The sequence below is a fragment of the Achromobacter sp. KK8 genome (assembly GCF_054188005.1).
In genome coordinates this window covers 4,436,512-4,548,245 of sequence record NZ_CM135178.1, presented here as the reverse complement: position 1 = coordinate 4,548,245, position 111,734 = coordinate 4,436,512, and the positions used below count along the sequence as shown (strand labels likewise).

Sequence of the window (111,734 nt, the reverse complement as noted above, 5' to 3'; positions counted from 1 at the left end):
GGCCCTGCCCCCGGGCGCAAGCGGGCGCCGTCCGGTGCCGGCCGGACGCTGGGCGGCCCGCTTGCGCATTGCCCAGTTGGCGGGCGCCAGCAGGCCATCGTCGAGCGCCTGGCGCAGCAGCGCGGCGACGCCGGCATGCGCGGCGATCGCCTCCAGTTCCTGATCGAAGCTGGGCGCGCATTCGCAGCCATTGCCTTCGGACAGGCCGGCGAACCAGCGGAACAGCAGGTTGTAGGCGATCTGTTCATGGAAATACGGTTTGCTGCCGGCCGGATACAGCAGTTGCAGGATATGCGTGCGGCACAGGATGGCGGCGTCCAACGTCAGCCCGCACTCGGCGCTGGCCGCGCGCAGCAGGTCGGCATGCGCCCGCAGCGTGTCGTCGACGTGCTCGCGCAAGGCCACCAGAGGATGGCGCGGCGGCACATAGCGGGTCAGCTGGATCTGGCCGATCCAGGTTTCGTGCGACACCACCCAGACCCACGGGGATCCGTAGCGGGACACCGATACGGGTTGCTGCCTGGCGCAATCGAGCACCTTGGACAACTTGCGATCCAGTTCGAGCATGCCTACGTTGACGGTCGCCGACACAACGCTCTCCCAGGGCCGGATGGGCCCATGTCCGGTTGGCCGCGCTGCGTATGGCGCGGCCTGTACCCCTAAGACGACACGGCGCGGCGGAATCCGCCAGGTTTTTTAATCAGGACGGATGGCGCGTTCACGCCAGGCACGCAGCAGCGCCCGGTTCAGGGCGATGCCGGTGGCCTGCTCGATGGGGGCGACCGGCGCGCCGGCCAGCGCCCGCCCCAGGATGTCGACAATATCGGCGCTGGCCAGCGCCCGTTCGAGCGCGTGGCCGAAATCCTGCGGGCTCCAGATCTCTTGGTCCAGCGACAGCCCGACGAACCAGCGGAACAGCAGGTTGCACGAGACCTGCTCGTGCAAGCCCGCCTCGGTGTCGATGCCATAGAGCAGCTGGATCACCAGCGCCCGCAACAGCGGCGGCGCCTCGATGCGCAGCATGGCGCGGATCGCGGCCGCGTGCAGCCGCGGCTGGCTCGCCGCCAGCGCGCGATCGACGTGGTCGCGCAACGCGGCCAGCGGATGGCCGGCCGGATTGAACTCGACCCGGCGCGTATTGCGCGACCAGACCTCGTGCGACACGATCCACACCCACGGCGAGCCGTAACGGTGCACCGACACGGGATGCTCCCATGCCGAATCCACCACCGCCGACAGATTCTCCTTCAGTTCCCGGATACCGATATTCGGTTTACGCGACACGACTGCTCCCCATCGCGCGGACGCGGCATGCGCCCTCGATGGCGGATATGCGCGGCCTGCCTTCTTAGGACGACATGGGCGGGCCAAACCCGCCACCGCGCGCGCCAGGCCGGGCAAAGGCGTCGTCGCGGCGCCTCAGGCCAGCACCACCACGTTGCCCGGCAGGTGCGTGGCGCTCAGGCCGAACGCCTTCTCGATCTGCACCAGCACCTTGTCGGTGTCGCGGATCTCGAAGCGGCCGCTCAGCGCGCTGGCGCCGCGGGCGCCGTCCAGCAGCACCACGCGGCCGCGGCGGTAGCGGTTGATCTCGGCCACCACCTCGGCCAGCGGCGTGTTCCGGAACACCAGCGAGCCCTGGCGCCAGGCCGAGGTCTCGGCCGGATCGATCTGCTGCACCGCGCCCAGGCCCCGCCGGTCATAGAACAGCCGTTGGTTCGGCCCCAGCACCGTGGCGCCATTGCCCAGGGCTACGCGCACCGAGCCGGACAGGCAGGTGACGCAGACCGTGCCGTCCAGGTTGCGCAACTCGAAGCGCGCGCCGCGGGCCTCGGCGCTGCCGCGCCCGGCCACGACGGTCAACGCGGCGGACGAGGACTGGCCGTCGAAGGCGGCTTCGCCGGCGATCAGCTCGACCCGCAAGGCGCCCGGCTGCTCCGAGCGCAAGGCAATGCTGGTCTGGGTATTCATGTCCACCTGCACCCGTTCTCCCAAGCCGAACTGGCGCCGGTCGCCGGTGTCGGTGCGATAGTCGGCCAGCCATTCGTCCCACGCCGGCCACAGCCGCAAGGGCGGCGCCACCACCGCCGCCACGGCCGCGGCGGCAGTGCCCGCCAGCGCCGTGCCGAGGAAGGCGCGACGGCCCCAGCCCTGCGCCGGGCCACGGGCGGGTTGGCGGGCGCGCTGCCCTTGCAACGCCAGGCCGGCGGGCGCCATCAGACTCCAGAGCTGGCGCTGCGCGGCAAAAGCCTGGGCGTGCCGTTCGCTGGCCGAGCACCATTGCCTGAGCGCATCGGCTTCGCGCAGCGTGGCCTGCCCGGACGCGATCAGGCGGATCCAGGCGCGGGCCTCGCGTTCGATATCCGCCTGTCTGCGATCGGCGGGCTGGCTTGCGGTCTTCATTGCTCACTCTCTCAATGCCGCCGCGCCGCCACTGCGGGCGTTGGCGCGCGGTTTTTCCCCTTGACATCCATAGGACGACTCTCGCAGCCGGAACCCGCCTCATGGTGACAATAATTTACGTGTTCGCCGCGCACAGTACTCATGGGCGTTGCGCAGTTCGCGTTCGACGGTGCGCAACGACACGCCCAGCCGTTCGGCGATGTCGTTCTGCGGCAGCCCCTCGACCCGCACCGCCAGCAGGATGTCGCGCTGGCGCGCCGGCAGCTCGCCCATCGCGCGGGTCAGCGCATCGAGTTCGGCGCGCCCCTCGGCGATACGCTCGGGCCCGGGCGCCGGGTCGGCGATGTGCAGCAGCACCTCGGCCTCGGCGACGGTCAGGCGCCGGTTTTCCACGCGCTGCTGGTCGACCGCCACATTGACCGCCATGCGCATCAGATAGGGACCCGGGCTGTCGACCGGGCCGAGTTCTTCCTTGCCTTCGAGGCGCAGCCAGGTGTCCTGCAATGCGTCGCTGGCCAGGTCCGGGCAGCCCAGGCGCCGCGTCAGGCGGGCCTTCAGGTCGTCGTAGCGTTGCAGCATGAAATCGCGCAGGACCGACAGGCTGGAGGGCATCATGGATCGCGGGGCAAGGATCGACGGCGCGCGTCAGTACGCCGGGCAGCCCCGGTCGTGTTCCGGCGACTGCGGCATGACCAGCATCACGAACGGCTGCAGCAGGTCCGGTGGCGGCGCCTTGTCGAACACGGCCTGGTCCAGCGCCAGCACGATCTCGTCGTCCTTGGCGCGGTCGCCGGTCGAATCGAGCACGCGCGCCCGCTCCACCCGGCCCATCGGCGAAACTTCGAAACTGATGGCCGCGCGGTAGTCCCCGGCACGGGTGGCGGGGTTGCGGCACAGCGCCTCGCGCACGCCGGCCTGGACCACACCGTAGTAGCTGCGGTAGAAGGCGCCGCGGCTGCCGTCGGTGCGGCGCGTGGCGGACGTCGCGCGGTCCTTGCGGGCGGCGTGTCGCAGGATGAATGCGTTGGCGGCCGTGTATTCGGCCGCCAGTCCCGAACCTTCGATCAGCATGCGCAAAGCCGCCTCCGGCGTATAGATTCCCTTGACCGCGGCCGAACGCCGCCCCACCGCCAACGCGGCGCGATACACCACCGAACTGCCGGTGACATTGCTGTATTGCTCGAGCGCCGATTGCAGCGGTTGTGCCGGCAGGTCGAACTCGAAGACGCGCAACAACGGTTCCTGGGCCATGGCCGGGCGCCAGCACAAGGCCGCGCAGACCCCCCACAGGATCCACCAGCCCAACCATTGGCGCCCCTGGCCGCGCGCCGGCCGCTTGCCCGCCCTGATTGGCTCCAGATGCATGCCCTGCCCTTGTCGCGCCCCGGCGGCTGAGGGGGAGCCGCAACACGTCGTGCTAATCGGTGAATGGGCAATGTAGGTCGCGCTTGTGACTGCGGCATGACAGCGGATCGTCAGCTTTCCAGCTCCTAGCCACCTGACAGGCCACGCTGCTCCGGTTCGGTCAGGCGGGCCTTCTGCGCCGCGTCCAGCTCGCCGTTGCCGACCATCTGGAAGATGCTGCGCGGGTCGTAGCCCTGTGTCGCGGCCGCCGCGCCCGGCCCCGGATTGCGGCCGGCCGGCGCGGTGGCGCCGGGCGATCCCGCGCCCGACAGCGGCTCGCTGCCATTGCCCAGGATCTGCACGCTGATGATGGACGGTAGATTGCGGCGCGCCGCCGCCTGCTGCTGGCGCGAGGTCTCCTGCGCGCCCTGGGTCGCCCCCGCCGCGGCCGCGCTGGCGCTGGTCAACGCCGCGACGTTCACCGCCGCCAGCGCCGGCACGCCGGTGGCCTTGCCCTGCCCCACCACGTTGGCCGCGTTGACCACCTGCAGCGCCGCCAGGTTGACGTTGCCCGAGTAGCGGATGCCCGCCTCGCCCGCGTCGATGGTGCCCAACGGCGCCACTAGGTCGACGTCGCCCGGCGGCACCTCTGGAATCGGGTTGAGGGTGGCGATCCCGGCGCCGGTGCTGGGCACGGTGGGCGACAGCGTCACGTTGCCGACGTCGTCATACAGGCGCCGCTGCGGCGTATACACCACGGTGCTCTTGGCGCCCCGGCCGCTGTTGATGTCGCCCTCGGCCGACCAGCCCAGGATGTTGCCGCCAAAGGTAGTCATGACCCGGCTCTGGCCCAGCAGGATGCTGCCCTTGGCGTACATCTGGATGTCGCCGGCGCCCTGGGTGATGATGCCGGCGGTGGACGGCGGCGCCACGCCCTCGACGCCGAAGACCACCTGGCCGCCCGGCGCCATCAGGTGGATCGAGCCGCCGTACAGCGTCTGGATGCCGGAGCCGCCGAACAGCGTGATGTCGCCCTGGTAGCGGATCGGCCGGCCATCCGCGCCGGTCGTCGGGTACAGCTCGGCGATCGCCTGGCGACCGCGGGCGTAGCTGCCGGCGCGCGGCCCGATCGGGTCGTTGTACTCGCGGCCGCCCGCCGTCAGTTCGGCGTAGTAGACCTGGCGCAGGAACACGCGCTGCTGCTCGGCCGGCAGCGCATCGAAATAGGCGCGCGCCCCGTCCGCGGCGCCGCCGTAGCCATGCTGCGCGCGCAGCCAGTCGAGCAGTTCGCCTTCGTAGGTCTTGGCCGTCTTGCCCGCCTGGCCGGACAGCGGCTGGCCCGGATCGGCGCGATTGGCCGGGTCCAGGTAGCGGCGCGCAAACGCCGCGTAGTCGCCTTGGCCGCCGGCGCTGGCAACGATGCCTGCACCGCCCTTGCCGGTGGTCTGCCCGCCGTTGATCGGGCCGATGCTGGTGAGGCGGCCCTTGTCTTCCTGCGTCAGGTTGCGGCCGGCGCTGACTTCCAGCCAGCCGGGGCCGGCCACGTCGACGTTGGCATAGAGGATGTCACGGCCGGCGACGATGCGGGAAACGTCGTTGGGTTGGTGATTCAGGACCAGGGCCTTGAGGTTGACGATGTCGCCGCCGGCCTGGATGCTGACGGGACGGGCGGCGTGGTACTCGATGCCGTCCTTGGTCGTTATCGTGCTGCCGGTAGACAGGCCCACGATGTCGCCACCCGCATAGAAGCGCGCGATCCCCGCGTTGGACAGGGCGGGACGCCCCGCCGCCGAGTCCGTGCCGAAGGCGAGCAGGCCGCCCTCCAGGCCCACGGCGTTGCCGGCGCTGACCGCCCCGCTGTCCCATGTGGCCTGGTAGGCGGGGCGTTCCGGCGCCGCGATCGACGTCGGGTCGGCGCCCGACACGCCGGTGCGATAGCCGCCGCCATAGAGGCCGCCGCGCGCAAGCATTTCCACGCTGCCCTGGCTTCCCGGCGCAAAGGACCATTCCGTTGCGGCGTTGGCCGAGCTGGCGTGATAGAAAATGCTGCCCGATGCCGCCACCACGCTGACGCGCGAAGGATAGGCAAAGACGTTCGCATACCCACTGGCACTGTATTGGTACTGGTTCTTGGTCGCCAGGTTGTCGTTGTGGCCGGCGGTGATCGGCGTCAAGGCGCCGCCCGCGGCGAACAGGTCCAGCGAGGTCCTCGCCGTCCACAACGAGAACCAGCTATTGGCCCCGCCCGGCTGTTCCACGCCCTCGTGAATGAAGGGGGTGGCCGACAGCTGGTACATCCTGCCGGCATCGCCCACGCCGCCCAGGACCAGATCCCCGCGTGCGTTCAGCGCGGCGGTGGCGTCGCCGGCCACGATGGCCGGACCGCCGGATGGCGCCGCCAGCGTGGGACGCAATGGGTCCAGGCCACGGGAATCCGATCGGTCCACCGCCCGATACAGCGGATCGACCCGTCCGATGCTGCGCGCGTCCACCTTGATGGCGCCGCGCAGGTTGGTCAGGACGCCGTTCAGATCGGAGTACGGCGCGGAAATGTCATTGACCCCATCGCTCGAGCTGGTTCGCAAGGGATTCAGCGCGCCGCCGACGCGCAGGCTCAAGTCCCCGCCACCGGTGGACACACGCTTGCCGTCCGGCGTGATCCGCCCGGTGCTGCCCACGGCAAGCGCCAGACCCTGCATGGTGGGATAGGTATTCTGCAACGCCACGGGCTGGGTCAGCACGCCTGCGTCGCCGCCCACATTGACCGACAGATTGCCGCCACCGAGCGTGCCGAAGCCGGTAAAGCCCTCCACCGATACGCCCGGGGTGTAGAACGTGGAGAAGTACGGCGACGGCAGGTAGGTCCCGAAGTTGATCCACCAGGCCGTCTGCTGGCCGATGCCAGCGCCCCCCTGGCGCCACAGCCAATAGCCGGGGTAGCTTCCCGGCGCGGGCGCCGCGCCACGGGGATCCTGGCCGTCGAACTTCGACGGCAGGCCGCGCACCGCGCCGCGCATGTCGCCTTGCACATTCAGCAGCAGGTCGCCGCCGCGCTCGGGATACCAGGCGGCGTATTGCCCGCCGGTGACGAGCGGCTCGTAGCTGGCCGCGGCGGCGCCCAGCACCGAGCCGTAGCCGTCCGTCTGGCTCATCAGCTCGTCATAGGCGCGCGGCAGGTTGTAGGCGTCCCTGCCCAGCGCATCGAGAATGGGATTGCCCTGGGCGTCGCGCACGGCGTCCGACGGCGTGCCGGCGGTGTAGATGCCGTAGTAGGAACCCTGCTGGAAGTTGCCGCCGGCCAGGATGTCGAGATCGCCGCGGCCGGTGCGGATCACGCTGAAGATGGGCGATTCGCCCAACAGGCCGAAGCTCAGGTCCTGCAGGTAATGCGGATCCGACAGCTTCACATGCCCGCGGTCGCCCAACTGGAAAGCCGGCAGCAGCGCGCGGGTGTCGGCCGAATCCAGGTCGGCGCCGCCCGCCAGCCGCAGACTCCAGGACGAAGCGCCCCGGCCCAGCATGGGCGCGACGGCCCAGATGCGGCCCTGTACCCCATCGGCGTTCAGGTCCCGCAGTTCCACCGTGCTGCCGTTGAAGCGCAGGTCGGTTCCGCTGGGCAGGTAGGCGCCGGCCGCCAGCGGCAGGTCGGCGGCCAGGGCCAGCGGGGCATTGAAGATCGACAGCGGCGTGCCTTTGGGCACGGTGAAGGTCCGCACGGAGATCGCCTGGTTCAATGCCATGCCCGCGCCCAGGCGGGCGCCGGCCGTCAGCGTCAAGGCGGCCGGCAGCACGCTGCCCTTGGCGTAGAGCGTGCCGTCCGCCGCGCGCACGTCGGCCTCCAGCACGGTGCCGGCCGCCAGGGTCAGGGGCTGGGCCAGTTCGACCTGGGCCGGCAGGCGCGCGTTGGCCTTGATGGTGTTGGGCTGGATCGGCAGGTCGAAATTCAGCGATTCGGTCTCGGTGTTGGGAAACACCGTGCCGCCGGCCAGCGTGACCGCGCGCGGCAGGATCAGGCTTTGGCCGGCCACGTCCACGCCATTGGCGTCATCCGGCCCCGCCCGGCCGATCAGGCGCCAGGCGCGGACGTCGTCATCGGTGCCCAGCGGCGGCGCGAAACCGTCGGTGATGCTGCCGTAGATGTTCAGGTCGCCCTTGGCGCGCACCAGCAGCACGCCGGCCGCGCCGAAGCCGCGGCGCGCCGGATCATTGCGGTCCGCGTCGGGGCCATAGCGGTAGTTCGACAGGTCCAGGTCGCCCTCGACGCGCAGATCGCCGTCGGCGGCGCGGCTGACGATCTCCACGCCGGGGCGCAACCCGTAGCCCCGCAGCCGAGCGCCCAGCGCGGCGTTGGCCAGCGCGGCGTTCATGTAGTTGACGCTGTCCGCGTCGATCTGGTCCAGATAGGCCTGGGTGATCACTTGCGGCGTGCGGCCGGTGATGTCCGGGGCCGTGGCGAGGGGCGCGTCGTCGTAGCGCCGGAAGGCATTGACCGACACGCGCTCGGCGCCCAGCACGTTGGGTGTGCCGAGGATGTCCAGCGCCACGTCATCGGCGCCCAGGCGCGGCGCGTTCAGGTCCAGCGTGCCGCGCGGGCGGCCATCATGCTGGCCGGGGCCATTGCCCGCCGCCACGCCGGTGCCGGCCCGCAGGTCGATGGCCGCGTTGGCGCCGAGCACCAGACGGCCCTGCGTGGCGGTCAGTTCGACCACCGCGCGGTTGGGGCTGTCGATGATGTCGCCCCGGCTGTCCACGCGCAGCAAGGCGCCGTGCGCGTCCAGCAGGCCGTTGACGATCAGGTCGCGCTGGGCCGACAGGCGGATGCTGCCGACCTGCGCGCCGCCGGCGTCGACCACGCCATTGACCGTCAAGCTGCCGCCGTCGACCGCGATGTTGATCCGCCGGGCCTTGATTTCATTGCCGATCACCAGGTCGCCGCGCTTGAGCTGGAAGGCGCGCGAGCCGGTCACGCCGCCTTCGGTCAGGCGCTGGTTCAGCGCCACGAAGTCGGCGATGGCCTGGGCCCGCAGCGCGATGCCGCCGGCCTCGAACGGCACCAGGGTGCCGCCGGCATCGTACTCGCCGCTGGACTGCCCCTTGATGGCGCCGCGCAGGTCGATCAGGCCGGCGCCGGCGTCCAGCGCCGTGGCCGTGAGCCTGCCGGCCTGGTTGTAGCGCGCCGACAGATCGATGATGGACCCGGCCGCCTGGACGATATCCCCCTTGCGGCTTTCGAGCTCCACGTCGCCGCCCCAGCCATAGCGCGTCTGGTCGCCCAGGATCACGGCGCGACCGCCCAGCTCGAGCCGCGCCCCGCTGGCCAGCGTCAGGCCATGCTCGGCCTGCGCCACCAGCTTGCCGCTGGGCAGCACGATGGCGCTGTCCAGCTCGACTTTGCCGCCTTGCAGGGTCAGCGTGGCGCCCCACGGCGCGGCGGCGTCGGCCGGCGCCGCGCCGGTGCCCGTCAATTGCAGCAGGTCGCCCGCCGTCAGGCGCGTGACCGAGCCGTTGCCGCCCGTGAGCATGGGCGTGCGCAACAGCAGCGAGCCGCCTTGGTACTGGAACTTGCCATCGACGAAGTCGCCGCGCGCCTGGTAGACCTCCAGGCTGCCCTCGCCGCCCGCGGTGATCTGCTCGGCGGCATCCATCCGCACGCTGGCGAAGCCCAGCGCCTGGCGCCGCATCTGCTGGTGCGGCACCTGCAGCGTGCCGTTGGCGTCGCCCAGCACGATCCGGCGCGCGCTCAGGTTCAGCGTGCCCAGGCCGGTTCCCGCCCCGCCGGCCGCGATCGGGGCGGGCTCGGCGTTGGCGACGCCGTTCCAGACCAGCGTGTCGGTGGACAGGGTGGCGACGTCGCCGGCGCCGCCGTAGCCATAGATGGCGGGCGTGTTCAGCACCAATTGCGCCAGGCTGGAGCTGCCGGTGGCGGCATCCAGTGTGCTCAGATTGACGTTGCCGAAGAAATTGACCGAGTCGCGCAACGAGAAGATCACCCGTTCCAGCGCCGGCGCGCCGACGCTGGTGTCGCCGTCCAGCAGGCGGCGCAACAGGTCCTGCGACAGGCGCAGCCCCGCGGGCAGAACGCCGCGCGCCATCGCGTCCGCCAGCGCGGCATCGCCGCCCGCGTTCAGGCTGCTGGCGGCCACCACCAGGTTGCGGGTGCCATAGCGCAAGGCGTCGTGCAGCACCAGATTGTTGCTGCCAAAGACCACCGTGCCATCGGAGTAAAGCTGGGTCGTGCCTGCGCAGGCTGTCGCCGGGCAGGCGCCAAGCTCGATGCGGCCGGATTGCGCGCCCAGCCCATTGCCGAAATCCAGCCAGCCATTGGAGATGGCCAGGATGCTGTTGTTTCCTCCCGCGCTGCCGAACCGGTAGCCCTGGCGCGCGTCATAAGGGGCGGCGCCCATCCCCAGCGTATTGATGGCCGCGCCGCGTTCGACCACGATCGACTTCGCCTGGTCGACGATCAGCAGCACTTCGGGCGCGCGCAACTGGGCGCCGGCGCGCACGATGACGTCGCCGCCGGAGCCGGCTGCCGTGCCCAGCTGGCGGTCTCCCGCCGTCACCGGCTGGTACGCCCAGCCGCCGAGCGACAGGCGGTTGGCGGCCACCGCGTTCAGATCCTTGTCCCGCAGCGCGATGCCGGCCGGCGAGGCCGTGGACGCGTCGTTGACGATCTCGAGCGCCGCGCCGTTGGTGCGAACCAGCAACTGGCCGCCATAGCCGTCACTGGCGGGCGTGAAGCGGGCCTGGCCGTCGAACCGCAGCGCCGGCCCGGCGCCGGGCAGGTTGCGATAGTTGAACTCCAGCGCCGCCGCGTCGGCGGGCAGCATCGGCCGCGGCTGGCCGCTGCGCGCGGCCTCGGCCAGCACGAAGGCGCTGTAGTCCATCTCGTTGTACTGGGCATGCCGCCGCAGCACATCGCCGGGGGTGACCAGCGCCTGCCGCGGCATGGCATCCACGGCGCCGGTGTTGGACAGGCCGCGGATGGCCGCGACCGACCAGGATCCCCCCCGCAGCGTACTGGCGTTGCCGCCCAGCGCGCCTTGCCCCAGCTCGACGCGATAGGCGCCGGGCAACAGGGCGTAGTAGGACGGCAGCAAGGTATAGGTGCCCGCGGGCAGGCCGGGCACGCCGGCGCCGATCGTGATGGTCTCGCCGGCGCGCGGGCGCGAGCCGGCGTAGCCGCTGGCTTCGTCGCGCGGCGCCACCGGCGCGTAGCCGTCGGCCAGGCCCGGCATGATCGCGTAGACCGGCCGGTCCGACAGCGCCGGCAGGTCGAATTTGCCGCTCGCGGCATCGAACCGCGGCAAGGGATGGAACAGCGGATCGGTGGAGCCGCCTCGCCCGCTGATGAACCCCGCGCCCGCCAAGGTGCCTCCGCCGGACAGGTCGATGACCGCGCCGGCATCCACCGCGATCGATCCGCCCAGCAAGGAAATGCCGCGCATCACCCCGAAGACGCTCATGCCGCCGACGCCCACGGCCTCCACCGGCGCGCCTTGGTAAAGGTAGCTCAGGCCGTCGACGGTGCCGCCATAGGGCACGGTGAGGCCCGCCGCGCTGACGGAGGTCAGGCTGCCGGGCAGCAGCCGCACCTGGCGGGTATCGCCGTTGATGCCGATGCCCATGACGATACGTCCCAACGGCGCAAACACGTTGCCGCCCTGCTCCACGTTGGGCGCGTTCAAGGTCAGCGCGCCGAACACGGACAGCGGCGCGACGCCAGCCTGCGGACCGGCCACGCCCTCGATCCGCAGCACCGCGTCGGCGTCATAGGGAACGCCGCCGCCGCGCCACCCGGCCACCGCCAACCCCTTCGCGCCCGTGGCGGGATAGACCCGCTGCCCGGCCAGTAGCAGGTTGCCCGCCGTCAGGACGGCGCTGGTGTCGCTCTGCCCGCTGATGGGGATGTCGGTGGCGCCCACGGTGGCCAGGAACCGCAGGTCACCCCGGCTGCGCAGGGCCACGTTGTCGTAGCCACGACGTTCGATGGCCAACTGGCTGCCGCCGCCCAGCCTGGCCGCGCCGGACATGCCGGCATTGACGCGGTTGCGGATATCGATCTGGTCGGCGTCGACTTCAAACAGCGCGGCGCCCGGTAGCGTCGACGGCTTCCACGCGTTGAGCGTGGCCTCGACCTGCTGCACGATCGCGGGAGTCAGGTTGGTGCGGCCGCTCAACAGCACATAGGGCGCGATGATGCGGACGGTGGCGCCCGCCCGGGTGTTGCCCAGCGCGCCCTGGTACAGGCTGATCGATTGCCGCGCCTGCAGCGTCACGTCGCCGTCGAAGGTCAACAGGTCGCGCGCATACAGCGACACGTCGCCAAAGCCGCCCGCCGCGATCTGGTCCACGCCAATGCGGCCCAAGCCATAGTCCAGCGCGGCGCTTTCCGGGGTGATGCCGGCCGGCAGCAGGCTCGCGCCCGCCGCCTGCGAAATGCGCAGCTCACGCGGCCGTATCAGGGCCTGCTGCGTGCCGGTCGCGTACAGCGGGGTTTCCAGCTTCAGCGACAGGGCTCCGCCCGCGGCGCTGGCGCCGCCCGCCGCGGCCCGCATCGCGCCATCCAGGTAGAGGCCGGCGGTGGCAGCCAGCGCGATCTCGCCGCCCTTGCCGTCAACCCGCCTGGCGCCCGCGCCGGCGCCGTCATCCACCGGAACGTCCACGGTCATCGCCGAACCCGACGCTTCCAGCACCGCGCCCGGCCGAATGACGACGAACTCGCCGTCGATGGCGATGCGCCCACCATCGAGCTGCTTGCCGTAGCGGCGGCCACGGGCGTCCACGGCCATCGCCGCAATGCCGCCCACGTCGAGCCTCGCGCCCGATTCGATCCAGACCGAGTTGGGCAGGCCGCCCAGCTGCGCGGTGGCCCCCTGGTCATCCGCGCCCCGCGCCACCACGATCTGGCCGCCGGGCGCTTGCAGCGTGCCTTGCACCCGCATCAGCCCGCGCGATTGCAGGCGGATGGTCTGGCCTGGGTCGACCCGCAGCACGGCATCCTGGCCGATCCGCAAGGCGCCCACCGTCTGCGGCGTCGCCGCAACGAAGGCGGACAGCGACAGGCTGGCCCCGAGCCGCTGGCTCATCCGGCCGGTGACGGCATTCTCCTGGAACAACGGCGGCGTCCACAGCGTCAGCGCGTCATCGAAGCCGGCCAGCTGCGGGGCCGGCGTCTCGGACCTGGGACGATAGACCGGCATCGCCACGTCCAGCGCCATGCCGTCGGCAACGGTCAAGCCCTGCGCGCCGTTGATGTCGTAGCGCGCGAACCCGCGCTGGAACAGGTCGCCGCGCAACACCAGGCCATCGGCGCCGGCATCGGCATCCGCCGCATCGCTGATCAACACGCGGTTGGCGCCGACCCGCAGGGTGCCGCCGCCGTTGACGCCGTAGCCATATACCGTGCCGGCCAGCGACACCCCCACGGGTCCCGGACCGGGCACGCTGCCGTTCAGCGTCACCTGCTCCAGCGCCACGTCGCCGCCCTTGCCGCCGCTCAGCCGGCCCTTGACGTCCAGGGTCGCGCCCGAACGCGCATCCAGCACGCTGCCCGCCGCGACGGCAACCGCGCCGGTGCCGCGCAGCGCGATCTGCCCGCCATTGCGCCAGGCCAGCGCATCGACGTCTTGCGGCGCGCGCCGCAGATTGGCCCACAGGCCGCTGACATCGATGCTTGTGCCGGGCGCGACCTCGACCCGCGCCGAGGTATTGGCGGCCGGCGCCAGGAAAACCTCGCGTTCGACGCTCTGCAGCACATTGCCGGCAGCCACGCGGCCGCCGCGCGCCGTCAGGTCGCCCTGGATGGAGACGTTCGGCGCGTATAGCTCGATCAGGCCCCCGGACGCGACCCGCAGATCCTGCCCGACGGTCACGTCCTGCGCCGCCACGGCGGTGACCTGGCCCAGGCCCGCGCGGCTCAGCGCCGCGGCATCGAGCCACACGGTGTCGCGGCGGTCCACCGGCATGGCGCCGTCCAGCCCGAGCCTGTCGGCCAGCGGCGGCATGGCATCGGTGAACAGGATCTGCCTGGCCGCGGCCGCCAGGTCGTACCCCCACGAAGTCGTCGTTGCGCTGGTGATCTGGCGTGCCACATAGCGGCCAACGATCAATTGGCCCGCCTGCGCCCGGGCCAGCTGCGACTGCTGGTAGCCGGTCTGCTGCCGCAGGCCCGCCTCCACCGCCTGTCGCGCCTGGGTCTGGCGTTCGCCCTGGAAGGCCTCGCCCACGATACTGCCTTCCATCACCGCGGTGCGCGTGCCGATGACCAGGCGGCCCGCGTCGCGTCCGGCCGTATAGCCGTCTTCGTAGCGCTGCCGGGGCGCCAGCAAGGCGCTGTAGAAATAGCGGGTGGCGCTCTGGCCCCAGCGCGCGTGGGTGTCTTCGAAGCCGCGATACAGGCCCTTATAGAGCAGGTCGCCGGGCGCGCGCGAGACTTCGTACAGGCGGCCGTCCTCGCCCCGCAGCCAGCTCTGCTGGATGTTGCCGCCCGCCACATCCAGCGTGCCGCCCGAGATGTTGATGAGCGACCCCTGGCGGGCGACCAGCTCGCCGCCCTCCACCGTCACCGTGCCGCCGATCGCCGCCCACTCGCCGATGCCGTGGCGCTCGGTGCCCAGGTAGCCGCCCACCTCCAGCAGCCCGCCGGCGGTGTACCAGCGCTCGCGTTCATAGCCGTTCACGCCCTTGGCCACCTGCACCAGCGCACGGCGGTCGATCCAGATTTCGCTGTTGTTCAAGACCTTGCCATCGCGGTTGAGCGGCGCGTCGCGCAGTTCGTTGCCCTGGATATTGATCTTGAGGTTGTTGGATTCCATCGTCACCTTGACGCCGACCGCGCCGGCGACGTCCAGCAACGCACCGTCGTTGAGCAGCGTGCGGCGATTGGCCGCGATGGTGATCTGGCCCCCCGTGGCCAGCGCCAACGCGCCGTCCCGGGCCTCGACCGTGCCGCCGCTGGTCACCTCGATGCGCGACTGGTCGCGGCGATCGGGCAAGGCGCTCAGGTGATCGAAAGCCTGGCCCGCGGTCCGATGATTGTCGCCCTCCTCCGGCGCCGGACGCACCAGCGTGTCGCGCTGCGCATCCAGCGCGACGGTGCCGTCGTTCTCGATCAGGATGGCGGTGGTGGAATCCCGGCCGAACACGACGCTGCCGCTGGCGTCGCTGGCCGAATTCAGCAGATGCACCGTGCCGCGCGTGGTCACCGACGTGGTGGCGATGGCCGCGCCCTGCTGGCGGACCTCGTGTCCGGTCAGCGTGATGTCGCCCAAGGGCGACTGGATCAGGCCGGTGTTGGCCGCCACGCCCGCCTGGCTGCCCGCATTGCGGCGCGCCGATACCTCGTTGCCACGGGTGGTGGAACGGACGTTGGCGTCCGATCCCAGGCCGCGGCGGATGATAAAGGTGTCGCCCGCCGCCAGCACCGTCTGGCCGCTCGGCGTCGTGATCTGGCCGGCGTTGTGAACTTCGCGGCCCAGCAGCAGGACGTAGCCGCCGCCCTGGGTGACGCCGCCAGGCGCGCTGGTCTGGATGCGCGCGCCGGCCTCGACGCGCACGTCGCCGGTGGCGTTGCCGGCGCGGGCGGCGTCGCCCTGGCCGACCAGGTCGTTGCCGAAGCTGGGCGTGTAGCGCTCGTTGGCGCTTTCACCCGTCTTGCCACTGTACAGGCCGCTGCCGAACTGGGCGTCGCTCATCCCCACCGCGGCGGCGACCAGGTTGCGCGTATTGACCTGGCTGGAACCGCTGAAGACGATGCCGTTGCGGTTGACGATCATGACGGTGCCGGGCGCTTCGATCTGGCCCTGTATCTGGCTGGGCCGCGCGCGCGGGTCGTTGACCCGGTTCAGCACCGACCACGAACTGGCCTGCTGCTTGAACGATACGGTGGTGTTGCGGCCGACGTTGAAGGTCTCCCAATTCAGGATGGCCTTGTCGGCGGTCTGGTCGACCGTGACGACGGTGCGGCCGTCACGCGAGGATTGCGAGCCGGGCGTCAAGGGACGCGCATTGAGCCAGCCGGCCGTCAGCGGATCGGTGTCGACCTTCAACCCGTCTTCGGCCATCCCGTCCGGCACCGGCGACCCCTGGTGCAGCGCCGCCTGGCGCGCCGCGGCCTGGGCCGCCTGCTGCGCCGCGATCGCCGCCGCGCCCCGGTTCAGGTTGGCGAGCGAGCGCTGCAGCTGCTGGTTGGCGCGCTGCTGGTCGCGCAGCGTCGACGGAATGCCGGCAAGGCCGCCGCCGGGCAGGCGTCCGGTCGCCGCGGTCTGCGCCTGCGTGGCGCGCTTGTCGGAGAACCAGCCGGGACCGAACGCCGGGCCGGCCGCCAGCGCCGGCGCCGCCGACAGGGCGAGGACCAGGGCGTGCATGGCTGGCGACAGCCGGAATGCGGGGGCGCCCCGTTGTCCGCCCTTGCCAAGTCGGGTCACGCTGCCTGTCTGCTGGTTCATGCCGTATCTCTGATCCTGGGTATGCGCCGCTACGAAAGGCGGCTGTCGATATGGGTGCCGGGCCGGGCGCGCTCGCGGCATGCGCGAACGCGCGGCAAATGGCCGCGACACCGGCAATGATGTGTCCGCCAGATGACAGCGGCGGGAAAAAAGGTGTGGAGTGGCGTAACAGTGCGGCGCGCGCCTCAGCCACGGCCGGCGACGTCGCCGCACACGGCCGCATTGCCGAGGTTCAAGCGCGCCGGCGTCCCCGCGGGGCTGACGAAGGTGGCCAGCAGGTGCGCGCGCAGCGTGGCGGGCAGCGGCGTCAACTGATGGCTGGCGATGGCCGCGGGGTCCTCGTACAGGCGCTTGAGAAACACCCGCAAGGCGCTCGTGACGATGGTATCGGCATAGCACTGGCTCAGCACCAGGTTGGTGGAGCCCACGATCGGATAGCCGCCGGGCGGATCCGCCACGATCCGCACCCAGTTGGCCGGATTGCCCGGATTGTCCGGCGACGACCAGCCCGGCGCGCCCGGACCGTGCCCCACCGCCGTGCCGTTGGGCAGCGCCGGCGCGCCGGTCGATTCCATTGCCGCGAGGACATTGGCGGACGTCGGCAGGTAGGCCACCCCATCATGCAGGTTGACCAGCCAGGCCTGTTTGATGCCGGCGGTGTAGGCGGGGTCCGGTCCGATATAGGTGATGGCCGAGACATTCCCCGCCATCGCCGCGGCGGCGCCGTCGTCTCCATGCGCCTCGACGAAATGGGCCGGCAAGGGCCCGGGCGGGAACTCCTCCCGGAACACACTCTTGCCAGTGAACCGCAAGGCGCCGCCGGTTTCGCAGACGGCACGCAGATGACGGGTCAGTAACGCGGTAGTGCCGCTGCCGTCTGCACGGTAGACCAGCTTGAAGGCGTCCAGCGAGGGCGGCACCGACACACCCAACTGGCTCCAGCGATCCACCATGCCCGAGAAGATCGCGCAAAGCTGCCGGGAACTCAGCGTGACGGGCTGCGACGGGCCCTTGTAGGAAATCGTGACGGCCACATACGCGGCCGGAATCTGGATCAACGGCCCGTGGCCGGCGGGGTCGCCCTGCCGGCCCCAACCCTGGACCAGGTAGTCGGCGATCTGCGCCTGGGTCAACGGCGTCTCGCTGCCAATCCAGTGGACTGCCCCGTTGCGGCCGAACGTGTCCGCGGTATTGAGCAGGAACGCGCGCAATCCGGCCGTGCTGCCCGTACCCACGTAGGACGGAAAAATCCCCGGCGGGAGTTTGGCGAGGGTCTCCTGGTACAGCGGCAGGGGCAAGCTGGCGCCGCCCGAGACTATCGTCTGGCCGGCGGCCGCGCCGTGGATGCAGGCCTGGGCCAGCAGGCACAGCGTGGCGAAGCGGAGAAGGTAATTGCTCATGGCGAACTCCGGGCATCGGGCGCCTGCCGGCATGTAGCGCCGCGCCCTGGAAAAAAAAGGGCGAAGCCCCGTTGCCGGTTGCTCCGCCCCGCTCTGCCTTGACGGCCAGTGCTAGCGAACCATCGTGAAATCAACCACGGCCGGCGTAGCTGCCGCAAACCGTCGCGTTGTTGATGTTCAGGTTGGCGGTGGTGCCGTTGATGAAGGCGGCCAGCACGCGCGTGCGGTTCGCCGGGGTCAGCGGAACCAGCTTGTGCTGGTCGATCTTGCCGGGGTTGCTGCCACCGACGGTCGAGTTGGCGGTCGAGTAGTGCGTGGTCAGGAAGTTCTTGATCGCCGTGGCCACGGCCGCGTCGGTGTAGCACTGGCTGAACACGAAGTTGGTGTAGCCCACGATCGGGTAGCCCGAACCCGGGTTGACCGTCGAACGCACCCAGTTGAACGGGTTGGCCTGGTTGTTCGTGTCGGTCCAGTTGGCGCCGGCCGGGTCACGTTGCACCACACCGGTGGCGGGCGGCAGGGCCGCCGCGCTACCCAGGGCGGTGCTGACGTTGGCCGAGGTCGGCGCGTACGCCACGCTGTTGTTCTTGTTGATCAGCGAGGCCTGTTCGAGCGCAACGGTGAAGGAGGGATCCGGGCTCAGGTAGGTGATGGCCGAGGCCTGGGCGCTGATGGCCGTGGCCACGCCGCCGCTGCCGGCGGCGGCCAGGAAGTTGGCCGGCGGCGTGTTGCCCGGGAATTCCTGGGCGAACGTGCTCTTGCCGCTGAACGCGACGTTGGCGTCGGTGCCGCAGACGGCCTGCAGGTGGCGGGTCAGCAGTTCGGTGGTGCCGCTGCTGTCCGAACGGTAGATCACCGTGAAGGCGTCGGGCGCCGAGCCGGAGGAGACACCGACGTCGCTCCACTTGGTGTACTTGCCCGACAGCACGCCGCACAGCTGCGCCTTGTTCAGCGTGACGCCGGCCGCGGGACCCTTGTACGAGATCGTCACGGGCGTGCCCACCGACGGGATCTGGACCAGCGGGCCATGGCCCGAGGTGTTGCCGATCTTGCCCAGGCCGGTCGTCAGGTAGTCGTTGATCTGGGTCTGGGTCAGGATCGAGTCGCTGCCGATCCAGTGGACCACGCCGGTGCTGTCGAAGCCGACGGCGCTGTTGGTCAGGAAGGCGGTCTTGCCCGCGCCGCTGCCCTTGCCGACGTAGGCCTTGAAGGTCGACGCCGGGAAGCTGTTGATTTCATCCTGGTACAGCGGTTGGGGCAGCGTCGCGCCACCCGACACCACGACCTGTTGCGCCAGGGCGGCGCCCGACAGGGACAGCATGCCGACCGCCGACAGCGCGGCGACCAGGGAATTGCGATTGAACATGTCTTGCTCCTTGCACTCGTTTAGGAGAGAACTGCGTGGGGAGAAAAGAACGAATGGACCCGAGAACGCATCCGGCGGCGCTCTGCAAAGGCCGGCCTGATGCGTTGGAGACATGTTGATCAGACGAGGTGACAGCGACGGGAAAAAAGGTGTGGAGTGAGGTAAGAATGTGCGGAGATGTGCGGAGTTCGCTACGCCCGCGCCGATTGCGCCTTCACGTTGCGGCGCGCGTGTCGATACCGTCTCAGCCCACCATCTGGTTGATCTCCATGATCGGCAGCATCACCGCCAGCACGATGGTCAGCACCACCCCGCCCATGATCAGGATCATCAGCGGTTCGAGCATCGCCGTCATGGCCATGGCGCGCCGCTCGATGTCGGCGGACAGCGTCTGCGCGGCGCGGTCCAGCATGCGCGCCAGCGTGCCGGTCTTCTCGCCGCTGGCGACCAGGTGGCAGAGCAGCGGCGGAAACACCTTCTGCTGGCGCAGCGCGGCGCCCAGGCCCGACCCGCCTTCGATGCGTTCGGTGGCGTCGAGCACCGCGCGGCGCAGGCAGTCGTTGGCCAGCGTCTGCCGCGCGGCGTCCAGCGCGCGCAGCAGCGGCACGCCGGCATCGGCCAGGATCGCCAGCGTGGCGGCGAAACGCGCGGTGTTCACGCCCAGCGCGAAGCGGCCGATCATCGGCAGCCGCAGGATGCGCCCGTGCCACGCGAGCCGCGCCGCCTCGGCGCGCTGCGACAGGCGCCACAGGCCGAACAGCAGCGCCGCGACCAGCGCGTTCAAGCCGCCCCAGGCGCGCACGTAATCGCTGGCGGCGAGCATGGCGCGGGTGATCCAGGGCAGCTCCTGGCGGGCCTGCGAAAAGGCGCTGACCACCTGCGGCACGACGTAGGCCAGCAGGAACACCACGATGCAGATCGACACCACCCCGACGATGGCCGGATAGATGAACGCGGTCAGCACTTTCGAGCGCAGCGCATTGCGCCCCTCGATGTAGTCGGCCAGCCGTTCCATGATGCGGGCCAGGTCGCCGGAGTCCTCGCCGGCCTTGATCAGGGCGCGGTAGATCGGCGGGAAATCGCGCGGCCGGGCGCTCAGGGCATCGGAAAAGCGTTGCCCGCCGCGCACGTCGGCGCGCACGCCGGAAAACGTGGCGGCGATATGCTTCTTTTCGGCCTGCTCGACGGTGGCCGACAGCGCGCCCTCCAGCGGCAGCCCGGCGGCCAGCAGGCTGGCAAGCTGGCGCGTGGCCCAGGCCAGATCGCTATCGGACAGCCGCGCGGCGAACAGCTCCGCCGAGCCGGCTCCGCGCCGGGCCGACAGGCGCACCGCCAGCGCGGTCAGCCCCTGGGCCCGCAGCTGCGCGCGGGCGGCGCGGGCGCTGTCGGCGCTCAACACGCCGCGCTGGATCCTGCCGAGCGCGTCGGCCGCTTCGAAACGAAAATCCGCCATGGTCCGCCCTACCCGTCCCGCGTGACGCGGATGATTTCCTCGCGCGAGGTCTGGCCGGCAAGCACCCAGCGTTCGCCGTCCTCGCGCATCAGCTTCATGCCGGCGCGCTGCGCGGCCACGCGCAGCTGCTGTTCGCCGGCGCCCTCGTGGATCAGGCCGCGCTGGGCGTCATCGACGATGTACAACTCGTGGATGCCGGTGCGGCCGCGATAACCCGTGTGGTTGCAGGCCGGACAACCCACCGGCTCGAACAGGCCCGGTTCCTGCGGCGATGGCCGGCGGCAGTCCGGGCACAGGCGCCGCACCAGACGCTGCGCCAGCACGCCCAGCAGCGACGAGGCCAGCAGGAAGCGTTCCACGCCCATGTCGGTCAGCCGCGTCAGCGCCGAAACGGCATCGTTGGTGTGCAGCGTGGCCAGCACCAGGTGGCCCGTCAGCGAGGCCTGCACCGCGATCTGCGCGGTCTCCAGGTCGCGGATCTCGCCGATCATGATGACGTCCGGGTCCTGCCGCAGGATGGCGCGCAGCGCCACCGCGAAGCTCATGTCGATCTTGGCGTTGACCTGGATCTGGCTGATGCCCGGCAGGTCGTATTCCACCGGATCCTCGACCGTCAGCACGTTCGAGGTGGCGGCGTCGATCTGGCCCAGCGCGGCATACAGCGTGGTGGTCTTGCCGCTGCCGGTGGGCCCGGTGACCAGCACGATGCCATGCGGCTGGTGCACCAGGCGATCCAGTTCGCGCAGCACGCCCGGCGCCATGCCCAGCTTCTCCAGCCGCAGGCGGCCGGCCTCCTTGTCCAGCAGGCGCAGCACCGCGCGTTCGCCGTGGCCGGTGGGCACGGTGGAAACGCGGATGTCGATCGGCCGGCCGCCCACGCGCAGCGCGATGCGCCCGTCCTGCGGCAGCCGTTTTTCGGCGATGTCCAGGTGCGCCATGATCTTGATGCGCGAGATCAGCGCGCCGTGCAACGCCTTGCGCGGGCTGACCACGTCGCGCAGCCCGCCGTCGACCCGGTAGCGCACCACCGAATGGGTTTCATAGGGCTCGATGTGGATGTCGCTGGCGCCGTCGCGCGCGGCCTGCGTGAAGAGCGCGTTGATCATGCGGATCACCGGCGCGTCGTCCTGCGCGTCCAGCAGGTCGGTGACCTCGGGCATCTCGTGCAGCAGGCGGTCCAGGTCGACCTCGTTCTCGGCCGCGCCGACCACCGAGGCGGCGTCGCCGGCATCGGCGTAGGCGGCGGCCAGCAGCCCGTCGAACTCGGCGTCGGCGGCGCGGCGCAGCGCCATGGGGCCATGGCGACGCCGCGCCTCGATCACGGCCCAGGCCGGCGTCTGGTCGGTGATGACCAGTTCGCCGACACCCCCGCCCTGCCACTGCAGCAGCGCCCGGTGCTGGCGCGCCCAGGCATAGGGCAGCTTGTGACGCGGACTGGCATCGCGCGCGTTCATGGCGCCAGCGACGATGCCAGGGGCGGCACGCGGTCGATCGATACCTCGGCCACGGGACCAGCCTGCCGTTGCTGGGGCGCGCACCCCGCCAGCGCCAGCAGCTTGGCCATGCTGGCGGCGGTGCGGCGGGCGGACGCGCGGTAGACGGTGCGCTGCAAGGGGTACTGCGTCACGGGATTACCTTTCGTTGGGGGAAATGGGACCGAGCAGCACCACGCCGGCCAGGCCTTCGCCCGGCGCTACGCCAGGCTCGGCGGGCTCGGCTTCGTCCTGGCGTTGCAGCTCGACGCGCGTCAACGCCAGCGGCAACGGCGCCGGGCCGGCCAGCAGCCAGGCCGCCAGCGGCGCGGCGGGCGCGTGGTCGAAGCGAATGCGCCAGGCGCCGGCGGCGTCGGCGCTGACCTCGTAGCGGCCCGCCAGTCCGGCCGCATCGAGCCAGCGGCCCAGTGTTTCGGCCGACACCGCCGCCTGCCGCGCCGTTGGCGGCGGGCCGGCCTGGCGCAATACGGCATCAAGTTCGCGCGCGCCCGCTTCCAGCTGCCGCAGCGCTTGCCGGCTGCGCTCGATGCGCGCCAGCGACGGTTCGATCACCGCCAGCCAGCACAGCGCCGCGCCGACGACGCAGGCACAAAGCGCCAGCAGGCGTTTTTCGCTGTGCGACAGGCGCGTCCATGCCGCCACGCCGCGGGCTTGCCAGGCCTGGCGGCGCGCGCGCCAGCGACCGCGCCAGAGCGCCGGCAGGCCCAGCGGCCTGGGAGGAGGCGCCAGCGTCATGAGCGTTCCGCCTTCCCGGCCTCGGCATCCGCCGGCGCGCGGCGCAGGCGCCAACCGGTCGCGGTGGCCTGGACCGCCAAGCCCGCCTGGCGCGCCGCCTGGACCCAGCCGGGCGTAGCCGCCGGCTTGCCGTCGGCGGGCGCATCCTGCGTCCCGGGACGGGCCGCGGGCGGCATGTCCAGCTCCAGGCCGCCCGCCTCATAGCGCCAGGCCAGCACGTCGCCCGCGGCGAAGGCCATGTGTTCGCGCGCCGCCCGCAACAGGAATCCGAGTTCGCGCCAGTCATCGCCCGTGCCGGCGCGGCGTGCGGCCAATTGCCGGCGCGCCTGCGCCAGCGGGTCGACCACCGTGGTGATCGACGGAAACACCTGGCGCAACGCCTGCGCCTGTTGCTGGCGCAGGGCCTGCGCGCCATGTTCCAACCGGGTTGCCTGCAATGCCAGGCCGGCCATCCATACCGCGGCCGCCGCCATGGCCAGCGCGGTCGCCCTGCCCCAGCCCCAGGCGCCGGCCGCTGCATGGCCGTCGGCGGCGGCCGCGATGGTCCAGGGGATATCGGCCATCACGCCGCAGGCCGCCTCCGGCAACACCGGATCGGCCGCATCGCCACGCCACTGCGCCGGCACGGCGCCGATCCACTGGCGGGCGCCGGCGGCGCAAGCGGCGGCGTCCGGCCCCAACGTCCGCGCCAGTGTCGACGGCGTGTCGCCATCGGCCATTTCCAGCGCATATAGCGCGCCGCGTCCGTCGGGCTGGCGCGCCACCAGGTAGCCATCCAGGCAATACAGCGTCCAGCCCGACGCGGTCTCGGGCAGCCACAACGGCGTCGGCGCGAAGGCCGCCAGCGACAGTCCGCTGGCGGCGAGCAACGACTGCGCATCCGCGGCCGCCTGGGCGTCGACCCAGGCCACGGCGACCCACCCATCGGCGTCGCGGGGGCCGTGGCCGATGCGCAAGGTGTCGGGGTCCCCCAGCGCCAGCGGTTCGATCGCGCCTTCCACCGCGATCCGCAAGCGGGCCCGCGTCAGCGGCGGCAACGACACCGACGTCAGCGTGAGGTCTTCGGGATGCAGGAAAACGGTGACGCGCGCGCCCGGCCAGCGCCGCCCCAGTTCCGCCAGGGACAGGGGCGCCTGGCGGCGCCAGCCGGCCTTCTCTTGCACCGCCAGGGGCAGCGGCGTATCAGCCGCGAGAATGCGCAATGGCGGCAACAGCACGCGGATCGAGGCCATCACGCGCCTTCCCGCGACCAGACGATGCGCGAGGCGCCGTCGCTGGTGCGCGCCAGCAGCGCCTTCAACGGCAGGATCGCGTCGCCCAGCCGGGCCGCGCCGGTCAAGGTGAACCAGCCGCTGGCCACCGCCACGCGCGGCGCTTGCGGCGCCGCCACGGGGGTGTCGCCGCGGGCGTTGTTGCTGGCGTTGCCGCTTGCGTTGCTGCCTGTATCGGCGCCCGCGGCCTGCCCGGCGCCGCTGGCGCTGGCCAGGCGATTGGCGAAGTCGCCCTGGTTGACGAACCAGAGGCCGCCGTCGCGCTGCGCCACCATGGCCCTGGCCTGCTCCAGCGACATGCCCGGCACGCGCGCCGCGATGACTTCGGCGCTGGCGGTGTTGACGTTGACCAGGGTGACGCGCGGCAGCACCGTCACATGGCGCCGCAGCCGCGCCAGCACCACCACGTTCACGCCCGCCACGCCGGCAAGCTCCTCCAGGCCGCGCGGCGCCGGCAGCGCCGAGCCCGACGCCGCCCCCGGCTGCGAATCGAGCATGCGCTGGGCGATGGCCATGCCCACCTCGGGCGCCACGCCAACCAGGGCGCACAGGCGCAGCAGTTCCTCCACGCCGTCCTGGTGCAGCCGTCCTTCGAACACCAGGTTGCGCAGGTTGAACTTGCCCTGCTCGTCCTCCAGCCGGCCGACGAAGGCGGTATCGCGGCCGGGCGGTTGCAGCCGCGTGTCGATGATGGGCGCGGCCCAGTCGCCATCGGCGCGTGTCGCGGCCTGGCGCCGGCTGTCCTCCCGCAACAACTGGCGCGCCAGGCCCAGCCCGGCTTCGAGCACGGCCTGGGCCTGGGCGCGCGTCTGCGCCGCCTGCACCGCGCGCAGGAAAGTGTCCTGGCGCTGCAGCAACGACGCGACGATCATCGTCACCGCCGCCACCACCAGCAAGGCGCTGATCACCGCCATGCCGCGCTGCCGGTCACAGCTGCCAGGAACCGATGTCGGCATTGCCCGCGTCTCCATCCGGCTTGCCGTCCGCGCCCAGCGAAAACACGTCGATCTCGCCCCGGGTGCCGGGGTTCAGGTATTGATACGGGTGGCCCCAGGGATCATTCGGCAGGCGGTCCAGGTAGGCGCGCCAGGCGCTCGAGGCGCCCGGCCCCGAAGCCGGTCGTTCGACCAGGGCGCGCAGGCCCTGCTCGGTATTGGGGTAACTGCCGTTGTCGAGCCGGTACAGCTTGAGCGCCTGCATCAGCGCGCTGATGTCCTGGCGCGCCGCCACCGCGCGCGCCTGGTCGGGCCGGTCCAGCAGCCGCGGCACGATCAGCGCGGCCAGGATACCCATGATGACGATCACCACCATGATCTCGATCAGCGTGAAACCACGCTGCCGGCGCCTGGGCGGGTACTGCCTATCCGTCATGAACCGGCCTGCTTTCATCGCGCTTGGACTCCGGGGCAATCACATGGGGAGCCCGGGGGACGGCATGGCGGGTGGCGGCGAAACCGCCCGCACCGCCCCTCGGGTCCGCACAGTGTGGCCAACCCGGATTTCACGCATTTGACCCATTGTGTGGAGCTTTGAAAGGCAGTCGACGCGCGCGCCGGCGGCATTTGCGGCGCCTTTGGATCCGGCAACCGCCTAGGGATTTCCCGCGTTCTGCCGGCGGCTTCGCCGGGGCGCCGCAATTTTTTCCGTTTCCTGAAAGGTGAACGGAAGTTTGGATTTTTAGACTCCCGCATTCATTGGAATGTCAGCTTTTTTTCAGATCCAAGTCAGTCTCGGAAGAAAGCCACAACAAAGGGAGGAAGGAATCCAATGCAATCCAAACGCAGCGTCATCAAGCGCGAGGCGTGGGCCGCGGGCACGATGATCGTGCTCGGCCTGGGCGCCATCGCGCAGGCATCCACGTACACCATCGGCAGCCTGGCCCGCATGGGCCCGGGCATGTTCCCCGCCATCCTCGGCGTGCTGCTGGTCCTGCTGGGGCTGGTCATCGCTCGCACGGCCTACTCGCCCCTGGCGGCGGAAGAGGACGCCGAGGACATCCCCCCGCCCGAATGGCGCGGCTGGGGCTGCATCATCGGCGGCCTGATGGCTTTCATCCTGATCGGCAAATTCGGCGGCCTGGTGCCCGCTACGTTCGCGCTGGTCTTCATCTCGGCCATGGGCGACCGCCAGCACACCGCGCGCAGCGCGGCGCTGCTGGCGGTAGGCGTGACGCTGCTCGGCGTCGCGGTGTTCTCCTGGGCGCTGCAGTTGCAGTTCCCGCTGTTCCGCTGGGGTTGAGCCATGGAAATCCTCAATAACCTGATGCACGGGTTCTCGGTGGCGTTCGCGCTCGACAACCTGTTGTGGGCCGTGTTCGGCGTGTTCATGGGCAACCTGATCGGCGTGCTGCCCGGCATGGGCGTGCTGGCCGCCATCTCGATCCTGCTGCCGCTGACCTACACCATGACGCCGACCGCGGCGCTGGTGATGCTGTCGGGCATCTACTACGGCTCGCAGTATGGCGGCGGCATCACCTCCATCATGCTGAACCTGCCGGGCACCGCCTCGCACGCGGTGGCCTGCCTGGATGGCAATCCGCTGGCGCGCAACGGCAAGGCCGGCTCGGCGCTGTTCATGCTGATGTTCTCGTCGTTCTGCGGTGCCTCCGTCGGCATCCTGGCGATGATCCTGTTCTCGCCGCTGCTGGTCGACGTGGCCTTCAAGTTCGGCCCGGCCGAGTACTTCTCGATGATGATGCTGGGCCTGCTGGCCGGCGCCACGCTGGCCAAGGGCTCGGCGATCAAGGGCGTGGCGATGGTGGTGGTCGGCCTGTTGCTCGGCGTGATCGGCACCGACGTCAACACCGGCACCATGCGCTTTCACTTCGGCATCCTCGAACTGAGCGACGGCCTGCAGATCGTGGCGCTGGCCATGGGCCTGTTCGGCGTGGCGGACTTCCTCAAGAACATCAACCAGATCGGCGGCGACACCAAGGTCACCAGCACCAAGGTCAGCATGAAGTCGATGCGCCCCGAAGCCGGCGACATCAAGCAGTCGCGCGGCGCCCTGGTGCGCGGCACCGCCATCGGCGCGGCATTCGGCATCCTGCCGGGCACCGGCCCGACCATCGCCTCGTTCATCTCGTACGCGGTGGAAAAGAAAGTGGCGCGCGAGCCGCGCCGCTTCGGCCGCGGCGCCATCGAGGGCATCGCCGGCCCCGAGGCCGCCACCAGTGCCTCGACCCAGACCAGCTTCATCCCCACCATGAGCCTGGGCATCCCCGGCGACCCGGTGATGGCATTGATGCTGGGCGCGTTGATCATCCACGGCATCCAGCCCGGACCGCAGATGATGGTCGAACACGCCGACATGTTCTGGGGGCTGATCGCCAGCTTCTGGGTCGGCAACGTGCTGCTGCTGTTGCTCAACCTGCCGCTGATCGGCATGTGGGTGCGCCTGTTGACCGTGCCGTTCCGCTACCTGTTCCCGGCGGCGCTGTTCTTCGTCTGCGTCGGCGTCTACAGCACCAACAACAACCTGTTCGACGTGGGCATGGTGACGCTGTTCGGCGCGGCCGGCTATGCGTTGATACGGTTGCGTTTCGAACCGGCGCCGCTGCTGCTGGGCTTCGTGCTCGGGCCGATGGTGGAAGAGAACTTCCGCCGCGCCCTGCTGCTGTCGCGCGGCGACCTGGCTATCTTCGTGACGCGTCCGATCAGCCTGGGCTTCGTGCTGGCCTGCGTGATGCTGATCGCCCTGCTGCTGGTATCGGCCGTGCGCCACAGGAACAGGATGCAGGCGGCCCTGCGGGAATCCGGTTCGGCGGCCTGAGCCACGCCGCGCCGATGGACGGCCGCCCCCGGGGCGGCTGTCCCATTTGCAGAGGCGCGACTCGCGCCGCGCCCGCGCTTACGCCCCGGACGGATCTTCGGTCGCGGCGCGATGACCGTCGATATGGCCCAGCGGCCGACCCGGATCGAGGCGGTCGCGCACACGTTGCTTGAGCACCTTGGCCTCGGGAAAGCCGCCATCGCGCTTGCGGTCCCAGAGCAGTTCGCCGTCATAAGTGATCTGGAACACGCCGCCGGTGCCGGGCTGCAGCGCCACCTCGCCCAGGTCGGTGGCGAAGGTGGACAACAGCTCCTGCGCCATCCAGCCGGCGCGCAACAGCCATTGGCACTGCGTGCAATAGAGGATGACGATGCGGGGACGGGCGGCGGCGGTAGTCATGGCGCGGATCATTCTACGCCAGCCAGATACCGCCGCGCGTTTGCCAACGCCTGGGCGGCCTTCGCCCGGCCCCCAGGCGGGGCGGCTTTCAGGGCAGGCGCAGGCTGGTGGATAATGTCGGGTTTTCCCGGGCGTGCAACGCGCCCCGAGCCTGCCATGAAGTCTGCATTACCCGCCGCCCGCCGCCAATCCTGGCTGATCGGCCTCCTGATGGGGCTGGTCACGCTGACGCCCATGGGCATCGACATCTACCTGCCCTCGCTGCCGGCCATGGCGGCCGGCTTCGAGCAGCCGATGAGCGCGCTGCAGGCCAGCATCACCCTCTTCATTTTCGCGGTCGGCGTCGGCCAGGTCCTCATCGGCCCGCTGGCCGACCGCTACGGCCGGCGGCCGGTGGCGCTGGGCGGCGCGCTTGCCTACCTGCTGGGATCGGCGCTGGGCGCGGCCGCCACCTCGCTGGAACTGTTCTATGCCGCCCGCGTGATCCAGGGCCTGGGCGCCTGCTCGGCCTCGCTGGTGGCGTTCGCGGCGGTGCGCGACCGGTTCAGTCCCGCTGTCGGCGCGCGTGTCTACAGTTACCTCAACGGCGCCCTTTGCACGGTGCCGGCGCTGGCGCCGATGCTGGGCGGCGCCCTGGCCGTGCACCTGGGCTGGCGCAGCACGTTCGTCTTCATGGTGCTGTTCGCGCTGGCGCTGGCCCTGCTGCTGGCCTGGCGCTTCGACGAGACGCGGGCCGCGCCGCCGTCCGGCCGCGCGCCGCTGTACAGCCTGCGCCGCTATGCGCCCATCATCGCCAGCGGCCGCTTCCTGTACTTCGCCGTCTTCGGCATGGCCGGCATGGCGATGATCCTGGTATTCGTATCGGCCGCGCCGGTGGTGCTGGTGCAGCAGCTGGGCTATTCCGAGCTGGGCTTCTCGGCCTGGTTCGGCGGCAATGCCGCCATCAATATCGCGGCGTTCTTCCTGGCGCCGGTATTCATCGCGCGTTTCGGCCGCCATGCCATGCTGCGGGTCGGCATGGCCGCGCTGCTGCTGGCGGCGCTGATGCACCTGGCCGCGTGGCGCTGGGCGCCCTCGGCCGCCTGGATCTTCATGCTGCCGGTGGCGGTGCTGACCGTCGGTTTCTCGCTGGCGCTCGGTTCGGCCCTGAGCCTGGCGCTGGAACCCTTCGCCGACCGCGCCGGCACCGCCGCCGCCGTCTACGGGCTGTTCCAGATGAGCGGTTCGGCCGTCATCGCCACCGCCCTGCTCGACCACGGCGTCGCGCCGCAGGCGGCGATGGGACTGATCGGCGTGCTGATCGTGGCGCCGCTGCTGTGCCTGTCGGGCCTGATGGCACGCCGCGCGGGCGCGGGGCGCTGACGCCACCGTCGGCGCGCTCCGGCGCCCCGCCTCAGGCCGCGGCGCGCGGCGCGTTCGACAGATGCATCAGCAAGGCGCCGCCCGCGATCAGCGCGGCGCCGGCCAGGCGCCCGGGATTGAGCGCGCTGCCCACGAAGCCCACCAGCGCATAGCGATCCAGCAGCAGCGCCGCCAGCATCTGGCCCGCGATCACCGCCGCCAGGAACGCGCCCGCGCCCAGACGCGGCGCCAGCATCAGTGCGGCCGTGATGTAGAACACGCCCGACAACCCGCCGGTCCAGCCCCACCATGGCAGCCGGCCGATCTCGCCGAAACTGGGCGCGGGCACCCGCAGCAGCGCCATCACCACCATGGCCGCGACAGCGCTGACCGCCAATGACACCATGGTGGCCCACAAGGGATGGCCCAAATGGCGCCCCAGGGCGGCGTTGGCGCCGGCCTGGATCGGCACCAGCGCGCCGGCCAGGACGGCGGCGGGAATGACGTAGGCGGTCGAGAAATTCATGGCCGGACTCCGGTAATGGATGAATGGGGAATGGGAATGGCGCTATTCTCATATTCATCAACCATTGAATCCAATTCGATATTCGTCTTTTGGATATGCACATCACGAATAATCTAAGGGCAATCGACCTGAACCTGCTGGTGGTGCTGGATGCCCTGCTGCATGAACGCCACCTCACCCGCGCCGCCGCCCGGCTGCCAATGAGCCAGCCGGCCATGAGCCACGCGCTGGCGCGCCTGCGGGTGTTGCTGGGCGACCCCCTGTTCCATCGCACCCGGGGCGGCTTGCGCCCCACGGCCCACGCGCTGGCGCTGGAGGCGCCGCTGCGCGATGTGCTGGCGCAGGTGCGCCGGCTACTGGCGGGCGCGGTGTTCGAGCCGGCGGCGAGCCGGCGCGCGTTTCGTCTGGCCATGTCGGACTACGGCGCGCGCGTGGCGCTGCCGCCGCTGTTGCGCCACATGCGGCGCGAGGCGCCGGGCATCGACCTGGAAATCAGCTATGCCAGCCGCAGCGGCATGATCGCCGGCGTGGCCGATGGCCAGCTGGACCTCGCGCTGTCGGTGTTTGGCGAAACACCGGCCGACATCCGCCGCGCGGTGCTGTTCCTGGAGGATTTCGTCTGCGCCGCCGATGCCGCCCAGGGCGTGCCGTCGACCTTGCAGGCGTATCTGGCGCGGCCGCACGTGCTGGTCGCGGCCGGACCGGACCAGCGCGCCGCCGAGGTCGATGCCGCGTTGGCCCGCCTCGGCCACGCGCGCCGTGTGGCGGTGCGCCTGCCGCACTGGACCGCGGCGCCCGCCATGCTGGCCGGCACCGATCTGCTGCTGACGGTGGCGCGCCGCACGGTCGACCCGGTCCCGCCGGGATTGGCGGTCGGCGCGGCGCCGTTTCCTATCGCGCCCCTGGCCTTCGAAATGATCTGGCATGAACGCGCCGATGCCGATGCCGGCCTGGCGTGGCTGCGCGCGCAGCTCGGCGCCGCGCTCGCCTGACGCATGCCGACGCGGCGCCGCCCGCTCGCTTTGGCCTACTATCGGCATATCCCTCTCTCCAGGAGATGTCATGCCATCCGAGCTTTCGATGCCTGCACGGCCCGCGGCCGCCCCCGCCGCGTCGCCAGACCCCTTGCTGTCATACGCGCTGCGGGACGGCGTCGCCACGCTGCGCCTGAACCGGCCGGCGCAGTTCAATGCGCTGTCCGAAGGCCTGCTGGACGCGCTGCGCGCCGCCATCGATGCGCTGGCGCGCGCGCCGGACCTGCGTTGCGTGGTGCTGGAGTCGGCCGGCCGCGCCTTTTGCGCCGGACACGATCTGCGCGAGATGCGCAGCCAGCCGTCGTTCGATTACTACCTGGCCCTGTTCCGCAAATGCAGCGGCGTGATGCAGGGCCTGCAGGCCCTGCCGGTGCCGGTGATCGCCAAGGTCCGCGGCGTGGCCACCGCGGCGGGCTGCCAACTGGTCGCCAGCTGCGACCTGGCGGTGGCCGAGGACACAGCGCGATTCGCCGTGTCGGGCATCAACGCCGGCCTGTTCTGCTCGACGCCGGCCGTGGCCCTGAGCCGCAACATCGCCGCCAAGCGCGCTTTCGAGATGCTGGTCACGGCGCGCTTCATCGACGCCGAGCAGGCGCGCGACTGGGGCCTGCTGAACGACGTCGCGCCCGCGCAGGAGCTGGATGCGAGGGTCCAGGCCCTGGTTGACGTCATCGTGGCCAAGAGCCCCGCGGCCATCCGCTACGGCAAGCGCATGTTCTACGCCCAGCGCCAGATGCCGCAGGCCGAAGCCTACGAATACGCCGCCGAGGTCATGGCCCGCAACATGATGGAGGAAGACGCGGGTGAAGGCATCGACGCCTTCCTGCAGAAGCGCGCGCCGCGCTGGCGCCAATAGGCTGCCAGCCGCCGCGGGCGCGCCACGGCGGGCGCGGCGTCGCGCCGCCGGCGCGCGCAGTATCCTCGCGGCCGCTGGCCGTCAGGCCAGCCAGCCCAGCGCCCAACCGCCCGCGGCCGCGGCCAGCACCACCCACAACGGCGACCAGCGCGCATAGACCAGCAGGCCGAACAGCGCCAGCGCCAGCGCGAAATCCCACTTGCCGCGGATCGCGCTGGTCCATACCGGGTCATACAGCGCCGACAGCAGGATACCGACCACCGCGGCGTTCACGCCCGCCACCATGTTGCGCACGCCCGGCCGTCGCCGCAGGCTTTCCCAGAACGGCAAGGCCGCCGCCACCAGCAACGCGCCCGGCAGGAAGATGGCCACCAGCATCGCCAGGCCGCCGGCCCAGCCCGACAAGGGCCCGGCCGAGGCCGAGCCAAGAAAGGCGGCAAAGGTGAACAAGGGGCCGGGCACGGCCTGCGCGACGCCGTAGCCGGCCAGGAAATCCGCGTCCGGCACCATGCCGCCGCCCACCGCCGCCGTCTGCAGCAGCGGCAGGACGACATGGCCGCCGCCGAACACCAGGGCGCCGGCACGGTAGAACCCCGCCAGTTGGGCCGCCAGCCGCGCGCCCGACAGGTCGGCCCACAACGGCAGCGCCACCAGCAACAGGATGAACAGGGCCAGACAGACGTAGCCGCCGAGGCGCGACGCGCCCTGGGTCCGGTTGGCCAGGAGGGGCCGCGGCGGCACCTGCAACAGGGCGGCGCCAGCGACGGCGCCCAACGCGATGGCGCCGATCTGCCCCAGCGTCGACGGCAGCGCCAGCGTCATCAGCGCGGTCAGCATCGCCAGCCCGGCGCGCGGACGATCGGGGCAGAGCGATCGGCCCATGCCCCATACGGCCTGGGCGATGACGGCCACCGCGGCCACTTTCAGGCCGTGCACCGCCGGCAGGCCGGCCAGGCCGCCAAACCGCGCCAGCCCCAGGCCCAGCAGGATCATCGCCAACGCCGACGGCAGCGTGAACGCCAGCCAGGCGGCCAGCATGCCCGCCCACCCCGCCCGCTTCAGGCCCAGGGCCATGCCGACCTGGCTGCTGGCCGGCCCCGGCAGGAACTGGCAAAGCGCCACCAGATCGGAAAAAGCGTAATCGTCGAGCCAGCGGCGGCGGTCGACGAATTCCTCGCGGAAATAGGCCAGATGCGCCACCGGACCGCCAAAAGCCGTCAAGCCCAGGCGCAGGAAAGCCAGGAAGACCTCCATACAGGAGCCCCGTCCGGCCGGGACGGCTTCGCTGGCCGCCGTCTTGCTGGCGACGTGTTCATCATGAAAAGGCGGCTGCGGCGGCATCGGGGCGGCACTCTGACACGGTTGAAGCCCCCCGGGATGGCGGGTCTCCATGATTCAAGCTTATAGCCGGGCGGCGTCATCGTTTCAATCGTCCACCTATCCCGGCGTCCGGATCACTACATGAATTTTCACAATTTCCATACAAATGCGGGCGGATTGCGATAGCCCCCTTCGGTAGCATTCCGCAGCCCACCGCGATGGAACTCGATGCGCCCGGACGGCAGATGTGCGGCCCTCGCGCCCCACAGGAATCACAGCATGCTCAAGTTCACGATCCGTATATTCGTGGTCGCCGCCATTGCCTATATCGCCGCCTCCCAGCTCGTGAACCGCAGCCTGGAATACCTGCTCGATTCGGTCAGCGCCGACCTCTCCTACCAGGCGGTGCGCGGCCAGATGTATGCGCTGCACAAGGAACTGGACCCGATCGAACCCGAATCGCGCGCCGCCTTCATCCGCGATTCGCTGCGGCCCCATTACGGGCTGGAGCTCAAGCTGGTGACGCCGGAACGGATCGAGGCCACCGAGAAGGAACGGCAGGACCTGGCCACGCGCGGCTTCATCATGCGCGACGAGTACAACACCTATCTGGCGCCCCTGCCCGGCGAGCCGCGCCAATGGCTCGAAATGCGCCTGCCGGGCGAACCGTCGCTGGAAAAATGGATCACCTGGGGCGCCTGGCTGGCGCTCTGCATGGTGCTGGCGGTGGTCCTGCTGCTGTTGTGGGCGCTGCCGGTCTGGCGCGACCTGGATGCCCTGCGCAACGCCACGCTGCGCATGGGCCAGGGCGACCTGGCGGTACGGGTGCGGCTTTCGCATTTCTCCGGTATCCGGCACGTCGGCGAGAGTTTCAACCAGATGGCCGAGCGCATCGCCGCGCTGGTGGAAAACCAGCGCAGCCTGACCAACGCGGTTTCGCATGAACTGCGCACGCCGCTGGCGCGGTTGTCTTTCGAGGTCGACATGCTCGGCCAGGAAAAATTCCTGCCCAAGCGCGACCAGATCCTGCACGACATGCGCACCGACATCGGCGAGCTCGAGGCGATGGTGGGCGAACTGCTGGTGTACGCGCGGCTGGAGCGCCCCGCCGAAGACGTCGTCACCCAGGAAACAGTGGACGTGCGCGACTGGCTGGGCGAAGCGCTGGCCCAGGTCGCGCACCAGGCCGACGCGCGCGGGGTGCGCTGCCACGTGCGCGATGGCCTGCCGGCCCATGTCCAGCTGCATCCGCGCTACATGAGCCGCGCGCTGCTGAACCTGGTGCAGAACGCGGTGCGGTACGCCAGCGGGCGCATCGAGATCGCACTCACCAGCTGCCCCGCCGGGGGCTACGAATTGGTGGTGGACGACGACGGCCCGGGCATCCCGCTTGAACACCGCGGACGCATCTTCGAACCCTTCATCCGCCTGGACGAAAGCCGCGACCGCGGCACCGGCGGCGCCGGCCTGGGCCTGGCCATCGTCAAGCGCGTCGCCGCCAGCCATCAGGGCACGATCGAGGTGCAGGACAGCCCCCTGGGCGGCGCGCGTTTTGTCCTGCGGTGGCTGTCGGCGCCGGTGACGGCGGACTGATCGCCGCCACCCGGGCCGCGCCGGCGCCTATCGCCAGGCGGTGCCCACCTGGATGTAGAACGCGTTCTGGTCCCTGCTATGGGCCACGTCGATCCCCACCGCCAGGCCCAGCTTGCGCGCGATCAGGTAGCGGAATCCCGTGCCGACGCTGACGATATTGGTGGCCTGGCCAAAGCTGTTCCAGCGGCCATAGGCCTTGCCCACGCCGGAAAAACCCAGCAGCGACCAGCGCGGCGTCACGTTCCAGCGCAGTTCGACTTCGGTGGTCAGCGCGTTCTTGTCCTGGTAGCGGCCGCGCGAGACGCCGCGCAGGTCGATATAGGGCTGGGCGTAGAACGGCACCGAACCGCTGGTGACCTGGGCATCCGCCCGCAGCCCCAGCGTCCAGCGCGGCGACAGCGGCTGCCACACATAGCCGCGGGCGCCATAGGTATCGAAGGACTGGGAACTGCCGAACCCCGGCCGCGCGAACTGGGCCTCCAGCTCTGCATAAGCGCCCTTGGTGGGATAGAACATGTTGTCGCGGCCGTCGTAGTCCACCACCAGGCCGAGTTTGCCGATACTGCGCGAAACGTCTCCCGCCTTCAGCTCGGACGCCATCTGTCCCGTGAACGTGGTGCGGGAGTTGAAATAGGTATAGCGCGGACCCGCATACCATTTCGATTCGCCAAGCCGGGCCAGCAGTTGCTGTACCAGGAACGTCCCCTTCAGCTCGTAGCTGCGGCCGCGGTTGAGCATGCCGTAATAGTCCAGATTCATACGCCCCTGGGCCAGCGCGCCCAGGTAGCGGTAGCGGTCGCCGCCCCAGGTGTGGAAATGGAACAGGCCGCCGCCGCGCGACCCGTTCTCGGTCATCAAGCCGCCGGCCCCGGTAATGTTGGGCGGCGCCGCGGCCTCGCCGCTGGCCCGCGCGCGTTCGCCCGCTTCCGACATCGACTCCGAGAAATACAGCAGCATCAGGCCGCCGCCATATCCCACGGCCGGTTCGGTGATCACCGCCGGCACCGGCATCAACCCTTTGTTGTGGAGCAGATAGTTGCTGATGTCGAAGCCGCCGTCCTCGGGGTCGGTGAGCTTCTGCGCGACCGCCGCGCCGCAGACCAGCCAGAGCCCCAACACACGCAACGCATGGCGCATAGACGCCTCCCAGGCGAGCGGGCCCGCCGCCCCGGCGAACGGCGCCCAAGGCTGCATGGCCCGTATCAGAACACCAGCGTGGCCGAGGCCATGACGGTGCTGCTGCTGTCCAGGCGATTGGTGCTGCTGATGGTCGGCACCCAGCGCAGCCCGAGCGACAGCGATCGCTTGTCGGCCAGTTTGCGGTCGTAGGTGATGACCGGGCCGAGCGCCCAGTCGCGGCCCTTGAAGCCATTCAGGCGATCCGCCGTCGGCCCGCTGTCGCTGCCCAGCTGCTGCTGCGTGCCCAGCACCAGCCCCACGGCCAGCCCGTTCGAAAAGGTCTTGCGCCCCATCACGTCTATGCCGAAGATCGGCGCGTTGCGGTAGTCGGTATCGTTATTGCGGGTGTAGAACTGCACGCTGGCGACCGTGTCGAGCTGCAAGCCCGACTCCGGGAAGATATGGGTATAGGCCACCTGCGGAATGAAGGTCCAGTTGTTCAGGCTGGGATTGGCCAGGGCGTTGGCATCGTACTTGCCAGTGGGCGCCCACACGTTCAGGCTCAGCGCCATGTGCGAGGTTTCCGAAAAGTGGTAGCCGGCGATGATCGGCGAGAAATACAGGTCGAACAGGTTGGACGCGGTATCGCTCTCGCCCGTGCTGCGGCCCAGCGGCCCGGAAGCCCGCGCGTTCACCTTGGTCCAGACATAGGGCAATGTGACGCTGGACGCAAAGTTCCAGCGGCCCGGCCCGGTGTCCCAGGTCTTGAGCAAGGTCGCCAGCGTGAACGCCACCTTGCCCTCCACGTCGGCCGACACGCGCTTGCCCAAGGGCACGTCGCGGCCGCCGCCGACCTTGCCGTCCAGGTAGATCTCGGCGAAGTTCACCGCCCAGATGGGCTCGGGCGAAACGATGCCGGCATTGGGCTGCACGCTGGTGCCCGTCACCTGTCGCCCCAGCGCGCCTTCGGTGGCATGCGCCGAGAAGGGCACGGCCAGCAGCGCGGCAACCAGCAACGGAACGCCACTGGGGCGCGAACTGCGATGAGGCGACACTCTCGACATGCTGTGGCTCCCGCTGGGTCGTAAAGGCATGGCGGGCGCTCAGCGCCCGAAAGTGATGTTGATACCGGCGAACAGCGTGAACTGCGGCAGGCCCTCGCCCTTGTGCGCCACGGTCCACTGCGGTTCGACGAAAGCATTGAAGATGTTCCCGCCCACGCGCCAGGCCTTGCCGGCGCCCAGGCCCACCGGGATGTAGTAGTCGTTCTTTTGCAGATCGAAGGTCCAGGTGGCCGTCGACCGCAGGTACCACCCCTGTTGCAGGTTGCGGATCACGAAGGGCTGCACGGTGGCGGTATGGACGGTGTCCCGGCCGCTCTGGCCGGCAAAGGAATGCTGCCATTGCACCAGCCCGCCCAGCAGCCCGCCGGGGCTGGGGTGCACCACCACCGCCGCCAGTCCGCCAGACCACTTGCCCGCGCCCAGTTCCCGGCTGGTGGCGGTCGGCATGGTCAGCATCGGCCCCACGCCCACGTCCAGCGTGCCCTGGCCGAGCAGGAAGATATCGAACAGGTTCAGGTCGCCCAGGCCGGTCCTGTAGCCGCCATCGAGCGCGGGCCGGGTGCTCAGCGGTGCCGTCACGCGCAATATCTGCGGCACGCCGATCCAGTCGCCCGGCGCGATCGGAATCGTGGGCCGGACCAGAAAATCATTGGTATGCGCGTTGCCGCCGAACAGCCTGGGCGTGTAGTAATTCTGGAAATTGAGCGAAGGCGCGAGATTGAGCGGATTATTGCTCTGGTTTGCGTCGTCCGCCGACTGCGCCCAGGCCTGGGCACCGAGACATAATGGCGCGCAGGCGCCGATCAAGGCCAGAAAGCCTGGCCGTCCCCTTGTTCTGCCCGCAAACAACATCGTGCCCATGCTTCGTTCCCCATTGAATGGTTCATCGTGCAAAGACAAATTCGCTGCTGGTGCCGCCGATTTATTCGGCCCTTGCTGAATGAAAACTTATTATTAACGGGCCGAAATTTTCGACAATATTCTCATAATCTTTTGAATTGACCAATAGTGCGATCAATCACGCCGCCGCCCACCCGGATTGAAACGAATGCGTGGCCGGCCGCCGCCGTGAGAATACGGGAATGCCGCCACGGCATTCCCGCAGCGCGCGTGTAAACCACAGGCGGCGGCAGGCCGCGATCAGGCCGCGCCGGTAGCGGCGGTGGCGTCGGTCGCCTTGCGCGCATGGACCTGGTCGATGCGCAGGCCGTCGCGGCGCGTGACCTCGAAGCGCCAATCGCGCCATGCGACCACATCGCCGGTTTCCGGGATACGCCCCTCCGCCCTCAGCAGCAGGCCGGCCAGCGTGGCGTCGTCGGCGTCATCGGCCAGTTCCGCCGCGTCCAGCAGCCGCGCCGCCTCGGCCAGCGCCAGCCGGCCATCGAGCAGCCATGATCCGTCCGACAGTTGCAGCGCCTCCGGCGGCGCCTCGGCATGTTCCGGAAGCTCGCCCGCCACCGCGGTCAGCACGTCCATCGGCGTCACCAGCCCTTCGCACACGCCGTGCTCGTCCACCACGATCAGCATGTGGTCGCGCGACGCCCGCAGTTCGTCCAGCACCTTGAGCACCGGCGTGGTTTCCATCACGTAGCGCGGCTCGCGCGCCAGTTCCACCAGGTCGATCGGGCCGGGGTTGCGCAGCAGCGCCAGCAGGTCCTTGAAGTGCAGCACGCCCAGCACGTTGGCCGGATCGCCGGCGCACAGCGGCAGGCGCGAGTGGCCCGAGGCGAACTTGCGCACGATCTGGTCGGGTGTGTCGGCGACATCCAGCCAGACCATGTCGCCCCGCGCCACCATGATGGCGCGCACGTCGTGCGCGCCGATGGCCAGCACGCGTTCGATCATCGAGCTTTCCTCCGGCGCGAACGCCGGTTCCTCGCCGACGCTGTCCACCAGCGCCACCACTTCGTCAGCCTGCTGCGGCACGTGGCCGCCACGGCCGGCGCGCAACAGCCGCAGCACCGCCTGCGCGGTGCGCTGGCGCCGTCCCAGGGCGTGCGTGCCCTTGGCGCGGTTGCGGCGCGCCAGCTGGTTGCACAGCTCGATGAGGATCGAGAAGCCGATCGCGGCGTACAGGTAGCCCTTGGGCACATGGAAGCCCAGGCCCTCGGCCACCAGGCTGAAGCCGATCATCAGCAGCAGGCCCAGGCACAGGATCACCACGGTCGGATGGCGGGCGACAAAGCCCATCAGCGGACGGCTGGCCAGCATCATCACGGCCATCGCCACCACCACCGCGATCATCATGATGCTCAGGTCCTGCACCATGCCGACCGCGGTGATCACCGAGTCCAGCGAGAACACCGCGTCCAGCACCACGATCTGCAGGATCACCTGCCAGAACACCGCGTGCTGCGGCTTCTGGCCGGAATCGTGAGCGCTGCCGCCCTCGACCCGTTCATGCAGTTCCATGGTGCCCTTGAACAGCAGGAACAGGCCGCCCAGGATCAGGATCAGGTCGCGCCCGGAGATCTCGGCGCCCAGCACCGTGAACAGCGGCGCGGTCAGCGTCACCACCCACGCGATGCTGGCCAGCAGGCCCAGGCGCATCACCATGGCCAGCGTCAGGCCGATCATGCGGGCGCGGTTGCGCTGCGCCGGCGGCAGTTTGTCGGCCAGGATGGCGATGAACACCAGGTTGTCGATACCCAGCACGATTTCAAGAATGACCAGCGTCGCCAGGCCAAGCCAGGCGGTCGGGTCGGACATCCAGTCGAAAATCATCAACGTTCCACAAAGAAAATTCGGGGCGGGCGGGCGTGGGCGCCCGGCAGCCCGCAAGCCGTCGGCAGGGACGGACGGGAAAGCAAGGGATCAGGGCCCGCGGCCCGTCCGGGAATCGCGGGCAAGAGGCGGCCCGGCGGCGCGCGTCCGCCTATGCGTGGCGTCGGCGCCGTCGCGCAATCGTGGGGAGTCGGCCAGCAACGGCCGGATGCCGGAAGTCGGCAGGGAGGAGAAACCGGGCGCCGCTGCGTGAGCGGCGCCGTACTAGGAGGCGGGTCGTCGGTCATAGATGGCGAAACCGTCCTTGCTTGCCGTGGCAAACGCGGGCCGCATGTTCCGCCGTGCTCTCATTCTTTCAGGAACCTGAATATTAGCTGAAATGTAAAGAGAAGAAAAACCCGGGTTGGCCCGGATGCGCCAGTTGTCGCGGCCCCCAAATCAGTGACAAACTCAGCACACGAACACATATGCTGTCGCGGGATCCCTTTCACTCGGGAGCCGAACGCTCCGGAGGTCGTTGCCTCGCGGGCCGCAGCGCCGCAGGGCAAGCCTCGCCGGACGCCGGCTCCGCCGCTGGAGCGATGCATGGACGACCAACCAGTTTCCGGACGGCGCGGATTGCTCAAGGCCCTGGCCGTGGGCCTGCCCGGCGCCGCGTGGGCCCCGCGGCCCCAGGCCGCGCCCGAGCCCTCCCCGCCCGCCGCCGAACCGCCGAACCGCACGCTCAAGTTCTTCAATGCGCAGGAAGCCGCTGCCATGGACGCGATCGCCGCGCGCCTGATTCCGGCGGACGAACTCGGCCCGGGCGCCAAGGAAGCCGGCGTGACCCAGTTCCTGGACGGCCAGTTGGCGGGCGCCTGGGGCGCGGGCGAGCAGTTCTATCGCCAGGGCCCGTTCGAAAGCGGCACCCCCGAACAAGGCTACCAGCTGTCGTTCACGCCCGCCGAGATGTTCCGGCGCGGCCTGGCCGCGCTGGACGTCGCCACCCGCAGGCAGGACGGCAAACCCTATGCCGAACTGGACGCCGCGCGCCAGGACGCCTGGCTGCATGACATGCAGGCCGGCAAGCCCGACTTTTCACCGCTGCCATCGGACGTGTTCTTCCAGGCGCTGCTGGACGCCACCATCGAAGGCTTCTTCTCCGACCCCTTGTACGGCGGCAATGTCGACATGGTGGGCTGGAAGCTGGTGGGCTTTCCAGGCGCCTATGCGTCATTTTCCAACGACATCGAGCGCCATGGCGTGATCTGGGCCGGCAGGCCCGTCTCCATCGCCAACGCGCGCGGCCACATGGGCAAACCGGGAGACGGCCATGGCTAAGACGCTGCCCGCGGTGGATGTGGCGATCGTCGGCGGCGGCTGGACCGGCGCCATCATCGGCAAGGAGCTGGCGGCCGTCGGCCAGCGCGTGGTGGTGCTCGAGCGCGGCGAGGCGCGCTGGCCCTCGCCCGACTTCCAGGGCCCCTACGTCCATGACGAACTGAAGTACACGCGGCGCCACGAACTGCACCAGAACGCGGCGACCGAGACCTTCACCTTCCGCAACAACACCGACCAGAAGGCGCTACCGATGCGCCGCTGGCAATTCGCCTATCCCGGCACCCACCTGGGCGGCGCCGGCAACCATTGGTCCGGCGCCTATTACCGCTTCGATCCCACCGATTTCCGTCTGCGCAGCCACTACACCGAACGCTACGGCGCGAAGATCTTCGATCCCGAACTGACCTGCCAGGACTGGCCGCTCACCTATGACGAGCTGGAACCCTATTTCGACCGCTATGACTACCTGATCGGCGCTTCCGGCCAGGCTGGCAACATCAAGGGGCAGAAGCAGGAAGGCGGCAACCCGTTCGAGCCCTGGCGTTCGCGGCCCTACCCCAACCCGCCGATGAAAGTGCCGTACGCGCCGGCGCTGTTCGGCGAGGCCGCCAGACAGCTCGGCTATCACCCCTATGTGCAGCCGTCGGCGCTCTGTACCCGGCCCTACGTGAACAGCGAGGGGCTGCACATGAGCGCCTGTGTGTATTGCGGCTTCTGCTCCAACTTCGGCTGCGAACATTTCGCCAAGGCTTCGCCGCAGGTCTGTATCCTGCCGGTGGCGCTGAAGCTGCCGACCTTCGAGATCCGCACCGGGGCCCACGTGCTGCGGGTCGAACTGACGCCCGACAAGAAGCGCGCCCGCGGCGTGACCTACGTGGACGCGGCCGGCGCCGAGATCTTCCAGCCGGCCGAGATCGTGGTGCTGTGCGCCTTCGGCATCAACAACGTGCGCCTGCTGCTGCTGTCCGGCATCGGCCAGCCCTACGATCCGGTCACGGACAAGGGTGTGGTGGGGCGCAACTACACCCACCAGACCACCTCGGGCGTGAACCTGTTCTTCGACGAGTCGGTGAACATCAATCCGTTCATGGGCGCGGGCGCCGTGGCCGTCACCATGGACGACTTCAGCGCCGACAACTTCGATCATGGCCCGCATGGCTTTGTCGGCGGCGGCTATCTGCAGATCCAGGTGGTCAGCGGCGCGCCCATCGGCTTTCACCCCACGCCCAAAGGCACCCCGGCCTGGGGCGCCGAGTGGAAGAAGGCGGTCAAGCGCTACTACAACCACGCCGCCAACATCACCATCACCGGCTCGGCCCAGCCGTGGCGCGGCGGCTACCTGAGCCTGGATCCGACCTACAAGGACGCCTGGGGCCTGCCGCTCCTGCGCGTCACCTACGACTTTCCCGACAACGACATCCGCATGTCGGCGTTCCTGACCGAGCGCGGCGACGAGATCGGCCGCGCCATGAAGGGCGTCACGCGCACCGAGCCCGGTCCTCGCAAGCGGCCGTTCTCCGCCACGGCGTACCAGTCCACCCATCTGACCGGCGGCGCCGCGATGGGCAACGACCCGGCCACCAGCGTGGTCAACCGCTACGGCCAATCCTGGGACGTGCCGAACGTCTTCGTCACGGGCGCGGCCTTGTTTCCGCAGAATTCGGGCTACAACCCCACGGGCACGGTAGGCGCCACCGCCTACTGGATCGTCGAGAAAATCAAGGCGGACTATCTGCGTTCGCCAGGGCGGCTGGTGTCATCATGATCGAACATCGCAACGGCATCCTGATCGCGGTGGCGCTGATGGTGGGCGTGCCCGCCATCACGCTGGTCGCCACCCTGCACCAGATGTTCGGCACTGGCGGCGAGGGCCCCATCCGGGCCAGCGCCGTCCAGGCCCCCGCGGCGGCGGCGCCGGCCGCATCGCCATCGCCATCGCCATCACTATCGACAGCGGCGCCGACACAGGCGCCCCGCGCCGCGGCCGGCGCCACCCCGCCCGCCTCCGCCGCGGCAACGCCAGCCGCGCCCGCGCCGGTGCCCGGCCGCGGCGCGCTGGACTTCAGCGCGTCACGGCCGGTCTGGGAAGGCTATCTGCGCGGCGCCGACCCGGAACAGGGCAAGCAACTGGCCGCCGCCGGCAAGCCGGCCGCCGGCGTGCAGGCCTGTGTCGCCTGCCACGGCCAGGCCGGCATCACCCCCAGCGGCGGCATCTTCCCCAATCTCGCGGGACTGACCGCCGAGTACATTGCCAAGCAATTGGCCGATTTCCGCCAGGGCACGCGCAAGCAACCGCTGATGGACACTATCGCCCAAGGGTTGAGCGAGCAGGAGATCGGCCAGTTGGCGGCCTACTACGGCAGCCTGGCCGGGCCGCCACTGCACGTGGGCGAAGCCGGCGGCGAAGCGGCGCGCAAGCTGGACCAGGTTGGCGACGGCACCCGCGCCCTGCCCGCCTGCGCCAATTGCCATGGCCTGCGCGGCCTGGGCGAAGGCCCGCTGCTGCCCCGGCTGGCGGGCCAGTCCAAGGAATACTTCGCAGACCAGATCAACGCCTTTCGCAACGGATCGCGACAGAACGACGACGTCGGGGTGATGCGGGCGTTCGCGCAACGCCTGACCGACAGCGAGGTGGAGGCGCTGGGCCAGTATTACGCCGGCACGCGCTGAAGCCATCGCGGCACGCGGCGGGCCCGGGCAAGGAGCCGGCCCATTGCCGCGCCGCTTGCGGCGCGCGCGCCGCCGCAGACGTGTCGAACAGGAATTTTCCCTTGGTGTTTTCCCTTATCCGTTCTTATAATTGCGGCACCTTCAACCACCCCGAGATCATTGTGGACAACGACGGATGTAGTCGATACACGACTGCTTGCGCCGCTTGACGCAGGATCCGCAGAGTTTTCTGCCGAGTCCTGCGTAAAGCCAGGACAAGGCCATCCGGCCCGGACACCAGCCCGCTCGCGCGCGCATCGACCGGCCCCGGCCCTCTCCCCCATCAGCTTGCCGACGCGAATCGCGGGCCTTGTCGCGCCCGCGCCGCGACCGGCGGGCGGCGCATGCATGTGGACCTTCCACCGTACTCCCCCTGGAGACGACCATGCGCATCAAGAAATTCCTTCCCTTCCTGGATGGCGGCGCCGCCGTGCGCGGCATGACGGCGGCGGCCCCGGCCGCGCGCGCCGCCACCCCCACCTACCAGTTCACCATCGTCAGCGTCGCCGACACCCTCAACGCCCTGCGCAAGCAGCTGTACTTCGAACTGCAGGCGCTCGACCTGCGCGTGCTGAACGTGCGCATCTCGCGCCAGGAGGCCGGCCAGCTCGCCAGCACCACGGTCACGCTGCAGTGCCCGCCGCAATTGCGCGGCCTGCTCAGCGCCGTCGCCCTGCGGCTGGGCCAGAGCCCCGACGTGCGCCGGGTGCATTGGGAAAACGAGGACGGCGCCCGCATTGCCGTGCTGCCCGCCTGAGCCATGGAAAGGAGACTGTCATGAAAGACCCGTACAAATGCCTCCTCGTTGCCCGGGTGGTTGCATTGCTGCTGCTGTGGCTGGTGGCCTTCGGGCTGACGCTGGCCTCCGTCTGGCAATTGCCCTGACCCGGTCCGATACGACGCGACCTGCCGAATCCGAGAACAACAACATGAAGAACTTCGAAAACATCCAGCTGCTGACGCTGGCCAATACCCTGATCAGCCTGGCGACGGCATTCGTGCTGGGCTCCATCGTCGGTTTCGAGCGGCAATACCGTCAACGTACCGCGGGCCTGCGCACCAACGCGCTGGTGGCGGTGGGCGCCGCGATCTTTGTCGACATGGCCTTTCGCGTCGGCGGTCCCGACGGCGGCGCGCGGGTGATTTCCTACGTCGTGTCCGGCGTGGGATTTCTGGGCGCCGGCGCCATCATGCGCGAAGGCGGCAGCATCCGCGGCCTGAACACCGCCGCCACGCTATGGGGTTCGGCCGCCATCGGCGCCTGCGCCGGCGCCTCGCTGATCCTGGAGGCGCTGGCGGCCACCGCCTTCGTGCTGGCCGCCAACACGTTGCTGCGGCCGCTGGTCAGCCACATCAATCGCCAGCCGGTGGATGCGCAGACCACCGAAGTCACGACCGTGATTCACGTTATCGCGCACGTGGACCAGCGCCAGGCTGCCATGACCGTGCTCGAGGACGTGCTGGAGGCCGAGCAACTGCCCTTGTCCGAACTGAAGATCGACCAGTTCGGCGAGAACGAGGTCGAGATCGAGGCCGCGCTGAGCGAGGCATCGGTCGACGAACTGGACCTGGACCGCGTCACGGCCCGCATCGCCGCCGCCCCGGGCGTGCGCACCGCCTTCTGGGCCGCCCGCACCGTGTAGTTCCCGGGCGGCGGCAAAACCTTCTAGAATGGGCGTCGACCATGCGCCCCCGCTTCATGCCCCTTGCCCGCAACGCCGCCTGCCTTTGGCTGGTGCTGGCGCTGTTTGCGCTCAAGGCGCTGGTGCCGCCGGGCTTCATGCCCGCGACGCCGGGCGGCGGCACGCTGATCCAGCTGTGCTCAGCCGCCGGTCCGGTCTGGGTGGCCGGCCCCGCCAAGCGCGGCGACGCGCCCGACGAACGCCACGCGGCGCAGGCCGCCACCTGCCCCATGGGCGCCATGCTGGCCGCGGTGGCGCTGCCCTCCGCGCCGGCGGCACTGATCGCGGCCAGCGCCCTCATGACCCATCCGCTGGCGGCGCGCGCGCCGCCGGCCGTGGCCGAAGGTTCCCCGCCCGGCCCGCCACTGGGCGCCCGCGCCCCGCCCGCTTTCCCGGTACCCCGCTGATCGCTCCGCCGCGCCACGCGCGGCTTCATTGGCTTACCGAGAAATTCCATGTTCCATTCCCCCGCCAGGACGCCGCGCGTCCTGACACGGCGCCTGGCCGTCTGGGCCACGCTCGCCTGCGTCCCCGTCGCGCAGGCGCAATCCACGCCTCCCTCTTCTTCCCCCGCCGCTGCGTCCACGCCGCGCGACGTCGCCACCCTGCCCGCCATCGCCGTGTCCGCCGATGCCCCCGCGCCGACTCTGCTCGAGCCGGCCAGCACGGGCACGCTGCTGGGCCTGCGGCCCTTCGATACCCCGGCCAGCATCGAAATCCTGGACAACGAACAACTGCGCGCGCGCGGCGCGGTCACCGTCACCGATGCCATCACGCAGGCCGCCGGCCTCAGCGCCATGCGCCATCCCGGCAACGGCGGCTCGTCGCTGTCGTCGCGCGGTTTCACCGATTCGAACTCCGTTGCGCAGTTGTACGACGGCGTGCGCCAGTTCGGCGGCGTCGGCCAGACCTTCCTCTACGATCCGTGGGCGGTCGACCGCATCGAAGTCCTGCGCGGCCCGGCCTCGGTGCTGTATGGCGAGGGCGCCATCGGCGGCGTGGTCAACGTGATTCCCAAGAAGCCGACCCGCGGCCCGATCGAGAACGAAATCCAGACCACCGTCGGCACCCACGACACGCAGCGCCTGGGCTTGGGCAGTGGCGGCGCGCTCGACGACAAGTGGTCGTACCGGCTCGACATCAGCGGCAACCATACCGATTCCGGCCTCAGCCTGGGCGACTCGCGCGATTTCGCCGTGACCGCGGCGTTGCGCCTGGACGTCTCGCCCGACCTGAATTTCACGCTGACACAGGCCTACGCCTGGCAGGAGCCGACACGTTACTTCGGCACCCCGCTGATCGACGGCAGGATCGACTACGGCCTGCGGCGCCAGAACTACAACGTGGCCGACAGCAAGATCATCTACCGTGACAGCCGCACCGAGCTGAAGGCCGAATGGTCGCCCAACCCGGCAGCCCGCGTGCGCAGCCGCGTCTACTACATCGGCAGCGACCGCGACTATCGCGACGCCGAGAACTACACTTGGCAACCCGCCAGCGGCCTGATCCAGCGCAGCGCGTACACCGACATCCGCCACGACCAGCGGCAGGTCGGCACGGTCACCGACGCCGCCTTCGACGGCCATCTCTTCGGCCTTGCGAACAAAGTGGCGGTCGGATTCGAGCTGAACCACGCCTCGTTCAAGCACACCAACAATTCGCCGTACTCGGGCACCTCGCTGGTGGATCCGTACGATGTCGACCACGGCCGCTTCATCAACCTCGCCGGCACCACGCCGCGCTACCGCAACACCGCCGACCAGTACGCCCTGTTCGCCGAAGACCGGCTGATGCTGACACCCGGCTGGTCGGTGCTGGCGGGCTTGCGCTATGACCACATCGACCTGAAGCGGCGCGACCTGGTGGCCGGCCAGACCGCCTTCGACACCACGTTCAACAATGTCGGCTGGCGCGTCGGCACGGTCTACGACCTGCTGCCCACCCTGTCCGTCTACGGCCAGTATGCCGAAGCCGCCGACCCGGTCGGCAGCCTGTTGTTGCTGTCGCCGGCGAACAAGGACTTCGAGTTGTCCAAGGGACGCCAGGTGGAAGTCGGCCTGAAGCAGACGTTCTGGGACGACAAGGGCCAGTGGACCCTGGCCGCCTACCATATCCGCAAGGATCACCTGGTGAGCCGCGATCCCAATGACCCCGCGTTGCGCATCCAGGTCGGCAAGCAGTCCTCGCGCGGCCTGGAAGCCACGCTGGGGGTCGAACTGACGCCGGCCTGGCGTGTCGACCTGAACGCGGCCGTGCTGCGGGCTCGCTATGACGATTTCAGCGAATCGGTCAACGGCGTCGCCGTGTCGCGCGTCGGCAATGTGCCGACCGACGTGCCGCAACGCGTGGCCAACGCCTGGGTCAGCTGGAAATTCGCGCCGCAATGGACCGCCAGCGCCGGCCTGCGCTACGTCGGCAAGCGCTACGCCGACGCCGCCAACCGGCTGGAAATGGCCGGCTACACCACCACCAACCTGGCCCTGCAATGGGAACCGCGCCGCGACTTGAGCCTGGCGTTGCGGGCATTCAACGTGTTCGATCGACAGTACGCCGAGACGGCCTACTACAACCAGACGCAGTGGCTGCTGGGCGAAGGCCGCCGGGTGGAATTGAGCGCGAACTACCGCTTCTGACTCATTGGGTGAACAGGTCGGAAATCGCGTCGCCCAGGTCTTTCACCGCGCCGGCAACGCCCCCGGCCGCGCCTTCGGCCCCCACGCCGATGGCGCGGCCGAAGCCGCTCGCGATCTGCGCGGCGAACCCGCGCGAGGCCGAAAACTTGGGGTTGTCCAGGCTGCCGGAAAGCTTGAATTCCATGCGCAGGACTCCCTTGCGATTCTCCAGCGCCGCCAGCACGGCTTTGCGCGGCAACGAAAACAGCGAACCGTCGCCGCTGAATGCCAGGTCGCGCAGCGCCACCACGCCCGACGCCTCCAGTTGGCGCCGGGCGATGGTGGTGCGCATGTCCAGGTCCATCGCGCCGCCGGACAGCGATCCCGCGCCGTTGCCGGCCAGGTATGGCGCGGCGTGACGGACGTCCATGTTGCGCACCGCCACCGTGATGTCGGCATCGCTGCCGCCGAGCGTCAATGTGCCGTTGGCCTGCACCGTGGACGCGCCGCCGCGGTTGTCGCGCACCGCGCCCTGGAACGTGATGTCGCTGCGCTGGTCGTTGGCGGGCAACACCAGCGGTTGCAGGCGCGCCGAGACGTGGTCGAAGGCAATGCGATGCGGCGGCGTGGCAATGGCGGCGTCGATGAAATCCAGCCGGCCTTCCTCCAGGATGACGGCATCGGCCCGCAGCGGCCGCCGGCCCCGCGCCGCGGCGTCGCCGCCGTGACCTTCACGCAGGGCGGCCTGCAACGCCGGCGAAATCTGCATGTCGCCGTCGGCGCCGCGCAGCACCGCAAAATCGAAACCTTGCACGGTGATGCGGCGAAAGACGGCGACCTGCCCCAGCAGCGAGCGCCATTCGGGTTCCGCCACCACCCGCCGCGCGCTGGCTGGCGCCATGCCCGCGGCGCCGGCAATCCTCACGTCCGTCAACACCACCTCGTTGAAGCCCAGCCGCACCTCGCCAACCTGCGCGCGCGGCCCCAGCAGGCCGGCGATGCGCCGCTCCGCCACCCGGGTGCCGACCCAGGCCAGCACGGCCAGCAGCACGGCGGCCGCCAGGAGGATGACGAGGACCTTGCCCAGGAGCGAGCGGCGGCGCGGCGTGGCGGCATTCATGGCGATGGAGTGTCTCGTTCTGTCGATGGCCGCTGCGCGATCGCGTGGCGGCGGGCCTTGGAGCGGCCCTGCCCTGGCACCTTAACGACGGGCCGCGCATGGCGCAAGGCGGATGGCATCACCGGTATGCGTGGACCATCCAGGGCGGCGCGGCGCCGTGCCGCCGCCAGAGGCGCGATGCGCCGCCGGCGGCACGGCGCTCGCGGACAAGACGATGCCCGCGCAGCACGGGTTGCGCGGGCATCGTCACGACTCGAGTGCGCCGGTGGGCGCACCGGCCTGTGCCAGGCTTGTTCCGCAAAAACCGGTATACCCGGGTTCAGGGTGTCAACGCTGCGTCTGCGAACGCTGGCCGCCCTGCTGGCCCGGCTGTTGGCCCTGGCCACGGTCCTTGTCCACCTGCTGGCCGCCAGGCTGCTGCCCCTGAGAACGGTCGCGGTGCTGCGGATTTTCCTGGGATTGCTGCTTTTGCTGCTGCTTTTGCTGGTCGGGCTGATTGGGGTTTGCCATCGCAAGTCTCCTGAGAGGCGGAACCATTCCGCCAGGGACTTGCCAGCAACTGGCGTGCCCGGCCCCCCGCCCCTTGCGCCGTCAGCGGCTGTGGGGAATTTTGGCGGCAGTGGGCAGAAAAGGCGGCACGGCGCGCAGGCGCCGGAAAGACCGGACGCGGCGCGACTGCCGCGGCCTTATTGCGTGGTGACGTGCGCCGGCAGGCCGGCCTCGGCGTCCTGCGGATCGAAGGCGTCCAGCCAGGCCGAGGCATAGGTGGCGGGCGCGGCCAGCGGTTCGCCTCGGTCGCGCTGGACACGCAACCGCGTCATCAGGTCATCCAGCGGCATCGGCCGGCCCAGGGCGTAGCCCTGCCCGTAGCGGCAGCCGGCAGCCCGCAGGGCGGGAATGTCGGCAACGTTCTCGACGCCCTCGGCCACCACCCGCCAGCCCATCCGCGTGGCCAGTTCCGCGGCCGTGCGCAGCACCTCGAACGCCACCGCGCTGCGCCGCATCCGGGTGACGAAATACTGGTCGATCTTGACCTCGGACAACGGAATGGCCGACAGCAGTTTCAGGGAGGCATGGCCGGTGCCGAAATCGTCCAGGCTGACCTCGCAACCGGCCTGTTCCAGCTTTTCCAGGGTCGCGCGCAACGCCTCCAGTTCCTTGATGGGCTGGTCTTCGGTCAATTCGACCCGCAGCAGCGAAGCCGGCAGTTCGGCGGCATGGATGCGGCCCAGCAGGAATTCGACCGCGAGCTCGTCCGACAGCGTCGACGCCGGGGCATTGATTGCAATGGGAATCGCCATGCCGGCGCGCCGCATGGTCTGCAACATGTCGATGACGCGCTGCGCGACCCGCTCGAACAGCGTCCTGTCGAGCCCGAGCCGGTTGACGGCGGGCACGAACTCGGCGGGCATCACGATGCCCAGCTTGGGATGCTGCCAGCGCGCCAGCGCCTCGGCCGAAACGATGCGGCCGGTCAGCAGGTCGACCTGCGGTTGCAGCAACACCCGCAGGCCGTCTTTGCCTGTAATCATGGCGGCGACTTCCTGGTCGCTCACCACCGAGCTTGTGGAAGCCTCGTCGGTTGGCGTCATGTTCGCTCCTGAAGCACCCCGGAATATGACCTGCGCTGTCCGGGCGCATAACGGGGCGCATTGGACATGAGTATTCACATTCGGCCTGCAGGAATATGCTTACCGGCTCGTGTACTACCCAGCGTATTCGATCGCCAATGTTTTTTTATGCGATTTTGCGCATTTACTCCAGGCAATTCTGCGCCTGTGCGGCGCCAAAGTCACATATATGTAACCAGTAGTATTCAAGGCGAAGGATTCATGAAAATCGCATTACTCGGACGCTCGAATATTTCTTTGCGATTTCGCCTTGTCGACATGGTAGCGTTGCGCCTTTTCCGCCATTGCGGACTATCGTCCATTCGTGGTTTCCCGCGTGACTACCCTGCTATCCCGTTGGCGCCTTTCGCTGCGCCACGTCCTCTGGCTGGATGCCCTGCAAGCCGCCGCCATCAGCGCCGCGCCCGTGATCCTGGCCGTGCTCGCGCACGAGCCGCGGCTGGGCTGGACCGCCATCGCCGCGTTCTGGGCCTGCTTCGGCGATCCTGGCGGGCCCTTGCGCCAGCGCGCCGGCTCAATGCTGGCGCTGGGCCTGATCGGGGCGTTGTTCTGCTTCCTGGCCAGCGCCAGTGCCGGTCACCTGTGGCTGTTGTTGCCCTTGACCTTCGCCTGCTGCACCTTCGGCGGCCTGCTGCGCGTGCTTGGGCCGGCGGCCGCCATTGTCGGCACCCTGCTGTCGGCCGGCTTCGTGGTGGCGGCTGAATTGCCCGCGCCCACGCTTGCCGCCAGCCTGTCGTACACCTTGTTCTTCGTGGCCGGCGCGCTGTGGGCGATCCTGATGACCGCGCTGGTGTGGCGCCGCCGTCCCTGGAAGGACGCGACCCACGCGGTCGCGCACTGTTATCGCGGCCTGGCCGATTTCGCCGACGCGCTGGCCCGCATGTATTCGGGCCTGGCGCCGGCCGCCGGTCCGCAAGCCTGGAGCGCGGTCACCCGGCCCCAGCGCAGCGCACTGCGGGCCGCGCTGGAAGCGGCGCGCGTGCGCATCCGCGAGGTGCAGGATGCGCGCCCGTCGCGGCGCACCCGCGCCCAGCAATTGTTCTATCTGCTCGACAGCGCCGAAGACAGCTTCATCGCCCTGGTGGCCGCCGCCGACCTGCTGGAGTCGAACGCGCCGCGCTGGCTCGGCCGCGCCGCCGGCGCCCACCTGTCGCACGCCTTCCATCGCTACGCCAGCGTCGCCAACGCCATCGCCAGCACCTCGGACGTCGGCGACGCGCGCCAGGCCGAATGCCTGCGCGAACGGCTGGCCCACTTCGGCGCCGGCCTGCACGAGCTGCGTGGAGCCGCCATGGCCCATGCCCCCGACCTGGCGACCATGGTGCCGGTCCTGGACCGCCTGCAACAGACCGCCCAGTCGATCGCGCAGGCGCTGTTCGAGCGGGACGGGACCCCGGTCGCGCCCGCGCCGGCGGCGCGCGCGGCCACGCCGGCCCGGCTGGCGTGGCGCAGCCTGCGGCAGAACCTGCGTTTCGAGTCCGACGCGTTTCGTCATGCCTTGCGCGTGGGCATCGGCGCCACCATCGCGGTGGCGCTGTCCAGGACCTTCGAGGTCAATCACGGCTATTGGATGTCGCTGACGCTGGTGTTCATCCTGCAACCCTATTTCGCCGGCACCTGGCGCCGCACGCTCGAACGGGTGATCGGCAGCGTGGCCGGCGCCATCGGCGCGTCGCTGCTGGGACTGCTGCTGAGCACGCCGCTGTCGGTGGCATTGGCGGTGCTGCCGATCGCGCTCGGCACCTTCGCCGCGCGCACTGTCCACTATGCCTTGTTCACGTTCTTCCTGACCTCGCAGTTCGTGCTGGTCAGCCACATCCAGCAACCGGACATCTACGAACCGATGCTGGCGGCGCTGCGGGCCTTCAACAGTGTCCTGGGCGGGGTGCTGGCGCTGCTGGTCGGTTTCCTGGTATGGCCCGAAAAGGAACCCCGCCAACTGGCGGGCGCGCTCAGCCGCGCGCTGGAACACCATGCCGCCTACGCGCTGGCGCTGATCCGCGCCAAGAGCGGCGCCGGCACGGCCGACGACATTGTGGGCCTGCGCCGCCAGGCCTGCCTGTCGGCGGACAATGCCGAGGCGTCCTTGCAGCGGCTGCAACAGAACCCCGTGCATCGCGACCGCAAGGTGGATACCGCCGTCAATCTGTTGAACGCCATGCGCCGGGTGACCGCGGCCGGCACGGTGCTGGAGATCCAGCCGCCGCTGCCCCCGGACAGCCCTGCCGCGCCGGCCCTGCGCGACTACGGCCTGGCGCTGGCGCATGCGCTGCATCCGCAGGAACCCGAGCCGGCCGTCGCCATCCGCCAGCTGGCCTTGCCCGCCGCGGTGGCCGCGGCCGCGCCCACATTGGCCGGGCCGCTCGAGCGCATCGCGCAGCAGGCGCGCCAGGTGCGGCAACTGCGCGACCGGGTGCAGCAGGCCTGATCCCGGCGCCGCCGCGCCCATGTATTGCGGCAACGCCGGCAAACTGCGGACCGGTTGACGCCCATCAAGGGCGTTGGCGCGGGAACGCGCAACGATGGAGGCCTACCGCACTCAAAAGGAGGCCGCCATGTACCGCCGCATTTCCGTCCACCTGGACCACGGATTCGATTGCCCCCGCCGCACCGCGGTGGCCCTGGCCCTGGCCAGGCGCCACAAGGCCGAATTGGTCGGCATCTACGCCAGTTCCGCGCCCCTGCAGTATTACTACGGTGAATCCGTGATGATGTCGCGGACCCTCGACGTGATGCGTGACCTGCAGGCGCAGAATCGCGGCGCGGTGCAGAACGCCTTCCTCGAAGCCGCCGCCGCGGCCGATGTGCCGGCCGTGGTGCGCGCCGGCGCCAGTTCGCCCAGCGCCAGCGTGGCGCTGCTTGGCCGCACCAGCGATCTGCTGGTCGTCAGCCAGCAGAACCGCGAGGACATCGAGGCCGCGCACGAAAACGAATTCGTCGAGCAAACGCTGCTGGCCGCCGGCCGGCCGGTGCTGGTGGTGCCGTCCAGCGGCGACTTCCCCGTGATCGGCGATCGCGTCCTGTATTGCTGGGACGGCAGCCGCGAGGCCGCGCGGGCGCTGGCCGACGCCGCGCCGCTGCTGCGCCTGGCCGCGCATCTGGTGGTGCTGACCATGGACGAAGGCGCCGCCACCCGCAAGGAGGAAGCGGTGCCGTTCGAGGACCTGGCCACCTATTGCATCGCCCAGGGCATGCCGGCTCCGGATCACGCGCGCCGCGACATCAAGGGCGTGGGCGTGGGCGGCACCATCCTGAACGCGGCGGCCGACTACAGTGCCGACCTGGTCGTCATGGGCGCCTACGGCCACAGCAAATTCCGCGAATGGGCGATGGGCGGCGCCACCGCGTCGATCCTCAAGAGCATGACCGTGCCGATCATGTTCTCGCATTGATCCCGGGCCGCGCGCCCGCGCCGCGTCAGCCGCGAGGCGGGGGCACCGGCGTCAGCACGGCCTGGCCGGCGAAATGCGCGCCGGCATTTTCCAGGAACAGGGCCACCGTCGCCGACACCGCCTCGGGCGAACGTCCGGCGCTGTGCGGCGTCAACACCACGTTGTCCAGCGCCAGCAGCGCCGGCGGCACCACCGGCTCGCCTTCCACCACGTCCAATCCGGCGCCGGCGATACGGCGGCCGGCCAGCGCGGCGATCAGCGCATCGGTATCGACCACGCTGCCGCGGGCGATGTTCACCAGATAGCCTTGCGGCCCGAGCGCGTCGAGCACCGCGGCGTCCACCAGGTGGCGCGTTTCGGCGCCGCCGGGCGTGGCGACCACCAGAAAATCGCTGGCCTCGGCCAGCGCCCTCGGGCTGTCGTAGTACGCATAACCGCAATCGGGCCGCGCCCGCCGGCTGTAATACCCCACCGTCATGCCGAAGCCATTGGCGCCGCGCCGGGCGATTTCCAGGCCGATGCTGCCCAGGCCCAGGATGCCCAGGCGCTTGCCCGATACCTGCGGTCCCATGAACCCGCTCCAGTGTCCCTGGCGCACCCAGGCGTCGGCCTGCGGAAGGTGCCGCGCCACGCCCAGCAGCAGGGCCATGGCATGGTCGGCCACCGAGGTGGCGTTGGCGCCGGGACCGTGCGTGACCTGCACCCCGCGCGCGCGGGCGGCGGCCAGGTCGATGTTCTCGAAGCCGACGCCCAGCGAACAGATCAACGACAGCCGGGGCAGCGCCGCCATCTCGTCGGCGCGAAAGCCGGTGGCCCCGCGGGTCAGCACGACCCGGATCTCGTCCGCATGGTCACGAATGGCGCGGGCGCGTTCCTCTGGCGTGGTGGCGAGGATGCAGCGAAAGCCACGGTCTTCGATCGCGGGCAGGAAATCGTGCACGCTGTCTATCAATATCAACAAGGGGATCTTCATGTCGCTACAGGAGGGAGGCAGTGAAAACTCGATGGCGCCAAAAAGCGCCGGCAGATCTTACGCCTCGGTACAATTGCGCGCCACCCGCCTCCCCCGCCATCGACCGCGCCATGAAAGCCAAGCTCCGAAAATCCCTGCGCACCGCCGTGTCATTCCTGCACCGGTGGACGGGCCTGGTCCTGGGCGTGGTGCTGGTCCTGGCGGGCCTGAGCGGCAGCCTGCTGGCCTTCGATCATGAACTGGATGGATGGTTGAATGCCCGCATGCTGCGCAACACGGCCGGCGCCTGCAACACCGCGCAGCCCCCTTCGGCCGCCGCCGGCGCGGTCCAGCGAGCCTGGCCCGGCGCCGAGATCGGCGCCATCACCCTGCCCCAGGCCGCGGGCGACAGCTATCGAGTGCAATTCAGGCACGACGCGACCGCGGACAACGAGGCAGGCGTGGACGCCTGCTCCGGCCAGTTGCTGGCCAGCCGCAACCGCGATGCGGTCGCGCTGGACCGGGCCCATGTGATGCCATTGCTGCTGCGCTGGCACATGACGCTGTTGCAAGGCAAGACCGGCCGCGAAATCCTGGGTTGGCTGGCGCTGGCGTGGCTGGCGCTGTTGGCGGCTGGCATCTATCTGGCGTGGCCCCGGCCCGGGCACTGGCGTCGCTCGGTGACCGTGACGCGCGGCGTCGGCGCCTTTCGCACCAGCTACGAACTGCATCGCGCCGCCGGGCTGATAACCGCGCTATTCCTGCTGGTGGTGGCGGGCACCGGGTTTTTCCTGGGCCTGCCGCAACTGGGCCGGCAACTGGTCGCCAGCGTGGCCACGGTGCCGCTGGATGCGCGCGCCGCCGTGCTGCCGGCGCTGGGTCCGGCCGAACCGGAGATCGGCTGGGACGGCGCCGCGGCCCGGGCGCGCGGCCTGGCGCCGGCCGATGCCACCCTGGTGATGCTGCGGCGCGATCCGGCGCGCGGCGTCTACCAGGCGCGCGTGCGCCGCGCTGATGACTGGCAGCCGGTCGGCACCCTGCGCATGTTCATCGACATGCGCAACGGCGCCCTGGTATCGGCGGCCGACCCCATTTCAGGCACGGCCGCGCAACGCTTCCTGGCGGTGATGTTCCCGCTGCACTCGGGCAGCCTCTACGGCTTGCCGACCCGCATCCTGACGGCGGTGCTCGGCCTGCTGCCGTTGCTGTTCTTCGCGACCGGGGTGATCATCTGGATCAGCCGCCGGCGCCTGCAGCATCGCGGCCGCCAGGCGGCGCAGGCGCGCGCACGCGCGGCGCGGCAAGCCTGAGCCGGCCGTCGCGCCGCGCGCCCGCCGCACGGCCCGTCCAGGGGCGCGTTGGCGGCGGCCCGCCCCTGCTCCCGCAGCGGCGGACGCGCCTGGGACGCCGCGCTACAGGCGTCCTGTCAGCAGCAGCACGATCAACACAATGAGCACGATCCCCAGCAGGCCGCTGGGGTAATAGCCCCAGCCCCGGCTATACGGCCACGCGGGCACGGCACCGATGAGAAGGAGGATCAGGACGATCAGCAGAATGGTAGACATGATGGCTCCGTTTGTTCTTGGTTCAAGCGCGGCCCGCGCGCTCAGTGGACCGTGGCGGTCTTGTCCCGGGCGGGTGGCGGTTCAAGCGGCGGCAGGTCCACCTCGGGCTCATCGGTGTCCGGATCGACCGGCAAGTCGCCCGGCGGCGAGCCTGGCGGAATCGGCTCCGGCTTCGGCGGAACGTGCAAATACAGATGGTCTGGCATGGCGCTCTCCTGTAAATACGCTGCGGGTCGCGCGGCCGGGCGGTTCCCGGTCCGCTCCCCTCTGGACACGCTGGCGCTCAGGGGCGCGCCAGCGCAAAAACGCGCAGCAGTTCCCGATTGAATGCGGGGATGTCGTCCGGCTTGCGGCTGCTGATCCAGCGGCCATCCACCACCACTTCCTCATCCACCCATTGCGCACCGGCATTGCGCAGGTCGTCGGCCAGCGACGGCCAGCTGGTCATCTTGCGGTCCTTGACCAGGCCCGCCGAAATCAGCAGCCAGGCGCCATGGCAGATCACCGCCACGGGCTTGCCGGCCTCGTGCAGGGCGCGCACCAGCTCGCGCGCGTCGGGATGCAGGCGGATTTCGTCGGCGTTGACCACGCCGCCCGGCAGCAGCACGGCATCGAACCTATCCGCTTCCGCGCGCGCTTGCGCGAACGTCAGGTCCACCTGGACGCGCTCGCCCTTGTCGTGGTGGCGCATGCCCTGCACGTCGCCGTGCCGCGCCGACACGATGACGGTGCGCGCTCCCTGCGCGCGCAAGGCGTCGCGCGGGTCGGTCAGCTCCACCTCTTCAAATCCGTCCATCACCAGAATGGCGACGTTGAAGTCCTGTAGTGTCTGTGTCATTCAATACTCCCGGTTTGCGGCAAGACATCCCTCAGCAAGCGGCGTGCCCGTGAGCCAGTGACTTGCCGCGGCCCGGGGGGAGCCGGGCACGCGGCTTGCTCCAGGCCGGCGCCACCTGCAGGAGGGCCCATGGCAAACCGCAGCCCCGCGCCGCGCGAGCGCGGCGCCGATGACGCGCTGGTCTATATGGACGACACCGGGCCCGGCTATTCCCGGGTGCGGGTCAACGGCGCGACCTTCCATTACCTGGATACGCATGGCAGGCGCATCACCCGCGCGGCGGAGTTGGCGCGCATCCGCGCCCTGGCGATCCCGCCGGCGTACGAAGATGTCTGGATCTGCCCATTGCCGCATGGCCATCTGCAGGCGACCGGGCGCGATGCGCGTGGCCGCAAGCAATATCGCTACCACCCCGCTTGGGCACGGTTGCGCGACGCCGACAAATACCAGAGTCTGGGCGCGTTCGGCCTGCAGCTGCCCCGCATCCGGCGCCGGGTGCAGCACGACTTGCTGATGCCGGGTCTGCCTCGGGCCAAAGTGATCGCCGCGGTGGTGCGCCTGCTGGACGACACCCTGATCCGCATCGGCACGCGTGAATATGCGCGCGCCAATCGCTCCTACGGCCTGACCACCCTGACGCGACGCCACGCCAGCGTCAGTGGCGACCGCCTGCGCTTCCGATTCCGCGGCAAGAGCGGCGTGGCGCATGACGTGACGGTAAGAGACCGGCGCATCGCCCGGGTGGCCAAGCGCTGCCTGGAGATCCCCGGCCAGCAATTGTTCCAGTACCTGGACGAAACCGGCGAGGCCCATGGCATCGATTCGGAAGCGGTCAATGCCTATCTGAGGGAAGCCGGCGCCGCCGATTTCAGCGCCAAGCACTACCGGACCTGGGCGGGTTCCGTGCTGGCCTTCGCGGCGCTGCAGGCGCGCCCCTGGGTCGATGAACGGCAGGCGCGGCAGGCAGTGGTGGACGTCATCAAGCAAGTATCGCGACGGCTGGCCAATACGCCGGCGGTCTGTCGCGCCTGCTACGTGCATCCATCGATCATCGAGGAATATCTGGCGGGGCGACTGCCGCCGCGCGCCGCCGCGCCCGCGCGGCCGCGCGGCCTGAATGCCGACGAGCGGCGGCTGCTGGCCTTCCTGCGGGACGCCTGAGCGGCCCCTGGCCGGGGTCGCTCAGAGAATCGACGAGCGGGCGTTCTTGGCGCGCGGTTGCGGCTGGGCGTTGTCGGCCCAGTTGGATTCGGTCTGGTCGTCGGCCACCCGGCGGCCGTCGCGGGCGGCTTCGTCCGGGGTGGCCGCGTCGGGCCTGGGGGGCTGGCGCGGCACGTCGACCGGCGACTGCGGCGGCAATACCTTGCCTGAAGCCGCAGCCGCGGCGCCGCTGCGCGCCTGCCGTTCGGCGCGGGGCTTGCCAGGCGATGATGATGGCGTGGAGGTCTTGGATGAAGTCATGCGAAACGCTCCCGATAAATCCGCTGTGGTCCGGTCCATGCTACGGCATGCGCCGCCTGGACAGCATGCGCGCGCGGCTCAAATTGCAAGCGGATGTGGCAGGACCCGCAGGAGCGCCGGTTCACGGTAAAACGAACATTCACAACGAGATGCAATGCAAGATCCCTACGGGGCCGATACATGCCAGCCTTTTCTCCATGCGCCGCGCCCGTAACCCGTATAAGGGAACGCGGCCATGTTTTCGCCAACGCAGACTCCAGGAGCTTCCCATGGCCAACAACCATACCCCCGCGCCCTCGGACTTTCCCGAGAACGGCCCCGACGACCGCGGCGCGCGCCGCCGCCGTCACCCCGAAAGCTGGATCGACGATCTCGAGGCCACCCTCAGCGACGCCTCGGCCACCGACCTGGAGGCCCTGAAGGCGCGGCTGGCCGAGCAGTTGCGCGATACCCGCCACAGCCTGCGCAACGCCTCCGACAGCGCCCAGGACATGGTGCGCGAGACCATCGACTGCACCGAGCAGTACATCCATGCGCGTCCCTGGCAGGCGATCGGCCTGGTGGCCGGCGCGGCATTCCTGTTCGGCGTGGTGGTGGGCCGCCAGTAAGGCAGGCGGGTCGCGCGCGCCGGCGGCGCGCGCGGGCATGGCAGTTGCTCGGGATGGCCCGAGGGCGCACCGGCGCCCGCCATCCAGGGAGATCCGCATGACGCAATCCGACGACGCCGCGCCTGGCTCGCGACCCCACCCGACGCCGCCCATGCCGGCCCAGCACCTGCCCAAGCCTGGCGAAGAAGCGCGCATGGCGCTGCGGCCGCAGTATCTGGCGCCCGGCTACCAGGGCAGCGGCAAACTGGCCGGCATGGCGGCCATCGTCACCGGCGGCGATTCGGGCATCGGCCGCGCGGTCAGCGTGCTGTTCGCGCGCGAAGGCGCGGACGTTGCCATCGTCTATCTCAACGAACACGAAGACGCCCGCGAAACCGAGCGCGCGGTGCGGGCCGAAGGCCGGCGCTGCCTGCTGATCGCAGGCGACGTGCGCGAATCGGCTTTCTGCGACCGGGCCGTGGAACAGGCGGCGCAAGCCTTTGGCCGGCTCGACGTGCTGGTGAACAACGCCGCGTACCAACAGCACGACGAAGGGCTGTCGGCCATCAGCGACGAAAAGTGGGACAAGACCCTGCGCACCAACATCTACGGCTATTTCTACATGGCGCGCGCGATCCTGCCCCATCTGCGCGCGGGCGCCGCCATCATCAACACCGGCTCGGTCACCGGCCTGCGCGGCAGCGGCGGCCTGCTGGACTACTCCACCAGCAAAGGCGCCATTCATGCATTCACCCGCTCGCTGGCGTCGAACCTGGCCAGCCAGGGCATCCGCGTCAATGCGGTGGCGCCGGGACCGGTCTGGACGCCGTTGAATCCCGCCGACCGCGACGCCGACGAAATCCCGTCTTTCGGCCAGGACACGGAACTGGGCCGGCCAGCCCAGCCCGAGGAAATCTCGCCCGCCTATGTGTTCCTGGCGGCGCCGGCCTGCTCCAGCTACATCACCGGCATCGTGCTTCCCATCACGGGCAGCGCGGGCGACTGAGGCCGCGGCCAGCCCGCGCCTGCGGACTGGCCTATTTCTGTGGCGCCACCGTCTCCGGGGCCACCGAGGCGGGCGCGCTGCGCTCGGCCGGCGACACCGGCGGGGGTTCGCCCTGTCGGGCAGGCGGCGCCGCCGCGTCCGGACGTGCCGCCGGATCCCGCTTGAGCGCGCGCGCCAGCGCAAGCTGGTCTGCCAGCACCGGCTGATGGCGCAGTGCGAAGTCACGCACCTGGGCATCGGCGCTTTGCTCGGCCGCGGTGCGATACAGACGCTCGCTCTTCTCATGGGCCAGCAGCGCTACCTGCTCGATATACAGGCTGTCGAACGCTTCTCCGGTCTTGCCGGCCATTGCTTCCAGCGCGCGCTGATCGCCGGGTTCCGCCTTGGCCGGCAGCGTGATCCGCTTCGCTCGCGCCAGTTGCCGCAGGCCGGCATCCCGTTCCTGGTAGCTCGAGCGCATCTTCTCGGCGAAGGCCCGCACTTCGGTGCTGGCCGCGCGTTCGCTGGCCAGGCGCGCCGCCTGCAGCTGAAAGGCATCGGCGGCCGCGGCCGCCTGCAGGAAGTGGCTATCCGCCGGCGACAACTGCGCGGCGCGGGCAGCCAGGGGCGCGGCCAGCAGCACGAACAGGCAAGCGGCAAGCAGCGCTTGCAGCAGGGTTCTGTGATTCATCTGCGTCTCCTTGCCGCCATCGGCGGCTCACGGCGCCACCGACGGCGCCTCGACATGGCGCGGCGGCTTCAGGGGATCGAAGTCCTGCCACTTGCCATCCTGCCAGCGGCCCTGGGCGCGTTCGATATCGTGCCCTCCCGCCTCGCGCAGTACCCGCCGCGCCAGGGCTTCGCGCTCCGGCGACACGGGCAACGCCAGCATCACCCCGGCCTGTCGCGGGGCCGGATGCGCCTCGGCGGGTTCGGGCGCAGTCCTTGCCGGGCGCCGGCGGTTCTTGCCCGCCACCCGCAACGCGCCGGCCAGGGCGCCGATATAGGCTCCCGCGCCGGCCGCCACGATCACCACCAGCGTCGCGGCGCCCGACCACAGGGCCACCAGGCCGCCGGCCAACGCCAGTAGCAACCCCAGCACCGCGGCGCCCGCCAGCGCGCCCAGGTGCGCGCCGCGGGCATCCGGATCCGCGACGCGGTCCCCGCCCAGCGGGAAGCGCGCATGCTCGCCCGCCGTGTTGATGTAGAACGTGTGCAGCTCGTCCTCGGAGAATCCTTCGAGACGCAGGCGCTGCGCCGCCTCGGTCGCCTCGTCGAACGTCTGGAAGCGCGCGGCAACAATCAGGGACATGGCAATCTCCTATCGGCTCGGGCCCGTCGTGGGCCATGCCCTGCCGGCAGCAATTGGCATGCCCGGCTGGGTGCGCGGCACGCCGCTTGCTGCATCGCCACCGGGGAAAGCGTGGTGGTTGCCGGCCGCGGTTGCGGCGCGCAAGCCATCCCGCGCCGCGACGCGGCACCACCGCCGGCGGCGCATGACCCGCATGCCGCTGGCATCGGAGTGCGACATGCAAACCTATGGCGACGACGACGATCTCGCTTTTGCCACGAACGGCGACAACGTTGCCGGCAGCGCCCGCGACCGCCACGGCCTGCGGCCGCTGGACTGGACCGCCCTGGTCACGCTGGTGGCCGGCGGGTTGAACTGCGGCCTGATCGCGGCCGTCAACCTGGATGTGTTCGCGCGCATGCTGCCCTGGCCGCTGGCCGGCCGCGTGGCCTACGGCCTGGTCGGTCTGGCCGCGCTGCATTGCGTGGTGTTGCTGTTCCGGCTCGCCGCCGACGAGACCTGAAGGTCGACGGTGAGCGCGGCCCTGCCCGCGCCGCGCTCACCGCCCCGCGCCGGGCTTGCGGGTGCCGGGATACTGGCCGCCCTCTTCATACTCGGCCCCCTTCGGATGGGGATGCTTGTCCGCGCGGCGAGGAGCCGCCGGCGTATCGCGCCCGGGTTGGTCCGCCCCGAACTGGCCGCTGCGGTGAGCCGCCGCCGTGTCGTCCTGCGGCGTGTTGGCTTTGCCGGCGTCGACCTCCCTGGAATGGCGCGCGGCGCCCGTCGCGTCATCCTGGTCGCGGCGGCTGCTCGGCTGGGCGGTGGTGGCTTTGCTCATGGCTATCTCCCGATGTCGCGGATGCCGCGGACGGCACCCTGTCGGGCACTTGCGCTGCAAGTGGCGTGCCTGGGCGGCGGCGGGCACGCCACTTGCTCACCCGCGCACGGCGGCCCATTTTGCGGCCTGCCCTATTCCCATCCGAAGGAGCCATCCATGAATCTGTCCAAGATCCGCCTGTCCCTGACGCTCATCCCGGCCGCGGCGCTGGGCCTGTCCGCGCTGGCCCTGCCGGCGGCCGCGCAGACTGCCTCGGGCGCCTCCTCCGCCGTGCGCAGCAACGAACAGATCGACAATCAATACAAGATGGACAAGAAACAGTGCGACGCGATGAAGGGCAATCAGAAGGACATCTGCGAGCAGCAGGCGCAGGCCACTCGCGACAAGGCCAGGGCCGACGCCAAGGCCGGCAAGGAAAAGGCCGAAGCCAATCATGACGCGGCCAAGGCGCGCAACGAGGCCGACTACAAGGTCGGCAAGGAAAAATGCGATGCGATGTCCGGCAATGCCAAGGACACCTGCCTGGCCGACCTGAAGACCCGCCACGGCAAGTGACGGGAAGCGGCGGGATACGAGGCGGAAGGCGGCCTCAGCGCGCGCCTTCCGCCGGCGCCTCGCCGGGCAGCGTGTAGCCCGCCGCCGCATACTCCTCGAGCCGGTTGTAGAGCGTCTTCGGGCTGATGCCCAGCACGGCCGCCGCCTGCTTCTTGACGCCCTTGCAGCGCTCGAGCGTGGCCAGGATCAGGCGACGGTCCGCTTCCGCCAACGTCTCCCCGACCGGCACGCTGACCTGCCCGCCAGCCACGTCGCCGCTGGGCGACACCTGCGGCGCCAGCAGGTCGGCATCGAGTTCGTCGCCTTCCGCCATGATGAAGGCGCGGCGCACGAAGTTCTTCAATTCGCGCACGTTGCCGGGCCATTCGTACTGCGACAGCGCCGCCGCGGCACGCGCCGAAAACGCCTTGGAGCGGCCGGTCTCCTCGTTCTGCGCCTGCAGGAAGCGATCGGCCAGCAGCAGGATGTCCTCGCCGCGCTCGCGCAGCGGCGGCAGTTCCAGGGGGAATACGTTCAGGCGGTAATACAGGTCCTCGCGCAGCTTGCCTTCCTGTACCGCCTGTTCGGGGTTGCGATTGGTGGCGGCGACGATGCGGATATCGCAACCGATTTCGCGGTTGGTGCCGACCCGCATGAACTGGCCGGTTTCAAGCACCCGCAACAGCTTGACCTGCAGGTCGAGCGGCATCTCCGTGACTTCGTCCAGAAACAGCGTGCCGCCATCGGCGCGCTCGAAATACCCCTTGTGCTGGCGGTCCGCGCCGGTGAAGCTGCCGCGCTCGTGGCCGAACATCTCGCTTTCGATCAGGTGCGGCGAAATCGCGCCGCAGTTGACCGCGATGAACGGCCGCTGGCGCCGCGTGCTCAATTCGTGGATGGCATGGGCGGCCAGTTCCTTGCCCGTGCCGCTCTCGCCGACCAGCAACACCGTGACGCCGGTGGGCGCGACCCGGCCGATCTGGCGATACAGCTCGCGCATCGGCGCCGAGCTGCCGTACATCTTGCCGAAACGGCCGGGCGCCTCGAACGGCGTGCCCGGCAGTTCGCGGCCGGTATTGGACATGATGCGCGCCAGGATGCCGTTCAGCCGCTCCATGCAGATCGGCTTGACGAGATAGTCGGTGGCGCCGAGCCGCAGGGCCTGGACCGCGTTGTCGACGGTGCCGTGCCCCGTCATCACCACGACCTCGGCGCTGGCCACCGCCACATTCTTGAAGATGTCCATGCCGCTGCCGCCAGGCAGGCGCACGTCGGTCAGCACCAGATCGGGCGCCTGGCGCTCGAGCTGGATCAGCGCGTCCTTGACACTGGCGGCCAGCGCCACCGTGAACCCGCTGTCGCGACCGAGTTCGGCCAGGGTTTCACGAATGGCATCGTCGTCATCGACGATCAGCAGGTGTGGCATGGCGTCTCCTGTAACCTGGGGCCCGGGCAATGGCGCCTGGCGCCGCTGCGGCCACGTTCGAGCATAGCGAAGCTGCGGCGGCGTGACGTAAATATTCGATACGATCCACTAAAGTTTTCGATTACTTGCAACTGGTCGCATCGCTGGCGCGTAGCGCCCACTACCATGGATGGCATCATGAACGTTTCCGGCCTGTCCCCCGTGATGCAGAAGCTGGCCACTCAGGTACGCCTGGCGGCCGAAACCGACGCCAGCGTCTTCATCGTCGGTGAAAGCGGCGCCGGCAAGGAAGTGGTGGCGCGCGCCATCCACGAAGCCAGCGAGCGCCGCGACCATCCCTTCATCGCCGTCAACTGCGGCGCCATCAGCGGTTCGCTGGCGCATGCCGAATTGTTCGGCCACGAAAAAGGCAGTTTCACCGGCGCCGTGGCGCAGAACGCCGGCTACTTCGAATCGGCCAGTGGCGGCACCCTGTTCCTGGATGAAGTGACCGAAATGCCGCCCGACATGCAGGTGCATTTCCTGCGCGTCCTGGAAACCGGCACTTACCAGCGCGTGGGCGGCACCGACCTGCTGCGGGCCAATGCGCGCATCCTGTGCGCGAGCAATCGCGATCCGGCGGCCTCGGTGGCCGACGGCCGCCTGCGGCAGGACTTCCTGCATCGGCTACTGGTGATCCCCCTGCGCGTGCCCCCGCTGCGCGAGCGCGATGGCGACGCGGTGACGCTGGCGCGACACTTTCTCAATGAACTGAACGCCCGCCACGGCACCAGCAAGACATTTTCGCCACGGATGCTGCAGGCCATCGGCCGGCACGAATGGCCGGGCAATGTGCGCGAACTGCGCAACGCCGTGCAGCGCGCCTACATCCTGTGCGACGAGGAACTGGACGCGGAATTGCCGCGCGCGCGCGCCGCGCCCCACGCCGAGTTCAAGGACGGCGCCCTGAGCTTCCCGGTGGGCACCGCCCTGGGCAACGCGCAGCGCGACTTCATTCTCGCCACCCTGGCCCATCACGGCGGCGACAAACGCCTGACCGCCGAAACCCTGGGTGTCAGCCTGAAGACGCTCTACAACCGCCTGGAGGTCTACGAAAAGGATGTCGGCGGCGGCGCCTGAGCGGCGTACCGGCGCCCGCGGCGGCACCGACGAGATCACTCCGTCCCCCGCCAGGGCGCAATATTTACCGTCTTGTTGTAAACCCGGCCGGCGCCGCAGGCGCCGCAAGCCGCGCTCCCGCCCGCTGGGCGGCTTGGCATGATTATTGCATCGTTCCAGGAATGCGCCGCCCTTCCGGCGGCCCGCGTTGCAGGAGAGTTTCTTGGGACACCCGATGCAAGAATTGCGCCTGCGCCAGCAGATGACGCTGGCTCCCCGGTTGCAGCAGTCCGTCAAGCTGCTGCAGATGTCGGCGCTCGAATTCACCACCGCCGTCGAGTTGGCACTGGCGAGCAATCCGTTTCTGGAGGAAGTCGAGGAGCAAGTGCCGGACCCGGCGCAGGACGCCACTGAACCGACCGCGCCACCCGTCGGCGATCCGTCCGAACCCGAAACACCAGCGGGCGAGACCACGCAGGTCACTCTGGAACCTGCCGCCACCACGCCCGAATACGCGGGCGACTATCCCGTTCCTTCCCGTGGCGACGGCGAAGACCACGACCTCAGCCAGTGGGCCAGCGCGCCCGTGTCGATGCGCGAAAAGCTGTCGCTGGAGCTGGGCAACTACCGGCTCGGACCGCGCGACCGGTTGCTGGCCGAATTCATCATCGATGCGCTCGACGAGGACGGCTATCTGCGCACGCCGACCGCGAACCTATGCAATGCCCTGAGCGCCGATTTCACCCCCCCGCCGGATGACAGCGAATGGCTGGCGGCGCTGCGCCTGGTGCAGCAACTGGATGTGCCGGGCCTGGCCGCGCGCGATCTGCCGGAGTGCCTGGCGCTGCAACTGGAAGCCGCGCCCGGCATCGACGCGTCGCTGCGCAGACTGGCGCTGGATATCGTGCGCGGGCAGATCGACCGGCTCGCCAAGAACGACGTCGCCGGCTTGCGGCGGGCGCTGAACTGCTCCGACGACGCGTTGCGCGAGGCCTGCGCGCTCATCCGCAATCTGGACCCCAAGCCGGGTCGCCGCTATGACGGGCAGGCGCCGGTCTATGTGGTGCCGGACGTGTTCGTCGACAAATGGCGCTCGCGCTGGCGCGTCGTGCCCAACCGCAGCGCGATGCCGCAGGCCCGCCTGCACCAGGTCTATGCCGACCTGTTCCGGCGGGCCCGGCTGGACGACCGCAGCCCCATGGCGCAGGAGCTGCAGGAGGCCCGCTGGCTGGTGCGCAATGTGGAGCAGCGCTACACCACCATACAGCGAGTCGCCGAGGCCATCGTCAAGCGTCAGCAGACCTTCTTTGAATACGGGGAAGTGGCGCTGCGACCATTGATGCTGAAAGAAGTTGCGGATGACCTCGACATGCATGAATCCACGGTGTCACGCGCCACGGTCAGCAAGTACATGGTGACGCCCCGCGGCGTCTTCGAGTTCCGCCATTTCTTCTCGCGTGAGCTGGCCACCGACTCGGGCGGGACCTGCTCGGCCGCCGCGGTGCGCGCGCTGATCAAGGAACTGATCGAGGCCGAAGACCCCGCCATGCCCTTGTCCGACGTCGCCCTGGCCCAGCAACTGGCCGCCAATGGCATCGTCCTGGCACGCCGCACCGTGTCGAAGTATCGTGGCCAATTGCGCCTTCCTCCCGCTGAATTGCGACGCGCCCATTGACCGTCTTGTCGTGTTGAAACGCCACGCGGGGAGCGATCAGGATCGCTCCCCGCGTGGCGTCCAGGGCCGACACGGCCCGCGCGCCCCGGGGGACGCGCGGGCCGCCGCCACATCTACTTGCTGCCGCCGGTGTTGGGATAGCCCGGAGGCGGCGTGGCGCCGGCCGCTGGGGTGCGCGGCACATTGTCATTGGCCTCGCTATTGCGGTTCGGCATTTCGCCGCTGCGCTTGTCCGAGGACGGCGTGGTACCCCGCTTGTCCACATTGGGCGGCATGCTCTGCGTGCTCGGCGTGGCGTTCGGCGCCGGGGCGGCCTGGCCCGGCGGCACCGGCCGGTTCGGTTGCACGGCGGTGCCGTCATTCGGGGTGGTGGATGGCGCCGTGGGGCTGGCGGATTGCGCCCAGGCGGCGGAGCCGCCCAGACTGGCGGCCACGACGACGGCATAGGTCAACGCACGGATTTTCATGGGTTCACTCCTTGGTCAGGTTGCCCTGTTCCTATAGCAATCCCCATTCCCGTGGCCCGGCGCCCGCGGGCGGCGTTGCGCCAGCGGCAATTTTTACCGCCGCTTGAAACCTCGTCATGCCCCCGCACATGCAACCCGGTCATCCCGTCGGCAGGCGCCTGCCATCGGTATGCGCGCCGGAGGATTCCAGCATGCGTTGCACCCGTTGCGCCAGCGCATCCAGCGCGAACGGCTTGACGATCAGCTCCATGCCGGTGTCAAGGAAGCCCGAGCCCCGCGCGGCGCTTTCCGCATAGCCGGTCATCAGCAGCACTTTCAGGCCCGGATGCGTGGCGCGCGCGGCGTCGGCCAGTTGGCGGCCATTCAGGCCGGGCAGCCCCACGTCGGAGATCAACAGGTCGATATCGGCATTGGCGCGCAGCCGTTCCAGGCCCGTGTCGCCGTCTTCCGCCGCCAATACCCGCATGCCGAGCTCGGCCAGGCATTCGCAGACCATTTCGCGCACATTGGCCTCGTCCTCCACCACCATGACCACCGCCTGGCGCGCTCCGCCGGCCAGGGGGCCGGCCGTGGGCGCCGACGCGGCCGGCGCGATCGTGACGCCTTCGAAGCGCGGCAGGAAAATGCTGACCGAGGTGCCGGCGCCCACCTCGCTTTCCAGCGTCACGATGCCCCCCGCCTGCTTGGCGAAGCCGTAGATCATCGACAGGCCCAGGCCCGTGCCCTGCCCCAGCGGCTTGGTGGTGAAGAAGGGATCGAAGGCATGCGCCAGCACGTCCGGCGTCATGCCGCAGCCGACGTCGGTCACCCGCAGCTCGACGAACGCCCCGGGCGGTATGCCCGGATAGGGCAGCAGGAAGCTTTCGTCCAGCTGTGTGTTCGAGCCCGACACCGTCAGCGTGCCGCCGTCAGGCATCGCGTCGCAGGCGTTGATCACCAGGTTCAGCACCGCGCTCTCGAACTGGTTGCGATCGCAGCGCACCGGCCACAGGCCGGGTTCCAGGTCGAAAACCAGTGACACGGCCTCGCCGGTATAGCGATGGAACAGGTCCACCATCGATTGCAGCGTGGCGGCCACCGCGAACGGCTGGGGATCGATCGGCTGGCGCCGCGAAAACGCCAGCAGGCGCTGGGTCAGATGGGCCGCGCGGTTGGCCGAGTCCATCGCCACGCCGACAAACCGCGTCGCCTGCTCCGGCGTGCCCGCCGTCAGCTTGCGCTGGATCAGATAGAGCGCGCCGGTGATTCCCTGCAGCATGTTATTGAAATCATGCGCAATGCCGCCGGTGAGCCGGCCCACCGCCTCCATCTTCTGCGCCTGGCGCAACGCATTCTCGGTTTCCAACAGCGTCTTGGCCTGCAATTTCAGGTCCGTGTCGTCACGGCCCGCCATGTACAGACTGTCCTGCGCCCATGACATGCTCCAGGTGATCCAGGCGTAGCTGCCGTCGCGCTTGAGGATGCGATTCTCCAGGTGCCGCACTCCCTGCGATGCCGGCGCGTGCCGGGCCTGCGCCAGCGCCGCGCGCGTGGCTTCGTAGTCGTCCGGATGGATCTGCTGGCGCAATCCCATCGCCAGGAATTGCTCCGGGGTCCACCCCAGGATCGATCGCACCGCGGGATTCACGCTGGCATAGCGTCCCTGGCTGTCGATCACCGCGAGCAATTCCGGCGACAGGCGCCAGATGCGATCGCGTTCGGCGATGGCATGCTCGACCCGCTGCTCCAGCATGCGAGCGTACTGCGACCGCTCGACCGCGCCGCAGAGGCGCTCGGCCACCTCCTCGATGCAGGTGATATCGCCGCGCCGCAGATGGGCGCCGGGCGCCGGCCGGGCCACCAGCGCGCCGCCCTGGCGCCCCCAGCGGCCCATCGGCACCACGATGGCGGACGGCACGATATCTCCATCGGCCTGCGCCAGCAACGGCTCCATGAAAGCGGTGCGCCCGCCGCGCAGCGCCTCGCACAAGCGCTCGTCCAGGAGCGTGGGGTCCGCGCCCGCCTGCATCGCGTCACCGGCCGCCCCCGGCCGCCATTGGGTCGAGAGCACCGGTTCGGCCCCCTCCCCCGGCCAGTCCACCACCGCCACCAGGCCAAGCGCAAGGTGCTGGCCCAGACTTTCGCAGGCAAGCTGCTCGATCGCGGACTGCTGCTGCAGTTCGCGCATGCGGTCGCCCAGCCCCAGCATGAAATTCTTGCGGTGCTGGCCTTCCCACAACTCCGCCTCGGCTGCCTTGCGCGCGGTGACATCCAGGAACAGCGCCATCATCTGGTTATCGCCCTGGCGCCGCGCGCGCGCCTCGTACCAGGCCTGGCGCGGCGCCGGCACGGCGAACTCGAACTGCGCGGGCACACCACTTTCGACCACCTGCGCAAACGTGTCCAGGATCTGGTCCGGCACGCCGGGTATCATCTCGCGCAACGTATGGCCGAGCGTATCGCCCTCCTTCATGCCGCTTTGGCGCTCGAATGCCGGGTTGACCTCGATAAAACGGAAATCGACGATACGCCCTTGCGCGTCGCGCAGCGCCTCGCTCAGGAAGAACGCCTCCTGCATGCCTTCGAACATGGCGCGCCAGCGCTCGCCGCTGCGGCGCAGCGCGGTCTCGGTCACGTGTCGTTCGATCGCCAGCGCGGCGCTGCGCGTGATCACGGCGATGGCGTCGATATCGTCGGCCGTGGGAGAGCGCGGCGCCATGTAGTAGTTCGAAAACACGCCGAGCAGATGCCCATCCGCCGCCTTGATGGGCGTGGACCAGCACGCCCTCAGCCCGTGCGCCAGCGCCAGCGAGCGCCACCGCGCCCAGGCAGGGTCGGTGGCAATGTCCTCGACGTACACCGGACAGCCGCAATGCGCGGCCGCGCCCCACGAGGCCATCTGCGGCCCGATCGGCGCCGGATCGATCGCGGCATTGAACGCCGCCGGCAGGCTGGGCGCGGCGCCATGGCGCAGGAACGCGCCGGTTTCGTCGACCAGCGCGATCGAGGCGCGCAGTTCGACACTGGATTGGGCCTCGATGGCGTGCAGCATGTGCCCCAGCACCTCGGCCAGCGGCACGCCGGCGGCAATGCGTTGCAGCATGACGCGCTCGTCCTCGAGCCGCGCGAGCGTGTCGGTCCAGGGATGGGGTACGCGGTCTCGCTGGGTCAGCATGGAATCTCCTGCAGGGTTTCCAGACTGTATTGCGAGCGCGCCGCAACAGCCGCAACCCTAGGTAACGCGGCATTACGGCGATATGGCGCGACCCAGGAGGCTCAGCGCGGCGATTCGGCGCTTTCGCGCGCCAGCCCCAGCGCCGTCAGCGCCTCGGGCTTGTCGACCAGCACGCATTGCTTGCCGGTGCGGGTGCAGTGGTCCTTCACGCGCCAATAGGCGCCGTGGCTGACGCAACCTGTCTGGCAGATGACAAGGTCCGCCGCCACCAGGCTGGCTTCGAGGGTGTCGCCATTGGTGCTTTCACCGCCGCAATGGCCCAGGTAGCGCCCGCCAGCCATTTCCACCACCTTTCGCGTCAGCATCAGGGCCATGGCATCCTCGCCCACGCACAGCACGGATTTTTCGCGCAGCGTGGCCGCGGCGATGACCGCGGCAGGCACCGTCGGCTCCGCCGCGGAATCGAGCGGATGGGCGCGCGCCTGGGCGGCACGGTCCTGCCAGGCCAGGCGCTCGCGCATCAGGTTCTGCACCCGCTCCATCAATTGCGCCACGCGCCGCGCCAGCGCCACGCGCCGGGGCAGCCCGGGGATCGCGCCCTCGAGCGCGGCGCGATCTTCCCGCGCCCAGGCGAGCGCCGTATCGCGCTGGATCACCGCCGCGCGCAGCTTGAAGACCTCGGCCTCCAGGCATTGGATGCGCTGCGCCTGGGCGCTCAGCAGGCGACTGCAGCGCGCCTGGGCCTGGCCATAGGCGACGAGCAAGGCCGCGTGTTCGCGGTGCAGCGAATTGGGCGCCTGGAAAGCTAGGGTCATCGGAGGCCTCTCGGAATGGCGGGCAACATGGCATCCGCGTGGGCGGCGCCGTCGACATGCGAGGCATTATAAATGAGAATGCGTCTGTTTACCGATATAGCGATATCCCCCGCCCTGCTGCGGGAAATCCATTACTGACGGCCCCGGACCGCTTAAATATGATCAACGGACCATACCGGCACACAAGCCCGCGGCACGCAAGCCCGCCGGCTTGATCAGACGCCCCTCCAGGACGCTCGCGCCTTGTCTGTTCCCGGCCGCGGCCGCCTGGCCGCGGACTCAATGAAGTGAGGGGCACCCGATGCCGAGATCCGCCGAACTTCTGCGCGACATCCACGAAACCAATCTCATGTATCTGCTGCTGTTGCAGCGGATGGCGCGCACCGGCAACCTGCCGGCGCTGGCGGGCATGCAGATGTCGGTCCAGGCCTGCCAGTGGCTGGCCGCCCTGGGGCCGCAAGACCTGGCCCGCCTGTCCCGATGCAGCGTGGTGCTCGCCCAGTTGAGCCTCGAACCGCACCTGTTGCTGGCGGCCCTCAGCCAGGGCATGGACGCGACGCTGGCGGCTGAGGCGCCCCCTCTGCGGACGCCGGCCTGACAGCCGCGCCGGCCGCGGCATCCCCGGACGGAATCCGGACACCGCGCCTGCCGTACCGAAACTGCGAAGACCGGCCGCGTCAGGCCGCATGGCACACCACGCACAGCTTGTTGCCGTCGGGGTCGCGGAAATAGGCGCCGTAGTAATTCGCGTGGTACTCAGGCCGCAGGCCCGGCGGCCCTTCGCAGCGCCCGCCGTGCGCCAGCGCCAGTGCGTGGCAACGATCCACGGTGGCGCGGTCTTCAGCCAGGAACGCTGTCATCTGCCCATTGCCCGGCGCGGCCGGCGCGCCATCGTAGGCCGTGCCGATCACCAGTAACGGGCGGCCGCCGCCGGCCGGCTGCCAGCCTGCCCACGGCCGCTCGCGCTCGAGAAAGCGCGGCGAGAGCCCGAGCGCCTGCGTGAGGACGGAATAGAAAGCATGGGCACGATCGAAATCGTTGACGCCAAGGCAAACATGCGAAAACATGCGCGGTCTCCAGGATGGGGGGCATGCGATTATGACGCGCTCCCCCCGACCGCGGGCGCTTGCGGCAGACGCGCCGTGCGCCAGTACAGCGCCGCGCTGATGAGCAATGCCAACGCCAGCAGGCCGCCGGCCATCGCGGCCACGCCCGGCCAACGGCCATCGGTCCAGAAATGTCCGCCCAGCGAACCCAGCACACTGGAGCCGACGTAATACACCAGCAGGTACAGCGAAGCCGCCAAGGCCTTGTAGCCGCGCGACATCTGGCCGACCCAACCGCTGGCCACCGCATGCGCGGCGAAGAATCCGAAGGTGAACACCACGATGCCCGCGATCAGCAGCGGCAAGGCATCCGACAGGGTCAGCAGCAGGCCCGCCAGCGCCAGGCCGGTCGCGGCCGCTAGCATGGCGCCGCGTCCATGGCGATCGGCCAGGCGGCCGAAATAGGTGGAAGCGAAAATGCCGACCAGGTACACCACGAAAATGAAGCCGATGAACGTCTGGCTCAGCGAAAACGGCGGCGCCAGCAGGCGGAAGCCGACATAGTTGTAAACCGTGACGAACGCGCCCATCAACAGGCCGCCCATGGCGAACAGGCCGCACAGCGGGCCGTTGCGCAGATGCGCGCCGATGCCGGCTCGCACGTCGCCGGCCACGCCGGCCCAGCCGCGCGGGCGCCGCGGCGTGAAGCGCCGCGAGGCCGGCAGCAGCCAGATGAACAGCACGGCCGCCACCACGCCCAGCAGCCCCAGCGTGCCCAGGGCCGCGCGCCATCCGAAATGATCCGACACCAGGCCGGTGATGACGCGGCCGGAGAGCCCGCCGAAGGCGCTGCCGCTGATGTACAGCCCCATCGCGAAGCCCAGCGTGTCGGGTTCGACTTCCTCGGCCAGGTAGGCCATGGCCACCGCCGGCACCCCGCCCATCGCCACGCCTTGCAGGGCGCGCAACGCCAGCAGGCTGTGCCAGTCGGGCGCGATCGCCGCCGCCGTGCCCAGGATGGCCGAGGCCAGCAGCGACAGCGCCATGATCCGCTTGCGCGGCAACGCCTGGGAAAACAGGCCGACCAGGAAGATGGCGATGGCCAGCAGGCCGGTACAGAGCGACAGCACCAGGCTGCTCTCGGCCGGGGACACGCCAAAGGCCTGCGTGAACAGCGGCATCAGCGGCTGCACGCAATACAGCAGCGAAAAGGTCGAAAAACCGGCCGCGAACAGCGCCCATTGGGCGCGCCGCAGGGCCGGCATGCCGCGCGCCAGGTAATCGGGCTGCGGCGCGGGGGACGCGGCGCCAGGGGTGGAGGCGGAAGCGGCGGAAGCAGTGGACATCGGGATTCTCGAAAAACACCGGGCAACGGCCCGTGCGATCAAAGTAGACTTTTCCCCTGCATATGTCCAATATATGAAACCGGCACTCGCTATATTTAATAACGATGGAACTGAGACACCTGCGCTATTTCACCGTGGTCGCCGACGAGCTGCACTTCACCCGCGCCGCCGCGCGGCTGGGTATCGGCCAGCCGCCGCTGAGCCAGCAGATCCAGCAACTGGAGCGCGAGATCGGCACGCCGCTGTTCCTGCGCCTGCCGCGCGGCGTCGAACTGACCGAGGCCGGCGCCCAATTCCTGGAAGACGCGCGCGCCATCCTGGCCAGCGCCGACCGCGCCATCGACACGGCGCGCCGCCTCGGACGGGGCGAGCATGGCGCCATCACCGTCGGATTCACGGCCTCGGCCGTGTTCCATCCCTATCTGCCGCGCGCCATCCGGGCGTTCCGCGACCGCTATCCCGACGTGCGCATCAGCCTCACGGAAAGCAACACCATCAGCCTGCTGCGCGGCCTGCGCGAGAATGCCGTGGACGTGGCATTCGTGCGGCCGCCCTACGTGCTTGACCCGGAGTTCGAATCCGAGCGCGTGCTGGACGAACCGATGTTGATCGCCCTGCCTCCCGGCCATCCGCTCAGCCGCAAGCGCAGCGTGCCCATCGCCGCCCTCGCGGACCAGGATTTCGTGCTCTATCCGCGCCCGATCGGCGCCGGCCTGTACGATGCCATCCAGGGCGCCTGCCTGCGCGCCGGCTTCACGCCCCGCGTGATCCAGGAGGCGCCGCAGATGGCGTCCATCGTCAGCCTGGTGGCGGCGGGCGTGGGCATCTCGATCGTGCCGGCGGCCATGCGCCACATGGGCGCGCAAGGCATCGAGTACCGGCCGATCAAGGGCGATGCGCCGCATGCCTTGCTGGACATGGCCTACCGCCGCCACGACCGCTCCATCGCCGCGCGCAACGCGGTCCAGATGCTGCGGGGGCTGGCCCACCCGGAACACGCGGCGCCAGCGTGAAACCCGCCCGGTATCGCCTTGTCGCCTTTGTCACCTCCTGTAAACCCCGGCGGCGCGGCGCCCTGTAAATTGTCGCGCTATCGCCGCAGCGGCCCCCTGGCGGGGCCCGGCCGGCGCAACCCGCCCATAGGTGCACACGTGCAACGTACTCTCCTGGCTGTGGCCCTTGCCACGCTTCCCGGTCTGGCCGCGGCGGCCGGACTGGCCTCCTCCATCGGCGCCGTCACGGTCTACCAGGACCGCGCCGTGGTCACCCGCGCCGCCAGCAGCGACCTGCCGGCCGGCGAGCACGAGCTGGTGCTGGAAAAGCTGCCGGCCAGCCTGCAGGAAAACTCGCTGCAGGTGTCCGCCAAGAGCACCGGCCAGGCCACCCTGCTGGACGTGCGGGTGCGCGACGCCTTCCAGGCCGATACGCCCAACGACCGCGTCAAGCAGCTGGAAGATCAGATCCGCAAGATCGAGGGCCAGCAGGCCGCGCTCGACGACGAGGCGGCGGTGCTGGAGAACCAGCGCGAACTGGTGGCGATGATGCAACGGGGCGCCACCGAACCGGCCAAGGAGGGTCCGCGTCCGACCCTGGATGAACTGAAGGCGATCCAGTCGCTCAGCGCCGACACGCTCAACCGCGTGCTGGCCGGCCTGCGTCGTGTCGCCGAGCAACGCGAAGACCTGGAACGCCAGTTGTCCGCCGCCCAAGGCGAATTGGGCCAGCTGCAGGGCCAGCTCAACCGCCGCACCAAGACCGTCACGCTACGCGTCAACCTGGCGCGCGCCGGCAAGCTCGACCTGAACGTCTCCTACGCAGTCGCCGGGGCCCGGTGGACACCCGCCTACGACGCGCGCCTGCGCCCCGCCGACCGCAGCGTCGACCTGGGTTATTTCGGCGTCATCCGGCAGAACACCGGCGAGGACTGGAACAACGTCAAGCTGACGCTGTCGACCGCGCGGCCAGCCCTGGGCGGCGGCGCGCCCAAGCTGAATCCGTGGATCATCGATGTGGCGGCGCCGCCGCAACCTGTCAGGCCGATGCCGGCGACGGCCCCCGCGCCGGTCGCGCGCAACGAATCTCGCGCGCGCATGAGCGCCAAGGCCAGTGCCGAGATGGCGGCCGACGAGGCGGCGTATGCGCTGGAAGACGTCAAGGACTCGACCGCCGCGGTACAGTCGGAGGCCACCAGCGCGTCGTTCCAGATCCGCGCCCCGGCCACGCTGCCGTCGGACAACAGCGTGCAGCGCGTCGCCATCACCACCGCCAAGCTGCCCGCCACGCTGCAATACCAATCCACGCCGGCGCTGCGCGAGGCGGCCTTCCTGACCGCCCTGGCCAGCAACGGCACCGACTACCCGTTCCTGGCGGGCACGCTCAACACCTTCCTGGATGACGCCTTCGTCGCCGCCTCTTCCATGAAGACGGTGATGCCGGGCGAGAAACTCGAACTGGCGCTGGGCGCCGACGACGGCATCTCGATCAAGCGCCAGCTGGTCAATCGCTTCACCGAAAGCACCGGTTTTTCCGGCAACGGCAAGCGCGTGACCTACGAGTACAAGATCACCGTCAAGAACAACAAGGCCACCAAGGAACAGGTCACCTTCAAGGATCACCTGCCGATCTCGCGCAACGAGAAGATCGAAGTCAAGCTGCTGTCGCCCGCCGAGCGCGACATCAAGCGCGAGGACGACGGCGTGCTGGTCTGGAACTGGGAAATGGAACCGGGCAAGTCGCGCGACGTGGTGTTCAAGTTCTCGGTCGATCACCCGGGCGACATCGACGTGGCCGGACTCTGAGGACCGACCGTCTTCGCGGCTGCCGCCGGGGCGCTCATCGCCGGCGGCAGAACGCGATGAAATCGTCCGGCGGCAGCGGCACCGAAATCCCATAGCCCTGCGCCACCTTGCAACCGAGTTCGCGCAGCAACTGGATGTCGCGCTCCTGCTCGACCCCTTCGGCCACCACCCGGCGCCCCAGGACGCGCCCCATTTCGATGGCGGCCGCCACCACCGCGCGCGACGCCGGCTCGCGGTGCATGTGGACGATGAAATCGCGGTCGATCTTCAGTTCCGTGAACGGCATGGCCGAAAACAGCCGCATCGACGCAATGCCGGCGCCAAAGTCGTCCATCGCCAGCTCGAAGCCGCGCACACGCAACAGGTTCAGCGCCGACGACAGCGTCAACCAGTCGGTGACCGGCTCGTCCTCGGTAAGCTCCACCTTGACCAGGCGGGTCGGCAGGCCGGCCTGCGTCACGCGCGTTTCCAACGCGTCCGGCAGGCCGGGCGCGCACAGCGTCGAGGCCGATGCGTTGATCGCGATCGGCACCGCGATTCCCTCCGCGTGCATCGCCACCTGCACCTCGACCACGCAATCGGCAACGCGGTTGAACAGGGTCTGGTCCAGCCCCAGCCGGTGCGCGGCCGGCACGAAGTCAACGGCGGGAATGGCGCCCAACGATGGATGGGTCCAGCGCGACAGCGCTTCGGCCGCGACGGCGCGACCGCTGTCCAGGTCGACCTGCGGCTGCAGCACCACGCTCATGCCCTCGCCCGAACTCAGCGCATGGCCCAGTTCGGCCTCGATTTCATCGCGCCGCACGGCCGTCTGGCGCGGCGAAGCCGTCGTGCCGTGTTCGATGCTGTGCAGGGCCATTTTGACGGCATGCTGCATGGCGTTGCGCGAGACCGGCTTGGACAGCGCCAGCGACGACGGGCAGCCGCCCTGCAGCGCCAGCCGCACGTGCGACTGCAGCAGTTCGTCCGACAGGCTGCTGATCCAGATGATGGGCGGCATGCTCTTGAGCCGGCCTCCGTCGACCAGCTGGCGCAACTCGGTCGGCAGGCGCGTGCCGTCACCTTCGCCCATGACGATGTCGCTGATCACCACGTCGTAGGCCTGGCGCGCCAGCGCGCTGACGGCTTCGGTGCTGCTGCCCACGCCCGCGACCCGGCGATAGCCCAGCGCCAGCAGCATATTCTGCAGATAGGCCCGCTCCACGGGGTGGTCTTCCACCAGAAGGATCCGTCGGTTGGCACCGGCGTCGGTCTTGGGCATCGCGCACGTCCTCGGGATGTCGGCATGTCCCTCCATGCTACGGCATCTTCCGCGACTGTAGCGCCGGCGACGACGGGCTAGGTCCTATTGCGCCCCCGCGGCCGCCGATCGGCCTAGACCGTGGGGGACATAGCCCGGACGGACGAAGCCCGCCGGTGCGATAATGACGCTCTTTTCCGCATCTATGGCACGGAGCTTCCCTTGACCCGCATTGACGATCCCCTGCACGACCGCGAGGTCGGCACGGCCGACGCCACCCAGGACAACACCCGCACGGACGACACCCGCATCAGCGCCGTGCGGCCGTTGATTTCGCCCGCCCTGCTGCAGGACGAACTGCCGGTTTCGGCCGAGATCCAGACGCTGGTCGAAGACAGCCGCGCCCGCATCGCCGACGTGCTTCACGGCCGCGACGACCGCCTGGTGCTGGTGGTCGGCCCCTGCTCCATCCACGACCACGCCCAGGCCATGGAATACGCGCGCCAGCTGCGCGCCGCCGCCGACCAGTATCGCGATGACCTGCTGGTCGTCATGCGCGTGTACTTCGAAAAGCCGCGCACCACCGTCGGCTGGAAGGGCTACATCAACGACCCGCGCCTGGATGGCAGCTTCCGCATCAACGAAGGCCTGCGCCGTGCCCGCGAGCTGCTGCTGGACATCAGCGGCCTGGGCCTGCCGATCGCCACCGAATTCCTCGACCTGCTCAGCCCGCAATACATCGCCGACCTGATCGCCTGGGGCGCCATCGGCGCGCGCACCACCGAAAGTCCCAGCCATCGCCAGCTCAGCTCCGGCCTGAGCTGCCCGCTGGGGTTCAAGAACGGCACCGACGGCGGCGTGCAGATCGCGGCCGACGCCATCGTCGCCGCCAGCGCCAAGCATGCCTTCATGGGCATGACCAAGATGGGCATGGCCGCCATCTTCGAAACCCGCGGCAACGTGGACACCCACGTGATCCTGCGCGGCGGCAAGCAAGGCCCGAACTACGATGCGGCCAGCGTCGACGCCTGTTGCGCCGTGCTGCGCGCCGCCGGCCAACGCGAACAGGTCATGATCGATTGCTCGCACGCCAATTCCAACAAGTCGCACCTGCGCCAGGTCGACGTGGCGCGCGACATCGCCGCCCAGCTCAGCCGCGGCGATCGCCGCATCACCGGCGTGATGATCGAAAGCCACCTCGAGGAAGGCCGCCAGGATCTCAAGCCGGGCCAGCCGTTGCGCCATGGCGTGTCGATCACCGACGCCTGCCTGGGCTGGGCCCAGACGCTGCCGGTGCTGGACCTGCTGGCGCAAGCGGTGCGCGAGCGCCGCGCCCACGCCTGAACCGGCGCCGCCTCAGCGGTTCAAGGCGTAAGGCGCCGGGTCCATGTCCGGCGCCTGCCCCGTCACCAGGCAGGCCAGCAGCTTGCCGGTCACCGGCCCCAGCGTGAAGCCATGGTGCGCATGGCCGAACGCCAGCCACAATCCCGGATGGCGCGGCGCCGGGCCGATCACCGGCCGCATGTCCGGCATGCACGGCCGGCATCCCATCCAGGGCGTCTTCTCCACCGCGGCGCCCAGCGGCAGCAGTTGCGCCGCCAGCGCCCGGGTACGCGCCACCTGTACCGGCGTCGGCGCCGCGTCGCGCGGTGCGAACTCGGCCCCGGTGGTCAGGCGCAGGCCCAGCGTCATGGGTGATACCACGAAGCCACTGTCGATATCGGCCACCGGCCGCGACAGCGCGGCGCCGTTCTCCAGCGCGAAATGCTGGTGATAGCCGCGCTTGACCGCCATCGGTATGCGATATCCCAGCGGTCGCAATACATCGGGCGACCAGGGACCCAGGGCCACCACCACGTCGCGCGCCTCCAGCGGCCCCGTCACCCCACGCACCCGCCAGCCGCCGGACACCGACTCCAGCGTGCGCGCATCCCCCCGCGCCAGTGTGCCGCCGCGTTGCTGGAACAAGGCCGCGTAGCCGCGCGCCACCGCTCCCGGGTCCGATACATTGACCGGATCGCGCCAATGGATCGCCCCCACCAGGCGCGACGACAATGACGGTTCCAGCGCCGCCAGCCCCTGGCGGTCCAGCACCGCGTAATCCAATCCGTAGGCCGCCAGCGCGGCGGCCTCGGCGACCGCGCCATCAAGGCTGGCCTGGGTCCGCATGCCGTCGATCCAGCCATTGCGGCGGAACAGCCGGCCGATGCCGGCCGCGTCCTTGAGCGCATCGTGCTCGGCCACGCTGCGCTCGATCAGCGGCAGCATGGCGGCGGCCGCCCGCGCCAGCCGGGACGGCGCGGAATGCCACCAGTAGCGCAGCAGCCAGGGCGCGATGCGCGGCAGGAAGCGCGCATGGTAGCGGACGTCGGGCCGACGGTTGCCGGCATAGCGCAACAGGCTGCGCCAGTCGCGCGGAAAGGCATAGGGAATGACGCTGGCGCGTTCGATCAGCCCGGCATTGCCGTAGCTGGTTTCCTCGCCCGGACCTCGCCGGTCCAGCAGGGTCACCGCGCGGCCGCGCGCCTGCAGATGCAGCGCCGCGCTCACGCCGACGATACCCGCGCCCAGGACTACCACGTCTGTTTTCATGCGCGGCATTCTGCGCCGCCGCGAGGGGTTCGGCAAGCCTCGACCGCGGGCGTAGAATCATCCGTCGCCCCGGGGAGGCCTGCCACGACGGTCCGCGCCCGACCCCGACGCGCTCACGGAGCCACGCCATGCCCGCCCCCGCTTCCCTTCAACCGGTCACGCTCGACGGCCAGATCGTGCGTCTGGAACCCCTGACGCTGGACCACGCGGGTCCGCTCGCGCAAGTCGGCCTCGATCCGGAGCTGTGGCGGCTGCAGCCCGAACCGGTGGCTTCGGCCGCGGACATGCGCCGCTATGTCGAACGCGCCCTGGCGGGCCAGGCGGCGGGCGCCTGCCTGCCGTTCGCCATCGTCCGCCGCGCCGACGGCCAGGTCATCGGCACGACCCGGTACATGGATATCGCGCTGCCGCACAGGCGCCTGGAGATCGGCGCCACCTGGCTGACACCCGCCAGCCAGCGCAGCGGCGCCAACACCGAAGCGAAATATCTTTTATTGCAGCACGCCTTTGAAACAATTGGTATCATACGCGTCGTATTCAAGACGGAGGCGGCCAATGTGCAATCGCGGCAAGCCATCCTGCGCATCGGCGGCGTCGAGGAAGGCGTGTTTCGCAAGCACCTGATCGCGCAGTCCGGACGCACCCGCGACATGGTCTATTTCGCCATCCTCGACGACGATTGGCCGGCCGCCAAAGCGCGCCTGCTGGCGCGCCTGCGGCGCGCGCCCTGAACGTCGCGGCGCTCGCTCTTTGTGGTTTCATCATGGCCGGCACTCAAGTTCCCGCGACTCGAGGCCGTTAACGCAGTACCGCGGGACGGGTTCTGCCCCTCCCCGCCCTTCTCAAGTCAGGTATGGATCGTTCTCCCCTCGCCCCGCCCGCGTCGCTCGGGCACAATCGCCGCAGCATCTTCATCTACACCGAAGAGCAACGGGGCAACCAGTTGGTCGAGTCGCCGGTCATCGGCATGCTGTCGGACGTCTCGGGTTCGGACAAGCTCGTCGTCGTGCGCGACCCGTTCAGCGGCATCAAATTCATCTACCGCGTCGACCACGAAAGCAACAACCTCGACGCGGCGGCCATTACTGAGCAGGACGAGTCTGCTTTCGATGGCAAGAACGCGGTGCAGATCAACTCCATGTCCTACAAACTGGGAACCGCGGAAAATGCGATGAAGCTGCTGCGCGGCAAGACCCAATGGATCCAGGACAAGGGCGCGGTGCTGTCGGTCCTGCTGCAGAATGCGGCCGCGCGCAAGACGCGATTCGCTCCGCCCCGCATCGAACGCGACCGCGTGCGCCGCGTGCCGCAGGGCGTGCCGGTCGAATACCTGGCGGACCCGCGAACGGGCGCCGAGTGATGGCGCCCTGGCGGTGAACAACTTCCAGCCGCTGTTTTTTATCCACAGTTTCTGTGGATAAAAAAGTCGCCCGCGCACGGCTGCTGGCCGTTCCCGCCACGCGGCAGGGGCTGCGCATTTTTTGATCAGCCCCATTTCCTCGGCCGGGCCGGCCGCGTCGGGCGCGTTGCATCGCAATATGCGGCGCCGCCGCAACGGCGATAATGATATTCTCCGCGAAGCGCCTCGAGGGGACCACACCGGTTGGCGTGCCTTCCGGTCCGGCGCCCGCGCCCGGCGGACTCACCCACACCAATAAGAAGCCGTAGCATGAAAGGAGCGGAAAGCGTGTTTGCCCTTGGAGCGCCTCGAGCACAACCGCTAGCTTGTCCGGCGCCGTGACCATCATCATCGTCGACGATCACGGGGACTGGCGCGACACCATCGCCGAATTCATCCACGACCTCGGCCTGGGCGAAGCCATCCTCACCGCCGGATCGCTGGCCGAGCTGGACCAGTTGCTGCTGAGCGTCACGCCAGGCATCCTGGTGCTGGACGCCATGCTGCCGGACGGCGATGGCCTGGCGCGGGTGTCGCACTTGCGCACCACCTATCCGTCAATGGGCATCATCATGCTGACCGGCCGCCTGCTGAGCGAAGACAAGGTGTCGGGATTGAGCCTGGGCGCCGACCATTACCTCACCAAGCCCGTCAACCTGGCCGAACTGGGCGCGACGCTGGTGTCGCTGTCGCGACGCCTGCGGGTGGTGCCGGCCGTCGACCCCGAAGCCCCCTCCGCCGAGATCTGGCGCTTCGACCCGGCGCGCCGCATGCTGGTGTCGCCCAAGCGCGTCCACGTCGACATCACCGATACCGAAAGCCGCCTCATCGGCGCCTTGATCCAGGCCGCCCCGCTGCCGCTTTCGCGCGGCCGGCTGGTCGAGGCCCTGGGCGCCAGCGCCGAAGCCTACGACACGCATCGGCTCGATGCCCACATGCACCGCCTGCGCCGCAAACTGCGGGCGCAGGCGGGCGCCGACATGGGCATCCGCACGGTCTATGGCGTCGGCTACGTCTGCACCATGCCCGTGCAGATCGTTGGCAACCTCCAGTCCTGAACAACCGCCGCCATGCCACTGACCGCACGCCCTCGCCGTTCCGTCCTCTACATGCCTGGCGCCAATGCGCGCGCCCTGGACAAGGCCCGCGACCTCGACGCCGATGCGCTGATCCTCGACCTCGAGGACGCGGTCGCGCCGGACGCCAAGGCGCTTGCGCGGCAACAGGTGGTGGCCGCCCTGCGCGCCGGCGGCTACGGGCGGCGCGAATGCGTGGTCCGCATCAACGCCCTCGATACGCCGTGGGGCCTGGACGATGCACGCGCCATCGCGCGCGCCGGCGCCGACGCGGTGTTGCTGCCCAAGGTGCAATCGGCGGTCGAACTCGATGCGCTGGCGCGCGCCCTGGATGCTGCTGGCGCGCCCGCCACCTTGCCGCTGTGGGCCATGGCGGAAACGCCGCTGGGATTCCTGCGCCTCGACGCCATCGCCGGCGGCCATCCCCGCCTCGCCGCGATCGTGGTCGGCACCTCCGACCTGGTCAAGGACCTGCATGCGCGTCATACCCCGGAACGCCACGAAACCCTGCTGGCGCGCTCGCTGGCGGTGCTGGCGGCGCGGGCCCATGGCCTGGCGGTCCTCGATGGCGTGCACCTGGACCTGAACGACGACGCCGGCCTGGCCGCCGCCTGCAAGCAGGGGCGCGACCAGGGGTTCGATGGCAAGACACTGATCCACCCCAGGCAGATCGCAGCGGCCAATGCCGCCTTCGCGCCCACCGACGCCGAGCTGGCCAGCGCGCGCAGGCGATTGGAAGCCTGGCACGCGGCGCGGGCGGCGGGCCGGGGCGTGGCGGTGGTCGACGGCGCCCTGGTCGAGAACCTGCATGCGCGCGAAGCCGAACGCCTCTTGGCCCTGGCCGCCGCGATCGCCGGCCAACCGGATCCGGACTGAACACCACGCGGGGCGACGGCCTGCGCGGCCAGCTACAATAGCGGCCGCGATCGGATGGGCGCCCTGCCCCATCCGCCTGTCGCGCCTGGCGCGGCCCACCCTGCCACGCCGCCGGCGCGATTCCTCCACGGTTCCCCTTTTTGCGCCGCAGCTTGTGGCGGGAGCCTTGCCGCGCGCCCTGCGCGCCCTCCAGCCACACGATTCATGATCCGCTTCCAACAAGTTTCACTGATGCGCGGCGTCAAGCCCTTGTTCGACAAGGTCGACCTGCTGCTCAACCCCGGCGACAAGATCGGCCTGATCGGCGCCAACGGTGCCGGCAAGTCGAGCCTGTTCGGCCTGCTGCGCGGCACGCTGCACGCCGACCAGGGCGACCTCGATTATCCCGCCAGCTGGCGCATGGCCTACGTGGCGCAGGAAACGCCCGCGCTGGACCGTCCCGCCATCGAATACGCCATCGACGGCGACGTCACACTGCGCAGGCTCGAAGCCGAGCTGGCCGCGCTGGAAGCGGAGCCAGAGAGCGCCGAGAACGGCCTGCGCATGGCCGATATCTACGCCGCGCTGGCCGACGCCGATGCCTACACGGTGCACTCGCGCGCCGAGCAATTGCTGACCGGGCTGGGCTTCACGCAGGCGCAGATGCAGCTGCCGCTCACCAGCTTCTCCGGCGGCTGGCGCATGCGGCTGAACCTGGCGCAGGCGTTGATGTGCCCGTCCGACCTGCTGCTGCTGGATGAGCCCACCAACCACCTGGACCTGGACGCCATCATCTGGCTGGAAGATTGGCTCAAGCGCTATCCGGGCACCCTCATCGTCATCTCGCACGACCGCGACTTCCTGGACGGCGTGGTCAACGTCATCGTCCACATCGACGAACGCAAGCTCAAGCGCTACTCGGGCAACTACTCGTCGTTCGAGCGCCAGCGCGCGGCTCAACTGGAACTGGCGCAGGGCATGATCGAAAAGCAGATGCGCCAGCGCGCGCACCTGCAATCCTTCATCGACCGCTTCAAGGCCCAGGCCAGCAAGGCGCGCCAGGCGCAGAGCCGCATCAAGGCGCTGGCCCGCATGGAAGAAGTGGCGCCGCTGCGCGCCGCGGCCGAGTTCTCGTTCGAGTTCCGCGAGCCGCTGCGCGCGCCCAATCCGCTGTTGACGATGGACAAGGTCAGCGCCGGCTACCGCAACACCGACGAGGACAGCGGCGTCACCTCCGACAGCATCATCGTGTCGGGCATCGACTTTTCATTGCAGGCGGGCCAGCGCCTGGGCCTGCTGGGCATCAACGGCGCCGGCAAGTCGACCTTCATCAAGACCATCGCCGGCGAGTTGCAGTCGCTGGCCGGCGAGACGCAGTTCAACAAGGGCCTGTCGATCGGCTACTTCGCCCAGCACCAGGTCGAGATGCTGCGCCACGACGAATCGCCGCTGTGGCACATGACCAAGATCGCGCCCACGGTGCGCGAACAGGAACTGCGCAACTTCCTGGGCAGCTTCAATTTCAACGGCGCCATGGCCACCAGCTCGATCGCGCCCTTCTCCGGCGGCGAGAAGGCGCGCCTGGCGCTGGCGCTGATCGTCTGGCAGCGCCCCAATCTGCTGCTGCTCGATGAACCCACCAACCACCTGGACCTGGAAACCCGCGAAGCGCTGACCACCGCGCTGGCGCAGTTCGAAGGCACGCTGGTGCTGGTCTCTCACGACCGCCACCTGCTGCGCGCCACCACCGACCAGTTCATCATCGTCGCCGACGGCCGCTTCAGCCCGTTCGACGGCGACCTGGACGACTACAAGGACTGGCTCTACAAGACCAAGCTGTCGGCCAAGGCCGCCGCCTGAGCGGGCGCCGCCGCAAACACCTTCCGACAGGAGGTCCACTGGCGGGACGAACGCGTTACAATCGCGTCGTTTGCACGCCGGGCGCAGGCCTATTCGCGTCAACCCCAACCACGTCCCGCTGTCCGCGGGACGCGTTTTTTAGCGCCCTAGATGCCGATCAAAGACCAACTCTTCCTCGCCAGCCAATACCTCGCGCCGCATCACCTGGTGTCGCGCCTCTTCGGCTACGCCTCGGACTGCCGGGAACCCGCGATCAAGAACTGGATGATCTCGCGCTTCGTACGCAAGTACGGCGTGGACATGCGCGAAGCCGAGCAGGAAGACGCGCTGGCCTTCGACTGCTTCAACGATTTCTTCACCCGCGCCCTCAAGCCGGACGCCCGTCCGCTCGATGACGAGCCCGGCGGCGTGCTGTGCCCCGCCGATGGCGCCATCAGCCAGATGGGCGCCATCGAACATGGCCGCATCTTCCAGGCCAAGGGCCACAGCTACGGCCTGACCGAACTGCTCGGCGGCGACGCCGAACGCGCCGCGCCCTTCCAGGGCGGGGAATTCGCCACCATCTACCTGTCGCCCAAGGACTACCACCGCGTCCACATGCCGGTGGCCGGCACGCTGCGCGAGATGATCCATGTGCCGGGCCGGCTGTTCTCGGTCAACCCGCTGACCGCGCGCAACGTGCCGCGCCTGTTCGCGCGCAACGAGCGCGTGGTCTGCCTGTTCGACACCGAACACGGGCCGATGGCCGTGGTGCTGGTCGGCGCCATGATCGTGGCGTCGATCGAAACCGTGTGGGCCGGGCTGGTCACGCCGTACAAGCGCCGCGTCAAGGCGGTGCGCTACGACGACGCCGCGCGCGCGCCGATCCATCTGGCCAAGGGCGCCGAGATGGGCCGCTTCAAGCTGGGTTCGACCGCGATCGTGCTGTTCGGGCCGGACAGGATCCGCTGGGCCGACACGCCCTCGGTGCGTGGCCCGGTGCGCATGGGCGAATTGCTGGCGCTGCCGCGGGACTGAAACCGACGAACGCGGCGGTTCGCGCGACCGCGCAAACCGATGAGCGCGGCAGTTCGCACAGCGGTGCCGTGTTGTCCGGAAAAAGCGAACAGGCAATAGCGGTTTTATTCGCTTTATACGATCAGGCGGGCTGGGTAGATTGGAGGTTTTTCGCGTCCTCCAATGACTACGAGCGTCCTGCCCGCCCCCGCGTCCGCGACCCGCGCCACGCCCCGTCCCGCCCGCGCCCTGGCGCGCATGCTGTCCCTGGACGATTTCGAGGCCGCCGCGCGCCGGCGCCTGCCACGCCCGATATTCGGCTACGTCGCCGGCGCCGCCGAGGACAACCAGTCGCTGCAAGCCAATCGCGACGCCTTCGGCCGCTACGCGTTCCAGCCGCGGGTGCTGGTCGACGTGTCGGGCCGCAGCCAGCACACGGAACTGTTCGGCCAGCGCTACGAATCGCCATTCGGCATCGCGCCCATGGGCATCAGCGCACTGTCGGCCTATCGCGGCGATATCGTGCTGGCGCGCGCCGCCCGCGAACAGGGCATTCCCGCCATTCTCAGCGGCACCGCGCTGATCCCCCTGGAAGAAGTCATCGAGCAGGCGCCCGGCACCTGGTTCCAGGCCTACCTGCCCGGCGATCCCGCGCGCATCGACGCGCTGGTGGCGCGCGCGGCCCGCGCCGGCTATGAAACGCTGGTGCTGACGGTGGACATCCCCGTCTCCGCCAACCGCGAGAACAACGTGCGCACCGGATTCTCGACGCCCCTCAAGCCCAGCCTGCGACTGGCCTGGGACGGCCTGACCCGGCCGCGCTGGCTGGCCGGCACCTTCCTGCGCACGCTGCTGGCTCACGGCATGCCGCATTTCGAGAATTCGTTCGCCACTCGCGGCGCGCCCATCGTATCGGCGTCGGTGCTGCGCGACTTCAGCGCGCGCGACCATCTCAGCTGGGAACACGTGGCGCGCATCCGCCGCCAATGGCCAGGCACCCTCATCATCAAGGGCATCCTGCATCCCCAGGACGCGCGGCTGGCGCGCGAACACGGCGCGGACGGCATCATCGTCTCGAACCACGGCGGCCGCCAGCTCGACGGCGCGATCTCGCCGTTGCGCGCCCTGCCCGGCGTGGTGGCCGAGGCAGGCGCCATGCCGGTGATGATGGACAGCGGCGTGCGCCGCGGCGGCGACGTGCTCAAGGCGCTGGCCCTGGGCGCGCGCTTCGTGTTCGTCGGCCGCCCCTTCAACTATGCCGCCGCGGTCGGCGGCCAGGCCGGCGTGGCCCACGCCATCGGCCTGCTGCGCGCCGAAGTGGACCGCAACATGGCCATGCTCGGCATCAATCGCCTGGAAGAGATGAACGCCGGCCTGCTGGCGCCGGCATGAACCGGGAGGCCGGGCGCGGCCGCGGCGCGCCGGCCCGCGGGCGCACGGCATAGAATGGCGGTTCCCCCGCTATCGCCGGGCGGGCCTGCGCGCCCGCCCTCGCCCCGCCGCCCGTGTCCCTACGCCAATCCTCGTTTTTCCTGCGCTTCCTGACCCTGGGCGCGCTGGCCCACGTCTATGTGGGCGCCCGCCTCATCCCCGATGCCGGTTTCGACGGCCCCGGCGCCGCCGCCGCCATCCTGCTGCTGATCCTGTCGTGCGTGCTGATTCCGTTGGGGATGCTGGGCCGTTCCTCGGTGCATCCGCCCTGGGGCGACCGCATCGCCTGGGTGGGCCTGATCGCCATGGGCCTGTTTTCGTCGCTGTTCGTGCTGACGGTGCTGCGCGACGCCGCATTGCTGGTGACATGGCTGGCCGGCCTGGCCATCAGCGCGGACCTGCCCTGGCCCGCGCTGCGGCGCGCCAGCGCGCTGGCGGTGGCGGCGCTGGCGCTGGCCGCCACGCTGCTGGGCTTCTACAACGCCCGCCGGCGGGCGCGCGTGGTGACGGTGGATGTGCCCGTCCGCGGCCTGCCGGCCGACCTGGACGGATTCACCATTGCCCAGATCAGCGATATCCACGTCGGCCCGACCATCAAGCGACGCTATGTGCAGGCCATCGTCGACGCCGTCAACGAACTGGCGCCGGACATGATCGCGATCACCGGCGACGTGGTGGATGGCAGTGTCGAGCAACTGGCGGCCCAGGCCAGCCCGCTGGGCCTGTTGCGCGCGCCCTTCGGCGCCTACCTGGTGACCGGCAACCATGAATATTATTCAGGCGCCGCGCCCTGGGTGGCGGAGTTCCGCCGCCTGGGCCTGCGGGTGCTGATGAACGAGCATGCCGTGATCCACCCGGCCGGCCTGCCGGTGGTGGTGGCCGGGGTCACCGACTACAACGCGGGCGCATTCGACCCGCAGCAGCGCAGCAATCCGGCCGCCGCCCTGGCCGGCGCGCCGCCCGACGCCCAGGCCAGGATCCTGCTGGCGCACCAGCCGCGCAGCGCGGCCGCCGCCGCGCCGCTGGGCTACACCTTGCAGCTGTCGGGCCACACGCACGGCGGCCAGTTCTTTCCGTGGGGCTTTTTCGTGCGGTTCCAGCAGCCCTACACGGCCGGCCTGCACCGGCTCGGCGGGATGTGGATCTACATCAGCCGTGGCACCGGCTACTGGGGCCCGCCCAAGCGCCTGGGCGCGCCTTCCGAGATCACCCGCCTGCGGCTGCGGCCGGCCACGCCTTGACGGCACGTCTGCGGCGCTCCCGCGCCCGGCCGGCGCCAGGCGGGCCGCGCCTCAGGCATCCTCCGGCAACGGTCCGCGCTCCAGGTAGCTGGTGAGCGCGATATCGCTGGTGGTGTTGGTGATGCCCTCGATCTGGTGGATGCGCGCCAGCAGTGCCTCGAGCGCCTGGGTGTCGCGCACCCGCACCTTGAGCAGCATGGCGCTCTTGCCGGTAATGGTGTGGATCTCCTCGACTTCGGTCAGCTCCGCCAGGCCCAGCACCTGCTGGGTGATGCTCCAGTTGTTGGTGTCGACGTGGATGAATGCCAACAGCGGACGGCCGATGCGCGCGCCGTCCAGCTTGGCGGCGATGCCCTTGATCAGGCCGTCGCGCTTGAGGCGCTTGACCCGTTCGTGCACGGCGGGCGCCGACAGGTTCAGCAATTTGCCCAATTCGGCGTAGCTCGGCGAGGCGTCATCCGCCAGCAGCGTTAATAGTTTTCGGTCGCGGTCGTCGAGATCTGGCATTGGAATCTGGTTCTGCCTAACGGCATTCGAACTTTTACGGGATAAGGGAATATCGGTATTAACCCTTATTTTATTCCAATAAAATCCTCGCAATGCAGAACCGCAACACCGCTCGCGAGCCCTCGCGCCGCCAGCCGCTTCCCCCCGCCATTCCCGCCTTGATGTTCGCCGTCAGCGTAGTCGGCTCCAATGGCCTGGCCCTCAGTCCGATCCTTGCCGATGTGGCGCGCTCGTTCGCCAGCACGCCGCTCACCGTCAGCACGGCGATTTCGGCCTATGGCGCGGCCACCGCCGCCAGCGCCTTTCTACTGGCGGCCCGGATCGACCGCTGGGGCATCCGCCGCTCGCTGCTGATCGCGATGGCCGTGCTGATCGGCTCCTTGCTGCTGTCGGCCGGCGCGCCGCACTGGATCGTCCTGACCCTGGCCCAGGCAGTGGCCGGCGCCGCCGCCGGCGTGATCCTGCCCGCCGCCTATGGTTCGGCGTCGCTGGTGGCCGCCGCCGGACAGGAAACGCGGGCGTTGGGCCGCGTGATCTCGGGCTGGTCGGTGTCGCTGGTGGCCGGCGTGCCGCTGTCGGCGCTGATCTCCGACGCCATCGGCTGGCGCGCCACCTACGGCGTGCTGGCCCTTTGCGCGGCGGTGGCCCTGGCCGGCTTGCGCAAGCTGCCCGAACGCCGCGGCGCCCATGCCGCGCCGCCGCGCCTGTCGCGCCTGCTGGCGCCGCTGTCCTACCGCGACGTGCCAGTGCTGCTGCTGGGCTGCCTGGCATTCTCGTCCGCATTCTATGGCGTCTATGCCTTCCTGGCCGACCACGTGCGGACCCTGTTGGCCTTGTCCGCGGGCCAGGTCGGCTTCATTGCGTTCGCCTATGGCGCCGGCTTCCTGCTGGCCGGCCTGGCCGGCGCGCCCCTGATCGAACGGCTTGGCCCGCGCCGCGCATTGCCATTGGCGCTGGCCGCCCTCAGCGCGGTCTATCTGGCGTTGTTGCCCGCGGCGCATGCGCTGGCCGCGGTATTGGCCCTGGCCGTGCTGTGGGGCGCCGCTTCGCAACTGAGCCTGAACCTGCTGGTGCTGCTGTTGTCGCGGGCCCGCCCGGAGGAACGCGGCGCGGTGCTGGGTCTCAATACCTGCACGACTTATCTGGGCGCCAGCGTCGGCACGGCCGTGGCCGGCACGCTCTATACCCACGCGGGTTTCGAGAGCCTGGGGCTGGTTGCCGCGGCCGCCTTGGCCCTGGCCGCGCTTGGCCTGCACTGGCGCCTGAACGGCCGCCGCACGCGTGAAGGCCGCGTCACTGCCTGACGCCCGGCCTCAGGACGGCAGCACCACCGCGCAATCACGTCCGGCGCGCTTGGCCTGGTAGAGCGCCAGATCGGCGCGCCGCAACACATCCGACATGCTGGCGTCGGTTTCCAGGAAACCGGTCACGCCGCCGCTGGCCGACAGCACCAGCGCCTGGCCATCGATATTGGCGGGATGCTGGCGCAGGCTGAGGCGCAATCGATCGCAGACCGCCAGCGCCACGTCCTTGTCGGCGTCGGCCAGCAACACCACGAATTCCTCGCCGCCCAGGCGGCCCACCGAATCGCCTTCGCGCAGGCAGGCCCGCAACTGGTCGCAGAAATGGCGCAGGGCCGCGTCGCCGCCCAGATGGCCATAGCGATCATTGACCTGCTTGAAATAATCCAGGTCCAGCATCAGCGCCGTATGGCGGGCGCCGCGCTTGGCGGCCTCCAGCATCGCTTTCATGCGCTGCAGGATTTCCGCGCGGCTCCAGCAACCGGTCAGGCCATCGACCTTGGCCAGGCGTGCCAGGGCGGCCTCGTTGCGACGGCTCTCGGTCATGTCCATGCCGATGTTGATCACGCTGCCGTCCGGCAGCCGCACATTGGACCAAAGCACCGACAGGCGCTCGCCATCGCGCGCCAGCGGGTGCCATTCACGGAACGAACGATGCGCCGCGAATCCGACGCTGTCGAGCACGCGCGCGCGGATGTCCGGGTCGGGATAGAACAGCGCCAGCGGTTCGGCGTGGCGGTTGATTTCCTCACGGGTCCAACCGAAGCGGCGTTCGCAGGCCTCGTTCCACAAGCTGCATTTGCCATGTTCGTCGAAGGCGTTGATCAACACCGGGGCCTCGTGGAACAGGGCCTCGTATTGCGCCACCACCTGGCGCAGGCGCGCCAGTTCCTGGTCGCGCGGGTCCCCGGCGTTGCCGCTGTCGGTCTCGGCGACGCGCGGCTGCGGCACAGTCAGGGCGTCATTCGAGGAAACGAGTCGCATGGGTTCGCTGGCAGGAAGAATCGTCGCGGCCCGGCGGCATTCGCCTGGGGCGTGAGAAGGCGCGGCCAGTATACGTGCTGGCCGCCGCCGTGACTGCCAAGAAACGTCAATTCGCCGTCATGCCCGGCGGCGTCTACCAGGGAAAGGCGATCAGGTCGCCATACAGGCTGCGCAGCCTGGCCTTGACCGCCTCCGAGTTCTGGTAGATGGCAATGAATTTCAGCAGCCGCGGGTCCTGCGCGTGATCGGGCCGGACGACCCAGCGGATCGCGTAGCGGCGCACATTGGCCGGATCGGTGTTGTCGAAGGCCAGGCCATCCTTCTCGTCCAGCCCGGCCTGCTTGGCGAAGGTGGTGTAGGTGACCGACGCGGTCACGTCGTCGAAGACGCGCGCCGATTGCGAACCTTCGATCTGCACGAATTTCAGGCGCTTGGGGTTGTCGGTCACGTCTTCGATCGTGGCCCGATGCGCCACGCCCGGCTTGAGCTTGATCAGCCCGATCGACTCCAGCAACAGCAAGGCGCGGCCGGTGTTGACCGGATCGTTGGGGACCGCGACCGTGGCGCCGTCCGGCAGGGGCTGCCCCTTCTTGAGCTTCTTCGAAAACAGGCCGATGGTGGTGGAATAGCCATAGGCGATGGGAACGAGGCCGGCGCCGCGCCGCGCGTTGAACAGTTGCAGGAACGGTTCATGCTGGAAGAAGTTGGCGTCGATCGAACCGTCGGCCACGGCGATATTGGGCAGCACCCAGTCGCTGAACTCCACCAGTTCGACTTCCAGCCCCGCCTTGCGCGCCTCGGCGACCGCCAGTTCGGTGGCGCCGTTGGCCACGGACGGAATCAGGCCGATGCGCAGCGGCTTGTCGGCGGCCAGCGCCGGGGCGGCGCAGGCCAGCCCCAGGGCGGCCGCGGCGGCGCCACGCGCCAGAATGAGGAACAGGGAGTGCAATGACATGGAATCGTCCGGAAAGAAATCGCTCGACCCGGGTATTGTGCCGCAGCGCCGCCGCCGCGCGGCCAAAGGCCTTGGTCGCGCAATGGCGATGGCGTCGCGCCACGGCGCTACACTCGATGCCAGCATTGAAACCCCGCATGACGGAGCCTGATCTTGCAAAACACCGCCACCCTGCCCAACCAAGTCACCCTGATCGGTGCCCCGACCGACATCGGCGCGGGCGCGCGCGGCGCCTCGATGGGCCCCGAAGCGCTGCGCGTGGCCGGCATCGGCCCCGTCATCGAGGCGCAGGGCTTCCAGGTCACCGATCGCGGCAATCTCTACGGCCCGGCCAATCCGTGGCAACCGCCCGTCGACGGCTATCGTCACCTGGACGAAGTGACCGCCTGGAACCAGGCCGTGCACGATGCCATGTACCAGGCCCTGACGCAGGGCGCGTTGCCCATTCTGCTGGGCGGCGACCATTGCCTGGGCATCGGCTCGATCAGCGCGGTGGCGCGCCATTGCCGCGCCGTGGGCAAGAAATTGCGCGTGCTGTGGCTGGACGCGCACACCGACTTCAACACCAACGCCCTGACGCCGACCGGCAACATCCACGGCATGCCGGTGGCCTGCCTGTGCGGCCATGGCCCGGCCCAGATCACCGGCATGTCGGGCCAGACGCCCGACATCGATCCGTCGTGGGTGCGCCAGATCGGCATCCGCAGTGTCGACGAGGGCGAAAAACGCCTGGTGCACCAGGCCGGCCTGGAGGTGTTCGACATGCGCTACCTGGACGAAATGGGCATGCGCGCAACGATGGAAGCGGCGCTGGCCGGGCTGGACGAAGACACCCACCTGCACGTGAGCTTCGACGTCGACTTCCTCGACCCCGAGATCGCGCCCGGTGTCGGCACCACCGTGATGGGCGGACCAACCTACCGCGAAGCGCAACTGTGCATGGAAATGATCGCCGACACCGGGCTGATGCGCTCGCTGGATGTGGTCGAACTGAACCCCGCCTTCGACGTGCGCAACAAGACCGCCGACCTGGCGGTGGACCTGATCGAAAGCCTGTTCGGCAAGTCGACGCTGGTGCGCCGCGGCGCCTGACGCTTCAGGTCTCGCCGTCGCGGCGCACCGCCTCGGCCGCCGCCGCCAGGCTTTGCACGTGGGCCTCGCGGCGCGCCCGTACCCGCGGCGTGGGCCCCGCCAGGCACAGCGCGTACCATTCCCCGGCCCGCTCCAGCGCCACCGCCAGGCCGGTCAGGTCCGCCACGCTTTCGCCGGCATTCTCGGCCCAGCCCTGGGCCTCGGCCCGGGCCACGTCCGCCAGCAGCGCGGCCCGCGTGGTGCGGGTGTGATCCGTGTAGCGGCGGAAATCCGCCGCCGCCAGCACCGCCTCCCGCTCGCCCGGCGCCAGGCGCGCCAGGATCGCCTTGGCCACCGCGCTCGTGTGCAGCGGCCGCCGTTCGCCGGGCCGGGTGGCGTAATGCACCGGCTGCGCCGATTCGGCCACCTCCAGGAACAGCACCCCGCCGTCCTGGATCTTGCCCAGCATCACCGTCTCGTCGGTCCGGTCGCGCAGCGCCGCCAATTGCGGCCGCACCCGCTCCAGCCAGGGGTCGCCCGCCTGGATCAGGCCGCACAGCGCCTGTAGCCGCGGCGTCGGGTAGTAACCGCCGCGCCGCCGCACCTCGTAAAGATAGCCGCGCCCCACCAGCGTGCGCACCAGGGCCAGGCAGCTGGACATCGGCGCGCCCAGCCCTTGCGCCAGTTCGGTCAGCGACAGCGGGCGGCGCGCCTGCGCATACAGCTCGATCAGTTCCAGCGTCCGGACGACCAGTTTGACTTCCATGGCGATGGCCCCGCGATGATGTGTTGACTTTTCATATATGGGAACATAAATTCTTGCACAGGAATTTTTATTCACCAATAAGAATAAATTTTCAGCCGGATGGAGAACCGGCGCCCCGGCCCAGCATTCGCGTCACCCAAGAAAACCGATATTCGGCTCGCCCGACGGGCCGTGGAGACAAACCGATGCGTATCAATCCCTTGTGCGCGGCCGTGGCCGCCACGCTGGCCGCCTGTGCCATGCATGTTCCGGCCGTCCAGGCCCAAGCCGCCGCCGGCGCCGACGTCGTGCGCCTGGGCGTTTCCAACGACCGCTCCGGCATCTATTCGGACCTGGGCGGGCTGGGCTCCGAAGTGGCCGTGCGCATGGCCGTGGAGGACTTCGGCGGCAAGGTCGCCGGCAAGACGGTCGAGGTGGTCGGCGCCGACAACCAGAACAAGGCCGACGTGGCCTCGGCCCTGGTGCGGCGCTGGTTCGATACCCAGGGGCTGGTGGCGGTGGTCGATGGCGGCGCCAGCTCCGCCGGCCTGGCGGCCCAGGGCGTGGCGCGCGAGAAAGGCGGCACCGCGCTCATCAGCGGCGGCTTCGCCGGCGATTTCAGTGGCAAGCAATGCAGCCCGCTCAGCACCCAGTGGGCGCCCGACACCTACGCGCTGGCCAATGCGGTGGTCAAGAGCGTGGTCGAAAGCGGCGGCAAGTCCTGGTATTTCATCACCACCGATTACGTCTTCGGCAAGTCGCTGGAGGCCAACGCCAGCCGCTTCGTGCAAGGGGCCGGCGGCAAGGTGCTGGGCAGCACGCGGCACCCGCTGGGCGCCATGGATTTCGCCTCGTTCCTGGTGCAGGCGCAGGCCTCCAAGGCCGACGTGGTCGGCCTGGCCAGCGCCGGCGGCGATCTGGTCAATCTGATCAAGCAGGCCCAGGAGTTCGGCCTGACGGGAGGCAAGCAGCGTTTGCTGACCTTCCTGACCTTCATCAACGACGTGCAGGCCATGGGCCTGCCGGTGGCGCAGGGCCTGACCTTTCCCACCGGCTTCTACTGGGACGCCGACGACGACACGCGCGCCTGGACCCGCCGCTGGCAGCAGAAGATGGGCGTGACGCGTCCGCCTTCGATCGTGCAGGCCCTGAGCTACGTCGCCACCACGCATTACCTGCAGGCCGCGCAGGCCGCGGGCAGCTTCGAAGGCGCCGTTGTCAACCGGAAGATGCGCGAGTTGCCCATCACCACCAAACTGATCAAGAATGCCCGCATACGCCCCGAAGACGGGCGAGTCATCATGGACCTGTATCTGGTGGAAGTGAAAAAACCCGCGGAATCCAAGTACCCCGGCGACTTCTACCGCATCCTGTCCACGGTGCCCGGCGAGAAGGTATTCGTCTCGCTGGCCGACAGCGAGTGCCCCTTGATCAAGAAATAAAGCCAATTCCCCGAGGAGACATCCCATGAAGTGCTATTGCGTCGTCAACTTCCGCGAACCGCTGCAGCAGATGGACCAGGCCACGCCCGCGCCGCAAGGATCGCAGGTGCTGCTGAAGGTGCGCGCGGCGGGCGTCTGCCACAGCGATATCCACTTGTGGGAAGGCGGCTACGACCTCGGCCAGGGCCGCACGCTGTCGCTCAAGGACCGCGGCGTATCGCTGCCGCTGACGATGGGTCACGAGACCGTGGGCAGCGTGGTGGCGGCCGGTCCCGACGCGCGGGGCGTGGAATCCGGCCGCAACTACCTGGTCTATCCGTGGATCGGCTGCGGCGCCTGCCCGACCTGCCTGTCGGGCCAGGAGAACCACTGCACCGCGCCGGCCTGCCTGGGCGTGCATCGCGCCGGCGGCTATGCCGACCACATCCTGGTGCCGCACCCGCGCTACCTGATCGACATCGGCGACCTGGACCCGGCCCGCATCGCGCCCTACGCCTGCTCCGGCCTGACCACCTATTCGGCGCTCCGGAAGATCGGCGAGGCCGTCTACCGCGAGCATCCGGTGGTCATCTTCGGCGCCGGCGGCCTGGGCCTGATGAGCCTGACGCTGATCAAGGCGCTCGGCGGCAAGGGCGGCATCGTGGTCGATATCGACCCGGCCAAGCGCCAGGCCGCGCTGGAGGCCGGCGCGCTGGCCGCCATCGACGGCGCCGCGCCGGACGCCGCGCAGCAGATCATCAAGGCGGCGGGCGGCAAGCCGCTGCAGGCCGCCATCGACCTGGTCGGCGCGCCGTCCACCACCGCCCTCGCCTTCGACTTCCTGACCAAGGGCGGCAAGCTCATCATCGTCGGCCTCTTTGGCGGCGCCTCGTCCTGGCCGATCGCGCTGATTCCCATGAAGGCCATGTCCATCATCGGCAGCTACGTCGGCAACCTGGCCGAACTGCGCGAGCTGATGGACCTGGTGCGCACCGGCAAGGTGCCGCCGATGCCGGTGCACCGCTATCCGCTGGACGAGGCCGACAGCGTGCTGGCGTCGCTGCGCGCCGGCAAGGTGCTGGGCCGCGCGGTATTGACGGTGGATTGAAGTTGGCTTGAAGTTGGATTGAAGGCGGCGCCCCTCGCCAGGGCCCGCCCGGACGGTCGCGGCGAATGGGCCTATCATGTCATCTGCACACCCGCCCATCTTCCAGCAAAGGACCTCGCATGACCGACCGCCAGCTCACCATCCTCGCGGCCATCAATCTGCTGATCGCCGTCGGCGCCGGTGCCTTCGGCGCGCACGGCCTCAAGCGCCTGGTGACGCCCGAGCTGCTGTCGGTCTGGCAGACCGGCGTCATGTACCATCTGGTGCATGGCCTGGGCCTGTTCATCATCGCGCTGCTGGGCGCGCGCTACGGTTCGCCGTTGCTGTCGGCCGCCGGCCTGGTGATGTTCATCGGCATCGTGCTGTTTTCAGGTAGCCTGTACGTCCTGACCCTGACCGGCACCCATTGGCTGGGCGCCATCACGCCCGTGGGCGGCGCCGCGTTCCTGGCCGCCTGGGCCATGGTGGCGCTGGCCGCCTACCGCGCCCAGGGCTGAATCCACGCCGGGCCGGCGCCCGGCAACCCCGCATTACCCCTTCTGGCGGCCTCGGCCGCCTTTTCCGCTGAACCCCGATGTCGTCCCCTACCGTTTTTCCCGCCGCGCGTGACCACTCCGCCTTCGCAGGCATCGCCTGTGTCGCCGGCGGCATTTTCTTCCTGACGCTCAGCGATGCCAACGCCAAATGGCTGGGCACCACCTACAACCCCCTGCAGATCCTGTTCCTGCGCGCGCTGATCGCGCTGCCGTTCGTGACCGCGCTGGCCATCTGGCTGGGCGGGCGCCGGGTGCTGCGCACCGACCATCCCGCACTGCACCTGACGCGCGGCGCCATCAACGTCGTGTCGGCCTGTTGCTTCTACCTGGGGCTGCGCGCGCTGCCGCTGGCCGAAGCCACCGCCATCGCCTTTGCCGCGCCGCTGTTCGTGACGGCGCTGTCGGTGCTGATCCTGAAGGAACGGGTCGATGGCCGGCGCTGGCTGGCGGTGCTGGCCGGCTTCGCGGGCGTGCTGATCATCGTGCGGCCGGGCACCGACGCCTTCCAGGCGGCCACGCTGCTGCCGCTGACCACCGCGTTCCTGTATGCCGTCATGATGATCACCGCGCGCGGCATCAGCCGCGGCGAAGGGATGCTGACCACCACCTTCTACATCGTCGCTGGCCAGCTGGTGTGCAGCGCCGTGGCGCTGCCCTGGGTCTGGCATACGCCGGCCGTGGCGGACCTGCCCTATTTCGCCGCGGTGGCGCTGTTCAGCACGCTGGGCCTGGCGCTGATCACGCAGGGTTTTCGCATCGCGCCGGCCTCGGTGGTGGCGCCGTTCGACTACACCGGCCTGATCTGGGCCACGCTGCTGGGCTGGATCTTCTGGCGCGAGGCGCCCGACGCCTACGCCTACCTGGGCGCCCTGTTCATCGCCGGCAGCGGCGTCTACATCGCGCTGCGCGAGGCGCGCGGTTCGCACAAGCGACGCGCCAAGGCGTAGGCGTCCGGGACGCATTGGCCGCGGCGGCATCGCCGTGGCCAGGCGTGCCGGCTACTCGGTCGGCGGCGGGAAATTGCGCTTGAGCACGCGCGCCACGTTCGGTTCCTGCGCCGCCTGGCGCGCCACCGCCGTCAAGGCCGGACAGTTGGCCTCGAACCAGGCCGGGCCGGGCCGCCAATGCGTCATCACCGTCACGTACAGGTCCAGCGCCGAAAAGCGGCGGCCCAGCATGTGCGGGGTGCCGGCCTGGCGCTCCAGTTCCAGCCACACTTCGGCGCGGCGGCCGTGTATGCGTTCACGCAGCAGCTCGGCCGGCGCGCCCGGCGTGGTCCATTGCGGCGGGTCGTCGCCATAGGTGAAGGTCGGATAGACCGCCGCCACCAGCCGCACCAGCAGGTTCAGGAAGCGCGCGCGCTCGGGCCGCGAGGCTTCCGGCGCCAGGCCCGCCTGGGGCGCCACGTCATGCAGATGCAGCACCATGGCCGCGCTTTCGGTCATGACCTCGCCGTCCGGCGTGATCAGCGTCGGCACCTGCCCCAGCGGGTTCAGGCGCAACAGCCGCTCGCGCTCGGGTCCGGGCTTCAGGTACGGCACGTCGGTCAGCGTGTGCGGCACGTTGGCCAGCGCCAGCGCCATCTCGACGATGGCCGAACCGCAGCCCTGCGAGCCGATCAATTCGTAGGTTTTCATCATCGTGCTCATCCTCCGGTTTGCGCCGGCGCGAGCCGCAGCAGTTCGCCGGGCGACGCGTCGGTCAACACATAGACATAGCCATCCGGGCCTTGCCGCACGTCGCGGATGCGCGCCTTGCGTTCACCCAGCAGGCGCTCCTCGGCCACCACCCTGTCGCCGTCCAGCGTCAGCCGGATCAGGTCCTGGTCGGCCAGCGCGCCGATGAACAGGGAACGGCGCCACGCCGGGAAACGGTCGGCGTCGTAGAACGCCATGCCGCTGATGGCCGGCGACCTGGCCCACCAGTACAGCGGCGGCTCCATGCCGGCCAGCGTCTCGCCCTTGGCTTCCGGTATCGGCTGGCCCGAATAGTTGATGCCATAGGTCGCCAGCGGCCAGCCATAGTTCTTGCCGGCCTGCACCAGGTTGATTTCGTCGCCGCCGCGCGGACCATGCTCGTGCTCCCACAGCGCGCCGGTCCACGGATTGAGCGCCATGCCCTGCGGATTGCGATGGCCGTACGACCAGATCTCGGGACGCGCGCCGGCCTTGCCGACGAAGGGATTGTCGGGCGGCACCGAGCCATCGGGCGCGAGGCGCACCACTTTGCCCTGAAGCTTGTCCAGATCCTGCGCGGTGGGCCGCTGGTTGTTCTCGCCGAGCGAAATGAAGAGGTGGCCCTTGCCGTCGAACACCAGGCGCGACCCGAAGTGCTGCCCTTGCGACAACTTGGGCGCCTGGCGGAACAGCACCTGGAAATCCTCCAGCGCGCCGGCGTCGGCCGACAGGCGGCCGCGGCCCACGGCGGTGCCGCCGCGCGAGCCGTCCGATTCGGCATACGAAAGGTAGACGTAGCGATCCCGCGCGAAGTCCGGCGACAGCGCCACGTCCAGCAAACCGCCCTGCCCCTGCGCCGCCACCTTCGGCACGCCCGCCAGCGGCTTGGACAAGCCGCCGGGCGTGCGCAGCAGGCGCAGGTGGCCGGGCCTTTCGGTGATCAGCACGCCGCCCCCGGGCAGGAATGCCATCGACCACGGGTGGTCCAGGCCGCCCACGACCACCGTCACCTGCGCGCGCGCGGCGGGCGGCTGGCCGGGGCTTTTCTGTGGCGTGGCCCAGGCCGCGGCCGTCCATAGCGCGGCGCCGGCGAAAGCAATCAGGGACGAGACGCGACGGATCGCGGGCGGGCGTGACGGCATGGACATCTCCGGCGGCTGGGTGAGGCGCGGCGGTGCTCGGCGGCGCCTTGCGGGTGGCGTACCATAGGAGCCTGTGACGGGCGGCCTCCCCGTCCTTTCCTTTCAGGAGACTCCCTTACATGAAACTGTACTACATGCCCGGCGCGTGCTCGCTCGCTTCCCACATCGTGCTGGAATGGATCGGCAAGCCGTACGAAACCCGCAAGCTCAGCCGTGACGAACTCAAGGGCCCCGAGTTCCTCAAGGTCAATCCGCTCGGCGCCGTGCCCGCGCTGGACGACGACGGTTTCACGCTGACCCAGAACGTCGCGATCCTCGAATACCTGGCCGAACAGGCGCCGCAAGCCAACCTGCTGGGCGACGGCTCGGCCCGTTCGCGCGCCGACGTGCGCCGCTGGCTCGGTTTCATCAATTCCGACATCCACAAGACGTTCTCGATGATCTTCGGCGCCGGCCGTTTCCTCAGCGAGGAAGCGCCGCAGCAGGAACTGGCGGCGTCCGCCTCCAAGCTGCTGACGCGCCTGTTCGCGCTGCTCGACGCCCAACTGATCAACCAGCCCTACCTGGGCGGCGAGGCGCCGTCGATCGCCGACGCCTATCTGTACGTGGTGCTGCGCTGGGCCCACGCCAAGCAGGTCGACCTGTCGGGCCAGGACCACCTGGCCGCGTTCTTCAAGCGCATGCAGGACAACGCCGGCGTCAAGGCCGCGCTCAAGGCCGAAGGCCTGGAATAAGCCCGCCAGGCCGGCATGACCGGCCGGCGCGAACGCCCCGCCGCCCTTGCGCGCCGGGGCGTTTTCTCTTGCGCGCCGGCCTGATTTCCTTCAGCCGCCGACCAGCGCCGGGGCCGCGCTGTCCAGCGTCTTCCTGACCGCCGCCAGGAAGCGCCGCGCCAGCAACGGCGGCGCGCTCAGGTTCGAATGCGTGGCCCAGATCTCCACGCTGGCGCCCGGCGCGATGGGCCGCAGCACCATGCTTTCGGTCTGGTCGGGCGACACGCACCAGGCATCCACCAGCGCCGGACCGAGCCCCTGCTGCACGAACGAACAGGCTGTCACCGGCGAATGCACTTCCACCGCCGCCGGACAGGCCGGCGCGCCGCCGAAGAACGATTGCAGCGCGCGTCCCAGTGGGGTGTCGCGCGGGTAGCCGATCCAGGCCGCCGAGGCGAAATCCTCCGGATGCACCACCTCGTGCGCCGCCAGCGGATGCCCCTTGGGCAGGACGCAGATCACCGGCACCGTCGCCAGCCTGACCGAGGTCAGGTTGGGATGGTCGGGCGGCCGCATCGAGATGCCGATATCGGCCTGGCCCGACAGGAAATACGCCGCCAGTTCGTCGAACGTGACGCTGCGGTAGTCGACCCGCGCGGCGCCATTGCGGTCGCGCAAACGCCGCAGCGCCATCGGCACCAGCCGCTGGCCGTAGCTGGCGCTGGCCACCACCTTGAGCATGCCCGCGCCCGACTGCCCCAAGGCGGCCGCCAGGTCGTTGACGCGCTGGATCCCGCCGTAGACCTGTTCGACTTCGGCGTACAGCCGGCGCGCCTCGGCGGTGGGCGACAGGCGGCTCTTGACACGTTCGAACAGCCGGTAGCCCAGGCGGCTTTCGGTCAGCGCCAGCACCCGGCTCACCGCCGGTTGCGAGACGTGCAGCATGCGGCCCGCGCCGCTGATCGAGCCGGCCATCATGATGGCGCGGAACACCTCGATCTGGCGCAGGTTCAGCGCGCGGCCGGCGCTGGGCGCGAGCGCGTCGGCATCGTCGTGCGCATCCATGTTGTTCCCCTTGGTCAATAACGGCGGATTATAGGTTTTCGACATTTTTCGATGACGCGGTGCCGCAACCCCGGTGCTAATCTGCCCGCCTCCACACAACAAAACAAGGGGAATCCAGCATGCAACGCACCATTTTCCGCGGCCTCGCCGCCCTGGCGCTAGCCGCCACCTTCAGCACGGGCGCGCAGGCCGCCGGCGCCTATCCCGACAAGCCGATCACCTTCATCGTGCCGTCGGCCGCCGGCGGTTCGCCCGACGTGCTGTCGCGCCTGATCACCACGCAACTGGCCAAGGACACCGGCGCCACGCTGGTGGTGGAAAACCGCCCCGGCGCCGCCGGCAACATCGGCATCGCACTGGTCAAGCGCGCCGCGCCCGACGGCTACACCGTGGGCTACGGCAACATCAACACGCTGGCGGTGAACCGCTCGCTGTTCAAGCGCCTGCCCTACGACGTCGACAAGGACCTGACGCCCGTGGCGCACATGTTCGACCTGTACAACGCGCTGATCGTGCCGGCGGATTCGCCTATCAAGAGCGTGCAGGACCTGATCGACCGCGCCCGCAAGGAACCCGGCCGCCTGTCGTACGGGGCTTCCGGCGTCGGCACCACCGGCCACATGGGCGGCGAACTGTTCAAGAGCATGGCCAAGGTCGATGTCATGTTCATCCCGTACAACGGCGGCCCCGCCGCCATCCAGGACCTGCTCGGCGGACGCCTGGACTACCTGTTCGTCAACACTTCCGAAGCCACCCCGCTGGTCAAGAGCGGCAAGGTGCGCGCCATCGGCGTCAGCAGCTTGAAGCGCCTGGCGCTGATGCCCGACGTGCCGACGCTGGACGAAGCCGGCCTGAAGGGCTATGAGACCGTGGCCTGGGGCGGCGTGGTGGCGCCCAAGGGCACCCCGCCCGAGGTCGTGGCGCAGCTCAACGCCGCCATCCAGAAAGCCTTGCAGGCGCCCGAGGTCCGCACCGGCCTGGAAACGCTTGGCGCCGAACCCGCCAGCGGCAGCCCGGCCGAATTCAAGCAGCTGATCGATCGCGAAACCGCCAAGTGGAAGCACATCATCGAAACCGCCGGCATCGAGAAACTGGACTGAACCTGGCCATGACGGACCGCAGCACCCTGGACGACGCTCCCGCGCAAGCCGACTTCATCATCGCCGGCGCCACCCTCATCGACGGCGGCGGCGGCCCCGCCCGCCAGGGCGACCTGGCGGTGCGCGGCGGGCGCATCGTGGCGCTGGGCGACTTCGCCCATGCGCCCGGCGTGCCGGTGATCGATGCCCGCGGCCTGGCGCTGGCGCCCGGCTTCATCGACTCGCACACGCACGACGACGGCTACCTGCTGGCGCATCCCGAGATGCTGCCCAAGGTTTCGCAAGGCATCACCACGGTCGTCACCGGCAACTGCGGCATCAGCCTGGCGCCACTGTCGCGCCGGCAGATCCCGCAGCCGCTCGACCTGCTGGGCCCGCCCGAGCTGTTCCGTTTCGCCACCTTCCGCGACTGGCTGCGGGCCCTTGCCGAAACGCCCGCCGCCGTCAACGTGATCCCGCTGGTCGGCCACACCACGCTGCGCGTGGCCGTCATGGACGACACCGGCCGCGCCGCCACCGACGCCGAACGCGCGGCCATGCGCGCCCTGCTGGACGAAGCGCTGCAGGCCGGCGCCTTCGGCGTCTCCACCGGCACCTTCTACCCGCCCGCCAGCGCCGCGCCCACCGACGAGATCATCGACGTCTGCCAGCCGCTACGCGGCCGCGCCGGCGCCATCTACGCCACCCACCTGCGCGACGAGGCCGACCACATCGTGCCGGCCATGGAAGAGGCCCTGCTGATCGGCCGCGAACTGGACTGCCGCGTGGTGTTCTCGCACCACAAGCTGGCAGGCGAACGCAACCACGGCCGCAGCCGCGAGACGCTGGACATGATCAGCCGCGCCGCCGCCACGCAGCGCGTCTGCCTCGACTGCCATCCGTATCCGGCCACCTCGACCATGCTGCGGCTGGACCGCGCCCGCCTGGCCAGCCGCACCATGATCACCTGGTCCAAGGGCTACCCCGAGGCCACCGGCCGCGACTTCGCCGCGGTCATGGCCGAACTGGGCCTGGACGACGAAGCCGCCATCGCCCGCCTGGCGCCCGCCGGCGCCATCTACTTCCTGATGGACCCGGCCGACGTCAACCGCATCTTCAGCCATCCGCTGACCATGGTCGGCTCGGACGGCCTGCCGTTCGACCCGCACCCGCACCCGCGCCAGTGGGGCACCTTCACCAACGTGCTGCGCACCATGGTGCGCGAACAACGGCTGCTGTCGCTGGAAACCGCCATCCACAAGATGACCGGCCTGGCGGCGGCCCAATACGGCCTGACCGAGCGCGGCCTGCTGCGGCAGGGGTATCATGCTGATCTGGTGCTGTTCGATCCCGCCAACGTCACAGACACGGCCACTTTTTCAGCTCCCATTCAGGTCAGCCAGGGCATCCACGCCGTGTGGGTCAATGGCAGGCAGGTCTGGGATGGGGAACGGACCGGCGCCGAACGCCCGGGCCAGGTACTGGCACCCGGTGATGCAATACCTTGGAGTCAACAAAGTGAATAGCTATTCCCAGGGCTGTTACCTGGGTGTTCTGGGCGGCATGGGCCCCATGGCCGGCGCCGCCTTCGCGCTCCGCCTGGCGGCGCTCACGCCCGCCGACGCGGACCAGCAACACATCCCCACCCTGCTGCGCAACGACCCGCGCATCCCCGATCGTTCCAGCGCCTACATGGCCGGCGGCGAGAATCCCCTGCCCTACATGGTCGAAGGCGTGCGCTTCCTGGAACGCGCCGGCGCCCAGCTCATCGCCATCCCCTGCAACACCGCGCATCTCTGGTACGACGACATCGCCGCCGCCACCCAGCGTCCCGTGCTGCACATCATCCAGGCCGTCATCGACGACCTGCGCCGCCTCGGCCTGCAACAGGGCCGCATCGGCCTGATGGGCACCGCCGCCACGCTCAAGCTCGGCCTCTACCAGCGCCACCTCGAAGCCCAGGGCTACGAATGCATCGTTCCCGACGACGATGAAGTCGAACGCTACTGCATGGCCTCGATCCGCGCCGTCAAGGGCAACCAGCTCGAAGCCGCCTTCGCCCCCGCCGCCGACTGCATCGCCCGCCTCAAGGCCCGCGGCGCCGACGCCGTCGTCCTCGGCTGCACCGAACTGCCGCTGGCCGTGCCCCACGCCCTGCGTCCCAGCCTCGGCATCACCCTGACCGACTCCATCGACGCCCTGGCCCGCGCCGCCATCGCCCACTACCTGGCCGACCAGCCCGAGCAACGCATCGCAGCGTAGGCAAGGCCTGCGAGTTGCACAACCGCGCGACAACCGGGAGAATCGATCCGTGGGCCACCCTGTCGGTGGCCCCGGACCATTCAGGAGTCAAGGACGTGCGCAACCCCGTTCTCGCGGCAGTACCGGCCAGCGCCATGAAAGGCCGGCGCCGGCAAAGCGCTCAAGGCAAACATGCGATCCTGCACGCGGCAATCTGCGCCGTCCTCGCCAGCGCCCCGTTCCTGCCAGTCAAAGTCGCCCACGCCGCCGGCTTCGACTGCAAGGCCGCGAAAACCCATGTCGAACATCTCATCTGCGCCGACCCATCGCTGTCCAGGCTGGACGATCAGATGAAGGATCTCTACGACAGGATTCAGGCCGAAACCGCCGGCCGCGACGGTGAAACCGGTGAACGGCGCGATCCCGTGGCGAACGAGCAGACGCAATGGCGCACCACCGTGCGCGACCGTTGCCCCGACGCCGCCTGCCTGAAATCCGCCTACGAGGACCGCATCGCCGCCATGAAAAAGAACTGGGCAGAAGCGCTGGGCCCCGCGGGCAAGTAATACGCGACGCGCTCCGGGGTGGTCGAGTTTTGCTATTTGAAAGCTCAGGCGCCCCGATCCCAGTGCCGGAGATTGAAGGCTGCTAACCGTTGAATTCGATATCGTCCGGGCTCCATGTTTGATGCAGTTCGGCATATCCCTCTCTCTCCCCTCCCCGGCGGGTCACCCCCTCCCCAAGCGCACAGCGTCATCCTCCCGACGCAAAATCAGCGCGTATGCAAAGATCGGCCGCCCGCGCGGCCGATCTTTGCGGGCCCCGCAAACGTCGCCCCTTACCCCACGCTCCAGCAACGCGACAAGCCTCGCAATCCGCAGCCCGAGGTGGGTGGCCGGTGGGCGCGGCGGGCCGTCGATGCGCCCGAGGGAAACCGAAGGGAGCCGAAGGCGTACGAGGTTGACGCAGGGGAAGTCCGGCGCCCGCGCGCCGGACCGCAATCGTTGGCCTGCCGTGCCCACCGGCCACCCGCCTCGGGCGACCTACGAAGCACCATCCGCGCCGACAAGACAAAAAAAGGGCGCCCCTTTCAGCAGCGCCCAAATTTCCCTTCGCGGGGAATAAACCGTAATTCGAATCACCCGCCCAGATACGCCTTCCGAACCTGGTCATTGACCAGCAGATTCGCCCCCGTATCCTGCAGCACGACCCGCCCGTTCTCCAGCACGTAGCCGCGATCCGCCACCTGCAGTGCCTTGTTGGCATTCTGCTCGACCAGGAACACCGTCACGCCCTGTTCCCGGATCTCGCGGATGATGTCGAAGATCTGCGCGATCACCAATGGCGCCAGCCCCAGCGTCGGCTCGTCCAGCAGCAGCAGGCGCGGCCGCGTCATCAACGCCCGCCCGATCGCCAGCATCTGCTGCTCGCCGCCCGACATCAACCCGGCGCGCTGGCTGGCCCGTTCCTTCAGGCGCGGGAACAATCCATAGACGTGGTCAATCCCCGCCTGGATCTCCTCGCGCTTGGAGAAAAAGCCCCCCATCTTCAGGTTCTCGGCCACCGTCAGGTCCTTGAACACGCGCCGCCCTTCCGGCGAAATGGCGATGCCATTGCGCATGATGTGGTGGGTGTCCTTGTTGGTGATGTCCTCGCCCTCGAAGGTGATTTTGCCTTCCTTGGCGCGCGGATTGCCGCAGACCGTCATCAGCAGCGTGGTCTTGCCGGCGCCGTTGGCGCCGATCAGGGTCACGATCTCGCCCTTGTTGACGTCCACCGACACGCCGTTCAGCGCCTGGATGGCGCCGTAGTAGGTGTGGATGTTTTCCAGCTTCAGCATTTATTCCTCCCCCAGGTACGCCTTGATGACGCGCTCGTCGTTGCGCACCTGCTCGGGGGTGCCGGTAGTGATGGGCTTGCCGTGTTCCATGACCAGGATGCGGTCCGAAATGCCCATGATCAGGCTCATGTCGTGCTCGATCAGCAGCACCGCCACGCCGAACTCGCGGCGCAGCTGGTCGATCAGCGATTGCAGATCGCGCTTTTCCTGCGGGTTCAGGCCGGCGGCCGGCTCGTCCAGCATCAACAGGCGCGGCTTGGTGATCATGCAGCGCGCGATCTCCAGGCGGCGCTGGTGGCCGTAGGCCAGGTTGCCGGCCTCGCGGTTGGCGTACTCGCGCAGTCCCATGAAATCCAGCCACTGGGCCGCGCGCGACAACGCATCGGCCTCCGCCTGGCGGTAGGCCTTGGTCTTGAGCAGGCCGGGCAGCAGGCGCGCCTCCACCTGCGTATGCTGCGCCACCAGCAGGTTCTCCAGCACCGTCAGCTGCTTGAACAGCCGCACGTTCTGGAACGTGCGCACCAGGCCATGGCGCGCCACCTTGTGGCTGGGCAGGCCGGTGATGGACTTGCCGTCCATCACGATATCGCCGGCCGTCGGCGCGTAGAAACCGCCCACGCAGTTGAACACGGTGGTCTTGCCGGCCCCGTTCGGGCCGATGATGGCGAACACCTCGTCGGATTTGACTTCGAACGCCACGCTGTCGACGGCCAGCAGGCCGCCGAAGCGCATGGTCAGTCCGGATACTTTCAGCAATGCCTCGCTCATTTAGCCAGCTCCACGTGGGGACGCTTCATGGGCAACAACCCCTGCGGACGCCACATCATCATCAATACCATCACCAGGCCGAACATCAGCATCCGGTACTCGGCGAACTCGCGCGCCAGCTCGGGCAGCACCGTCAGCAGGATCGCCGCCAGGATCACCCCGACCTGCGAACCCATGCCGCCGAGCACCACGATGGCCAGGATCAGCGCCGACTCGATGAAGGTGAAGGATTCCGGATTGACCATGCCCTGGCGCGCCGCGAAGAACGCGCCACCGAAACCGGCGAAGGTCGCGCCCAGCGTGAAGGCCGACAGCTTGATGCGGGTCGGGTTCAGGCCCAGCGAACGGCAGGCGATCTCGTCCTCGCGCAGCGCCTCCCAGGCGCGGCCGACCGGCATGCGGATCAGGCGCGTGGAGACAAACAGCGTGACCAGCGCCAGCAGCAGCGCCATCATGTACAGGTAGATCACCATGTGCTGGTTCTGGAACGTCAGGCCGAAGAAGTCGTGGAACGTGGTCGCGCCCTCCTCGCTTGCCCGGCGCGTCATTTCCAGGCCGAACACCGACGGCTTGGGAATGCCCGAGATGCCGTCCGGACCGCCCGTGAGCGTGTTCAGGTTGATCAGCAGCAGGCGGATCATTTCACCGAAGCCCAGCGTCACGATGGCCAGGTAGTCGCCGCGCAGGCGCAGCACCGGAAAGCCCAGCACGAAGCCGAACAAGGCGGCCATGGCGCCCGAGAACGGCAGCGCTTCCCAGAAGCTCCAGCCGCCCCAGTGGTACAGCAAGGCATAGGTGTAGGCCCCCACGGCATAGAACCCGACGAAGCCCAGGTCCAGCAGCCCGGCGAAACCGACCACGATGTTCAGGCCCAGGCCCAGCATCACGTAGATCAGCACCAGCGTGGCGATGTCGACCGAGCTGCGGCCGGCGAAGAATGGCCAGGTGACGGCCACCGCCAGGATCAGCAGCATCAGCAGCTTGTTGTTCTTGGCCGGGGCCGACGGCAGCGTCGGCAGGCCCACCTTGAGCTTCTGGAACGGCTTGGCGATCCAGGGCCGCAGCAGCTGGAACACGAACACGACCGCCGCGGCGATGGCCACCAGCGACCAGTGCGACTCCATCGAGGTGCGCGCGCCCTGGCGGATCAGTTGCAGGCCGAAGACGGGGGTGACGATGACGGCGGTCAGCACCGCCGCCATGGTGGCGTTTTTCAGGTTGTTGTTCGACATCAGACTTTTTCCACCTCAGGTTTGCCCAACAGCCCGGTGGGACGGAACAGCAGGATCAGGACCAGCAGCGAGAACGCCACGATGTCCTTGTACTGCGACGAGATATAGGCTGCCGCGAACGTTTCGGCCAGGCCCAGCAGCACGCCGCCCAGCATGGCGCCGGGAATGCTGCCGATGCCGCCCAGCACCGCCGCCGTGAAGGCCTTGATGCCGGCCAGGAAGCCGATGAAGGGATTGAGCTTGCCGATGGTGATGGCGATCAGCACGCCGCCCACCGCCGCCAGGATCGCGCCCATCACGAAGGTGAACGAGATCACGCGGTTGGTGTCGATGCCCAGCAGGTTGGCCATGTGCATGTCCTGCGAGCAGGCGCGCGAGGCGCGGCCCATGCGGGAATACTTGATGAACAGCGTCAGGCCGACCATCAGGGCGACGGTCACCAGGATGATCATGATGCGCGAATACGGCACCGTCACATCGAAGTCGGAACCCATGTGGAACTGCACCGCGCCGGACACCAGCGAAGGCACCGCCATGTCGCGCGCGCCCTGGCCCAGGGCGACCCAGTTCTGCAGGAAGATCGACATGCCGATGGCCGAGATCAGCGCCACCAGGCGGGGGCTGCCCCGCACCGGGCGGTACGCGACCCGCTCGACGCTGAAACCGTAGATGCCGGTGACGACGATGGCCACCAGCAGCATCGCGGCGATGATGAACGGTACCGGCAGGCCGCTATTGGTGCCGATGGCCGTCAGGGTGACCAGGCCGACATAGGCGCCGATCATGTAGATTTCGCCGTGAGCGAAGTTGATCATACCGATGATGCCGTAGACCATTGTGTAGCCGATGGCAATCAACGCGTAGATCGCGCCCAGAGACAATCCGTTGAAGAATTGCTGGGTAAGTTGGGGTATGAGGTCGGACATTATTTCTCTTGCTCCAAATAGTTCCGGCTCCGGTAGAGAGACCCGGAGCCGGAAACCTGGGCGTATTTTAAGGGCCTGTGATCACCGCCTGCCGGCCGCACAGCGCTTTTGGCGCATCGCTACGCGGATTACGGCACAACGACGACGACAGGCCCTCGCGCCGGCACCACGCCGGCGGAATCGCGGGAGTTTACAGCTGGGTCTTCTTGCCGTTCTTGTCCCACTTGTAGACGGCGAACTCGAAGTTCTTCAGGTCGCCCTTGGCGTCGTACTCGACCTTGCCGATACCGGTGTTGAAGGTGGTCTTGTGCATGTAGTCGGCCACCTTGGCGGGGTCCTCGCCCACCGCGGTGATGCTGTCGGCCAGGATCTGGACCGCGGCGTAGGCCGGCATCTGGAAGGCGCCGTCCGGATCGCGCTTGGCATCCTTGAAAGCCTTGACGATGCTTTCGTTGGCCGGCAGCTTGGTGAAGTCGGCGGGCAGCGTGACCAGCAGGCCGTCGATGGCCGGGCCGGCGATCGCCACCAGGTCCTGGTTGGCGGTGCCTTCCGGACCCATGAACTGGACCTTCAGGCCCTGTTCACGCGACTGGCGCAGCAGCAGGCCCAGTTCGGGGTGGTAGCCGCCGAAATAGACCAGGTCGACGCCGGCCGACTTGAGCTTGGTGATGATGGCCGAGTAATCGCTGTCGCCGACGTTGATGCCTTCGAACAGCGCCACGTTCACGCCT

100 protein-coding genes (2 of these 100 only partly in view) are annotated in these 111,734 nt (G+C 69.4%); 47 read left to right on the top strand and 53 right to left on the bottom strand.

Going from position 1 to position 111,734, the window contains the following annotated elements; all coding sequences use genetic code 11:
* The 15 genes from ACVN9Z_RS21085 to gspG all read right to left on the bottom strand — a co-directional run.
* Window positions 1-591 carry the 5' portion of a transposase gene (locus ACVN9Z_RS21085; protein WP_020927632.1) on the bottom strand. 33 nt of this gene lie to the left of the window's left edge, so the window shows 591 of its 624 coding nt (coding positions 1-591); its start codon is at window positions 589-591; the stop codon falls past the left edge of the window.
* A 105-nt stretch (window positions 592-696) separates the two neighbouring features.
* Window positions 697-1,284, bottom strand: a complete 588-nt coding sequence (locus ACVN9Z_RS21080; RefSeq protein WP_024068830.1) for a transposase — start codon at window positions 1,282-1,284, stop codon at window positions 697-699.
* A gap of 135 nt (window positions 1,285-1,419) precedes the next feature.
* Window positions 1,420-2,403: a FecR family protein gene (locus tag ACVN9Z_RS21075; protein ID WP_458212579.1), complete on the bottom strand. Its 984-nt coding sequence runs from the start codon at window positions 2,401-2,403 to the stop codon at window positions 1,420-1,422.
* A gap of 99 nt (window positions 2,404-2,502) precedes the next feature.
* Window positions 2,503-3,018, bottom strand: a complete 516-nt coding sequence (locus tag ACVN9Z_RS21070) for an RNA polymerase sigma factor (protein WP_006384896.1) — start codon at window positions 3,016-3,018, stop codon at window positions 2,503-2,505.
* 30 nt (window positions 3,019-3,048) lie between these two features.
* On the bottom strand, window positions 3,049-3,768 hold the full coding sequence (locus tag ACVN9Z_RS21065; RefSeq protein WP_049054905.1) for a TonB family protein: 720 nt from the start codon (window positions 3,766-3,768) through the stop codon (window positions 3,049-3,051).
* 125 nt (window positions 3,769-3,893) lie between these two features.
* On the bottom strand, window positions 3,894-16,196 hold the full coding sequence (locus tag ACVN9Z_RS21060) for a filamentous haemagglutinin family protein (protein WP_458212578.1): 12,303 nt from the start codon (window positions 16,194-16,196) through the stop codon (window positions 3,894-3,896).
* Window positions 16,197-16,381: 185 nt separating this feature from the next.
* Window positions 16,382-17,596, bottom strand: a complete 1,215-nt coding sequence (locus ACVN9Z_RS21055) for a PstS family phosphate ABC transporter substrate-binding protein (protein WP_458212577.1) — start codon at window positions 17,594-17,596, stop codon at window positions 16,382-16,384.
* Between the two features lie 130 nt (window positions 17,597-17,726).
* A complete protein-coding gene (locus ACVN9Z_RS21050; protein WP_006384901.1) occupies window positions 17,727-18,962 on the bottom strand; it encodes a substrate-binding domain-containing protein in 1,236 nt (411 codons plus the stop codon).
* Window positions 18,963-19,206: 244 nt separating this feature from the next.
* Complete coding sequence (gene gspF, locus ACVN9Z_RS21045; protein WP_026384973.1) at window positions 19,207-20,415, bottom strand: type II secretion system inner membrane protein GspF; 1,209 nt, start codon at window positions 20,413-20,415, stop codon at window positions 19,207-19,209.
* 8 nt (window positions 20,416-20,423) lie between these two features.
* Window positions 20,424-21,869, bottom strand: coding sequence for a type II secretion system ATPase GspE (gene gspE, locus ACVN9Z_RS21040; protein WP_026384972.1), 1,446 nt, complete (start codon window positions 21,867-21,869; stop codon window positions 20,424-20,426).
* Entirely contained in the window at window positions 21,866-22,042 is a 177-nt protein-coding gene (locus tag ACVN9Z_RS21035; protein ID WP_155257675.1) for a hypothetical protein, read from the bottom strand. Before ACVN9Z_RS21035 ends, gspE begins: the two co-directional genes overlap by 4 nt.
* 4 nt (window positions 22,043-22,046) lie before the next feature.
* Window positions 22,047-22,643: a type II secretion system protein GspM gene (gspM, locus tag ACVN9Z_RS21030; RefSeq protein ID WP_026384971.1), complete on the bottom strand. Its 597-nt coding sequence runs from the start codon at window positions 22,641-22,643 to the stop codon at window positions 22,047-22,049.
* Window positions 22,640-23,875 (bottom strand): type II secretion system protein GspL, encoded by a 1,236-nt coding sequence (gene gspL / locus ACVN9Z_RS21025; protein WP_020927620.1) that lies wholly within the window; start codon window positions 23,873-23,875, stop codon window positions 22,640-22,642. Before gspL ends, gspM begins: the two co-directional genes overlap by 4 nt.
* Window positions 23,875-24,870 carry a type II secretion system minor pseudopilin GspK gene (gene gspK / locus ACVN9Z_RS21020; RefSeq protein ID WP_026384970.1) on the bottom strand — a complete coding sequence of 332 codons (996 nt, stop codon included), beginning with the start codon at window positions 24,868-24,870 and terminating at the stop codon, window positions 23,875-23,877. Before gspK ends, gspL begins: the two co-directional genes overlap by 1 nt.
* Window positions 24,842-25,285: a type II secretion system major pseudopilin GspG gene (gene gspG, locus ACVN9Z_RS21015; RefSeq protein ID WP_026384969.1), complete on the bottom strand. Its 444-nt coding sequence runs from the start codon at window positions 25,283-25,285 to the stop codon at window positions 24,842-24,844. The genes gspK and gspG overlap by 29 nt, the downstream gene beginning before the upstream one ends.
* A gap of 396 nt (window positions 25,286-25,681) precedes the next feature.
* On the opposite strand from gspG, the gene ACVN9Z_RS21010 reads away from it, so the two are divergent.
* Together ACVN9Z_RS21010 and ACVN9Z_RS21005 are read left to right on the top strand one after the other, a co-directional pair.
* Window positions 25,682-26,152: a tripartite tricarboxylate transporter TctB family protein gene (locus ACVN9Z_RS21010; protein ID WP_026384968.1), complete on the top strand. Its 471-nt coding sequence runs from the start codon at window positions 25,682-25,684 to the stop codon at window positions 26,150-26,152.
* Window positions 26,153-26,155: 3 nt separating this feature from the next.
* Entirely contained in the window at window positions 26,156-27,685 is a 1,530-nt protein-coding gene (locus tag ACVN9Z_RS21005) for a tripartite tricarboxylate transporter permease (RefSeq protein WP_026384967.1), read from the top strand.
* Window positions 27,686-27,763: 78 nt separating this feature from the next.
* On the opposite strand, the gene ACVN9Z_RS21000 is transcribed toward ACVN9Z_RS21005, so the two are convergent.
* Window positions 27,764-28,084 (bottom strand): SelT/SelW/SelH family protein, encoded by a 321-nt coding sequence (locus ACVN9Z_RS21000; RefSeq protein WP_458212576.1) that lies wholly within the window; start codon window positions 28,082-28,084, stop codon window positions 27,764-27,766.
* Window positions 28,085-28,240: 156 nt separating this feature from the next.
* Here ACVN9Z_RS21000 and ACVN9Z_RS20995 point away from each other — a divergent pair, with 156 nt between their 5' ends.
* Window positions 28,241-29,446 (top strand): multidrug effflux MFS transporter, encoded by a 1,206-nt coding sequence (locus tag ACVN9Z_RS20995; protein ID WP_058664390.1) that lies wholly within the window; start codon window positions 28,241-28,243, stop codon window positions 29,444-29,446.
* Window positions 29,447-29,477: 31 nt separating this feature from the next.
* Here the strand turns inward: ACVN9Z_RS20995 and ACVN9Z_RS20990 are convergent, their stop codons facing one another.
* Window positions 29,478-29,951 carry a DMT family transporter gene (locus ACVN9Z_RS20990; protein WP_020927613.1) on the bottom strand — a complete coding sequence of 158 codons (474 nt, stop codon included), beginning with the start codon at window positions 29,949-29,951 and terminating at the stop codon, window positions 29,478-29,480.
* A 95-nt stretch (window positions 29,952-30,046) separates the two neighbouring features.
* On the opposite strand from ACVN9Z_RS20990, the gene ACVN9Z_RS20985 reads away from it, so the two are divergent.
* Both ACVN9Z_RS20985 and ACVN9Z_RS20980 read left to right on the top strand, forming a co-directional pair.
* Window positions 30,047-30,943: a LysR family transcriptional regulator gene (locus tag ACVN9Z_RS20985; protein WP_020927612.1), complete on the top strand. Its 897-nt coding sequence runs from the start codon at window positions 30,047-30,049 to the stop codon at window positions 30,941-30,943.
* Window positions 30,944-31,013: 70 nt separating this feature from the next.
* Window positions 31,014-31,841 carry an enoyl-CoA hydratase gene (locus ACVN9Z_RS20980; RefSeq protein WP_006386366.1) on the top strand — a complete coding sequence of 276 codons (828 nt, stop codon included), beginning with the start codon at window positions 31,014-31,016 and terminating at the stop codon, window positions 31,839-31,841.
* A gap of 81 nt (window positions 31,842-31,922) precedes the next feature.
* On the opposite strand, the gene chrA is transcribed toward ACVN9Z_RS20980, so the two are convergent.
* Window positions 31,923-33,182, bottom strand: coding sequence for a chromate efflux transporter (gene chrA / locus ACVN9Z_RS20975; protein ID WP_020927611.1), 1,260 nt, complete (start codon window positions 33,180-33,182; stop codon window positions 31,923-31,925).
* A 258-nt stretch (window positions 33,183-33,440) separates the two neighbouring features.
* Between chrA and ACVN9Z_RS20970 the strand changes: the two genes are divergently transcribed.
* Window positions 33,441-34,754 (top strand): ATP-binding protein, encoded by a 1,314-nt coding sequence (locus ACVN9Z_RS20970; protein WP_020927609.1) that lies wholly within the window; start codon window positions 33,441-33,443, stop codon window positions 34,752-34,754.
* A gap of 27 nt (window positions 34,755-34,781) precedes the next feature.
* Here ACVN9Z_RS20970 and ACVN9Z_RS20965 read toward each other — a convergent pair whose 3' ends face one another.
* The 4 genes from ACVN9Z_RS20965 to ACVN9Z_RS20950 all read right to left on the bottom strand — a co-directional run bounded on the left by ACVN9Z_RS20965 (window position 34,782) and on the right by ACVN9Z_RS20950 (window position 39,661).
* Window positions 34,782-35,891 (bottom strand): BamA/TamA family outer membrane protein, encoded by a 1,110-nt coding sequence (locus tag ACVN9Z_RS20965; RefSeq protein WP_026384931.1) that lies wholly within the window; start codon window positions 35,889-35,891, stop codon window positions 34,782-34,784.
* 65 nt (window positions 35,892-35,956) lie between these two features.
* Entirely contained in the window at window positions 35,957-36,937 is a 981-nt protein-coding gene (locus ACVN9Z_RS20960; RefSeq protein WP_458212575.1) for a SphA family protein, read from the bottom strand.
* A 39-nt stretch (window positions 36,938-36,976) separates the two neighbouring features.
* Window positions 36,977-37,744 carry a hypothetical protein gene (locus tag ACVN9Z_RS20955; protein ID WP_241072583.1) on the bottom strand — a complete coding sequence of 256 codons (768 nt, stop codon included), beginning with the start codon at window positions 37,742-37,744 and terminating at the stop codon, window positions 36,977-36,979.
* A 333-nt stretch (window positions 37,745-38,077) separates the two neighbouring features.
* Entirely contained in the window at window positions 38,078-39,661 is a 1,584-nt protein-coding gene (locus ACVN9Z_RS20950) for a TerC family protein (protein ID WP_054497083.1), read from the bottom strand.
* Between the two features lie 585 nt (window positions 39,662-40,246).
* On the opposite strand from ACVN9Z_RS20950, the gene ACVN9Z_RS20945 reads away from it, so the two are divergent.
* The 7 genes from ACVN9Z_RS20945 (at window position 40,247) to ACVN9Z_RS20915 (ending at window position 48,005) form a co-directional block, all read left to right on the top strand.
* Window positions 40,247-40,981 (top strand): gluconate 2-dehydrogenase subunit 3 family protein, encoded by a 735-nt coding sequence (locus tag ACVN9Z_RS20945; protein WP_054443415.1) that lies wholly within the window; start codon window positions 40,247-40,249, stop codon window positions 40,979-40,981.
* Entirely contained in the window at window positions 40,974-42,746 is a 1,773-nt protein-coding gene (locus ACVN9Z_RS20940) for a GMC family oxidoreductase (protein WP_006386359.1), read from the top strand. The genes ACVN9Z_RS20945 and ACVN9Z_RS20940 overlap by 8 nt, the downstream gene beginning before the upstream one ends.
* Window positions 42,743-43,651, top strand: coding sequence for a c-type cytochrome (locus tag ACVN9Z_RS20935; protein WP_458212574.1), 909 nt, complete (start codon window positions 42,743-42,745; stop codon window positions 43,649-43,651). Before ACVN9Z_RS20940 ends, ACVN9Z_RS20935 begins: the two co-directional genes overlap by 4 nt.
* A 424-nt stretch (window positions 43,652-44,075) precedes the next feature.
* Entirely contained in the window at window positions 44,076-44,447 is a 372-nt protein-coding gene (locus ACVN9Z_RS20930; protein WP_006386357.1) for a hypothetical protein, read from the top strand.
* Between the two features lie 172 nt (window positions 44,448-44,619).
* Entirely contained in the window at window positions 44,620-45,333 is a 714-nt protein-coding gene (locus ACVN9Z_RS20925; protein WP_006386356.1) for an MgtC/SapB family protein, read from the top strand.
* Between the two features lie 41 nt (window positions 45,334-45,374).
* A complete protein-coding gene (locus ACVN9Z_RS20920) occupies window positions 45,375-45,779 on the top strand; it encodes a DUF2946 family protein (RefSeq protein WP_045953145.1) in 405 nt (134 codons plus the stop codon).
* Between the two features lie 48 nt (window positions 45,780-45,827).
* On the top strand, window positions 45,828-48,005 hold the full coding sequence (locus ACVN9Z_RS20915) for a TonB-dependent receptor (protein ID WP_458212573.1): 2,178 nt from the start codon (window positions 45,828-45,830) through the stop codon (window positions 48,003-48,005).
* Window position 48,006: 1 nt separating this feature from the next.
* Here the strand turns inward: ACVN9Z_RS20915 and ACVN9Z_RS20910 are convergent, their stop codons facing one another.
* The 3 genes from ACVN9Z_RS20910 to ACVN9Z_RS20900 all read right to left on the bottom strand — a co-directional run bounded on the left by ACVN9Z_RS20910 (window position 48,007) and on the right by ACVN9Z_RS20900 (window position 50,696).
* Window positions 48,007-49,104 carry a DUF748 domain-containing protein gene (locus tag ACVN9Z_RS20910; RefSeq protein ID WP_054439756.1) on the bottom strand — a complete coding sequence of 366 codons (1,098 nt, stop codon included), beginning with the start codon at window positions 49,102-49,104 and terminating at the stop codon, window positions 48,007-48,009.
* A 327-nt stretch (window positions 49,105-49,431) separates the two neighbouring features.
* The gene (locus tag ACVN9Z_RS20905) at window positions 49,432-49,614 is read right to left on the bottom strand and encodes a hypothetical protein (protein ID WP_045953144.1); all 183 of its coding nucleotides are present in this window, start codon (window positions 49,612-49,614) and stop codon (window positions 49,432-49,434) included.
* Window positions 49,615-49,790: 176 nt separating this feature from the next.
* Window positions 49,791-50,696, bottom strand: a complete 906-nt coding sequence (locus ACVN9Z_RS20900) for an EAL domain-containing protein (RefSeq protein WP_054472128.1) — start codon at window positions 50,694-50,696, stop codon at window positions 49,791-49,793.
* 355 nt (window positions 50,697-51,051) lie between these two features.
* Here ACVN9Z_RS20900 and ACVN9Z_RS20895 point away from each other — a divergent pair, with 355 nt between their 5' ends.
* Window positions 51,052-53,163 (top strand): FUSC family protein, encoded by a 2,112-nt coding sequence (locus tag ACVN9Z_RS20895; protein WP_054439889.1) that lies wholly within the window; start codon window positions 51,052-51,054, stop codon window positions 53,161-53,163.
* Window positions 53,164-53,290: 127 nt separating this feature from the next.
* On the top strand, window positions 53,291-54,127 hold the full coding sequence (locus ACVN9Z_RS20890; RefSeq protein WP_006386350.1) for a universal stress protein: 837 nt from the start codon (window positions 53,291-53,293) through the stop codon (window positions 54,125-54,127).
* Window positions 54,128-54,152: 25 nt separating this feature from the next.
* Here the strand turns inward: ACVN9Z_RS20890 and ACVN9Z_RS20885 are convergent, their stop codons facing one another.
* Complete coding sequence (locus ACVN9Z_RS20885; RefSeq protein ID WP_020927595.1) at window positions 54,153-55,100, bottom strand: 2-hydroxyacid dehydrogenase; 948 nt, start codon at window positions 55,098-55,100, stop codon at window positions 54,153-54,155.
* 110 nt (window positions 55,101-55,210) lie between these two features.
* Here ACVN9Z_RS20885 and ACVN9Z_RS20880 point away from each other — a divergent pair, with 110 nt between their 5' ends.
* Window positions 55,211-56,389, top strand: coding sequence for a PepSY-associated TM helix domain-containing protein (locus ACVN9Z_RS20880; RefSeq protein ID WP_047990747.1), 1,179 nt, complete (start codon window positions 55,211-55,213; stop codon window positions 56,387-56,389).
* Window positions 56,390-56,491: 102 nt separating this feature from the next.
* Here ACVN9Z_RS20880 and ACVN9Z_RS20875 read toward each other — a convergent pair whose 3' ends face one another.
* The 3 genes from ACVN9Z_RS20875 to ACVN9Z_RS20865 all read right to left on the bottom strand — a co-directional run bounded on the left by ACVN9Z_RS20875 (window position 56,492) and on the right by ACVN9Z_RS20865 (window position 57,482).
* The gene (locus ACVN9Z_RS20875) at window positions 56,492-56,644 is read right to left on the bottom strand and encodes a DUF3309 family protein (RefSeq protein WP_006386347.1); all 153 of its coding nucleotides are present in this window, start codon (window positions 56,642-56,644) and stop codon (window positions 56,492-56,494) included.
* Window positions 56,645-56,685: 41 nt separating this feature from the next.
* Window positions 56,686-56,850, bottom strand: a complete 165-nt coding sequence (locus ACVN9Z_RS20870) for a hypothetical protein (RefSeq protein WP_020927593.1) — start codon at window positions 56,848-56,850, stop codon at window positions 56,686-56,688.
* Between the two features lie 77 nt (window positions 56,851-56,927).
* A complete protein-coding gene (locus tag ACVN9Z_RS20865; RefSeq protein WP_006386346.1) occupies window positions 56,928-57,482 on the bottom strand; it encodes a type 1 glutamine amidotransferase domain-containing protein in 555 nt (184 codons plus the stop codon).
* A gap of 129 nt (window positions 57,483-57,611) precedes the next feature.
* On the opposite strand from ACVN9Z_RS20865, the gene ACVN9Z_RS20860 reads away from it, so the two are divergent.
* Window positions 57,612-58,643 (top strand): DNA topoisomerase IB, encoded by a 1,032-nt coding sequence (locus ACVN9Z_RS20860; protein ID WP_038503485.1) that lies wholly within the window; start codon window positions 57,612-57,614, stop codon window positions 58,641-58,643.
* Between the two features lie 21 nt (window positions 58,644-58,664).
* On the opposite strand, the gene ACVN9Z_RS20855 is transcribed toward ACVN9Z_RS20860, so the two are convergent.
* The gene (locus ACVN9Z_RS20855; protein ID WP_024068798.1) at window positions 58,665-58,943 is read right to left on the bottom strand and encodes a hypothetical protein; all 279 of its coding nucleotides are present in this window, start codon (window positions 58,941-58,943) and stop codon (window positions 58,665-58,667) included.
* 269 nt (window positions 58,944-59,212) lie between these two features.
* On the opposite strand from ACVN9Z_RS20855, the gene ACVN9Z_RS20850 reads away from it, so the two are divergent.
* Together ACVN9Z_RS20850 and ACVN9Z_RS20845 are read left to right on the top strand one after the other, a co-directional pair.
* A complete protein-coding gene (locus ACVN9Z_RS20850; protein WP_020927590.1) occupies window positions 59,213-59,551 on the top strand; it encodes a DUF883 family protein in 339 nt (112 codons plus the stop codon).
* Window positions 59,552-59,648: 97 nt separating this feature from the next.
* On the top strand, window positions 59,649-60,536 hold the full coding sequence (locus ACVN9Z_RS20845; RefSeq protein WP_053499778.1) for an SDR family oxidoreductase: 888 nt from the start codon (window positions 59,649-59,651) through the stop codon (window positions 60,534-60,536).
* 31 nt (window positions 60,537-60,567) lie between these two features.
* Here the strand turns inward: ACVN9Z_RS20845 and ACVN9Z_RS20840 are convergent, their stop codons facing one another.
* Window positions 60,568-61,206: a DUF4142 domain-containing protein gene (locus tag ACVN9Z_RS20840; protein WP_047990744.1), complete on the bottom strand. Its 639-nt coding sequence runs from the start codon at window positions 61,204-61,206 to the stop codon at window positions 60,568-60,570.
* A gap of 27 nt (window positions 61,207-61,233) precedes the next feature.
* Window positions 61,234-61,827: a hypothetical protein gene (locus ACVN9Z_RS20835; protein ID WP_020927588.1), complete on the bottom strand. Its 594-nt coding sequence runs from the start codon at window positions 61,825-61,827 to the stop codon at window positions 61,234-61,236.
* Window positions 61,828-62,044: 217 nt separating this feature from the next.
* On the opposite strand from ACVN9Z_RS20835, the gene ACVN9Z_RS20830 reads away from it, so the two are divergent.
* Window positions 62,045-62,329, top strand: a complete 285-nt coding sequence (locus ACVN9Z_RS20830; RefSeq protein WP_047991594.1) for a DUF378 domain-containing protein — start codon at window positions 62,045-62,047, stop codon at window positions 62,327-62,329.
* A gap of 36 nt (window positions 62,330-62,365) precedes the next feature.
* Here ACVN9Z_RS20830 and ACVN9Z_RS20825 read toward each other — a convergent pair whose 3' ends face one another.
* Entirely contained in the window at window positions 62,366-62,644 is a 279-nt protein-coding gene (locus ACVN9Z_RS20825) for a hypothetical protein (RefSeq protein WP_458212572.1), read from the bottom strand.
* Between the two features lie 156 nt (window positions 62,645-62,800).
* Between ACVN9Z_RS20825 and ACVN9Z_RS20820 the strand changes: the two genes are divergently transcribed.
* Complete coding sequence (locus ACVN9Z_RS20820; RefSeq protein WP_437263332.1) at window positions 62,801-63,199, top strand: hypothetical protein; 399 nt, start codon at window positions 62,801-62,803, stop codon at window positions 63,197-63,199.
* A 34-nt stretch (window positions 63,200-63,233) separates the two neighbouring features.
* Here the strand turns inward: ACVN9Z_RS20820 and ACVN9Z_RS20815 are convergent, their stop codons facing one another.
* Entirely contained in the window at window positions 63,234-64,604 is a 1,371-nt protein-coding gene (locus ACVN9Z_RS20815) for a sigma-54-dependent transcriptional regulator (RefSeq protein WP_024068794.1), read from the bottom strand.
* A 204-nt stretch (window positions 64,605-64,808) separates the two neighbouring features.
* On the opposite strand from ACVN9Z_RS20815, the gene ACVN9Z_RS20810 reads away from it, so the two are divergent.
* Window positions 64,809-65,723: a sigma-54 interaction domain-containing protein gene (locus tag ACVN9Z_RS20810; protein WP_458213519.1), complete on the top strand. Its 915-nt coding sequence runs from the start codon at window positions 64,809-64,811 to the stop codon at window positions 65,721-65,723.
* A 214-nt stretch (window positions 65,724-65,937) separates the two neighbouring features.
* Entirely contained in the window at window positions 65,938-67,377 is a 1,440-nt protein-coding gene (locus ACVN9Z_RS20805) for an RNA polymerase factor sigma-54 (protein ID WP_054484401.1), read from the top strand.
* Between the two features lie 113 nt (window positions 67,378-67,490).
* Here ACVN9Z_RS20805 and ACVN9Z_RS20800 read toward each other — a convergent pair whose 3' ends face one another.
* The 3 genes from ACVN9Z_RS20800 to ACVN9Z_RS20790 form a co-directional block, all read right to left on the bottom strand.
* Complete coding sequence (locus tag ACVN9Z_RS20800; protein ID WP_020927581.1) at window positions 67,491-67,844, bottom strand: lipase chaperone; 354 nt, start codon at window positions 67,842-67,844, stop codon at window positions 67,491-67,493.
* Window positions 67,845-67,983: 139 nt separating this feature from the next.
* Window positions 67,984-70,998: a GAF domain-containing hybrid sensor histidine kinase/response regulator gene (locus ACVN9Z_RS20795; RefSeq protein WP_026383481.1), complete on the bottom strand. Its 3,015-nt coding sequence runs from the start codon at window positions 70,996-70,998 to the stop codon at window positions 67,984-67,986.
* A gap of 101 nt (window positions 70,999-71,099) precedes the next feature.
* Window positions 71,100-71,813, bottom strand: coding sequence for a DUF2325 domain-containing protein (locus ACVN9Z_RS20790; protein ID WP_047990740.1), 714 nt, complete (start codon window positions 71,811-71,813; stop codon window positions 71,100-71,102).
* Between the two features lie 301 nt (window positions 71,814-72,114).
* On the opposite strand from ACVN9Z_RS20790, the gene ACVN9Z_RS20785 reads away from it, so the two are divergent.
* Window positions 72,115-72,411, top strand: coding sequence for a flagellar transcriptional regulator FlhD (locus ACVN9Z_RS20785; RefSeq protein WP_054447599.1), 297 nt, complete (start codon window positions 72,115-72,117; stop codon window positions 72,409-72,411).
* A gap of 79 nt (window positions 72,412-72,490) precedes the next feature.
* On the opposite strand, the gene ACVN9Z_RS20780 is transcribed toward ACVN9Z_RS20785, so the two are convergent.
* Together ACVN9Z_RS20780 and ACVN9Z_RS20775 are read right to left on the bottom strand one after the other, a co-directional pair.
* On the bottom strand, window positions 72,491-72,880 hold the full coding sequence (locus ACVN9Z_RS20780; protein ID WP_020927577.1) for a VOC family protein: 390 nt from the start codon (window positions 72,878-72,880) through the stop codon (window positions 72,491-72,493).
* Window positions 72,881-72,909: 29 nt separating this feature from the next.
* The gene (locus ACVN9Z_RS20775; RefSeq protein ID WP_458212571.1) at window positions 72,910-74,205 is read right to left on the bottom strand and encodes an MFS transporter; all 1,296 of its coding nucleotides are present in this window, start codon (window positions 74,203-74,205) and stop codon (window positions 72,910-72,912) included.
* A 104-nt stretch (window positions 74,206-74,309) separates the two neighbouring features.
* Here ACVN9Z_RS20775 and ACVN9Z_RS20770 point away from each other — a divergent pair, with 104 nt between their 5' ends.
* Together ACVN9Z_RS20770 and ACVN9Z_RS20765 are read left to right on the top strand one after the other, a co-directional pair.
* Complete coding sequence (locus tag ACVN9Z_RS20770; protein WP_006386065.1) at window positions 74,310-75,218, top strand: LysR family transcriptional regulator; 909 nt, start codon at window positions 74,310-74,312, stop codon at window positions 75,216-75,218.
* A gap of 138 nt (window positions 75,219-75,356) precedes the next feature.
* On the top strand, window positions 75,357-77,003 hold the full coding sequence (locus ACVN9Z_RS20765; protein WP_458212570.1) for a mucoidy inhibitor MuiA family protein: 1,647 nt from the start codon (window positions 75,357-75,359) through the stop codon (window positions 77,001-77,003).
* Window positions 77,004-77,037: 34 nt separating this feature from the next.
* Here the strand turns inward: ACVN9Z_RS20765 and ACVN9Z_RS20760 are convergent, their stop codons facing one another.
* On the bottom strand, window positions 77,038-78,264 hold the full coding sequence (locus ACVN9Z_RS20760; RefSeq protein ID WP_006386067.1) for an EAL domain-containing response regulator: 1,227 nt from the start codon (window positions 78,262-78,264) through the stop codon (window positions 77,038-77,040).
* Window positions 78,265-78,465: 201 nt separating this feature from the next.
* On the opposite strand from ACVN9Z_RS20760, the gene ACVN9Z_RS20755 reads away from it, so the two are divergent.
* Complete coding sequence (locus ACVN9Z_RS20755; RefSeq protein ID WP_006386068.1) at window positions 78,466-79,587, top strand: 3-deoxy-7-phosphoheptulonate synthase; 1,122 nt, start codon at window positions 78,466-78,468, stop codon at window positions 79,585-79,587.
* Between the two features lie 12 nt (window positions 79,588-79,599).
* On the opposite strand, the gene ACVN9Z_RS20750 is transcribed toward ACVN9Z_RS20755, so the two are convergent.
* Window positions 79,600-80,835 carry an NAD(P)/FAD-dependent oxidoreductase gene (locus ACVN9Z_RS20750; protein ID WP_054445017.1) on the bottom strand — a complete coding sequence of 412 codons (1,236 nt, stop codon included), beginning with the start codon at window positions 80,833-80,835 and terminating at the stop codon, window positions 79,600-79,602.
* Between the two features lie 128 nt (window positions 80,836-80,963).
* Between ACVN9Z_RS20750 and ACVN9Z_RS20745 the strand changes: the two genes are divergently transcribed.
* From ACVN9Z_RS20745 to ACVN9Z_RS20710, 8 genes are all read left to right on the top strand, one after another.
* Window positions 80,964-81,566: a GNAT family N-acetyltransferase gene (locus ACVN9Z_RS20745; protein WP_024068785.1), complete on the top strand. Its 603-nt coding sequence runs from the start codon at window positions 80,964-80,966 to the stop codon at window positions 81,564-81,566.
* A 122-nt stretch (window positions 81,567-81,688) separates the two neighbouring features.
* Entirely contained in the window at window positions 81,689-82,195 is a 507-nt protein-coding gene (locus ACVN9Z_RS20740; protein ID WP_006386071.1) for a hypothetical protein, read from the top strand.
* Window positions 82,196-82,572: 377 nt separating this feature from the next.
* Entirely contained in the window at window positions 82,573-83,292 is a 720-nt protein-coding gene (locus ACVN9Z_RS20735) for a response regulator transcription factor (RefSeq protein WP_035182282.1), read from the top strand.
* 12 nt (window positions 83,293-83,304) lie between these two features.
* Window positions 83,305-84,186, top strand: coding sequence for an HpcH/HpaI aldolase/citrate lyase family protein (locus tag ACVN9Z_RS20730; protein ID WP_458212569.1), 882 nt, complete (start codon window positions 83,305-83,307; stop codon window positions 84,184-84,186).
* 204 nt (window positions 84,187-84,390) lie between these two features.
* Entirely contained in the window at window positions 84,391-86,025 is a 1,635-nt protein-coding gene (locus ACVN9Z_RS20725; protein ID WP_020927567.1) for an ATP-binding cassette domain-containing protein, read from the top strand.
* Between the two features lie 150 nt (window positions 86,026-86,175).
* A complete protein-coding gene (gene asd, locus ACVN9Z_RS20720) occupies window positions 86,176-87,042 on the top strand; it encodes an archaetidylserine decarboxylase (RefSeq protein WP_047990735.1) in 867 nt (288 codons plus the stop codon).
* Window positions 87,043-87,204: 162 nt separating this feature from the next.
* Window positions 87,205-88,413, top strand: a complete 1,209-nt coding sequence (locus tag ACVN9Z_RS20715; protein ID WP_053497998.1) for an alpha-hydroxy acid oxidase — start codon at window positions 87,205-87,207, stop codon at window positions 88,411-88,413.
* 113 nt (window positions 88,414-88,526) lie between these two features.
* On the top strand, window positions 88,527-89,693 hold the full coding sequence (locus ACVN9Z_RS20710) for a metallophosphoesterase (protein ID WP_054506582.1): 1,167 nt from the start codon (window positions 88,527-88,529) through the stop codon (window positions 89,691-89,693).
* 51 nt (window positions 89,694-89,744) lie between these two features.
* Here ACVN9Z_RS20710 and ACVN9Z_RS20705 read toward each other — a convergent pair whose 3' ends face one another.
* Window positions 89,745-90,200, bottom strand: coding sequence for an Lrp/AsnC family transcriptional regulator (locus tag ACVN9Z_RS20705; RefSeq protein ID WP_006386078.1), 456 nt, complete (start codon window positions 90,198-90,200; stop codon window positions 89,745-89,747).
* Between the two features lie 92 nt (window positions 90,201-90,292).
* On the opposite strand from ACVN9Z_RS20705, the gene ACVN9Z_RS20700 reads away from it, so the two are divergent.
* On the top strand, window positions 90,293-91,504 hold the full coding sequence (locus ACVN9Z_RS20700; RefSeq protein WP_458212568.1) for an MFS transporter: 1,212 nt from the start codon (window positions 90,293-90,295) through the stop codon (window positions 91,502-91,504).
* Between the two features lie 9 nt (window positions 91,505-91,513).
* Here the strand turns inward: ACVN9Z_RS20700 and ACVN9Z_RS20695 are convergent, their stop codons facing one another.
* Window positions 91,514-92,485 carry a GGDEF domain-containing protein gene (locus tag ACVN9Z_RS20695; protein WP_006386470.1) on the bottom strand — a complete coding sequence of 324 codons (972 nt, stop codon included), beginning with the start codon at window positions 92,483-92,485 and terminating at the stop codon, window positions 91,514-91,516.
* 133 nt (window positions 92,486-92,618) lie between these two features.
* Window positions 92,619-93,440: a MetQ/NlpA family ABC transporter substrate-binding protein gene (locus ACVN9Z_RS20690; RefSeq protein ID WP_006386469.1), complete on the bottom strand. Its 822-nt coding sequence runs from the start codon at window positions 93,438-93,440 to the stop codon at window positions 92,619-92,621.
* On the opposite strand from ACVN9Z_RS20690, the gene ACVN9Z_RS20685 reads away from it, so the two are divergent.
* Together ACVN9Z_RS20685 and rocF are read left to right on the top strand one after the other, a co-directional pair.
* Window positions 93,439-93,591, top strand: a complete 153-nt coding sequence (locus tag ACVN9Z_RS20685; protein ID WP_155523066.1) for a hypothetical protein — start codon at window positions 93,439-93,441, stop codon at window positions 93,589-93,591. The two genes, ACVN9Z_RS20690 and ACVN9Z_RS20685, sit on opposite strands and share 2 nt — an antisense overlap.
* A gap of 2 nt (window positions 93,592-93,593) precedes the next feature.
* Window positions 93,594-94,532 (top strand): arginase, encoded by a 939-nt coding sequence (rocF, locus tag ACVN9Z_RS20680; protein WP_150100387.1) that lies wholly within the window; start codon window positions 93,594-93,596, stop codon window positions 94,530-94,532.
* A 4-nt stretch (window positions 94,533-94,536) separates the two neighbouring features.
* On the opposite strand, the gene ACVN9Z_RS20675 is transcribed toward rocF, so the two are convergent.
* Complete coding sequence (locus tag ACVN9Z_RS20675) at window positions 94,537-95,277, bottom strand: IclR family transcriptional regulator (protein WP_054438478.1); 741 nt, start codon at window positions 95,275-95,277, stop codon at window positions 94,537-94,539.
* 185 nt (window positions 95,278-95,462) lie between these two features.
* Between ACVN9Z_RS20675 and ACVN9Z_RS20670 the strand changes: the two genes are divergently transcribed.
* The 4 genes from ACVN9Z_RS20670 (at window position 95,463) to ACVN9Z_RS20655 (ending at window position 99,268) form a co-directional block, all read left to right on the top strand.
* Window positions 95,463-96,698, top strand: a complete 1,236-nt coding sequence (locus tag ACVN9Z_RS20670) for an ABC transporter substrate-binding protein (protein WP_006386466.1) — start codon at window positions 95,463-95,465, stop codon at window positions 96,696-96,698.
* Between the two features lie 25 nt (window positions 96,699-96,723).
* Complete coding sequence (locus ACVN9Z_RS20665) at window positions 96,724-97,785, top strand: alcohol dehydrogenase (RefSeq protein WP_049055477.1); 1,062 nt, start codon at window positions 96,724-96,726, stop codon at window positions 97,783-97,785.
* A 119-nt stretch (window positions 97,786-97,904) separates the two neighbouring features.
* Window positions 97,905-98,282, top strand: coding sequence for a DUF423 domain-containing protein (locus tag ACVN9Z_RS20660; RefSeq protein ID WP_006386464.1), 378 nt, complete (start codon window positions 97,905-97,907; stop codon window positions 98,280-98,282).
* A 77-nt stretch (window positions 98,283-98,359) separates the two neighbouring features.
* Window positions 98,360-99,268, top strand: a complete 909-nt coding sequence (locus ACVN9Z_RS20655) for a DMT family transporter (protein ID WP_024068779.1) — start codon at window positions 98,360-98,362, stop codon at window positions 99,266-99,268.
* 51 nt (window positions 99,269-99,319) lie between these two features.
* On the opposite strand, the gene ACVN9Z_RS20650 is transcribed toward ACVN9Z_RS20655, so the two are convergent.
* Together ACVN9Z_RS20650 and ACVN9Z_RS20645 are read right to left on the bottom strand one after the other, a co-directional pair.
* Window positions 99,320-99,958: a glutathione S-transferase family protein gene (locus tag ACVN9Z_RS20650; protein ID WP_026383493.1), complete on the bottom strand. Its 639-nt coding sequence runs from the start codon at window positions 99,956-99,958 to the stop codon at window positions 99,320-99,322.
* An 8-nt stretch (window positions 99,959-99,966) separates the two neighbouring features.
* Window positions 99,967-101,139, bottom strand: coding sequence for a PQQ-dependent sugar dehydrogenase (locus ACVN9Z_RS20645; RefSeq protein WP_458212567.1), 1,173 nt, complete (start codon window positions 101,137-101,139; stop codon window positions 99,967-99,969).
* A gap of 119 nt (window positions 101,140-101,258) precedes the next feature.
* Here ACVN9Z_RS20645 and ACVN9Z_RS20640 point away from each other — a divergent pair, with 119 nt between their 5' ends.
* Entirely contained in the window at window positions 101,259-101,873 is a 615-nt protein-coding gene (locus ACVN9Z_RS20640) for a glutathione S-transferase family protein (RefSeq protein WP_006386460.1), read from the top strand.
* Between the two features lie 90 nt (window positions 101,874-101,963).
* Here ACVN9Z_RS20640 and ACVN9Z_RS20635 read toward each other — a convergent pair whose 3' ends face one another.
* On the bottom strand, window positions 101,964-102,917 hold the full coding sequence (locus tag ACVN9Z_RS20635) for a LysR family transcriptional regulator (protein WP_049053892.1): 954 nt from the start codon (window positions 102,915-102,917) through the stop codon (window positions 101,964-101,966).
* A gap of 119 nt (window positions 102,918-103,036) precedes the next feature.
* On the opposite strand from ACVN9Z_RS20635, the gene ACVN9Z_RS20630 reads away from it, so the two are divergent.
* The 4 genes from ACVN9Z_RS20630 to ACVN9Z_RS20615 all read left to right on the top strand — a co-directional run bounded on the left by ACVN9Z_RS20630 (window position 103,037) and on the right by ACVN9Z_RS20615 (window position 106,803).
* Window positions 103,037-104,017, top strand: a complete 981-nt coding sequence (locus tag ACVN9Z_RS20630; RefSeq protein WP_458212566.1) for a Bug family tripartite tricarboxylate transporter substrate binding protein — start codon at window positions 103,037-103,039, stop codon at window positions 104,015-104,017.
* Between the two features lie 8 nt (window positions 104,018-104,025).
* Complete coding sequence (locus ACVN9Z_RS20625) at window positions 104,026-105,522, top strand: N-acyl-D-amino-acid deacylase family protein (RefSeq protein ID WP_020927550.1); 1,497 nt, start codon at window positions 104,026-104,028, stop codon at window positions 105,520-105,522.
* A gap of 46 nt (window positions 105,523-105,568) precedes the next feature.
* A complete protein-coding gene (cuyB, locus tag ACVN9Z_RS20620) occupies window positions 105,569-106,258 on the top strand; it encodes a cysteate racemase (protein WP_233639140.1) in 690 nt (229 codons plus the stop codon).
* 95 nt (window positions 106,259-106,353) lie between these two features.
* The gene (locus tag ACVN9Z_RS20615; protein ID WP_233639517.1) at window positions 106,354-106,803 is read left to right on the top strand and encodes a lysozyme inhibitor LprI family protein; all 450 of its coding nucleotides are present in this window, start codon (window positions 106,354-106,356) and stop codon (window positions 106,801-106,803) included.
* Window positions 106,804-107,375: 572 nt separating this feature from the next.
* Here ACVN9Z_RS20615 and ACVN9Z_RS20610 read toward each other — a convergent pair.
* The 5 genes from ACVN9Z_RS20610 to ACVN9Z_RS20590 form a co-directional block, all read right to left on the bottom strand.
* Complete coding sequence (locus ACVN9Z_RS20610) at window positions 107,376-108,077, bottom strand: ABC transporter ATP-binding protein (RefSeq protein WP_006386454.1); 702 nt, start codon at window positions 108,075-108,077, stop codon at window positions 107,376-107,378.
* Window positions 108,078-108,845: a high-affinity branched-chain amino acid ABC transporter ATP-binding protein LivG gene (livG, locus tag ACVN9Z_RS20605; protein ID WP_006386453.1), complete on the bottom strand. Its 768-nt coding sequence runs from the start codon at window positions 108,843-108,845 to the stop codon at window positions 108,078-108,080.
* Entirely contained in the window at window positions 108,842-110,077 is a 1,236-nt protein-coding gene (locus ACVN9Z_RS20600; protein WP_006386452.1) for a high-affinity branched-chain amino acid ABC transporter permease LivM, read from the bottom strand. The genes livG and ACVN9Z_RS20600 overlap by 4 nt, the downstream gene beginning before the upstream one ends.
* On the bottom strand, window positions 110,077-111,003 hold the full coding sequence (gene livH / locus ACVN9Z_RS20595) for a high-affinity branched-chain amino acid ABC transporter permease LivH (RefSeq protein WP_020927547.1): 927 nt from the start codon (window positions 111,001-111,003) through the stop codon (window positions 110,077-110,079). The genes ACVN9Z_RS20600 and livH overlap by 1 nt, the downstream gene beginning before the upstream one ends.
* Window positions 111,004-111,193: 190 nt before the next feature.
* On the bottom strand, window positions 111,194-111,734 hold the 3' portion of the coding sequence (locus ACVN9Z_RS20590; RefSeq protein WP_006386450.1) for a branched-chain amino acid ABC transporter substrate-binding protein. Its footprint extends 575 nt past the window's final position; 541 of the gene's 1,116 nt are visible here — the last part of the coding sequence; its start codon lies off the right edge, out of view; the stop codon is at window positions 111,194-111,196.

Coding starts and splice junctions, on each gene's coding strand:
- ACVN9Z_RS21075 (WP_458212579.1), bottom strand. CDS start 2,403: ATGAAGACCGCAAGCCAGCCCGCCGATCGCAGACAGGCGGATATCGAA.
- ACVN9Z_RS21070 (WP_006384896.1), bottom strand. CDS start 3,018: ATGATGCCCTCCAGCCTGTCGGTCCTGCGCGATTTCATGCTGCAACGC.
- ACVN9Z_RS21065 (WP_049054905.1), bottom strand. CDS start 3,768: ATGCATCTGGAGCCAATCAGGGCGGGCAAGCGGCCGGCGCGCGGCCAG.
- ACVN9Z_RS21060 (WP_458212578.1), bottom strand. CDS start 16,196: ATGAACCAGCAGACAGGCAGCGTGACCCGACTTGGCAAGGGCGGACAA.
- ACVN9Z_RS21055 (WP_458212577.1), bottom strand. CDS start 17,596: ATGAGCAATTACCTTCTCCGCTTCGCCACGCTGTGCCTGCTGGCCCAG.
- ACVN9Z_RS21050 (WP_006384901.1), bottom strand. CDS start 18,962: ATGTTCAATCGCAATTCCCTGGTCGCCGCGCTGTCGGCGGTCGGCATG.
- gspF (WP_026384973.1), bottom strand. CDS start 20,415: ATGGCGGATTTTCGTTTCGAAGCGGCCGACGCGCTCGGCAGGATCCAG.
- gspE (WP_026384972.1), bottom strand. CDS start 21,869: ATGAACGCGCGCGATGCCAGTCCGCGTCACAAGCTGCCCTATGCCTGG.
- gspM (WP_026384971.1), bottom strand. CDS start 22,643: ATGACGCTGGCGCCTCCTCCCAGGCCGCTGGGCCTGCCGGCGCTCTGG.
- gspL (WP_020927620.1), bottom strand. CDS start 23,875: ATGGCCTCGATCCGCGTGCTGTTGCCGCCATTGCGCATTCTCGCGGCT.
- gspK (WP_026384970.1), bottom strand. CDS start 24,870: ATGCCGACATCGGTTCCTGGCAGCTGTGACCGGCAGCGCGGCATGGCG.
- gspG (WP_026384969.1), bottom strand. CDS start 25,285: ATGACGGATAGGCAGTACCCGCCCAGGCGCCGGCAGCGTGGTTTCACG.
- ACVN9Z_RS21010 (WP_026384968.1), top strand. CDS start 25,682: ATGCAATCCAAACGCAGCGTCATCAAGCGCGAGGCGTGGGCCGCGGGC.
- ACVN9Z_RS21005 (WP_026384967.1), top strand. CDS start 26,156: ATGGAAATCCTCAATAACCTGATGCACGGGTTCTCGGTGGCGTTCGCG.
- ACVN9Z_RS21000 (WP_458212576.1), bottom strand. CDS start 28,084: ATGACTACCGCCGCCGCCCGTCCCCGCATCGTCATCCTCTATTGCACG.
- ACVN9Z_RS20995 (WP_058664390.1), top strand. CDS start 28,241: ATGAAGTCTGCATTACCCGCCGCCCGCCGCCAATCCTGGCTGATCGGC.
- ACVN9Z_RS20990 (WP_020927613.1), bottom strand. CDS start 29,951: ATGAATTTCTCGACCGCCTACGTCATTCCCGCCGCCGTCCTGGCCGGC.
- ACVN9Z_RS20985 (WP_020927612.1), top strand. CDS start 30,047: ATGCACATCACGAATAATCTAAGGGCAATCGACCTGAACCTGCTGGTG.
- ACVN9Z_RS20980 (WP_006386366.1), top strand. CDS start 31,014: ATGCCATCCGAGCTTTCGATGCCTGCACGGCCCGCGGCCGCCCCCGCC.
- chrA (WP_020927611.1), bottom strand. CDS start 33,182: ATGCCGCCGCAGCCGCCTTTTCATGATGAACACGTCGCCAGCAAGACG.
- ACVN9Z_RS20970 (WP_020927609.1), top strand. CDS start 33,441: ATGCTCAAGTTCACGATCCGTATATTCGTGGTCGCCGCCATTGCCTAT.
- ACVN9Z_RS20965 (WP_026384931.1), bottom strand. CDS start 35,891: ATGCGCCATGCGTTGCGTGTGTTGGGGCTCTGGCTGGTCTGCGGCGCG.
- ACVN9Z_RS20960 (WP_458212575.1), bottom strand. CDS start 36,937: ATGTCGAGAGTGTCGCCTCATCGCAGTTCGCGCCCCAGTGGCGTTCCG.
- ACVN9Z_RS20950 (WP_054497083.1), bottom strand. CDS start 39,661: ATGATTTTCGACTGGATGTCCGACCCGACCGCCTGGCTTGGCCTGGCG.
- ACVN9Z_RS20945 (WP_054443415.1), top strand. CDS start 40,247: ATGGACGACCAACCAGTTTCCGGACGGCGCGGATTGCTCAAGGCCCTG.
- ACVN9Z_RS20940 (WP_006386359.1), top strand. CDS start 40,974: ATGGCTAAGACGCTGCCCGCGGTGGATGTGGCGATCGTCGGCGGCGGC.
- ACVN9Z_RS20935 (WP_458212574.1), top strand. CDS start 42,743: ATGATCGAACATCGCAACGGCATCCTGATCGCGGTGGCGCTGATGGTG.
- ACVN9Z_RS20930 (WP_006386357.1), top strand. CDS start 44,076: ATGCGCATCAAGAAATTCCTTCCCTTCCTGGATGGCGGCGCCGCCGTG.
- ACVN9Z_RS20925 (WP_006386356.1), top strand. CDS start 44,620: ATGAAGAACTTCGAAAACATCCAGCTGCTGACGCTGGCCAATACCCTG.
- ACVN9Z_RS20920 (WP_045953145.1), top strand. CDS start 45,375: ATGCGCCCCCGCTTCATGCCCCTTGCCCGCAACGCCGCCTGCCTTTGG.
- ACVN9Z_RS20915 (WP_458212573.1), top strand. CDS start 45,828: ATGTTCCATTCCCCCGCCAGGACGCCGCGCGTCCTGACACGGCGCCTG.
- ACVN9Z_RS20910 (WP_054439756.1), bottom strand. CDS start 49,104: ATGAATGCCGCCACGCCGCGCCGCCGCTCGCTCCTGGGCAAGGTCCTC.
- ACVN9Z_RS20905 (WP_045953144.1), bottom strand. CDS start 49,614: ATGGCAAACCCCAATCAGCCCGACCAGCAAAAGCAGCAGCAAAAGCAG.
- ACVN9Z_RS20900 (WP_054472128.1), bottom strand. CDS start 50,696: ATGACGCCAACCGACGAGGCTTCCACAAGCTCGGTGGTGAGCGACCAG.
- ACVN9Z_RS20890 (WP_006386350.1), top strand. CDS start 53,291: ATGTACCGCCGCATTTCCGTCCACCTGGACCACGGATTCGATTGCCCC.
- ACVN9Z_RS20885 (WP_020927595.1), bottom strand. CDS start 55,100: ATGAAGATCCCCTTGTTGATATTGATAGACAGCGTGCACGATTTCCTG.
- ACVN9Z_RS20880 (WP_047990747.1), top strand. CDS start 55,211: ATGAAAGCCAAGCTCCGAAAATCCCTGCGCACCGCCGTGTCATTCCTG.
- ACVN9Z_RS20875 (WP_006386347.1), bottom strand. CDS start 56,644: ATGTCTACCATTCTGCTGATCGTCCTGATCCTCCTTCTCATCGGTGCC.
- ACVN9Z_RS20870 (WP_020927593.1), bottom strand. CDS start 56,850: ATGCCAGACCATCTGTATTTGCACGTTCCGCCGAAGCCGGAGCCGATT.
- ACVN9Z_RS20865 (WP_006386346.1), bottom strand. CDS start 57,482: ATGACACAGACACTACAGGACTTCAACGTCGCCATTCTGGTGATGGAC.
- ACVN9Z_RS20860 (WP_038503485.1), top strand. CDS start 57,612: ATGGCAAACCGCAGCCCCGCGCCGCGCGAGCGCGGCGCCGATGACGCG.
- ACVN9Z_RS20855 (WP_024068798.1), bottom strand. CDS start 58,943: ATGACTTCATCCAAGACCTCCACGCCATCATCATCGCCTGGCAAGCCC.
- ACVN9Z_RS20850 (WP_020927590.1), top strand. CDS start 59,213: ATGGCCAACAACCATACCCCCGCGCCCTCGGACTTTCCCGAGAACGGC.
- ACVN9Z_RS20845 (WP_053499778.1), top strand. CDS start 59,649: ATGACGCAATCCGACGACGCCGCGCCTGGCTCGCGACCCCACCCGACG.
- ACVN9Z_RS20840 (WP_047990744.1), bottom strand. CDS start 61,206: ATGAATCACAGAACCCTGCTGCAAGCGCTGCTTGCCGCTTGCCTGTTC.
- ACVN9Z_RS20835 (WP_020927588.1), bottom strand. CDS start 61,827: ATGTCCCTGATTGTTGCCGCGCGCTTCCAGACGTTCGACGAGGCGACC.
- ACVN9Z_RS20830 (WP_047991594.1), top strand. CDS start 62,045: ATGCAAACCTATGGCGACGACGACGATCTCGCTTTTGCCACGAACGGC.
- ACVN9Z_RS20825 (WP_458212572.1), bottom strand. CDS start 62,644: ATGAGCAAAGCCACCACCGCCCAGCCGAGCAGCCGCCGCGACCAGGAT.
- ACVN9Z_RS20820 (WP_437263332.1), top strand. CDS start 62,801: ATGAATCTGTCCAAGATCCGCCTGTCCCTGACGCTCATCCCGGCCGCG.
- ACVN9Z_RS20815 (WP_024068794.1), bottom strand. CDS start 64,604: ATGCCACACCTGCTGATCGTCGATGACGACGATGCCATTCGTGAAACC.
- ACVN9Z_RS20810 (WP_458213519.1), top strand. CDS start 64,809: ATGCAGAAGCTGGCCACTCAGGTACGCCTGGCGGCCGAAACCGACGCC.
- ACVN9Z_RS20805 (WP_054484401.1), top strand. CDS start 65,938: ATGCAAGAATTGCGCCTGCGCCAGCAGATGACGCTGGCTCCCCGGTTG.
- ACVN9Z_RS20800 (WP_020927581.1), bottom strand. CDS start 67,844: ATGAAAATCCGTGCGTTGACCTATGCCGTCGTCGTGGCCGCCAGTCTG.
- ACVN9Z_RS20795 (WP_026383481.1), bottom strand. CDS start 70,998: ATGCTGACCCAGCGAGACCGCGTACCCCATCCCTGGACCGACACGCTC.
- ACVN9Z_RS20790 (WP_047990740.1), bottom strand. CDS start 71,813: ATGACCCTAGCTTTCCAGGCGCCCAATTCGCTGCACCGCGAACACGCG.
- ACVN9Z_RS20785 (WP_054447599.1), top strand. CDS start 72,115: ATGCCGAGATCCGCCGAACTTCTGCGCGACATCCACGAAACCAATCTC.
- ACVN9Z_RS20780 (WP_020927577.1), bottom strand. CDS start 72,880: ATGTTTTCGCATGTTTGCCTTGGCGTCAACGATTTCGATCGTGCCCAT.
- ACVN9Z_RS20775 (WP_458212571.1), bottom strand. CDS start 74,205: ATGTCCACTGCTTCCGCCGCTTCCGCCTCCACCCCTGGCGCCGCGTCC.
- ACVN9Z_RS20770 (WP_006386065.1), top strand. CDS start 74,310: ATGGAACTGAGACACCTGCGCTATTTCACCGTGGTCGCCGACGAGCTG.
- ACVN9Z_RS20760 (WP_006386067.1), bottom strand. CDS start 78,264: ATGCCCAAGACCGACGCCGGTGCCAACCGACGGATCCTTCTGGTGGAA.
- ACVN9Z_RS20750 (WP_054445017.1), bottom strand. CDS start 80,835: ATGAAAACAGACGTGGTAGTCCTGGGCGCGGGTATCGTCGGCGTGAGC.
- ACVN9Z_RS20745 (WP_024068785.1), top strand. CDS start 80,964: ATGCCCGCCCCCGCTTCCCTTCAACCGGTCACGCTCGACGGCCAGATC.
- ACVN9Z_RS20740 (WP_006386071.1), top strand. CDS start 81,689: ATGGATCGTTCTCCCCTCGCCCCGCCCGCGTCGCTCGGGCACAATCGC.
- ACVN9Z_RS20730 (WP_458212569.1), top strand. CDS start 83,305: ATGCCACTGACCGCACGCCCTCGCCGTTCCGTCCTCTACATGCCTGGC.
- ACVN9Z_RS20725 (WP_020927567.1), top strand. CDS start 84,391: ATGATCCGCTTCCAACAAGTTTCACTGATGCGCGGCGTCAAGCCCTTG.
- asd (WP_047990735.1), top strand. CDS start 86,176: ATGCCGATCAAAGACCAACTCTTCCTCGCCAGCCAATACCTCGCGCCG.
- ACVN9Z_RS20715 (WP_053497998.1), top strand. CDS start 87,205: ATGACTACGAGCGTCCTGCCCGCCCCCGCGTCCGCGACCCGCGCCACG.
- ACVN9Z_RS20705 (WP_006386078.1), bottom strand. CDS start 90,200: ATGCCAGATCTCGACGACCGCGACCGAAAACTATTAACGCTGCTGGCG.
- ACVN9Z_RS20700 (WP_458212568.1), top strand. CDS start 90,293: ATGCAGAACCGCAACACCGCTCGCGAGCCCTCGCGCCGCCAGCCGCTT.
- ACVN9Z_RS20695 (WP_006386470.1), bottom strand. CDS start 92,485: ATGCGACTCGTTTCCTCGAATGACGCCCTGACTGTGCCGCAGCCGCGC.
- ACVN9Z_RS20685 (WP_155523066.1), top strand. CDS start 93,439: ATGGAATCGTCCGGAAAGAAATCGCTCGACCCGGGTATTGTGCCGCAG.
- ACVN9Z_RS20690 (WP_006386469.1), bottom strand. CDS start 93,440: ATGTCATTGCACTCCCTGTTCCTCATTCTGGCGCGTGGCGCCGCCGCG.
- ACVN9Z_RS20675 (WP_054438478.1), bottom strand. CDS start 95,277: ATGGAAGTCAAACTGGTCGTCCGGACGCTGGAACTGATCGAGCTGTAT.
- ACVN9Z_RS20670 (WP_006386466.1), top strand. CDS start 95,463: ATGCGTATCAATCCCTTGTGCGCGGCCGTGGCCGCCACGCTGGCCGCC.
- ACVN9Z_RS20665 (WP_049055477.1), top strand. CDS start 96,724: ATGAAGTGCTATTGCGTCGTCAACTTCCGCGAACCGCTGCAGCAGATG.
- ACVN9Z_RS20660 (WP_006386464.1), top strand. CDS start 97,905: ATGACCGACCGCCAGCTCACCATCCTCGCGGCCATCAATCTGCTGATC.
- ACVN9Z_RS20655 (WP_024068779.1), top strand. CDS start 98,360: ATGTCGTCCCCTACCGTTTTTCCCGCCGCGCGTGACCACTCCGCCTTC.
- ACVN9Z_RS20650 (WP_026383493.1), bottom strand. CDS start 99,958: ATGAAAACCTACGAATTGATCGGCTCGCAGGGCTGCGGTTCGGCCATC.
- ACVN9Z_RS20645 (WP_458212567.1), bottom strand. CDS start 101,139: ATGCCGTCACGCCCGCCCGCGATCCGTCGCGTCTCGTCCCTGATTGCT.
- ACVN9Z_RS20640 (WP_006386460.1), top strand. CDS start 101,259: ATGAAACTGTACTACATGCCCGGCGCGTGCTCGCTCGCTTCCCACATC.
- ACVN9Z_RS20635 (WP_049053892.1), bottom strand. CDS start 102,917: ATGGATGCGCACGACGATGCCGACGCGCTCGCGCCCAGCGCCGGCCGC.
- ACVN9Z_RS20630 (WP_458212566.1), top strand. CDS start 103,037: ATGCAACGCACCATTTTCCGCGGCCTCGCCGCCCTGGCGCTAGCCGCC.
- ACVN9Z_RS20625 (WP_020927550.1), top strand. CDS start 104,026: ATGACGGACCGCAGCACCCTGGACGACGCTCCCGCGCAAGCCGACTTC.
- cuyB (WP_233639140.1), top strand. CDS start 105,569: ATGGCCGGCGCCGCCTTCGCGCTCCGCCTGGCGGCGCTCACGCCCGCC.
- ACVN9Z_RS20610 (WP_006386454.1), bottom strand. CDS start 108,077: ATGCTGAAGCTGGAAAACATCCACACCTACTACGGCGCCATCCAGGCG.
- livG (WP_006386453.1), bottom strand. CDS start 108,845: ATGAGCGAGGCATTGCTGAAAGTATCCGGACTGACCATGCGCTTCGGC.
- ACVN9Z_RS20600 (WP_006386452.1), bottom strand. CDS start 110,077: ATGTCGAACAACAACCTGAAAAACGCCACCATGGCGGCGGTGCTGACC.
- livH (WP_020927547.1), bottom strand. CDS start 111,003: ATGTCCGACCTCATACCCCAACTTACCCAGCAATTCTTCAACGGATTG.